The 115,343-nt window shown below is 41.6% G+C and carries 97 protein-coding genes and 2 tRNA genes (1 of these 99 cut by a window edge); 55 read left to right on the top strand and 44 right to left on the bottom strand.

Annotation, left to right across the window (positions count from 1 at the left end; genetic code table 11):
- From rsgA to AC5JL8_RS07810, 5 genes are all read right to left on the bottom strand, one after another.
- A protein-coding gene (gene rsgA / locus AC5JL8_RS07830; RefSeq protein ID WP_495879214.1) for a ribosome small subunit-dependent GTPase A crosses the window boundary here: on the bottom strand, positions 1 to 852 show its 5' portion. 210 nt of this gene lie to the left of the window's left edge; only the first 852 of its 1,062 coding nucleotides appear in the window; its start codon is at positions 850 to 852; the stop codon falls past the left edge of the window.
- Positions 853 to 1,254: 402 nt separating this feature from the next.
- The gene (locus AC5JL8_RS07825; protein WP_495879213.1) at positions 1,255 to 1,695 is read right to left on the bottom strand and encodes a hypothetical protein; all 441 of its coding nucleotides are present in this window, start codon (positions 1,693 to 1,695) and stop codon (positions 1,255 to 1,257) included.
- 578 nt (positions 1,696 to 2,273) lie between these two features.
- Positions 2,274 to 3,128 (bottom strand): DUF72 domain-containing protein, encoded by an 855-nt coding sequence (locus AC5JL8_RS07820; RefSeq protein WP_495879212.1) that lies wholly within the window; start codon positions 3,126 to 3,128, stop codon positions 2,274 to 2,276.
- Between the two features lie 158 nt (positions 3,129 to 3,286).
- Positions 3,287 to 3,895, bottom strand: a complete 609-nt coding sequence (locus tag AC5JL8_RS07815) for a DUF4129 domain-containing protein (protein WP_495879211.1) — start codon at positions 3,893 to 3,895, stop codon at positions 3,287 to 3,289.
- 116 nt (positions 3,896 to 4,011) lie between these two features.
- Positions 4,012 to 4,497, bottom strand: coding sequence for a DUF2243 domain-containing protein (locus AC5JL8_RS07810; protein WP_495879210.1), 486 nt, complete (start codon positions 4,495 to 4,497; stop codon positions 4,012 to 4,014).
- A gap of 182 nt (positions 4,498 to 4,679) precedes the next feature.
- On the opposite strand from AC5JL8_RS07810, the gene ybiA reads away from it, so the two are divergent.
- From ybiA to AC5JL8_RS07790, 4 genes are all read left to right on the top strand, one after another.
- Entirely contained in the window at positions 4,680 to 5,174 is a 495-nt protein-coding gene (ybiA, locus tag AC5JL8_RS07805) for a riboflavin biosynthesis intermediates N-glycosidase (protein WP_495879209.1), read from the top strand.
- 294 nt (positions 5,175 to 5,468) lie between these two features.
- Entirely contained in the window at positions 5,469 to 8,264 is a 2,796-nt protein-coding gene (locus AC5JL8_RS07800) for a GAF domain-containing sensor histidine kinase (protein ID WP_495879208.1), read from the top strand.
- Between the two features lie 484 nt (positions 8,265 to 8,748).
- Complete coding sequence (locus tag AC5JL8_RS07795) at positions 8,749 to 9,519, top strand: hypothetical protein (RefSeq protein WP_495879207.1); 771 nt, start codon at positions 8,749 to 8,751, stop codon at positions 9,517 to 9,519.
- An 89-nt stretch (positions 9,520 to 9,608) separates the two neighbouring features.
- Complete coding sequence (locus AC5JL8_RS07790) at positions 9,609 to 10,388, top strand: MBL fold metallo-hydrolase (protein ID WP_495879206.1); 780 nt, start codon at positions 9,609 to 9,611, stop codon at positions 10,386 to 10,388.
- Between the two features lie 70 nt (positions 10,389 to 10,458).
- Here AC5JL8_RS07790 and AC5JL8_RS07785 read toward each other — a convergent pair whose 3' ends face one another.
- Both AC5JL8_RS07785 and AC5JL8_RS07780 read right to left on the bottom strand, forming a co-directional pair.
- Positions 10,459 to 11,682: a glycosyltransferase family 4 protein gene (locus tag AC5JL8_RS07785; RefSeq protein ID WP_495879205.1), complete on the bottom strand. Its 1,224-nt coding sequence runs from the start codon at positions 11,680 to 11,682 to the stop codon at positions 10,459 to 10,461.
- 167 nt (positions 11,683 to 11,849) lie between these two features.
- The gene (locus AC5JL8_RS07780; RefSeq protein WP_495879204.1) at positions 11,850 to 12,710 is read right to left on the bottom strand and encodes a phosphate/phosphite/phosphonate ABC transporter substrate-binding protein; all 861 of its coding nucleotides are present in this window, start codon (positions 12,708 to 12,710) and stop codon (positions 11,850 to 11,852) included.
- A 176-nt stretch (positions 12,711 to 12,886) separates the two neighbouring features.
- Between AC5JL8_RS07780 and AC5JL8_RS07775 the strand changes: the two genes are divergently transcribed.
- Entirely contained in the window at positions 12,887 to 13,789 is a 903-nt protein-coding gene (locus AC5JL8_RS07775) for a c-type heme family protein (RefSeq protein WP_495879203.1), read from the top strand.
- Positions 13,790 to 13,809: 20 nt separating this feature from the next.
- Here the strand turns inward: AC5JL8_RS07775 and AC5JL8_RS07770 are convergent, their stop codons facing one another.
- The gene (locus AC5JL8_RS07770) at positions 13,810 to 15,189 is read right to left on the bottom strand and encodes a protein kinase domain-containing protein (protein ID WP_495879202.1); all 1,380 of its coding nucleotides are present in this window, start codon (positions 15,187 to 15,189) and stop codon (positions 13,810 to 13,812) included.
- 1,336 nt (positions 15,190 to 16,525) lie between these two features.
- Between AC5JL8_RS07770 and AC5JL8_RS07765 the strand changes: the two genes are divergently transcribed.
- The 3 genes from AC5JL8_RS07765 to AC5JL8_RS07755 all read left to right on the top strand — a co-directional run bounded on the left by AC5JL8_RS07765 (position 16,526) and on the right by AC5JL8_RS07755 (position 19,419).
- Positions 16,526 to 17,245 (top strand): hypothetical protein, encoded by a 720-nt coding sequence (locus AC5JL8_RS07765; RefSeq protein ID WP_495879201.1) that lies wholly within the window; start codon positions 16,526 to 16,528, stop codon positions 17,243 to 17,245.
- Positions 17,246 to 17,368: 123 nt separating this feature from the next.
- Positions 17,369 to 18,136: a DUF1350 family protein gene (locus AC5JL8_RS07760; protein ID WP_495879200.1), complete on the top strand. Its 768-nt coding sequence runs from the start codon at positions 17,369 to 17,371 to the stop codon at positions 18,134 to 18,136.
- A 149-nt stretch (positions 18,137 to 18,285) separates the two neighbouring features.
- Entirely contained in the window at positions 18,286 to 19,419 is a 1,134-nt protein-coding gene (locus tag AC5JL8_RS07755) for a PP2C family protein-serine/threonine phosphatase (protein WP_495879199.1), read from the top strand.
- A gap of 3 nt (positions 19,420 to 19,422) precedes the next feature.
- Here AC5JL8_RS07755 and AC5JL8_RS07750 read toward each other — a convergent pair whose 3' ends face one another.
- The 4 genes from AC5JL8_RS07750 to AC5JL8_RS07735 form a co-directional block, all read right to left on the bottom strand.
- Complete coding sequence (locus AC5JL8_RS07750; RefSeq protein ID WP_495879198.1) at positions 19,423 to 19,752, bottom strand: STAS domain-containing protein; 330 nt, start codon at positions 19,750 to 19,752, stop codon at positions 19,423 to 19,425.
- Positions 19,753 to 20,178: 426 nt separating this feature from the next.
- A complete protein-coding gene (gene grpE / locus AC5JL8_RS07745; RefSeq protein WP_495879197.1) occupies positions 20,179 to 20,904 on the bottom strand; it encodes a nucleotide exchange factor GrpE in 726 nt (241 codons plus the stop codon).
- Positions 20,905 to 21,120: 216 nt separating this feature from the next.
- A complete protein-coding gene (locus AC5JL8_RS07740; RefSeq protein WP_495879196.1) occupies positions 21,121 to 21,612 on the bottom strand; it encodes a Dps family protein in 492 nt (163 codons plus the stop codon).
- A gap of 62 nt (positions 21,613 to 21,674) precedes the next feature.
- The gene (locus AC5JL8_RS07735; RefSeq protein ID WP_495879195.1) at positions 21,675 to 21,938 is read right to left on the bottom strand and encodes a ParB N-terminal domain-containing protein; all 264 of its coding nucleotides are present in this window, start codon (positions 21,936 to 21,938) and stop codon (positions 21,675 to 21,677) included.
- 113 nt (positions 21,939 to 22,051) lie between these two features.
- Here AC5JL8_RS07735 and AC5JL8_RS07730 point away from each other — a divergent pair, with 113 nt between their 5' ends.
- Complete coding sequence (locus AC5JL8_RS07730) at positions 22,052 to 23,719, top strand: SpoIID/LytB domain-containing protein (RefSeq protein ID WP_495879194.1); 1,668 nt, start codon at positions 22,052 to 22,054, stop codon at positions 23,717 to 23,719.
- Positions 23,720 to 24,016: 297 nt separating this feature from the next.
- Here AC5JL8_RS07730 and AC5JL8_RS07725 read toward each other — a convergent pair whose 3' ends face one another.
- Entirely contained in the window at positions 24,017 to 24,316 is a 300-nt protein-coding gene (locus AC5JL8_RS07725) for a ferredoxin (RefSeq protein ID WP_495879193.1), read from the bottom strand.
- Positions 24,317 to 24,863: 547 nt separating this feature from the next.
- On the opposite strand from AC5JL8_RS07725, the gene AC5JL8_RS07720 reads away from it, so the two are divergent.
- Positions 24,864 to 25,868 carry a Gfo/Idh/MocA family protein gene (locus tag AC5JL8_RS07720; protein WP_495879192.1) on the top strand — a complete coding sequence of 335 codons (1,005 nt, stop codon included), beginning with the start codon at positions 24,864 to 24,866 and terminating at the stop codon, positions 25,866 to 25,868.
- 10 nt (positions 25,869 to 25,878) lie between these two features.
- Positions 25,879 to 26,649, top strand: a complete 771-nt coding sequence (gene map, locus AC5JL8_RS07715; RefSeq protein WP_495879191.1) for a type I methionyl aminopeptidase — start codon at positions 25,879 to 25,881, stop codon at positions 26,647 to 26,649.
- A 48-nt stretch (positions 26,650 to 26,697) separates the two neighbouring features.
- On the opposite strand, the gene AC5JL8_RS07710 is transcribed toward map, so the two are convergent.
- The gene (locus tag AC5JL8_RS07710) at positions 26,698 to 28,050 is read right to left on the bottom strand and encodes a pentapeptide repeat-containing protein (protein WP_495879190.1); all 1,353 of its coding nucleotides are present in this window, start codon (positions 28,048 to 28,050) and stop codon (positions 26,698 to 26,700) included.
- A 572-nt stretch (positions 28,051 to 28,622) separates the two neighbouring features.
- Between AC5JL8_RS07710 and AC5JL8_RS07705 the strand changes: the two genes are divergently transcribed.
- A complete protein-coding gene (locus tag AC5JL8_RS07705; protein ID WP_495879189.1) occupies positions 28,623 to 29,363 on the top strand; it encodes a tetratricopeptide repeat protein in 741 nt (246 codons plus the stop codon).
- 363 nt (positions 29,364 to 29,726) lie between these two features.
- A complete protein-coding gene (locus AC5JL8_RS07700; RefSeq protein WP_495879188.1) occupies positions 29,727 to 30,602 on the top strand; it encodes an SDR family oxidoreductase in 876 nt (291 codons plus the stop codon).
- 258 nt (positions 30,603 to 30,860) lie between these two features.
- Here AC5JL8_RS07700 and AC5JL8_RS07695 read toward each other — a convergent pair whose 3' ends face one another.
- From AC5JL8_RS07695 to AC5JL8_RS07680, 4 genes are all read right to left on the bottom strand, one after another.
- Positions 30,861 to 31,997, bottom strand: a complete 1,137-nt coding sequence (locus tag AC5JL8_RS07695; RefSeq protein ID WP_495879187.1) for a murein hydrolase activator EnvC family protein — start codon at positions 31,995 to 31,997, stop codon at positions 30,861 to 30,863.
- Between the two features lie 296 nt (positions 31,998 to 32,293).
- On the bottom strand, positions 32,294 to 33,616 hold the full coding sequence (trmFO, locus tag AC5JL8_RS07690) for an FADH(2)-oxidizing methylenetetrahydrofolate--tRNA-(uracil(54)-C(5))-methyltransferase TrmFO (RefSeq protein ID WP_495879186.1): 1,323 nt from the start codon (positions 33,614 to 33,616) through the stop codon (positions 32,294 to 32,296).
- Between the two features lie 250 nt (positions 33,617 to 33,866).
- Positions 33,867 to 35,426: a tetratricopeptide repeat protein gene (locus AC5JL8_RS07685; protein WP_495879185.1), complete on the bottom strand. Its 1,560-nt coding sequence runs from the start codon at positions 35,424 to 35,426 to the stop codon at positions 33,867 to 33,869.
- A 272-nt stretch (positions 35,427 to 35,698) separates the two neighbouring features.
- Entirely contained in the window at positions 35,699 to 37,420 is a 1,722-nt protein-coding gene (locus AC5JL8_RS07680) for a mechanosensitive ion channel family protein (protein ID WP_495879184.1), read from the bottom strand.
- Positions 37,421 to 38,161: 741 nt separating this feature from the next.
- Between AC5JL8_RS07680 and AC5JL8_RS07675 the strand changes: the two genes are divergently transcribed.
- From AC5JL8_RS07675 to AC5JL8_RS07645, 7 genes are all read left to right on the top strand, one after another.
- Positions 38,162 to 39,442, top strand: a complete 1,281-nt coding sequence (locus tag AC5JL8_RS07675; protein ID WP_495879183.1) for a sensor histidine kinase — start codon at positions 38,162 to 38,164, stop codon at positions 39,440 to 39,442.
- 671 nt (positions 39,443 to 40,113) lie between these two features.
- Positions 40,114 to 40,767, top strand: coding sequence for a PRC-barrel domain-containing protein (locus AC5JL8_RS07670; RefSeq protein ID WP_495879182.1), 654 nt, complete (start codon positions 40,114 to 40,116; stop codon positions 40,765 to 40,767).
- Between the two features lie 258 nt (positions 40,768 to 41,025).
- Complete coding sequence (locus AC5JL8_RS07665; protein ID WP_495879181.1) at positions 41,026 to 41,406, top strand: sensory rhodopsin transducer; 381 nt, start codon at positions 41,026 to 41,028, stop codon at positions 41,404 to 41,406.
- 196 nt (positions 41,407 to 41,602) lie between these two features.
- A complete protein-coding gene (locus AC5JL8_RS07660; RefSeq protein ID WP_495879180.1) occupies positions 41,603 to 42,565 on the top strand; it encodes a TIGR03885 family FMN-dependent LLM class oxidoreductase in 963 nt (320 codons plus the stop codon).
- A gap of 574 nt (positions 42,566 to 43,139) precedes the next feature.
- Entirely contained in the window at positions 43,140 to 43,976 is an 837-nt protein-coding gene (locus AC5JL8_RS07655) for a DUF2382 domain-containing protein (protein WP_495879179.1), read from the top strand.
- A gap of 545 nt (positions 43,977 to 44,521) precedes the next feature.
- Positions 44,522 to 44,908, top strand: a complete 387-nt coding sequence (locus tag AC5JL8_RS07650) for a 6-pyruvoyl trahydropterin synthase family protein (protein ID WP_495879178.1) — start codon at positions 44,522 to 44,524, stop codon at positions 44,906 to 44,908.
- A gap of 461 nt (positions 44,909 to 45,369) precedes the next feature.
- Entirely contained in the window at positions 45,370 to 45,585 is a 216-nt protein-coding gene (locus AC5JL8_RS07645; RefSeq protein ID WP_495879177.1) for a hypothetical protein, read from the top strand.
- A 59-nt stretch (positions 45,586 to 45,644) separates the two neighbouring features.
- Here AC5JL8_RS07645 and ribD read toward each other — a convergent pair whose 3' ends face one another.
- From ribD to AC5JL8_RS07625, 4 genes are all read right to left on the bottom strand, one after another.
- Entirely contained in the window at positions 45,645 to 46,853 is a 1,209-nt protein-coding gene (gene ribD / locus AC5JL8_RS07640) for a bifunctional diaminohydroxyphosphoribosylaminopyrimidine deaminase/5-amino-6-(5-phosphoribosylamino)uracil reductase RibD (protein WP_495879176.1), read from the bottom strand.
- 227 nt (positions 46,854 to 47,080) lie between these two features.
- Positions 47,081 to 47,698, bottom strand: a complete 618-nt coding sequence (gene mreD, locus AC5JL8_RS07635; protein ID WP_495879175.1) for a rod shape-determining protein MreD — start codon at positions 47,696 to 47,698, stop codon at positions 47,081 to 47,083.
- Positions 47,699 to 47,726: 28 nt separating this feature from the next.
- Positions 47,727 to 48,536, bottom strand: coding sequence for a rod shape-determining protein MreC (gene mreC, locus AC5JL8_RS07630; RefSeq protein ID WP_495879174.1), 810 nt, complete (start codon positions 48,534 to 48,536; stop codon positions 47,727 to 47,729).
- Between the two features lie 118 nt (positions 48,537 to 48,654).
- Positions 48,655 to 49,662 carry a rod shape-determining protein gene (locus AC5JL8_RS07625; protein ID WP_495879173.1) on the bottom strand — a complete coding sequence of 336 codons (1,008 nt, stop codon included), beginning with the start codon at positions 49,660 to 49,662 and terminating at the stop codon, positions 48,655 to 48,657.
- Between the two features lie 369 nt (positions 49,663 to 50,031).
- Here AC5JL8_RS07625 and AC5JL8_RS07620 point away from each other — a divergent pair, with 369 nt between their 5' ends.
- Entirely contained in the window at positions 50,032 to 50,394 is a 363-nt protein-coding gene (locus AC5JL8_RS07620) for a single-stranded DNA-binding protein (protein WP_495879172.1), read from the top strand.
- Positions 50,395 to 50,424: 30 nt separating this feature from the next.
- Here the strand turns inward: AC5JL8_RS07620 and AC5JL8_RS07615 are convergent, their stop codons facing one another.
- A complete protein-coding gene (locus AC5JL8_RS07615) occupies positions 50,425 to 51,171 on the bottom strand; it encodes an SIMPL domain-containing protein (RefSeq protein WP_495879171.1) in 747 nt (248 codons plus the stop codon).
- A gap of 225 nt (positions 51,172 to 51,396) precedes the next feature.
- Here AC5JL8_RS07615 and AC5JL8_RS07610 point away from each other — a divergent pair, with 225 nt between their 5' ends.
- The gene (locus AC5JL8_RS07610; RefSeq protein ID WP_495879170.1) at positions 51,397 to 51,813 is read left to right on the top strand and encodes an EVE domain-containing protein; all 417 of its coding nucleotides are present in this window, start codon (positions 51,397 to 51,399) and stop codon (positions 51,811 to 51,813) included.
- A 75-nt stretch (positions 51,814 to 51,888) separates the two neighbouring features.
- Here the strand turns inward: AC5JL8_RS07610 and AC5JL8_RS07605 are convergent, their stop codons facing one another.
- Entirely contained in the window at positions 51,889 to 52,086 is a 198-nt protein-coding gene (locus AC5JL8_RS07605) for a hypothetical protein (protein ID WP_495879169.1), read from the bottom strand.
- Between AC5JL8_RS07605 and AC5JL8_RS07600 the strand changes: the two genes are divergently transcribed.
- From AC5JL8_RS07600 to murI, 4 genes are all read left to right on the top strand, one after another.
- Complete coding sequence (locus AC5JL8_RS07600) at positions 52,049 to 53,455, top strand: cation:proton antiporter (protein ID WP_495879168.1); 1,407 nt, start codon at positions 52,049 to 52,051, stop codon at positions 53,453 to 53,455. The two genes, AC5JL8_RS07605 and AC5JL8_RS07600, sit on opposite strands and share 38 nt — an antisense overlap.
- A gap of 787 nt (positions 53,456 to 54,242) precedes the next feature.
- Positions 54,243 to 56,090 carry an N-acetylmuramoyl-L-alanine amidase gene (locus tag AC5JL8_RS07595; protein WP_495879559.1) on the top strand — a complete coding sequence of 616 codons (1,848 nt, stop codon included), beginning with the start codon at positions 54,243 to 54,245 and terminating at the stop codon, positions 56,088 to 56,090.
- A gap of 621 nt (positions 56,091 to 56,711) precedes the next feature.
- A complete protein-coding gene (locus AC5JL8_RS07590; RefSeq protein ID WP_495879167.1) occupies positions 56,712 to 58,634 on the top strand; it encodes an N-acetylmuramoyl-L-alanine amidase in 1,923 nt (640 codons plus the stop codon).
- A 131-nt stretch (positions 58,635 to 58,765) separates the two neighbouring features.
- Entirely contained in the window at positions 58,766 to 59,647 is an 882-nt protein-coding gene (murI, locus tag AC5JL8_RS07585) for a glutamate racemase (protein WP_495879166.1), read from the top strand.
- A gap of 58 nt (positions 59,648 to 59,705) precedes the next feature.
- Here murI and AC5JL8_RS07580 read toward each other — a convergent pair whose 3' ends face one another.
- Positions 59,706 to 59,903 carry a hypothetical protein gene (locus AC5JL8_RS07580; RefSeq protein WP_495879165.1) on the bottom strand — a complete coding sequence of 66 codons (198 nt, stop codon included), beginning with the start codon at positions 59,901 to 59,903 and terminating at the stop codon, positions 59,706 to 59,708.
- Between the two features lie 1,244 nt (positions 59,904 to 61,147).
- Here AC5JL8_RS07580 and sds point away from each other — a divergent pair.
- The gene (gene sds, locus AC5JL8_RS07575) at positions 61,148 to 62,119 is read left to right on the top strand and encodes a solanesyl diphosphate synthase (protein WP_495879164.1); all 972 of its coding nucleotides are present in this window, start codon (positions 61,148 to 61,150) and stop codon (positions 62,117 to 62,119) included.
- A gap of 96 nt (positions 62,120 to 62,215) precedes the next feature.
- Here sds and AC5JL8_RS07570 read toward each other — a convergent pair whose 3' ends face one another.
- Positions 62,216 to 62,689: a hypothetical protein gene (locus AC5JL8_RS07570; RefSeq protein WP_495879163.1), complete on the bottom strand. Its 474-nt coding sequence runs from the start codon at positions 62,687 to 62,689 to the stop codon at positions 62,216 to 62,218.
- A 207-nt stretch (positions 62,690 to 62,896) separates the two neighbouring features.
- Here AC5JL8_RS07570 and hetZ point away from each other — a divergent pair, with 207 nt between their 5' ends.
- The 5 genes from hetZ (at position 62,897) to gmk (ending at position 69,309) form a co-directional block, all read left to right on the top strand.
- Positions 62,897 to 64,087, top strand: a complete 1,191-nt coding sequence (gene hetZ / locus AC5JL8_RS07565) for a heterocyst differentiation protein HetZ (RefSeq protein WP_495879162.1) — start codon at positions 62,897 to 62,899, stop codon at positions 64,085 to 64,087.
- Positions 64,080 to 65,060: a PatU gene (locus AC5JL8_RS07560; protein WP_495879161.1), complete on the top strand. Its 981-nt coding sequence runs from the start codon at positions 64,080 to 64,082 to the stop codon at positions 65,058 to 65,060. Before hetZ ends, AC5JL8_RS07560 begins: the two co-directional genes overlap by 8 nt.
- A 314-nt stretch (positions 65,061 to 65,374) precedes the next feature.
- A complete protein-coding gene (locus AC5JL8_RS07555; protein WP_495879160.1) occupies positions 65,375 to 67,711 on the top strand; it encodes a transglutaminase TgpA family protein in 2,337 nt (778 codons plus the stop codon).
- 557 nt (positions 67,712 to 68,268) lie between these two features.
- Complete coding sequence (remA, locus tag AC5JL8_RS07550) at positions 68,269 to 68,535, top strand: extracellular matrix/biofilm regulator RemA (protein ID WP_086688026.1); 267 nt, start codon at positions 68,269 to 68,271, stop codon at positions 68,533 to 68,535.
- Positions 68,536 to 68,709: 174 nt separating this feature from the next.
- Entirely contained in the window at positions 68,710 to 69,309 is a 600-nt protein-coding gene (gene gmk, locus AC5JL8_RS07545; protein ID WP_495879159.1) for a guanylate kinase, read from the top strand.
- 174 nt (positions 69,310 to 69,483) lie between these two features.
- Here gmk and AC5JL8_RS07540 read toward each other — a convergent pair whose 3' ends face one another.
- From AC5JL8_RS07540 to AC5JL8_RS07530, 3 genes are all read right to left on the bottom strand, one after another.
- The gene (locus AC5JL8_RS07540) at positions 69,484 to 70,002 is read right to left on the bottom strand and encodes a photosystem I reaction center subunit XI (RefSeq protein WP_495879158.1); all 519 of its coding nucleotides are present in this window, start codon (positions 70,000 to 70,002) and stop codon (positions 69,484 to 69,486) included.
- 268 nt (positions 70,003 to 70,270) lie between these two features.
- A complete protein-coding gene (psaJ, locus tag AC5JL8_RS07535; protein ID WP_015210164.1) occupies positions 70,271 to 70,420 on the bottom strand; it encodes a photosystem I reaction center subunit IX in 150 nt (49 codons plus the stop codon).
- A 39-nt stretch (positions 70,421 to 70,459) separates the two neighbouring features.
- Positions 70,460 to 70,954: a Photosystem I reaction center subunit III gene (locus tag AC5JL8_RS07530; protein WP_495879157.1), complete on the bottom strand. Its 495-nt coding sequence runs from the start codon at positions 70,952 to 70,954 to the stop codon at positions 70,460 to 70,462.
- Between the two features lie 290 nt (positions 70,955 to 71,244).
- On the opposite strand from AC5JL8_RS07530, the gene tsaD reads away from it, so the two are divergent.
- A complete protein-coding gene (gene tsaD, locus AC5JL8_RS07525; protein ID WP_495879156.1) occupies positions 71,245 to 72,294 on the top strand; it encodes a tRNA (adenosine(37)-N6)-threonylcarbamoyltransferase complex transferase subunit TsaD in 1,050 nt (349 codons plus the stop codon).
- A gap of 32 nt (positions 72,295 to 72,326) precedes the next feature.
- Here the strand turns inward: tsaD and AC5JL8_RS07520 are convergent, their stop codons facing one another.
- Together AC5JL8_RS07520 and AC5JL8_RS07515 are read right to left on the bottom strand one after the other, a co-directional pair.
- Positions 72,327 to 73,235, bottom strand: coding sequence for an alpha/beta fold hydrolase (locus AC5JL8_RS07520; protein ID WP_495879155.1), 909 nt, complete (start codon positions 73,233 to 73,235; stop codon positions 72,327 to 72,329).
- 141 nt (positions 73,236 to 73,376) lie between these two features.
- Positions 73,377 to 74,096, bottom strand: coding sequence for a hypothetical protein (locus AC5JL8_RS07515; protein ID WP_495879154.1), 720 nt, complete (start codon positions 74,094 to 74,096; stop codon positions 73,377 to 73,379).
- Between the two features lie 455 nt (positions 74,097 to 74,551).
- Between AC5JL8_RS07515 and AC5JL8_RS07510 the strand changes: the two genes are divergently transcribed.
- The 6 genes from AC5JL8_RS07510 (at position 74,552) to AC5JL8_RS07485 (ending at position 79,771) form a co-directional block, all read left to right on the top strand.
- Positions 74,552 to 75,079 (top strand): GNAT family N-acetyltransferase, encoded by a 528-nt coding sequence (locus AC5JL8_RS07510; RefSeq protein WP_495879153.1) that lies wholly within the window; start codon positions 74,552 to 74,554, stop codon positions 75,077 to 75,079.
- A gap of 336 nt (positions 75,080 to 75,415) precedes the next feature.
- Positions 75,416 to 75,489: transfer RNA gene (locus tag AC5JL8_RS07505), tRNA-Pro, on the top strand.
- A 668-nt stretch (positions 75,490 to 76,157) separates the two neighbouring features.
- Positions 76,158 to 76,985: a Tic22 family protein gene (locus tag AC5JL8_RS07500; RefSeq protein ID WP_495879152.1), complete on the top strand. Its 828-nt coding sequence runs from the start codon at positions 76,158 to 76,160 to the stop codon at positions 76,983 to 76,985.
- Positions 76,986 to 76,988: 3 nt separating this feature from the next.
- Positions 76,989 to 77,912, top strand: a complete 924-nt coding sequence (gene prmC, locus AC5JL8_RS07495; RefSeq protein WP_495879151.1) for a peptide chain release factor N(5)-glutamine methyltransferase — start codon at positions 76,989 to 76,991, stop codon at positions 77,910 to 77,912.
- A 63-nt stretch (positions 77,913 to 77,975) separates the two neighbouring features.
- Positions 77,976 to 78,566, top strand: coding sequence for an L-threonylcarbamoyladenylate synthase (locus AC5JL8_RS07490; RefSeq protein ID WP_495879150.1), 591 nt, complete (start codon positions 77,976 to 77,978; stop codon positions 78,564 to 78,566).
- A gap of 248 nt (positions 78,567 to 78,814) precedes the next feature.
- The gene (locus AC5JL8_RS07485) at positions 78,815 to 79,771 is read left to right on the top strand and encodes a sensor histidine kinase (RefSeq protein ID WP_495879149.1); all 957 of its coding nucleotides are present in this window, start codon (positions 78,815 to 78,817) and stop codon (positions 79,769 to 79,771) included.
- Here the strand turns inward: AC5JL8_RS07485 and AC5JL8_RS07480 are convergent.
- The 6 genes from AC5JL8_RS07480 to AC5JL8_RS07455 all read right to left on the bottom strand — a co-directional run bounded on the left by AC5JL8_RS07480 (position 79,713) and on the right by AC5JL8_RS07455 (position 85,334).
- Positions 79,713 to 80,207: a GNAT family N-acetyltransferase gene (locus tag AC5JL8_RS07480; protein WP_495879148.1), complete on the bottom strand. Its 495-nt coding sequence runs from the start codon at positions 80,205 to 80,207 to the stop codon at positions 79,713 to 79,715. The genes AC5JL8_RS07485 and AC5JL8_RS07480 overlap by 59 nt on opposite strands.
- Before the next feature lie 104 nt (positions 80,208 to 80,311).
- Positions 80,312 to 80,734: a hypothetical protein gene (locus AC5JL8_RS07475; protein WP_495879558.1), complete on the bottom strand. Its 423-nt coding sequence runs from the start codon at positions 80,732 to 80,734 to the stop codon at positions 80,312 to 80,314.
- 284 nt (positions 80,735 to 81,018) lie between these two features.
- The gene (gene secF / locus AC5JL8_RS07470; protein WP_495879147.1) at positions 81,019 to 82,014 is read right to left on the bottom strand and encodes a protein translocase subunit SecF; all 996 of its coding nucleotides are present in this window, start codon (positions 82,012 to 82,014) and stop codon (positions 81,019 to 81,021) included.
- On the bottom strand, positions 82,011 to 83,429 hold the full coding sequence (secD, locus tag AC5JL8_RS07465; RefSeq protein ID WP_495879557.1) for a protein translocase subunit SecD: 1,419 nt from the start codon (positions 83,427 to 83,429) through the stop codon (positions 82,011 to 82,013). Before secD ends, secF begins: the two co-directional genes overlap by 4 nt.
- Positions 83,430 to 83,655: 226 nt before the next feature.
- Positions 83,656 to 84,639 carry an alpha-ketoacid dehydrogenase subunit beta gene (locus AC5JL8_RS07460; protein ID WP_495879146.1) on the bottom strand — a complete coding sequence of 328 codons (984 nt, stop codon included), beginning with the start codon at positions 84,637 to 84,639 and terminating at the stop codon, positions 83,656 to 83,658.
- Positions 84,640 to 85,043: 404 nt separating this feature from the next.
- A complete protein-coding gene (locus AC5JL8_RS07455) occupies positions 85,044 to 85,334 on the bottom strand; it encodes a helix-turn-helix domain-containing protein (protein ID WP_495879145.1) in 291 nt (96 codons plus the stop codon).
- Between the two features lie 522 nt (positions 85,335 to 85,856).
- Between AC5JL8_RS07455 and AC5JL8_RS07450 the strand changes: the two genes are divergently transcribed.
- Positions 85,857 to 86,762, top strand: a complete 906-nt coding sequence (locus AC5JL8_RS07450; RefSeq protein WP_495879144.1) for a tetratricopeptide repeat protein — start codon at positions 85,857 to 85,859, stop codon at positions 86,760 to 86,762.
- A 121-nt stretch (positions 86,763 to 86,883) separates the two neighbouring features.
- On the opposite strand, the gene hemB is transcribed toward AC5JL8_RS07450, so the two are convergent.
- Entirely contained in the window at positions 86,884 to 87,864 is a 981-nt protein-coding gene (hemB, locus tag AC5JL8_RS07445) for a porphobilinogen synthase (RefSeq protein ID WP_495879143.1), read from the bottom strand.
- Between the two features lie 790 nt (positions 87,865 to 88,654).
- Here hemB and prfC point away from each other — a divergent pair.
- The 5 genes from prfC to AC5JL8_RS07420 all read left to right on the top strand — a co-directional run bounded on the left by prfC (position 88,655) and on the right by AC5JL8_RS07420 (position 98,454).
- Positions 88,655 to 90,283 (top strand): peptide chain release factor 3, encoded by a 1,629-nt coding sequence (gene prfC, locus AC5JL8_RS07440; protein ID WP_495879142.1) that lies wholly within the window; start codon positions 88,655 to 88,657, stop codon positions 90,281 to 90,283.
- 88 nt (positions 90,284 to 90,371) lie between these two features.
- Complete coding sequence (locus tag AC5JL8_RS07435; protein ID WP_495879141.1) at positions 90,372 to 92,624, top strand: M48 family metalloprotease; 2,253 nt, start codon at positions 90,372 to 90,374, stop codon at positions 92,622 to 92,624.
- Positions 92,625 to 93,260: 636 nt separating this feature from the next.
- Positions 93,261 to 93,761 carry an RNA recognition motif domain-containing protein gene (locus AC5JL8_RS07430; protein WP_495879140.1) on the top strand — a complete coding sequence of 167 codons (501 nt, stop codon included), beginning with the start codon at positions 93,261 to 93,263 and terminating at the stop codon, positions 93,759 to 93,761.
- Between the two features lie 1,393 nt (positions 93,762 to 95,154).
- Positions 95,155 to 96,492, top strand: a complete 1,338-nt coding sequence (locus AC5JL8_RS07425) for a glycosyltransferase family 4 protein (RefSeq protein ID WP_495879139.1) — start codon at positions 95,155 to 95,157, stop codon at positions 96,490 to 96,492.
- 231 nt (positions 96,493 to 96,723) lie between these two features.
- The gene (locus tag AC5JL8_RS07420; RefSeq protein WP_495879556.1) at positions 96,724 to 98,454 is read left to right on the top strand and encodes an Rqc2 family fibronectin-binding protein; all 1,731 of its coding nucleotides are present in this window, start codon (positions 96,724 to 96,726) and stop codon (positions 98,452 to 98,454) included.
- 1,094 nt (positions 98,455 to 99,548) lie between these two features.
- On the opposite strand, the gene AC5JL8_RS07415 is transcribed toward AC5JL8_RS07420, so the two are convergent.
- Positions 99,549 to 101,204: an iron uptake porin gene (locus tag AC5JL8_RS07415; RefSeq protein WP_495879138.1), complete on the bottom strand. Its 1,656-nt coding sequence runs from the start codon at positions 101,202 to 101,204 to the stop codon at positions 99,549 to 99,551.
- Between the two features lie 424 nt (positions 101,205 to 101,628).
- On the opposite strand from AC5JL8_RS07415, the gene AC5JL8_RS07410 reads away from it, so the two are divergent.
- Together AC5JL8_RS07410 and AC5JL8_RS07405 are read left to right on the top strand one after the other, a co-directional pair.
- Positions 101,629 to 102,612 (top strand): metal ABC transporter substrate-binding protein, encoded by a 984-nt coding sequence (locus AC5JL8_RS07410; protein WP_495879137.1) that lies wholly within the window; start codon positions 101,629 to 101,631, stop codon positions 102,610 to 102,612.
- 107 nt (positions 102,613 to 102,719) lie between these two features.
- Positions 102,720 to 103,499: a metal ABC transporter ATP-binding protein gene (locus AC5JL8_RS07405; protein ID WP_495879555.1), complete on the top strand. Its 780-nt coding sequence runs from the start codon at positions 102,720 to 102,722 to the stop codon at positions 103,497 to 103,499.
- Positions 103,500 to 103,650: 151 nt separating this feature from the next.
- On the opposite strand, the gene AC5JL8_RS07400 is transcribed toward AC5JL8_RS07405, so the two are convergent.
- Positions 103,651 to 104,007 (bottom strand): ArsR/SmtB family transcription factor, encoded by a 357-nt coding sequence (locus AC5JL8_RS07400; protein ID WP_495879136.1) that lies wholly within the window; start codon positions 104,005 to 104,007, stop codon positions 103,651 to 103,653.
- 138 nt (positions 104,008 to 104,145) lie between these two features.
- Here AC5JL8_RS07400 and AC5JL8_RS07395 point away from each other — a divergent pair, with 138 nt between their 5' ends.
- From AC5JL8_RS07395 to AC5JL8_RS07365, 7 genes are all read left to right on the top strand, one after another.
- A complete protein-coding gene (locus AC5JL8_RS07395) occupies positions 104,146 to 105,015 on the top strand; it encodes a metal ABC transporter permease (RefSeq protein WP_495879135.1) in 870 nt (289 codons plus the stop codon).
- 75 nt (positions 105,016 to 105,090) lie between these two features.
- Positions 105,091 to 105,163 (top strand) — tRNA-Phe (locus AC5JL8_RS07390).
- Between the two features lie 440 nt (positions 105,164 to 105,603).
- Complete coding sequence (locus AC5JL8_RS07385; RefSeq protein ID WP_495879134.1) at positions 105,604 to 105,939, top strand: hypothetical protein; 336 nt, start codon at positions 105,604 to 105,606, stop codon at positions 105,937 to 105,939.
- Positions 105,940 to 106,068: 129 nt separating this feature from the next.
- Positions 106,069 to 106,449: a YtxH domain-containing protein gene (locus AC5JL8_RS07380; protein WP_495879133.1), complete on the top strand. Its 381-nt coding sequence runs from the start codon at positions 106,069 to 106,071 to the stop codon at positions 106,447 to 106,449.
- An 11-nt stretch (positions 106,450 to 106,460) separates the two neighbouring features.
- On the top strand, positions 106,461 to 107,042 hold the full coding sequence (locus AC5JL8_RS07375; RefSeq protein WP_495879132.1) for a DUF948 domain-containing protein: 582 nt from the start codon (positions 106,461 to 106,463) through the stop codon (positions 107,040 to 107,042).
- Between the two features lie 376 nt (positions 107,043 to 107,418).
- Positions 107,419 to 108,228 (top strand): TPM domain-containing protein, encoded by an 810-nt coding sequence (locus AC5JL8_RS07370; RefSeq protein WP_495879131.1) that lies wholly within the window; start codon positions 107,419 to 107,421, stop codon positions 108,226 to 108,228.
- A gap of 111 nt (positions 108,229 to 108,339) precedes the next feature.
- A complete protein-coding gene (locus tag AC5JL8_RS07365) occupies positions 108,340 to 108,969 on the top strand; it encodes a precorrin-8X methylmutase (protein ID WP_495879130.1) in 630 nt (209 codons plus the stop codon).
- A 20-nt stretch (positions 108,970 to 108,989) separates the two neighbouring features.
- On the opposite strand, the gene AC5JL8_RS07360 is transcribed toward AC5JL8_RS07365, so the two are convergent.
- The 4 genes from AC5JL8_RS07360 to AC5JL8_RS07345 all read right to left on the bottom strand — a co-directional run bounded on the left by AC5JL8_RS07360 (position 108,990) and on the right by AC5JL8_RS07345 (position 112,661).
- Positions 108,990 to 109,712: a DUF8619 family protein gene (locus tag AC5JL8_RS07360; RefSeq protein WP_495879129.1), complete on the bottom strand. Its 723-nt coding sequence runs from the start codon at positions 109,710 to 109,712 to the stop codon at positions 108,990 to 108,992.
- Positions 109,713 to 109,737: 25 nt separating this feature from the next.
- A complete protein-coding gene (gene dapB, locus AC5JL8_RS07355; protein WP_495879128.1) occupies positions 109,738 to 110,574 on the bottom strand; it encodes a 4-hydroxy-tetrahydrodipicolinate reductase in 837 nt (278 codons plus the stop codon).
- Positions 110,575 to 110,722: 148 nt separating this feature from the next.
- Positions 110,723 to 111,262, bottom strand: coding sequence for a Uma2 family endonuclease (locus tag AC5JL8_RS07350; RefSeq protein WP_495879127.1), 540 nt, complete (start codon positions 111,260 to 111,262; stop codon positions 110,723 to 110,725).
- 49 nt (positions 111,263 to 111,311) lie between these two features.
- Positions 111,312 to 112,661 (bottom strand): HlyD family secretion protein, encoded by a 1,350-nt coding sequence (locus tag AC5JL8_RS07345; protein WP_495879126.1) that lies wholly within the window; start codon positions 112,659 to 112,661, stop codon positions 111,312 to 111,314.
- Between the two features lie 429 nt (positions 112,662 to 113,090).
- Between AC5JL8_RS07345 and AC5JL8_RS07340 the strand changes: the two genes are divergently transcribed.
- Entirely contained in the window at positions 113,091 to 115,235 is a 2,145-nt protein-coding gene (locus tag AC5JL8_RS07340; RefSeq protein ID WP_495879125.1) for a peptidase domain-containing ABC transporter, read from the top strand.
- Positions 115,236 to 115,343: the final 108 nt, after the last annotated feature.

Genomic DNA, 115,343 nt, shown 5'->3' with positions numbered 1-115,343 from the left:
GAAGCGGCAATACTGCGTTAAATTTTCGATGTCTGCAAAGGTTTCTTGCAAACCTTCATTACCCGCCCAAATTTGGATTTCCCGCATTCCTGGGGTATCCATAATTAAGCCGCCACTTGGGAGTAAAATTAACTCACGATGGGTGGTAGTATGTCTGCCTCGGTCATCGCCCCGTCGCACTGGTTGCACAGCTTGCACGGTTGCACCCTTGAGTTGGTTAGTAATTGTAGATTTACCAACACCAGAAGATCCCAACAAAGCAACTGTTTGTCTTGGTTGCAAGTAAGCTTTTAAAGCATCCAATCCTTGATTATTAATAGCACTTAAGGTCACAATTGGGACACCCATAGCGATCGCTTCTACTTGTGCCAAGTAATCTTCCAAAGATTTGCACAAATCTGCCTTATTTAAAACAATGACTGGATTCGCTCCACTTTCCCAAGCAAGAATCAAATACCGTTCAATTCTTCTGGGGTTAAAGTCGCCATCTAGCCCTGAGACTAAAAATACAGTATCAATATTGGCAGCAACAATTTGTTCTTCTGTCCTACTACCTACGCTCTTACGAGAAAATTTACTTTTCCTGGGTAAAATCTCGTGGATAGTTGCTCGTCCTTCCATCTCTCGCGTACTGATTACAACCCAATCCCCGACTGCGGGAAAGTTCTGAGGTTGTGCAGCTCGATGTCTAAATTTACCTGCTATTTCGGCTGAAAGCTCTCCATGTTCGGTGTAGAGGATGTAGGTATTTCTATATTCAATGGCAACTCTACCAATGCTAAATCCTTGTTGACGATAGAGTTCAAACCTATGAGCAAAAAATTCACTCCAGCCTAGACAATCTAAATTCATTGATGTTTCCTCGATGTGTGCTACTTGTTTTGCACAAGGCCGCACAGAGGAGGACTCTTCTCTACGGGTGTTCACCCGGTTGAGGAACCAGTGCGTTAAAGCAATTGGCGTGAAAGTGTCCGCGAATTCTGGGTTTCATTCCTGTAAGGAGGACTGAAAAAGAATCTCTGCGCCTTGTGTCCGTTGGGTTGGAATGGTTAATATCACCCGAACTGCTACAAACTCAGTCATCTTTTTTCCTCCCTTATGTACTACAAGAAGTATTCGTGCTTACTACATTAGCATATTTCGGAAAAATCGGTACTAATATCATCTTGGCCTAACGATAAACTTTGCGATCGCTTGGTTGATTAGTCATACTCTAACCAACCTAGCGATCGCTAGCTTCCTCAAATTTGATGTTTATCTTGTTCTTTGGCGTGTATGTCGTCCATCAATTCCCTGTTTGATCCAATTCAAACATTCGTATTCTGATTTGAATAATTTTGGCGCAGCAATATTATTCAATAATTCTGGTGGGTAATGGTCGTAAAAATACTTATCCTCCTCGTGGCTGACAATAATCAAATTGTGGCGGTAAATATAGCGAGACTTAAAACTATCTCCGTTGCTAACAAAATCTGATTTTTGATCAATATGTTCTTTGGCAATATCTATGATATTAATGATGCTACTGCCGTAGATTCCTGCTGGATTTTCTGCTTTATGGAATTGGCTTTTATGACCAATTTCTGCCAATAGTTTATATGAATATATTTCATAACTATCGGCTTTGCCAAAAACAAATGGAATGATGAGATATCCTTTATATGAGACTGAGCTTTCATAAAGAAGACGACTCATCGTAACCTCCTTTGGTATAACTGCTCCCTAAAAAATCGCTCCAATCACTTCCACACTAACACTCGATATATTGCTGTTAGTTAGTTGCACAATCAATATATGCCCATTGCCCTTTTGCCAAGAGGGGTATCTCCCCCTTTTGAAGGAAAATATAGGGTATCGAGGCTAATTAGAAAAGTATTGCAATAACAATTATCACTCTTTTTGAAATTAGTAAGTAATAAATATATCGCAAAAGTCAAAAAATCATGAATTTCGGTTTGAGCGTACTATAGCAATCCGATTTGATTCGGAGAATTTACTTGCGTGGACAGGGAACAGGGAATAGGGAACTCTTAATAGGAAAGAAGGGATAGATGTGTACCTAGCTTCGCAAAAATCAAATAGGAGTCCTATAGTTTTCTAAGTTGATGGAATCTTGATGGCAAAAAAGCTATTTATTCAGAAATCTGATTCATGAGTAAGGCATAAAATGTTACACCTTTAATGTGCATATTTTTGTTAACTGGGAAAAGGCAGCAATTTATCTCCCCATCGGCTTCAACTGATAAGTTTATATACTTAGCAATTGAAGACACTCACCATAAACTCAGCTGGTTAGGAGGATGATCAAGATTATCCCAAGGTAGAGGTGGAACTACTACACCATTCTGTTCTAACAGCTTTTGGAAGTAACGTCCTGTACTAGGCGATCGCTCTTCCATAGGACAATGAACAAAAAAATAAATTCGTGTTCCCATCTGCAACCACTGCTGAATCTGCATCACCCACTCTTCCATAAACGGCTGATTCACAGATAAATTAGGATGAGAGATAAATCGAATCAGGCTAAAAGGTGCAGTCACGCTAAATTGCACTGGTAATTTGGGTTTGCGTCGTTCTGAGTGTAGCTGAGGGTCATCATCTCCAGTGTAGATAGGGCGGGAATCTAATAGGACTCTACCCACGCCTAGCTTTTTCAACAGCACTGTCAAATTACTAGCATGAGGTTCCTTGAACCAATCCTGATGTCGAACTTCTAGTGCTAGGGGTGCTACTGTGTGCGGCCAAGCTTCCAAAAAGGTAGTCAAATCTTTGAGTAATGTAGGTGCATAACTTGGTGGTAACTGGGCAAACATCGGGCCCAAACGTTTACCTAATGGACGCATCCCCTCTAAAAATTTTAAAGCAGCGGGGATATAGGGTTGCAGCAAACCCTGATGGGTGATATCTCGCGGTAACTTCAAGCAAAATTCAAAACTTGGGGGCGTTTCGGTTGCCCAACGGGTAACAGTTTCCTGGTTAGGTACAGCATAGAAGGTGGTATTACCTTCAACAGTGCTGAAGCGACGACTGTAGAGGGAAAGAAAGTCGGCTGTACGAGTACCTTGAGGGTAAAGTTCGCCCACCCAACCTTTATATGCCCAAACTGCACACCCAATAAAAAAGTTCACGAGCTTTTACACAAACAATTTATTGTAAACTTACAGCGTCTAGAAGCTTTGATGTTTCATCCTCAATTTTACAGGTTGGTTTGAGATATTGATTGGCGATCACCGCAAAGGATATTCATTGCCTAGTTTAAAACAGCCGATAAGCTTTGCAGATGCAATCATTCGGGGAATATCTCTCGATAGGCTTGCTGACATTGCTCATAATTTTCTGGCAAAATCTCAGCATCGCTAAAACATAATTGTTCGTGAATGGTAATCAAAGTTTCATAAGGCTGTATCGACATTACAGATGAACTGAGTAATTGCAGATATTCGCCATCAGTACGGCTGGGTTTGTGGGGAACAACACCTGCATCATGCAAACGCTGCAATATCGCCAAATAAAGGTAACGACAAGCTTCACGGTAGTTACCCTGATGATACAATTCTTGCGATCGCGCCAACAAAGAAGCAATAGACAACTCACTTGAGTTGATTTGGGACTTTGAACGAGTATGATTGCCACCTCTAGACAACCAAGAATACACATAAGGGCCAAATTCTCGCCACAACCGCCAAATTACCCAAACTAATAATAAACCTAGTGAAAACCAAAACAGTACATTTAGCAATTTACCTAACCAAGGGCTAATTGCCCATTCTTGAGGCCATTGTGGTAAAGCGGATTGAAACTGAGAAAACTGGTATTCTAACCATTCTCCCACTTGTTTTTGTAACTGAGAAAGCTGCCAATTCCAGCTGGTTTTTTCAAAAGCGTCTGTGGACATAGAAACGGAAAGGGGAGATGGGGAGAATGGGGCTTTTTGCCAAAGTTAAAGCAAGGGTAAAAAGCATTAATCCCTTTTACCCTTCAGTTTTGCTTTTTGCTAGACAGCAAGAAGAATTACGATTTTGCGACTTTGCTATTTTGTATCATGATCCAACCGACTACAACAAGCAGCGCACCAAATATGAGAAATCCGAGATCCCAAGCTAACTGATTCGGCCCTGATTTCACATGATGGATACCAAGAATTTGGTGATCAATCAGTCCTTCAACTAAATTGAACAGTCCAAAACCGACGAGTATAGATCCGATAAAGGTCTGTGTTGACCAAGGAACATCATCACGCCCACCAGCCCGCCATAATAAGGCTACTCCTACCACAGTTAGCACCCAATCTAAGGCATGAAATAACCCGTCCCATACCATGTTTAAATCTAAATTTGAGACGGTTGTCAATGGTCTAACATTACTTAACATATGATGCCATTGAAGGATTTGATGCAGTAGGATGCCATCAACGAACCCTCCTAGACCTAAACCAAGGAAAATTCCTGCAGTAATCAGTGGCATAGGTCGGTTAATTTTCTCGCTGTTTGCCTCCATCCTCAACCTCATAGATAGGCTTTTTACCACCATAGAACTGTTTTGCAAGCGATATCTTCTGTCTGGAGGCAAATGCTAGCGTGCAATTTAAAGTGGACAATTTCTTGCTAGGTAGTCCTTGCAGATGTGTTAATTAGCATCTACAGGCATGATAAAAATTGATATTAAAGAGCAATTTTCAAATGAGTATTTACTTTTACAAGGTTTGGCAGCCTTATGGCTGTTTTTCTAACTTTTCTCCACATGGTATCCACATTCAGGGTATCTATTGGCCAACAGTTGAACATTATTATCAAGCGCAAAAATTTGTGGGCAGCATTGATGCGGTGATTATACCCCTCATCCATACTGCCAAAACTCCAGAAGAAGCTGCCGCTTTAGGACGCTGTAGCACTCGCCAACTACGTCCAGATTGGGAGATGGTCAAAACTCAGGTGATGCGAGAAGCCGTACTCCAAAAGTTTCTCACTCATGCTGATATCAGAGAAATCCTTCTCAAAACAGGCAATGAAATTCTCATAGAAAACTCCCCAAACGATTATTTCTGGGGTTGTGGTGCAAATCAAACAGGTCAGAACCATCTTGGTGAAGTTCTGATGAGTGTGCGTGAAGAAATCCGCAAGTTAGTCTCCGTACCGCAATTTTCTAAGAATGTTTGTAACATTAATTACGGTTAACTTTTGGTAAAATATAGTTAGGGGGAATAGGCATATCCCCCATTTAATTAAGGCTTTATTTATCTGTTATTTTTTTATATTTTAAATTAATGTATAATTTAATACTTAAAATTTATGTTTGACTAATTTACATAAAATTACCCTAGGCATCTAAATATTCAAGCGATAAAATTAGATATTTCTTGTTAACTTTTTCTTAATATTTAACCCTTGAAAACTAAGATTCCTCAGTAGAAGTTCTAGTAAACAAGGATTTTTAAAACGTTTTTATACAATTTCCAGCGTACATAGCCAATGGCATTTATCAAAAAACCAGGTGGGTTGAAGGTTTGCTGCAACTCAAAAAGTTTACTGCACCGAATCACTAGCCAGATTAAGCGATCGCTTGAGCTTCCAGAGTTATTAACAGCCGCTGTTGCAGATGTTCGTGCTTTTTTAGGTATAGACCGAGTAATGATTTATCGCTTTGATGCTGATGGTGGTAGCGAAGTCATTGCTGAATCTATCGATGAGCAACGTCTACCTTGTTTATTGGGGTCACAATTCCCAGCAAACGATATCCTCAAGAAGACCAGACAGCAATTGTTGTCATCGCGGCAAAGTTTAATTGTGGATGTTGCTAGTAGGAAGTTAGAAATATCGCCGCTAGATTCAAAACCGACTACCAACGCCGATAAAACTCAGGATATCTACCACTATCAACAGTTAATGCCATTGTGGATTGAATACTTAAGGGTAATGGCAGTACAATCTTCGCTGGTAGTGCCAATTTTACCTTGCAACCAACAAGAGCTATCGGCAAACCTTGAACTGTGGGGATTGTTAGTATTACACCACAGTCAACCGCGAAAATTTTTGCAGCAGGAAGTGAAAGTAGGGCAACAAGTTGCTGATCTTTTAGCGATCGCGATCGCCCAAAGTCAACTAATCAGTAAAGTCCGGGCCCAGCAACAACGTGAAGCTACAATTAACCAAGTAGCTACCCTGTTGCATAAACTGCCCACAATTCAATTACAGCAGGCCCTAGAAGTAACTGTAGATGCTTTAAGTGGAGTAGGTGGCAGACTTTACATTGAGCAGAGTGGAGAACTATATACCTGGGGTAACCAACCGAGACTGTCTGATCAATTAGAAACTCACATCCTTGAGCAGCACCCTGTGTGGAAACACTGGATGGCTGAGTGCAAATCAAAGAATATTCGGGCAATTACAGATATTGACAAAGAACCGAATTTACAATTTTTGTCTGTTGCCTTTCAGTCTGCGCGGATTCGCGGAATTTTAGTAATTCCTTTATATTACCGCCAGAATATTATCGGTGTTTTAAGCATTTTTAGCCCAGAATATGATGTAGAAATTGGGTCGGCTGGACGCTGCGATCAAAATCAGAGACACCGATTAACAGAGCTTTTCTATGAGGTTGGGCAAGAGGAAAAAAAAGAGCAAGCACTTGAGTGGAAACCTGAAGACATCTCGCTTGGTCAAGGCTTAAGCTATCACTTTGCAATGGCGATTCAGCAACAAACAGATCAACAAGTACAGACGCTAAATGCCAACTTACAACGTCTGGTACAAGAACAAACCGCTGAACTAGAAAAATCATTACTGTTTGCTAACGTACTCAAACAAGTCACAGAGCAAATTCGCAGTACATTAGATTTAAAGACAACCCTGCAAACCATTGTGCGGGAAGTTCGTCTGCTGCTAAATTCTGATCGCGTGTTGATTTACCAGATATCTAAATCTGGTGGTCAAGTAATTGTAGAAGAAATCAATGGCAACTATCCATCAGCTTTAGGAATAAAAGCGCCACCAGAATGCTTTCCTGATGAGTATACTCGTCTTTACTTTCAAGGAAGAATAAGAACAATTAACAATGTATCAACAGCTTGTTTGAGTGCTTGTCATCGAGAGTTTTTGCAGAATCTGCAAGTGCAAGCCAACTTAATTATTCCCATAAACATGGGTACGCACCTATGGGGATTACTCATTGCTCATCAATGTCATGCTCCCCGTAATTGGCAAGATGCAGAAATTGATTTACTGCAACAGCTAGCAGATCAAGCGGCGATCGCTATCCAACAAGCACAACTCTACGAACAAACCTATGCTGCTGAAGCTAAAGCCACAGCTAAAGCTACACAATTAGAGCGTACTCTGCACGAACTGAAAGAAACACAAGCACAATTGATTCAAACCGAAAAAATGTCCAGTCTAGGACAGTTAGTTGCAGGAGTGGCACACGAAATCAACAACCCTGTTAACTTTATCTACGGTAACCTGTCATACGCCAGTGATTATGCTCAACAGCTATTACAACTTTTACGCCTTTACCAGTTGCACTATCCTAACCCTAATAGTGAAATTCTTACATTAGAAAAAGCGATTGATGTAGACTTTGTAGCAGCGGATCTACCTAAAATTATCTCCTCAATGCAAGTGGGAGCAGATCGCATCTACTCAATAGTCCTGTCTTTACGCAATTTCTCTCGCCTGGATGAGGCTGAATACAAGCCAGTTAACCTGCACGAAGGTATTGATAACACTTTATTGATTTTGCGACATCGATTAAAATCACATGCTGACTTTCCTGGCATTCAGGTGATTAAGGACTATGGTGAGTTACCGCTAATCAAATGTTATGCCGGACAAATGAATCAAGTATTTATGAATATTATCAATAACGCCATTGATGCGTTGGAACTGAAGGCTGAAAATACCAATTTTCTAATGCCTACTATCTGGATTTCGACTGAGATCTCAGCAGACAACTCCTTTTTACTAATTCGTATTGCTGACAATGGCCCAGGAATGACCGAAGATGTCAAAAAGCGAATTTTTGATCCCTTTTTTACAACTAAGCCTGTGGGCAAAGGTACAGGGCTGGGATTGGCAATCAGCTACCAGATTATTGTAGAAAAGCATGGTGGTGTGATGGATTGCGTCTCTGAGCCTGGTAAAGGTACAGAATTCTGGATAGAGATTCCTCTCAATCCGCAATGCAAAGTCAATAGTCAATATTTATCTAGACACCTAGACTTTGAGAGATTGCAACTCAACATGAATTATCAAAACTTAAACAATCAATGAGCTATAAATCAATAACAAACAATGTTTATGATAGGTTTTTGTATTTTTACTACAACTTACTTCATATCCCATCAATGTTTATCAGCCTCAAAAGTAAACTTTAGTTGCCAATAAATTTACCATGCTCCAAGGGTGCTAATCTAATAATTGAAGCTAATAAGCTTCCCTGGCAGATATAACAGCAGCGTTTGAAAAATAATAAAAGATAAAATACGCTGTTTGATTTACGTTTGTCTCGCTCACAAAACAGCAACACCCAATGCGAACACTGATATTTCCTCAAATATAGAACATCAGGGGGCGCTGTAACTACTTTTGTTACTTTTTTACTAAGTGATGGAAGCTAGTGCATCCCTGGCTAGAATAAGGAATGAAGAGGAAAGTATTCAGCTAGTAGATGCTTGGGTGTTGTTTTGTTTAAGGGTACAGCTGGGTGTAAGCTTATACAAAGTTGAATAGTAAAAGACAATTCAGATAGCGCCTTATGTCAATTATTGCGCTCAGAGCATGGTATATTCAAGATTATGAGCCAATTCCAGAATTGGAAAAACGTCCACCAGATATTCGCCTCAGTAAAAAGAGTCTGCTGAGATCAGGATTGCGAGCAGACTTTTTAGAAGACAGCGACGAGGTGAAGCAATCAACTTGGTTTGGACGCTATTTAGAAGGTGAAAATATTGAATTTTATATTGAGGGTAGTGGTGGCTATTGTGTAGCTAATATCGACTTAATTAGTCATGAGATTTATTTTACCAAGCAGGCATTGTTAGCGCAGTTAGAACCCACCATCTTTTTATGCCATCAAACTGAGTATGCAGCAGCGAGTAATGCCTTGCGAGAAGAATTGCAAAAAAGTTTAGAGGCTTTGAATTTGCGATCGCGTCTTCCTCTAGCATTAGTACAATCATACCGTCCTGGAAATGGCCCTCTACGGTTGAACGTTGGCATGATGCGAAAAATCCGTAAGAGTTTACTATTCATTGCAGACACCACACCCATTGCTAGCATTGATGGCAAAGAAACCACTCAATTGATTCCTAGCCCAAATGTCTGTATTGAAATGGGCTATGCCATCCAAAGTAAGCGTTCAGAACAAATTTTACTAGCACAAATGCAACGCCCAGATTTAGAAGGAGAATTTCCCTTTGACTTACCAAAGCAGCAAATTCTGCAATTCCAAGACAGCGCAGAACTAAATCAAATCCTTACAGGAGCAATTACAGCCCAATTAGCTAGATTTAAGTTGTTTTTTTGAAAAAATTACCTGTCACTTAGGCAAAATCATCATCGGGTAAGAACTGAAAAGTTATTCATAATAAAGGCAGGCGTTATCTTTACTGTGCTATGCATTTAACTTGGTTAGACAGCAATAGTTGGCTGATTGAAATCGGAAGCAAACGGATACTACTTGATCCTTGGCTAGTTGGTTCGTTAACCTTCGGTAATTTAGATTGGTTATTCAAAGGCTCCCGGCCTCAAGAACGCCCTATACCTGAGAAAATTGATCTAATTCTGCTGTCTCAGGGTTTGGAAGACCATGCTCACCCACCTACACTCCAGAAACTTGACCACCAAATTTCAGTTGTAGCTTCTCCCAATGCGGCAAAAGTAGTGCAAGGGTTGGGTTACACAAGTGTAACAGTCATGGCTCATGGTGAAACTTTCACATTGGATCATCAAGTAGAAATCAAGGCAATTCCCGGTTCCCTTGTTGGCCCCAATGCAGTGGAAAATGGTTATCTCCTCAAAGAGTTGCAGAGTGGTCTAACCATATACTACGAGCCGCATGGAACTCATTCCTCCCAATTGAAGCAGTTTGCACCAGTCGATGTAGTAATTACGCCGTTGATTGATGTAGTAATACCTTTAGTGGGGCCGATTATTAAAGGAACAAATAGTGCCTTAGAAGTAGCAAAGTGGTTGCAACCCCAGATAATGCTTTCTACAGCGGCGGGAGGGGATGTAATATTTGAAGGATTGCTCAACAAATTTCTCAAGGCAGTGGGCAGTATTGAGGAATTTCGTTCGTTACTAACAAAGAACAATCTGACAACAAAAGTGATTGAACCATTGCCAGGCGATCGCTTGGAATTGCAATTAGAAAAGCGAGCAGTAACAATCTAAGTTATTTGTCAGCCCACTTGGAAGTCTTTTGGCTTCCATTGTGGCAGTTAATTAAGAAGTTTGTAGTCATCTAAAATTTAATATTGCTATGATTCGCAACATCCTTAATCAGTTGAATATGTTGAGGTAGTAAATCTGCTAAAGCATAACGCTCTAGCACTGTTTGCCGTGCATTTACTCGAATTTGCTCCATCCGCGTTGGATGATCTAACACTTCATCAATTCTGTCAGCAATTTTTTGAGATGAGAAGAAATCAACTAATAAACCGTTTTCTCCATCCCGAATGATTTCAGTAACAGGTGCAGTATCAGAACCTAAAACTAAACATCCTGTAGACATCGCCTCAATCATCGACCAAGAAAGCACAAATGGTCTTGTTAAATAGACGTGTACAGATGATGCTTGAATTACTCGCAGATACTGCCCATAAGGTAAAGTCCCAGTGAAGTGAACTCGTGATAAATCGAGGGGAACTTTTTTCAACATCAGGTCTTTGTAGCTGCTACCATCTGGTAAAGATTTACCGTAGCAAACTCTATCTGCACCAACAATTACTACATGGCAATTTGGTCTTCGCTCCTGTACATAAGCAATAGTTTCAATGAACTGCGGAAAACCGCGATACGGTTCCATACCCCGTGCGACATAAGTGACAATTTCATCGACACCAGATAAATCGAGATTAGGCAGTACAAGTTTAGCTTTTGGGTTGGGTTGAAAGAATTCTGTATCAACTCCATCATGGAGTACGGAAATCTTGCCCTGAAATTCTGGAGGAAATTGGGATTTTTGCCAATTTGTCGGTGATAGACCGCGATCGCAGGTATACAAGTCAATTAATATTGGTGCATTTTTGACCCGGATACGTGCTACATCATCAACGCTTAAAGGTTCTGCGGGATCAAAATCTGCGTCTGAGCCATGAGCATGATAGAACCATTCAAAGTAACAGATGAGTGGGGTGTCTGGGAATGCATCTTTGACAAATAAAGTTGGGCCCCAGCCAGAATGTCCGCAAATTACATCAGGTATAAAGCCTCGTGCTTTAAGTTGCTCACTCAGTTTATATACTGCTTGCCCATGCAAAACAGCACCCTCTAATGAGCGAACATAATGATGGGTTGTAGGGTGGGGATCGCGGCTAGGTTCAAAAATAGCTTTATGGATACCTGATAGGCTAACATCTCGATTTTTAGTGCCAAAGACAACTCGGTTTTTGGGATCTTGCGCCAGAGTTAGGGCTATATGGCGGTACTGAGCCGGAAAGTTGTTATGCAGGAAAAGAACTCGCATATGGTTATTATTGAAGGCTGAAGAACAGAAACAAGGAGAAAAAATTCAAAATCAATCAATTTCGTTGAGGTAAATATTCCTGTGTTGCATAACAACAAATGACAACCCTTTCCTGATCGCAGAGACTGTACGAACGCGAGTTAACTTTATTTGTACCGACCGATCAATCAATTCGGAATCAGCCGCACAGGTTTATTTTGAAGCTTAGGAGTAATCAATCGCACTCGCTCAACTACAGAAATCATGTATTGGTAATCGGGTATTTTTCCATTAGGTACATACCCTACTTCTTGAGCTAAAACGGAAGGAAACTCACTCATGACTTTGCGGATGTACTCTTGACGGTTTCGTTCGACATTAGGGCCAATTAAAACAACACCAGAAGGTACATAATGGGGATCTGTGTAGAGAATACGGAACTGGGTCTGTTGTAATTGTGAGCTGTAGAGATTAAATTCTGCGATCGAGACTGCACCAGCAGCAGCTTTACCTTCAGCTACCCATTCCAGAGCTGTTTTCGGTGTGGGCGCAAACATGATATCAGACAGCGTAAGTCCAAAAAGATTGTAGAGGGGGAAATAATATCCTGTTGCTGAACCTGGTTGACCTAAAGCAACGGTTTGATTTTGTAGCTGTTTTAACTCGACAATTGGGCTATCCTTACGTACTACAAAAATTGAGCGCAAATTACTAACACCAACTAAAGGAAAAAGCGGAACATATTGGTGGCGAGAGATGGCGATCGCTGCTAAACCAGGTGGCGCAAATACTAAAGACCAAGCACGAGATTCAAGGCGCTCAATAGCTTTATTTTCATTAAAAGCAGGCTCTAGCTTAATGTGTGATTTTGTTTTTTCAGCTAAGTAGCGATTGAACTTAGCATACTGATTAATTAGTTCTTCCCCTCCACCGTAGCTGATACTACCAATAGTTAACTCACCCTCATAAGACGGTGTTGATTGGCAGGCTTTAACTGTCAAAAACAGCATTTGTAAAATAAAGAAACGACGTGATAATTTCCAAGACATTACTAATTTTGGTTATGAAAATTCTTAGGTTTACCTCTAGTAAAGCTAGCGATACCAAACAGTGAAATTAATATTTGTTTACTTTTGAAGTATCTGCTATAAACCAGCTATAAGTAGTATTAGTTAGGTTAAGCTTCCATATTGGTCTGTAAACTTTTGTATAAAAGTTCCAAATTATGTATAAAAACTTAAAGATTGGTACTAAGTTTAACTTGCTTTTGATTTTAGTTTTCATCATTAGCATTGTAGTCAGTGGTACTGCCTTATCAAGTTTACTTCAGCAGAGAGCGCAAAATGAAGTAGCTGCTAAAGCACTGATTTTGATTAAAACTATGAATTCAGTCAGAAAATATACGCAAGAGCGGGTAAATCCTCTAGTAGCACCTAGATTAGAAACAGAACCAGTGTTCATACCAGAAACAGTACCAGCTTTCTCTGCCACAGAAGTATTTGAAAATTTGCGTAGGAACGAGGAATATAAAAATTTCCTTTATAAAGAAGCAACACTTAATCCGACTAACTTACGAGATAAAGCTGATAGTTTTGAAACTCAAATTGTGGAGCGATTTCGCAATAACCCCAAGCTTCAAGAAATTGCTGATTTTCGTAATGTCCCCGAAGGAAAAGTTTTTTATATTGCGCGACCACTAGCTGTTACACAACAGAGTTGTCTAAGATGCCACTCTACCCCAGATGTAGCTCCAAAAAGCCAGTTGACAACTTATGGGCCGAATAATGGCTTTAACTGGAAACTCAATGAAATTGTTGCTGCCCAAATTATATCTGTGCCTTCTCAAGAGGTTTTTAATAATGCCCAACAAACTTGGGTGTGGATCATGGGGCTATTAATTGGTATCTTTGCGATCATAGTTGTGTTAATTAATTTTTTAATTAAGAAAACTGTAATCCAACGAATTAGAAGAATAGAAAAGATAGCACAAAAAGTTAGTACTGGTGACATGAATGCTGAATTTAATGATGATTATAAAGATGAAATAGGTGGTCTAGCAGCAGCCTTTAACAGGATGAAATATAGTTTAAAAATAGCTATGGAAATGCTGAATCAGCATAGCCAGTAGCAATCAATATAATCTCAACTTTAAGAAAGTAGGCGTTGCTGGAATTGCAACGCTTTTTGTGAATCGGGAATTTGTGCTGCCAAAATTCTTACAAGTTCTACGGGTGAAATTTGTGGAGAAGTTTTAATAGCTTTCTGGACTAGAAAAGTAGCTATTGGGCCAATTAAATCAATCAACTCTTGCTCGCATTGACGCACAAAGCTATCGTTGACTACGGGAGGTTGTTTAGTTGGTAGATTATTTGACTGAGTTTCAGGGTTAGCAGGAGCTTTTTCAGTAGTTTTCTGGAGTATTAACATTGACTTCTCCTTAAACGCATTTTTTTGATGTCCTGCAAGATGAAGCGTTAAATTATCAATTATTTCTTGGTAACTAGGCGCTGACGCCGCAATTTGCCGCAATAAAGTCGGGGCTAAAGGGCCGACATATTCCAAGAGTATATTTTCTAAGTGCTTGTACTGTTCCGGGGACAGGATAGAAGCTGTTGGTTGCCCAGTTGTGTTCTTTAGCGGTAATGAAGCTTGGGGCAGCTGTATAACAGATAACGGAGGCTGAGTTTGATATTCTATTTCAGTATCAAGATTAATCTGCTGTAGTATTTGTAGAACTTCTGTTGCAGACTGATAACGCTCTTTAAAATGGTACAGTACCATCTTAGACAGGATATGTGCCAGCCAAGGGCTAACTTGAGCCTGATGTTGCCAGAGAATTTCTCCTGTAGTTGGGTCTTCCTGGAGTTGTTTGGGATGTAGACCTGTCAGTGCCTGAATAGCAATAATACCTAACGAATAAATATCACTGTTGGGGCGGGGTTTGCCTTGCCCTTGTTCTGTAGCCATATATCCAGGCGTACCTATGGCAATGGTAGTTTCTCCATGTCCTGAAGCTGTTAGCAGTTGAGTTTGAATTTGTTTGACTGCTCCAAAGTCAATCAGTACTAACTTACAGTCTTGCTGCCGCCTGATTATATTGTCTGGCTTGATATCTCGATGAATAACTTTGTGGCTGTGGACAAATTCCAGGACACCCAAGACTTGTTGTAGAAGTTGAATCACTTGGTCTTCTGCCCAACGTTGACCTGGTAGTAATTCCGCTTTCAGAGAATGTCCTTTAACGAACTCTTGCACCAAGAAAAACTCTTGTTCTTGTTCAAAGTAAGCTAAAAGCCGAGGAATCTGGTCGTGGTTACCCAGTTTTTCTAAGGTTTCTGCCTCACTGGTAAATAAACGTCTGGCGGTTGTGAGAAATTCTGGGTTGTGAGTAAAGGGCTTAAGATGCTTGACAACACATTTGGGAGAACCTGGTCGGTGGGTATCTTGGGCAATATATGTTTGACCAAATCCTCCTCCACCGAGGACTTGCAGGACTTGATAACGCCCGTCTAGTAAATTTCCTAACATAATTGACTTGCCTAAGCCCTCACCTTAATCTTGACACAAGTACCAGCATTGGCAGATACCATTTACTCAGAAGTTCCAGACTGCATTAATGATGTTTGATTTTTGCAGACGAATCTTTTAATACTTTTTAATTTAATCAGCACAGCTTGCTAAATAAGAGTTTCTCATTGAGAAGCGATCGCACTTTGTTCGTTGGCTAACTCGCTAGCCTTTTGCTTTCTACTCCATAACGCACATCATTACAACGAACCTAGATGAAAAGAGACTGCTAGCTGCAATGCCGATCTCAATCATGTTAACCTCAAGAATTTTGGAGTGCTATCGCGGATTTTCTAGTAAGCGCATCAATCTTTGATTTAACGCGTGGTTTGGGCGTGAGGAACTGTAAGCTTAGTAGTGCTTCTCGTTCGGTGGAAAGCTTTAAACACATTACTAATTTAATGAATCTTATTTTATAGGATAAAATACAAAAATCTCTGACTTAGCAATTAAAATAAATATTGCTATTAGTAGCACAAGTAAACTTGGAAACTACAAGCGGTTTCCACTCATGATAATTCTGTTTTAAAATAAAATTATTTACCTTGTATGCCCATTCCGCAATTAGATAAGATGAGTAATTCTCTGAAACTGTATTGTTTATTAAATGGAATATCATTTTATTAGCTTGCTATTTTTTAATGTTTTCAATCATCAAATTCAGCAAAGAGTTACTCAAACTTTTATAGCGTAGCATCCTCATTCTTAGGTTTATGCATTGCCTCTAGCTTTGCGACTGGCTACAATGGAAAAGAGCAACCACTCTGCGTCTGTTGAATACTGTTAAAGGTAATATTTGTAGTTATAAACAACTCAAGACGACAGCGGGTGCTGATAATTTAAGGCATTAACTCAACTTAAATTAAATACTGTTAGTAGCTATTAGTTGGGAGGCTCAATTTGGTACATAAAGCTAAACGTTATACTCCAAACCTGTGATTTAGCAATAGTTGAGATTAGTATCAACTGTAAAAATTCTAAAAAACAGCGTTCTAGTATTATTCACTTATATATTTCACGATGATTATTACTGTTTTCAAATAGCAGTTAGTTTAAACAGAATTTTTGGAATGCTTTATGTATTAATAACTAATTTCATAGATTGATTGTAATTAGTTTTCTTAGACTATAACTAGTTATCTATGAAAAGAGTATCTTATTGTACAAAAAGCAATTATTTTCTCCGTGAAACTAGCGATCAAGCGAGTGTGGGAGAAAATTTATTGCTGAATTAGCATTCCAGAAATGAGATTGCTATATTGTACTAAATAACTATTCTGGCAAGGTGGGGAAAACTGTGCGGGATGATTTAAAAGGATTGGAGATTAGTCATAAAGAACTGCAACACCTTACTAATCTGCCTGTAAAAGATGAACTTATAAACATTATTAATCCACTAGGAAGATTTGTAAAGCAAATTATAGAAAAAATCAAGGGTACTGAGGGTGCAACTGTAGTTTTTATCGGGTTTTCTATATTTGTTTTCGGTTATCTGATATTTGATTTAGTACTGAAGATATTTGCTATCTGGCTCACAATTCCGTCTTGGATATTACTCATAGTATTAAGCTTGTGGGGTGGTGGGGTTACACAAATAATTTTATATTTACTTTGGATAAAACGAAGTAAGTTACTCAAAGTAAATATGACAAAATCTTTGCAAATTTTATTAAACGATGTTGATAGGTATAATGCGGTTATTAAAGCAATAGATATTAATGATCAAATAGAAGAGGCTGGTAATCCAGGTGTAATCATCAATGAACGAGAAAGAGTCATTGAAGCACTAAAACTTACAAGGACTGATTTAGTTCGTGCTGTGAAAACGGAAAAAATTTTAAGAGAAAATAGGAATTTTATTCTCAGTAATAGCGAACTATTTGCGAATAATTTAGCAACTTTAACAGCAATGCAAGTTACTGAACAGGCTACTGAGCATGGTAGGTTACTAAATGAAGCTTTGCAAATTGCCTTAGATGTGCAGCACGAAATGAAAAGGTTACAGAGTCAGCGTTAAAACTAACATACTTACATATTCTTACATACTTCACACCGAGAAAGCTTTTTCTATCAACCACACCATCACTGCAATCTCCGTTCTAACATAAAGAGGTGTTAAGTTAAGCGATCGCCTATCGGCATGGACTGGAAAGAAATTCAAGGTAACTGGGTACTAATTCCCCGAAATCCCATCGGTATCATCCATTTTCTAGGGGGTGCATTTGTCGCCACTGCACCCCATCTAACTTACCGCTGGTTACTAGAACAAATAGCGGCTAAAGGATATGTTGTCATTGCTACTCCCTTTGTCAATACACTAGATCATAAAGCGATCGCTAAATCTGTATTGCTAAACTTTGAGCGTACCCTAGAACGCTTGCACGATTCTTTGGCATTACGTAAGCTATATCTTCCGACTTATGGCATAGGGCATAGCATGGGTTGTAAACTCCACTTATTAATTGGTAGTCTGTTTGAAGTAGAACGTGCAGGTAATATTTTAATATCCTTTAACAACTACGCGGCTAGAGATGCTATCCCCTTAGTAGAACAGTTCAATTCTGCTTTGACGATTGAGTTTACCCCTACGCCATTGGAAACTAACCAACTTGTCCAAGAACGCTACAATGTCCGTCGTAACTTATTGCTAAAATTTAGCAATGATAACCTTGACCAATCAGCGGCTTTAAGCAAAATATTACAAGAACGCTTTCCTGAAATGGTGACGGTACAAACCTTACCAGGAACTCATACCACTCCCTTAGGTCAAGATATCAAATGGCAAACAGGAGCATCTTTTACGCCTTTGGACGCCTTAGGGCAATGGTTTAAGCAAGAAGCATACCGGGACTTGAACCAGCTAAAACATGCCCTGCTCTTGTGGCTGAATCCGCTTTCGCCACCATAATATCTTAGGGCGATCGCAAAGTAATGAAGTCTTTGATCAGGGAATGGGTTAGTAGGTTTACTTTAGCAAACTTACTAACCCATTATTCCTTAGCATATCTTAATTACTTATTTATATTAAAAATTAGCTAGTTTTACTTGCTATTTCCTATGTTTAAAATACTAATAATTGATGACGATTATTCGATACTAATACTTCTGAAAAGGATGTTGGAAAAACAGGGTTATCAGGTAGTCACTGCTAGTAATGGCGAAGAAGGAATTGCCCAAGTAGTTGCTTACCATCCAGCACTAATTATTTGTGATTGGATTATGCCGGGATTGAATGGTTTAGAAGTCTGTCATCGTATTAAGACAGATCCTCAATTATCTACCACGTTCTTTATTTTATTAACTTCTTTGGATTCGGTTGCGGATCGTGTCAAGGGTTTGGATGCTGGTGCTGATGATTTTATCTCCAAACCCATCGAACAGAATGAATTACAAGCGCGGGTAAGGGCTGGATTGCGTCTACATCAATTGAGTCGGGATTTACAAACTCAAAAGCTGCTGTTAGAAACAGAATTGGCTGAAGCGGCCGAATATGTGCGATCGCTTCTACCTCCTCCGATAACCGAACCTTTATGCATCAATTTCCGATTCATTCCCTCACGGCAACTTGGTGGCGATTGTTTTGATTACTACTGGCTTGATGATGATTCTCTAGCAATTTATCTACTAGATACTGCAGGGCATGGACTCAAAGCGACTCTTCCTTCTATTTCAGTGCTAAATTTGCTTCGTTCCCGCGCTCTTAAAAGCTTAAATTACTATCAACCAAGCCAGGTACTGAGGGCTTTAAATGATACTTTCCAGATAAATTATCAAAATGATAAATATTTTACTATCTGGTATGGAGTATACAACAAAATTAAGCGCCAGTTAATTTATGCTAGCGCTGGACATCCGCCTGCAATACTAGTATCCGGTGAATCTCCAAAAAATACTGAGGTTAAACTGTTGCGAACCCCTGGTATGCCAGTTGGAATGTTTCCAGAGGCAGAATATATGGATGAGTTGTGCCAGATCGAGAAATGCAGTAATCTTTACATTTTTAGTGATGGCGCTTACGAAATCACTAAATTAGACGGCAAACTTTGGAGTTTAGATGCGTTTATTCAGTTACTTGTCAGCCTACAACATAACGTTGATTACCAGCTTGACCATATATTAAACTACTTAATTGCATTGCACTCAAAAGACTGTTTTGAGGATGATTTATCTATCCTACAAATCAAATTTTAGTAATTAGGTTTTGGAAAATAAAGTTTGATGAAATTCTTCTTTGCTGGGAAATATTTCAAATACTTTATCCATACTAGTCAATTCAAACAATATCTTAACTTGTTCATTAATAGAGCAAAGAACAAGCTTAATATCCGCAGCGCGCAAACTTTTGAAAGCTAATACCAAAGCTCCTAGGCCAGAACTATCCATAAAAGTTACATCTTGAAAATCAACCAGCACAACCTTTGCGCCCTTCTCGATGAAACTAATTAAGTTTTGCCTCAAATCTTGAGATGTTGCTGCATTGATACTTCCACCAAGTTTAATAACCTGTACTTCTTGTTGAATCATAATTTGTTATGTCTAAAATTCGTAAATGAAGTCATGATTATGATCATATTATATAACAAACTTAATTTATTTTAGTAATTATCGAAAGATATAAATTCATGAAATATATGTACTGTGTGGTTAATAATAAATTATGAATTGACTAAATCAATAAAATCTGAATCCATAGCTACTATTTGATAAATAATAAATCAACATATGGTTATATAAAATATCACTCATGAGGTAGATGAAATTTAATAAAAGATGAGATAAGTGAAACAGATTTATCACCTATAGCAGCCTGCAAATTTAATTTAAAAGTACTCGCTGTCTAAAACAAACTATCGATGCTGTGAGAAGCGACTCGGCAATATATATAACTTGGGAGACATCTAAGGTTGATGCTTTTTTACAGGTTATGTGTTGATTTGCGTATATTTCTTCTTACGAGTCGTTCTCAATAGGATTAACTTTAGCTCGATAAAGTAGCTTGTCTCCTTGGCGGTAGCCAGTGTAACGCACTTTAACTAGTTCCCCTGGCTTTGCCGAGCCTTCCAGCAATTGGTGCAATTGGGGATCATACGGTAATTCTGCTCCTACAGATGCGATCGCTTCCACTCCCCAGCTTTGTAATAATTTTTCTAAAGATTTTTGTACTAATGGCACTATTTTAATTGCTGCTAGCTGCGGGTTCTCCTGGGCTTTATGCGCTGCTGTCGGCCATTGCAATAATAACGACTCCAAAAGTTGCAAACTTGACTGCTGAAACTCTTGTTGCAATGCTTCTCGCTGCTGTTCTAGTGCTAGATGCGATCGCTGATACTCTCTTTTTAAATCTGCAATTTCTTGTAATAATTCTTGCTCAGTCTTTTTGAGTCCTGAGTTCTGAGTCCTGAATTCTGAGCGAATATTGCGTCCTCCTTTCGTACTCAGCACTGAAAAATTTGCTACTAATTCACTTAATGTTATTTGTAACACTTGCGACAGCTTGAGCAGCACATCCACCCGCATCTGCTCTACTTTTCCCTGCCGCAAGCGCAAAATTTGACGCTCTGAGACACCAGTAGCGCGGCTCAAAGCTTTAAAACTAGAAACACCCACTTGTTGCATTAAATGCTGCAACAAGTGGGTGAAATCAGTATTAACTATTGGAGATTGGGGATTGGGCATTTGGGATTAGGGATTGGGGATTGGGAATTGGGGATTGGGGATTGTAATCAGAACTTACGCACTCAGATCCCCCAACCCCCTCCCGGGGGCTTTAGACGTTCCCCCCTTTTTAAGGGGGGCTAGGGGGGATCGGGGTTTCAGGCTTGGGTGCGTAAGTCCTAGTAATTATTCCTATGCCCCATTCGCCATGCCCCATGCCCCATGCCCCGACTACCTTTATTCTTCCAGCAAACTTCTCAGCATCCAAGCTGTCTTTTCGTGTACTTGCATCCTTTGAGTTAATAGATCGGCAGTGGGTTCATCGTTTACCTCATCTACCACAGGAAAAATAGATCGCGCAGTTCGCACTACAGCTTCTTGCCCTTCCACGAGTAAGCGGATCATTTCGGTAGCTTTAGGTACTCCAGGAGTTTCAGGAATCGAACTAAGTTTGACATATTCGCTATAGGTTCCGGGTGCGGGATAGCCAAGCGCTCTAATCCGTTCGGCAATCAAATCAACTGCTAGAGCTAGTTCTGTATACTGGGTCTCAAACATCAAGTGCAAAGTTTGAAACATTGGGCCAGTAACGTTCCAATGAAAATTATGTGTCTTAAGATACAGTGTATAGGTATCAGCTAACAAGCGAGACAAGCCTTCAGCGATTTTAGCTCTGTTGGTATCATCAATGCCAATATTTAAAGGTAGAACTTCTGGTTTAGATGGCATAATTTTCTCCTAATTGGTTATTTATTTAGTTGTGTGTTGTTACTCTTTCACTGACTATTAACTCATGCTAAGTGCATCTTTAAGACACTGCGAGGAGCTTTGCGGACTCTGGCCAAGATTGTTTCTTTGCCTAAACGTTGACAAGCTTCATATCGATGGCAACCAGAAAAGCCATAATATAGTCCATCTACTTCGAGGACATCTATAGGTTCTTGCTGCCCGATCACTGCAATCGATTCCATTAAGGCTTGCACTTTATTCGGATCATTGGCACGGGGTAAGGGCCGCTTAATCTGATTTAAGGGAATTTCTTGGACTCTAACCATAAGGAGTTTTCCTAACTAAATTCCTTTTTGTAGCTCTAAATAAATCATAATCATTATGACTTCGTTTTGCAACCTGCTGGGACAAAATTGGTAATGCTATCATTGGAGCGCTCATGCGACAAAACCAATACGCTACAAAGCAATTAGACAATCCACCCCAACGCCGCGCCAAAGGGCAGAATCAAGTTTCGAGAAAAATCTCGTACTGGCATTTTTCCCGGATTCTATTGACGACATTTTGCTTGTTAGGGCTAACTGCTGCATCAGGCCCTGAGAGTAAAAGCGACGATGTAGTATTAAAAATTGGGATTGTACAACGATTTGGAGAGCAACCTACAGCCAAGCTGCAACTAGAACCCACCAAAGGCGATCGCTTACAGCTAAGATTTAAAGCAGGCCAGAGGGAACAAACTTTAGTTACCAATAACCCAGTAAAGCTAGAAACAGTAATGCAAGCTTTACCCCAGCCAGTAGTTGATGAGGTGGTAGTTTTAGGTAACTACCGTACCTTTGAAACTGCCGAAGATAGCGCCGAAAGCTTACGTTCTCAGGGAATAGAGGTAGAAATAGCCCAGCCAGAACGTTGGCAAGTTTGGGCGAAACGAGATGTTTACAATACTCCCTTACTACGCAGGCTGCTATTACAGAGCTTGCAAGCTTCTGGCAAGAAAACGGCATATTTAGATACAAAAATTTTGCAAAAATTGCCGCGCGTGAGTTGGGTAGTTGACGGCAAACGTTACAATCCCAATTATTTAAAAATTAGCAGTAGCAAAAATTTAATTCGGGTAAATAAAGGCACAAAACCGGAAAGCGCTCGTCTTTACGCAGGTAAATTAAAATTACAACCAAATGCTTACGGCACGTACAGTTTAGTTAACGAAGTGCCATTAGAAACTTATTTGCGCGGGGTTGTACCTCACGAAATTGGCACGAATGCGCCAGTAGCAGCGGTTGAAGCCCAAGCAATCCTGGCGCGAACCTATGTGCTACGGAATTTGCGTAGGTTTGCTGTAGATGACTACCAGCTATGTGCTGATACTCACTGTCAGGTTTATTATGGGCTGAATGGAGTCGCCCCCAACACAGATCGGGCGATCGCGGCGACAAGAGGGATGGTATTAACTTATCAAAACCAGCTAGTAGATGCCCTGTACTCCTCTACCACCGGCGGCGTTACTGCTTCTTTTAGCGATGTCTGGAATGGTGCGGATCGTCCTTATCTGCAACCAGTAGTTGATGCTGCTCTCAATATTTGGGATTTGTCGAGACAAAATTTAGCAGATGAAAGCAACTTCCGGCAATTTATCAATCGCCAACAAGGATTTAATGAAAGCAACTGGGATTCGTTCCGTTGGCGCAAAGAAACCAGCGTAGAAGATATTACCAAGGGTTTGCAGAAATTTTTGCGAGCTAAAAAAAGTCCGTACAGTAAATTTAAAAAGCTTGAGGCAATGGCGATCGTTAAGCGCTCAACAAGCGGACGCATTCTCGAACTCGCTGTAAAAACTGATATAGGTGTCTTTACTTTACATAAAGATGAAGTTCGTAGTGCCTTTTTAGCTCCTACAAGTACGCTGTTTTACTTGCAGCCCTTGAATAAAGGTAAACCAAGCCTATGGGGTTATGCTTTTATAGGTGGGGGACTAGGACATGGAGTTGGCTTGAGTCAAACAGGCGCTCAAAATTTAGCTAAACTTGGCTGGTCGAATCCCAAAATTCTCCAGTTCTACTATCCTGGAACTCAAATTAAAATTTTCAGTGAGGAGATTCAGCCCTAGAAATATTTGTTTCGACTGCAAGTTTTCTAAAGAGCTTTTGTAAAAAAATGCCGGGTGTTGCTCAGTTTTTCATAGATATTGGCAACCTTTTTTTGGGCTGCTCGGTGCTTATCTCTATTGTTGTTAACTAACTTGGTTTTTTTCTTGCTGTTCTAGTGCTAAAACTATTGCGCTTGGACTATATTTGGCTTCTTAGCAAAAATTCATATAATCATCATAGTTTAAGACTATGGTGATTATATGAACTTGCTAGCTAGGTAATTCTGGCAATAGATTGAGAATTGCAGCGCCTAACTATTAGTACAGGTCTTCTTCTTTGTGAGTTTCGATTGTTACGTCAGATGTAGGATAAGCGACGCAGGTTAGTACATATTGAGCTTCTATCTGATCGTCGTCTAAGAATGACTGATCGGACTGGTCAACTGTACCCGATACAATCTTACCGGCACAGGTCGAACAAGCACCAGCGCGGCAAGAGTAGGGCAAGTCCAGACCAGCTTCTTCAGCAGCGTCTAGAATATAAGTATCATCTTCGACGTCAATTGTTTGGTTTAGTCCTTCAGCTTCGTTGATGAGTGTGACTTTGTAAGTTGCCATTTCAGTAATCCTCTCTTTTGCAAACGGCAGTATAAGTTATCCTAAAGCACAGGCAGGAAAAGACGACGGCTGATCTCATGATTAGCCGCTTTTTTAAATTTGCTTCAATTCTGATACTACGAGAAAAACTAGAGGATGTAACTGGAAATCGTCCGCGATTAGTAATGAAATTTAGTTATTTAATACTAATAAGTTTTATTTATACATTTATCGCCTAAATCACTCACTCATTAGCAAAGCTTATAAGTTAGGTAATAAAAGATGAATGAGTGAATAAATCACATAAAATGCGGATGGATTTGATGGCGTTTGTACCTAATTGATCTGCTAGATGAAAGGGTACATCAAGCCACCCTTGTTCGGACACTGCGTTGCCAAGACAAATCTGTAGAAGCTTCTGTGGAGAGCCGCAGGGTGAATTACTTTGTTTATTCAGACGAGGAGCTACAAGTGTCCGTTGTGGTATCTACAGCTTTACCAGCAGGCTGTATAGTTAAAGCATTGCTTTGCCCACACAGAAAACTTATAAACAGAACTGGTGACTATCATGGATGATTCTGAAGCACCTTTGGCACAAGCAAAAATACGGGTGGGTGTGGTTGGTACTGGGTATGCGGCAAAGTTTCGGAGTGAGGCGTTCCTGCAAGATGAGCGATCGCACTTAATTGCAATTGTCGGACATACTCCAGAAAATGCGGCAGCTTTTGCCAATAACTACCAAACTGAGGCGATGAGTTCTTGGCAGCAATTAGTAGAGCGAGAAGATGTAGATCTAGTAGTAATATGCACTATTAATCGAGATCATGGTGCGATCGCTCGTGCTGCGCTCACTCATGGTAAACACGTTATTGTAGAGTATCCCCTTTCTTTGGATGTCATCGAAGCTGAAGAACTCATTGCTTTCGCCAAAGCTCAAAATAAACTGCTCCACGTGGAACACATTGAACTCTTAGGGGGATTGCATCAAGCTTTAAAGCAACACTTAGAAAAAATTGGCGATGTTTTTTATGTACGCTACAGCACTATCAATCCCCAGCACCCTGCTCCTCGTAAATGGTCTTATAACCATGAGCTTTTTGGTTTTCCTTTAATTGGTGCGCTTTCGCGTTTACATCGTCTTACGGATTTGTTTGGCAAAGTCTTAACAGTTAACTGTCATCAGCGATTTTGGGAAACAGAAGCGCAATATTACCAAACGTGTTTTTGTACTACTCAACTGTGCTTCAGTAATGGGCTGTTAGCACAAGTAGTTTATGGTAAAGGCGAAACCATTTGGCAGCCAGAACGTAAATTTGAAGTGCATGGCGAAAAAGGTGGGTTAATTTTTGACGGTGACACAGGAGTTTTTATCCAAGCGCAGGAAACAATACCTATAGAAGTTGGTACTCGTCGCGGATTATTTGCTAAAGACACAAATATGGTGTTAGATCATATTTTTCATGGGACTCCTTTATACGTCACCCCAGAAGAAAGCTTGTATACCTTGAAGGTTGCTGATGCTGCTAAAAGAGCAGCTGAGACAGGCTTAACTATATTTATGAATGAGAAGTAATTAAAAGTTCATGAGAAGCGAAACAATTGTTATTTTATCCCAGCGAGAACTAGAGAAGATGCGTAAGGCAGGACGCTTGGCAGCCACACTGCTACAGCATCTAGAATCAATGGTGAAGCCTGGGGTAAGCACTCTCGAAATCAATGATGAAGCCGAACGTTGGACGCAGGCTCATGGAGCAAAAAGCGCTCCTCTTAACTACAAAGGCTTTCCCAAATCAATCTGCACGAGTGTGAATGAGGTAGTCTGTCACGGGATTCCTAATGCCAAGCAGATTTTGAAGGAAGGTGACATCATCAATATTGATGTGACGCTGATTGTTGATGGCTACCACGGTGATACATCCAAGACATTCTTTGTCGGTACTCCTTCACCAGCGGCAAAAAAACTAGTAGAGGTAACAGATGAGTGTCGTTACCGTGGGATTGCTGAAGTTAAACCAGGGGCCCGTATTGGAGATATTGGTGCAGCCATCCAAGAGTATGCCGAGGCACAAGGCTTTTCTGTAGTGCGAGATTTTGTAGGACATGGTATTAGCAACATTTTTCATACTCCACCGGATATTCCTCACTACGGAACTCGCGGTAAGGGTAAGCGCCTCAGACCAGGGATGGTATTTACAATTGAGCCAATGATTAATGAAGGGACTTGGGAAGTAGAAGTTCTCAGTGATGGTTGGACTGCTATAACCCGCGATCGCAAGCTTTCTGCCCAATTTGAGCATACCTTAGCTGTGACTGAAGATGGAGTAGAAATTCTCACCTTACCTGAAGGTGGTTAAGCTTCCATGAACAATAATCATTAAATGTAGGTAACTGACAACTGCTAACTATCTTTCCAACTTATTGGGAATGCCTTCGCAACCGCCAGGAATAGTGCCTCTGGTTTTTTCCCCACCCCAAGCACAGCAGTAATAACGTGCCGACTCAGGCAGACGTTGCACATTGGTAAAGTCGGCATTTTCTATGACAGCACCAGTGTGTTCGCCAGTTTCGTAGTTAGGTGGTATGGTGCGGCTGCGGGGTGATGCTGTTTTTACTGAACCGTAAAATAGCCGAATTCCGTTCAGGTCAGCATCGCGGAGTTTGGCATCGTATAAAATCGTGCGGGAAAGGTTGGCTTTTACTAAATCACAACCGCTGAGATTAGCGCGCACAAGATTAGCTTCGCTGAGATCAGTCCAACGCAAATCTGTAGCGGAAAGGTCTGCTCCGGCTAGCATCACGCCCAAATCGATGACGCGCACACCATCAAGGCGGTCTTCGGCGTAACCGCCAACACCGTTGAGAATGGCTCTACCTAAGCGGCGATCGCGTTTTAGAGGTGTTAGTAATTTTGAACGGGAGAGAAAGCGCAAAATCTTCGCTTTACCACTACCATCAACACTACTAAAAATTGCGGCGGTGCGTCCTTCGGCGATCGCTCTTTCTTGAGGCCAATCCTCTAATAATCCTTCTTCATCTAAAACTAAGTCTGAGATACCTTGAAAATAGGAATCTATCGTTTGCTGCTGGGTAATAATATTTTGCTGAACTGTCAACAAATTTTGCTGAATTGTTAGGTCTTTAGAAATCACATATTGTCGCCACGCTACGTAAACAGCGATGATGGCAATCAGGATTTGCCCTAAAGCGCCAAACCATTCTGCCAGAGTACCAGCAATGTCCCAGTTAATTTGACGTGCCCAAAAAATCACGCGATCGCCTAAACCGAAAAATTTCAACAAGCCAATGATGGCTGCTATTAATCCCAAAAATGCAACTAACAGTGTTCTACCTTGGGGTGAAAACCATTTTTCAATTACATTTTGCAACCAAGGTAATAGCATCGCCACAGATAGCAGCAAACTCAGCAGCGTTCCCAAAACGCCAATTATCCAATTATTTAAGGCAAGTCCGAGAAAAACGATCGCGATTCCTATTAAGGTAATCAGCAATGCTCTTGGCTTAACTGTGAATTGCTTGGTAGAGGGTGGCTGGATACTCGAACGGGCCTGTTGCAAAATCGCTGTATTTTGCGGAGATTGCAAAGACGAAATGGCAGCCAGGGCTTGCTGTGTAGCCAGGGCTTCTGGTGTCAGGTTATTTGCACCAGCGCCACCTTCAAAGTCATCTGGTTGCAAATCATTTTCCAGCGTTGATTCTGGGGTTGGTAGATCGGCGGAGTTGGATTCAATCGTCATTCTTTATATTGTGCCCCAGCAGACTCAGTTCCACATCTGTTTTATCTGAATTTCTACAGGGTAGGGTAGAACAAGATATGCAGTTTACAAGCAATTGCTATTCTGTACACCAGTTTGTGTAGATGAGAAATGCTTGGGCTATTTTACTTTTTTATTGGACAACTTGCATATTAACCAAATCTCTGAAGTTAAACATCTATCGTTATGTTCAGGAATTATTTGTGGTTCAAATACAGTTATCTTAATTCTTCAGCACCAACTTTATTTAAACTTATTAGTCAAACATTGATAAGTCTTATTTGTGGAACTTTGCGATATATTACATATGTTTTTAATTGATTTTATTAATTACTTTAACAGCATAGTTGATGATAAAACAATCGACAAATATTCTATATTAATAAGCAAATATCTTGCATTATATATGCCAAATGTGTTATATATTATAAATACTTGTGCTTGAATTCAATTAATGAGCATCAAATATTTTTTTACAAGAACAGTGTTGTTTGATACTATATTTTAAGAGAAACAAGTTTTAGCATCATAATTATGAGTTCTATAGGTACAGCATGGACTTTAGGCGCTGTTTAGTTGCCTCTGGTTTTATTACTTTCTCCACATTAGGTTGTGGTGATTGGACAAACTCAACGGCAAAAAATACCAAGCAAGTTGTACAAGAAAATAACGTTTCCCAATTGCTAATAAAAGCGAAGTCCACGCCAAAGGTAGAGGATTTATTGATTCAAGGTAATAATTTGCTAGATGCACATCGTTACCAAGATGCGATCGCAGCATACGATAAAGCGATCGCCCTCAAACCTCAGAGTGCAGAAGCGTGGATTAATCGAGGCAATGCTTTAACATCTTTACAACGCTACAAAGATGCAATAGTCTCCTATGATCAAGCAATTGCGATCAGACCTAACAAAGATATAGCTTGGTATAACCGAGGTAATGCTTTAACTGCTTTGCAAAGCTATAAAGATGCGATAGTAGCATACGACAAAGCGATCGCGATTAAACCCGACAAATACGAAGCCTGGATCAATCGAGGTATTGCCCTCACAAAGCTGCAACGTTATACCGAAGCGCTAAAATCTTACGACAAAGCGATCGCGATTAAACCTAATAAGCATGAAGCATACTATAACAAAGCTTGCTCTTATGCTTTACAGCGCAATGTGGACTTGGCGATCGTAAACTTAGATAAGGCAATTAAACTATTTCCTAGTAAGTATCAGAAATTAGCAAAAACTGATCCAGATTTTGTCAAAGTGCGTAGTGATAAACGTTTTCAGGAATTGCTCTAATAAGCTTTTGCCATTGCTACTGATTATTTGATTGGGATTTAAAATAGTAAAATAGAATTTTCTGCCCTTATCGGTTGTGGGCACGTCAATTTATTAGTATTGCTTTAATATTTATTGATAAATTAGGCTGTCAGCGCAGTATAATACTAATTTGTAATTCGTAATTTGTCATTAAAAACCAAATTTCATCTAAGTTTTCGGGTTTGAATCTGGTACTAGATTTTAGAAAATTGGTATAACCTTCAATTTATCTACATCTAGTAGGGTGGGCATTGCCCACCATATCCGGGTTTTGGTGGGCTAGATTTTAGATAATTGATATAAACTTAAATTTATCTATATATAAAACCTGTTTAAATATATATGAAAAAACTGTTAGTTACCGGAGCTAGTGGCTTTTTAGGATGGCATATTTGTCAAATAGCAAAGCAAGAATGGGAAGTTTATGGAACTTATTTTTCCCATGAAATAAATATTCCTGGCATCAAAATGCTGAAAGCGAATTTGACAGATTTTCAAGAACTCAAGAGTATATTTAGTGATGTTAGTCCAGCAGCAGTTATTCACACGGCTGCTCAATCTCAACCTAACTTTTGCCAAAATCATCCGCAACAATCATACGCAATTAATGTTACAACATCATCGAATATAGCTGGACTGTGTGCAGATTATTCGATTCCTTGCGCGTTTACATCAACCGACTTGGTTTTTGATGGCTTAAATGCTCCATATCAGGAAACAGATCCTGTATGTCCTGTGAATATTTATGGTGAGCAAAAAGTGATGGCTGAAGCAGGGATGTTAGAGCGATATCCTAATACTGCAATATGCCGTATGCCGTTAATGTTTGGTATGGCAACACCAACTGCTCAAAGTTTTATTCAACCATTTATTCAAACTTTACAAGCAGGCAAAGAGCTAAATTTGTTTATAGATGAATTCCGCACACCAGTGAGTGGAAAAACTGCTGCACAAGGCTTGTTATTAGCATTAGAAAAAGTTCACGGGTGCATTCACTTAGGCGGTAAAGAAAGAATTTCTCGTTATGATTTTGGTCAACTATTAGTAGAAGTATTTCAAATTCCTAATGCTAAAATTCAAGGCTGCCGACAACAAGATATAAAAATGGCAGCGCCCAGACCGGCAGATGTCTCTTTAGATAGTTCTAAAGCTTTTGCATTAGGATATCAGCCTTTATCTTTACGAAAAGAATTGCAGGAATTAATCAATAGTCAATAATGAAATTGTATTTGTTGTGTACCTAACCAGTGACGGAAATATGTTGATTTTCCCTTTTTCTGATCTCCAGTTTCGTCAATACACAAAATTATTTCTCTTGTGCTTACTGCTTGTCTGCACGGCGTAACCATCCCTGTTATATCATGTCCGCCTAATTAGTTATATTCTCGCATCTGTGCAAAAACCGCGAAATGCTCTTTCCCCGTAGTAACAAAACAGGGATCAGCCCTAATGATCAGCCTTCAACCGGACATAATATTAAAGATAATTAGCGGGGTCTACAGGTGAACCATTGTGTCGCACTTCAAAATGGAGATGGGGCCCGGTAGACAAACCGGTGGAACCCACAGCAGCGATCGCTTGTCCGCGTTGAACTCCTTGCCCTTCGGAAACATATAATTCGCTGGTATGTCCGTAAAGTGTAGTAACGCCTTTGCCGTGGTCAATTATTACAGCTTTGCCATAACCACCATACCATCCAGCAAAAATTACTGTTCCCGAATCAGCTGCCCGAATTGTACTACCATAGCTAGCGGCAAAATCCATACCTGCATGAAAGCGACGATAACCAAGAACTGGATGCATCCGCCAACCGAAGGGACTGCTAGTAGGTGCATCGCTAGGATATGCCAGCATCCCAGTTCCCCGAATGATAATGTTTTTACTGCTGCTGTTAGTCTTCGCCTGCGCCTCAACTCTTGCTTTGGCTTCTGCTACCTTTTGTTGAATCAAAACTTCTAGGTTTTGCGAATCTTGCTCTAGCTGATTTTGCGCCGCTTCTAAGGCCAAGCGATCGCTGTTTAGGCGTTGAATTAAATCTGTTTGTGACTGCGCTTGCGCTTGATAATCGGCTTTTTGCGCTAATAATTGCTCTCTAATTAAAGCAATTTCGTTTTTTTGGTGTTCTACTCCTGTTTGTTGTTTGATAATCTCGTTTGCTTGTGCATTGAGTTTTGCTAAAATCTGCTGATCTGCTTGGTAGACTAACTTCAGCTGATGACGACGACTGATAAAATCACTAATACTTTCGCTTTGTAGCAAAACTCCCCATCCTTGACTTGCAGGCGATCGCTGAAGAAACCGTAATCTTGCTACTGTGGCGACTTGGCGTTCTTCATAGGAACGTTGCGCCACAGCTAAATCAGCCTCCAACTGCTGGAGGCGTTGCGTAGCCAACTTTAATCGCAACTCGCTGTCTTGAATATGACTATTGGTAGTTTGTAAGTTTTGCTTTAATCCACTCAGGCGATTTTGAGCTTCTTTTTGCAGATTAGTTAAGCGATCGCGCTCTTTAACTACATTTTGACGCTGCTGCTTAACTTGTCGCTGCTGTTGTTTTAAAGTATTAATTGATGCTGTAGACGCCGCACGCACTGGCAATATTGGGATAAACACCAAACAAATGCATAAAATTATGCACCAAATTTTATTGTTTTTTCTCAATGGCACTACTATGCCGTAAAGCTTACCACAGCAATACTTCCAATCACTATGAGCATTTTTTCCAAAATTCGATTCACCCACTGCAACGCGCTGTCAAATTTATCTGCCAAGTTGTAACATAAACATTCCAACTATGTCAGCCTTAAGCAAGGGTATTAATTAATACTAATATTAACTACAGATAAATATCTGTGTACCCTGCGGAAGCCGCTTTGCGTCTACATCGATGTGCATCTGTGCTTTGATAATTACGAATTACGATAATTTACTTTCCAGTTTGTTAAATCAGCCAAAGAGCGATCGCGGTAACGTCCGTAACGCTCTTGTTTATTTTTGATTTTCACACCCAGTTCTGGGAAAATGCCAAAGTTGGGCGGCATTGGTTGGAAGTGCTTGGGCGAAGCGGAACTGATAAACTCAAACAGCGCACCCATCATCGTTGTGGGTGGTAGGGTTAGAGCTTCTTTCCCTAAAGCTAGTCGTGCAGCATTAATTCCTGCCAAGCAGCCACCAGCAGCCGCGGCGGTGTAGCCTTCAGTACCAATCAATTGTCCAGCCGCCAGTAAGTTAGGACGCTGTTTAAATTGCAGACTCGGATGCATTAGTTGGGGAGCATTAATAAAAGTGTTGCGATGCATCACTCCCAACCGCACAAATTCTGCATTTTCCAAACCTGGAATTAACCGGAATACCCGCTTTTGCTCACCCCAACGCAGATTAGTTTGGAATCCTACCATGTTCCAAAGCTGACCGGCTTTGTCTTCTTGTCGCAACTGCACAACCGCGTAAGGACGTTCCCCTGTACGGCTATCAGACAACCCTACTGGCTTGAGAGGGCCATAACGCATCGTGTCTTCACCGCGCAGTGCTTGTTCTTCAATGGGTAGACAGGCTTCAAAAAATTTCGCTGTTTCCCGCTCAAAATCCTTCAATTCTGTTTGTTCGGCTTTCTTGAGTTCTTCCCAAAAGTGCAGGTATTGCTCCTTATTCATTGGACAGTTGAGATAAGCAGCTTCGCCTTTGTCATAGCGGGAAGCCATAAAAGCAATATCGCGGTTAATCGATTCTCCTACAACGATTGGGCTAGCCGCATCGAAAAAGCTCAGGTATTCCATCCCTGTTAAGCGGCGTATATCTTCAGCTAAATCAGGACTAGTTAAAGGCCCAGTCGCCAACACTACAATTCCTTCAGGAATAGCAGGTATTTCACCTCGGCAAAATTCAATTAAAGGATGGCTAGCCAGAGTTTCTGTTAAGTCCTGGCCAAATTGCCCTCTATCTACTGCTAGCGCCCCACCAGCCGGAACAGCGTGTTCATCAGCTTTGGCAATGACAATAGAATTAAGTTGCCGCAGTTCTTCGTGCAATAATCCAGTGGCGCGATCGCTTGCCATTGCCCCAAAGGAATTACTACATACTAATTCCGCTAAATGTTCTGTATGATGGGCAGGACTAAAGCGATTTGGACGCATTTCATGCAAAATTACAGGCACTCCAGCCTGGGCTATTTGCCATGCTGCTTCTGTCCCAGCTAGTCCACCTCCAATTACTTGTATCGGTTGTTGAGCCATAGTTAAATTTTTAATTCCTGTTTTGATTAAAAATAATTTGCTAGGAGTGTATGTATATCAATCCTAACTGATTTGTGAAAATTAAAATTTCCAGATTTCCGACTTTTATTAGAAGTCGGTAATTTAGATTTAAATAGGTAATTCATCACAAATTAAGATAATTTCTCAGATTTGTGAAGGTAGTATTTTTCTTTAATTGCTTCCACCTCTTGTCTCAGCCCATTGGCATGAAGCAAACCAACATAACCTTCTAATAGTCACTATCTGCCAATTCAACAGGAAAAGCCGCGCGAGTGTAAACACTTAAAGCAGCTTGGAATGCAGCGATGGAAACTTCGATGTTGTTGGCTTTGTCTTTGGGTATTCTCTTACTGTAAGCAAGTCTCAAGTTATTTTGTGTCGAAGCCCAATCAACAGGAAAAGCTTCACGAGTGTAAACATTTAAAGCCGCTTGGAATGCAGCGATCGCAACTTCAATGTTGTTGGCTTTGTCTCCAAGTATTCTCTGGCTATAAGCAAGCCCTAAGTTATTTTGTGTCGAAGCCCAATCAACAGGAAAAGCTTCACGAGTGTAAACATTTAAAGCCGCTTGGAATGCAGCGATCGCAACTTCAATGTTGTTGGCTTTGTCTCCAAGTATTCTCTGGCTATAAGCAAGCCCTAAGTTACTTTGTGTCGAAGCCCAATCAACAGAAAAAGCTTCACGAGTGTAAACACTTAAAGCCGCTTGAAATGCAGCGATCGCAACTTCGATATTGTTTGCTTTGTCTTTGAGTATTCTGTCACTGTAAGCAATTCCCAAGTTATTTTGTATCGAAGCCCATTCAACAGGAAAAGCTTCACGAGTGTAAACACTTAAAGCCGCTTGAAATGCAGCGATGGAAACTGCAATATTGTTGGCTTTGTCTCCAAGTACTCTCTGGTAATAAGCAATTCCCAAGTTATGTTGCGTAGAAGCCCAATCAACAGGAAAAACTTCGCAAGTGTAAACACTCAAAGCAGCTTGAAATGCAGCGATGGAAACTTCAATATTGCTGGCTTTGTCTCCAAGTATTCTCTGGTAATAAGCAGTTCCCAAGGTATTTTGCGCGGAAGCCCATTCAACAGGAAAAGCTTCACGAGTGTAAACCCTCAAAGCTGCTTGAGATGCAGCAATGGAAACTTCGATGTTGTTGGCTTTGTCTCCAAGTATTCTCTGGTAATAAGCATATCCCAAGTTATTTTGCGTCGCAGCCCATTCAACAGGAAAAGCTTCACGAGTAAATACTGTTAATACTATTTCATAGCCAGTAATGGCAATTTCTATGTTGCTGGCTTTGTTACCCAAAGAGAATTGTTCAATTAAAGTACTAAAATTAAATACATCTACAGCCCTTGATTGTGCTATCTCTGCTTCTACTTGTGTCAAGGCTTTACTTGCCCAATGCCGCAATTCTTTTACTAGATTCAAATTGAGTTTATCTGTATTTGCAGCCAGCAAGGGATAAACAACCTGTGCATCGCATCTGCTATCTGCTGTTAGTTCCAGCGCCTGCATCAAGAAATACAAGTATTCTTGTCCTTTAGCAGTTGATGATAAATTACTATACACTCCAAGCAACCGTCCTGCCATATTCATTAAACGATTAGCTTGGTTTTGTTCACCTTGCTTTAGTAGATTACTTGCCTTTTCCAGCATCTTTTGTGTTAAGTCAGCATCAAGTATCTCTCGGTTCGCCTCCAAAATCTCCAATTCTTCGCCGCTAGGACAATTCAACAGGCTTTGAATGAGTTCAAAATAGACTTGCTGACGCTGTTCGTTCATGGGCATATACATTCAATAGATGTTATTTTCCCATAGAAGTTCTTCAACAGTTTGGTTTTAATTCAGGCACTTGGCGGATAACATCGATAAACTTCGCTGCTTTAAAATTTTACAGTATTTGTGGCACAATTTGATTTAAAATTGGTAAAAAAATAATTTAATAACAAAATAGCTAAAATTATTGAACCGTAAATATTTCAGATAACAGCAGTATTGTTTATAAAAATTATAGCGCTTTTTTAAAGTGGATAGTAAATATTTAATGGGCATCATCTTCTTTATTTTCTTTGATGCTTTGTTGATGAATTAAATGAGCCGTTAGAGTTATCATTCTGGGATTGCTTTTGTAACCAATTAGTTAACATAGCAGAAAGTTGAGACAAAGAATCTTCTAACTTAGGTGAAATTTTTAATGGCAAACTTCCTGATCGGACATGAAGTGAACGTTGTGGAAAGGGAATTTGAATATTATGTAGTCGTAAACTTTCATCTATTTGAAAGTAAAGGTCACTTTTAATTTGAAATTGCCTTCTAGGTTTTGAAATCCAAACTAGCAACTGAAAATCTAAAGAATCTTCACCGAATCCTTTAAACCAAACTTTTGGTGCTGGCTTATTTAAAACATCAGGATGATTATTTGCTGCTTCCAGCAGTGCAGAACGCACGTGATTCAAATCTGATTTATAAGCCAAACGCACGGGTAATACTAAACGAGACACACGGTTGTGATGGCTCCAATTCACTACTTCTTTATCTAATAAACGAGAATTGGGTACAATCACCAATATGTCATCTAAAGTATGGATGTGAATACTGCGGGCAGTGAACCGTTCTACTGTTCCCATATATTCACCAATTTCTACAAAATCTCCAATTTGAATCGAGCGTTCAAAAGTAATAACTAAGCCACTGATTAATTCTTTTGCTACTCCTTGCAAACCAAATCCGATTGCTACACCCAAGATACTAGCTAAAATTGCCAGAGAACTGATATCTAAACCCCAAATTTGGAGTAAAATAACAGTGCCGATAAATATTAAGCTATAGTTAATAATAACTGCGATAGACTGTTGAACGCCGCGACTAACACTTGTGATTTGAAGTACACGCGATCGCAACAAATTTGTCACTGCTCCTGCAACAGCTAGCAATCCAAAAAATAAACTTATTAAAATCAATATATTAATAACTGAATACGAACTTTCACCAAGAGAAATAACAGGTGATGTCAGACTCATCCGAAGAATATTAGTAATGCGCTGGCTCCACTCTCGCGTTAATGGAAATAAGTCTGTAATGTAAATAATAGCTCCTAACCACACTCCAGCACGCACTAAGGAAAGTGTCAATTGCAAAAATAATTCAATTCCTTTGGGTTGCGCTCCCGTTTCTGGATCATTTGCTGCCCTTGGCACTAGCCTTCGTAACCAGTAGCACCAAATCCAACCTAAAATTTGATGTAGAATAAATGCACTGACTACTGACAAGAATACAAATAATATTGCCCTCCAGATATAACTTAACCTTCGTTCTTGTTGACCTTCTCTAATTCCCTCAGTAATTCTTTGCGCCCAAATTTCAGCCTGTTCTTGTTGTGTTCTACCAGTCGGAGTGTCTTGTGAAGTCACTGTCACCAAGTGGCGACCATTCACCCTGACAACGGGCAATTGATTATCTTCGATAATCTCAACTTTCACAGGTTCAGTGGAGCGCACTGCTTGTTTTAAAATCAAATTGGCATCAGCAGCACGATTCTCGGCACTAAATTGACCTGCTTCACTGACTTTAAATAATTGGCGGCCATCGAGTGTAATGGCAGCAGTTGGTCTTTGTTGCGCTTGTACTGGTACTACAGTTAGTAAGCAACCTAGAATTACTATCCAAGAAATGGCTTTGATAGTGATAGGAATACGAAAGCGATAGAAGAATCTCTGGATCTTGTCGGAAATTTTTTGCCAAACAGAAGATATCTCTGCATTCATTTGATTTAACTTACTCATCAGCACCGTTGATAATAGTAAAAATCAGCGCAAATTAACTCCATCTGAAGTGGGTTAATCATCATGCGCTATGCAGATACTGTTGAAGCTGCAAATTTACATGAAAAAACCCCCAAGAGCATGGGGGTTAATTTTGCACCAAAAGACGTTTAGTAGTTATGCACCCTGAGAGTAATTCAAATGTACTAGTTTATTCTCTCATAACTGGGCAACATTATTTTGGGAATTTTTTCAAGAATTGTTTTTTCTTGTTCTTTTGCTACATCCCCCCAATGGGAGGTTTTACCCAAGAGGAGTTTAACAATTTGAGGAATTATACCAGTTATCCGAGATATTGCAACAAATTGGTTACCCTTCAAAACCGCAGCTACAGAAGCAATTATAAGTTGCACACTTGCGTAAAAAACGGTATTAGGCGGTAGTAATTCAGTAGAGAACAGGTTGTAAATATTTCTGTAAATTTATTAAATATACTAAGAAAATACCCAGCAGTCTCTGCTGCGGAGGTGGTTTATAAGTCTTACACAAGAAACGTGGTTACTTTACCAACAAGCGCGACATTTTAAGAGCATTAATAGCACAATGTTAAATTGATCAAGCTAGAAGCATGGCAATGTATGCTTAATAAGTAGCTAATCGCAGACCCATGTGCCCAAATTTACATAAAAGCTGCAATTTTGTAGTTACTGAGCGTGAAATGGGTACTTTGAAGATCATAACTCTTCAGGTACGAGCAAATTTATGCATCATGTTTTCGAGGCAGATCAACTCACTTGGTTAATAGTTGGCGAAAACTTCGTCATTTCTTGCTGTTATTGGATAATTGGTAGTGTAATCGCCTACGGGGTTTGGCGTAATCGGGTGGCTGGAGTTGACTCACTTGTGGTTACAGTGGCTATTATTTTCTTCAGTTGCGCCTTTGGTCACGGCTTGCATGGGCTGAAAATGCTGGGGTTAATTCATTCACTCCTCTGGCAAACAGTAGCAGACTTTCTCACAGTTGTTATTGCATTACGATTTCTCAGCTTTTACAAAAGTTTTGATTTACTCGCTTGTTTCAGTCAGATCTTCGCATCAAAGATGGAACTGGAGAACAAAAACCAACTCTTGGAAAAAGCTATGACAGAACTTAAGCAGACGCACACTCAGTTAGTTCAACAAGAAAAAATGTCGAGCTTGGGACAATTAGTTGCAGGCGTTGCACATGAAATCAATAACCCAGTTAACTTTATTTACGGCAACTTGGCTCATGTCCAAGAATATGCAGAGAGTCTGTTGAGCATTGTGAAAGCTTACCAAGCTAAATTTCCTCCACCATCGCAAATTCAAAGGCTAACCGAAGAAGTTGATTTAGAGTTTCTCCAAGAAGATTTGCCAAAAATCTTAGCCTCCATGAAAGTGGGAAGCGATCGCATCCGACAAATTGTACTGTCACTGCGAAATTTCTCGCGCCTAGATGAGGCTGAACTGAAAACTGTGAACATTCATGAAGGAATTGATAATACACTCATGATTTTGCAACACCGTCTCAAAGCAAAACCAGAGTGTCCAGAAATTACGGTTGTCAAAGATTATAGTAATTTGCCCGATGTCGAGTGTTATCCTGGCTCACTCAATCAGGTAGTTATGAACATTCTCACAAATGCAATAGATGCACTGGAAGAAAGCACTACCCAAAAATCCTATCAAGAGATTAAAGATCATCCTGCTCAAATTACAATTCGGACTTCTCTGACAGCAGAACAATGGGTAGAAATTACAATACAAGATAATGGAATTGGGATTCCTGAACATCTTCAGCAGCAAATTTTTGAGCCATTTTTTACCACAAAACCCATAGGCAAAGGAACAGGAATTGGTATGTCGATTAGCCATCAGATTATTGCCGAAAGGCATCATGGAAAGTTGGCTTGTTTTTCAACTTTGGGTAAAGGAACAGAATTTGTCATTCAAATCCCATTGACACAGGGCAAATATGGAACGGCCAAACAATCAAACTATGTATGTTTGACTCATAAGTAAGCTTTAGAAAAACCTGCTGTGTGACTAAGAGTCGTACAAAGCAGGTTGAAATAAGGCACAGGTTAAGCACTAACCTGTAATTCATGTATTTTATACTACGAAGTTGATAAAAGAGTTCAATCGATAGACTGTTGTTTGCTTGATAGATATAGATTATACTAACTATTTACCTATATTTTTTAGTGGTGAGATATCTAAAAATTAGAAAGACAACCCAGACTACAGGTTTACCATACAAGCTAGAAAAGAAGCACTCCAGTCCATAAGTCTGTTTACCAGCTTTTGTGACTACCATATTCCCTGCTAACAAATACACTTTATTCTTACGGAATAAATGCTAGCGAAAGAATACCCACAATATGGTTAGCCAGGAGATAACAGTCAACTCATCCTAAGTTACATTCATACAGCTATTTTCCCTGCATCTTTGCATCTTTGCGTTCCTGTTCCCCAAAGACTTTGCCGCAGGCTACCACGGAAAACACCAAAACCAACGCCAATCCAACACCAGGGAAGTATCATCTCAGTAGTTACGGGTCTAGTTGAGCTTGCATAAGTAAAAATAGCCTCCTAAAGGTAGAAATTACAACTTGACTTTTGATTGATGAGTCTTTTACTGCTATTCGCCAAAATTTGACTGTACCTAGCATAGTCAAAATCGAGGATAAATCGTGGCACTATTAAAAATTGAGGATTTCAATCCCGATTACTCGAAAATTTTTGGTGCTCAAAACATTATTGATTACAGCGTATATTCTGATACTGCAAATCAGAAAATTGGCTCTGTCAAAAATATTTTAGTTGATGAAAATGATGGTAGCTTTCGATATTTCATTGTTGATTTAGGATTCTGGATTTTCGGTAAACAGGTATTACTCCCTATTGGGCGTTCTCGGATTGACTATGATCAACAACGAGTTTACGCCAAAGGTTTGACTAAGGAGCAAGCAGAAAATTTACCTGAGTTTGCTGAAGCGTTACGGATTGATGATGAATATGAAGAATGGGTAAGAGCAGGTTATCTTTTTGGCGCTACTAACGTTGGTATCGATTCACTACATGGTGTTGACTCATTAGGAAATCTGCTCGCTCCGAACATACCCTATGATCCAGTAGCTTTGGGTGAAGTTGCATCTTTATCAGTTCCTCATGCAGATCACAAAACAATTCATCTGCCAGCATCGATAAATCCATTTATTGACTGCGAAACTTATATGTCTGAAAATATATCCTCTTTGTACGGTATTAATGAAGAGGATCATCCATTGCTGAAATCTTATTCAGAAAGATTGGCAAACAGTAGAAATCGTATCAGTAGAAATTAATTTTCTTGTGTTGCATAAATGCGGGATGAATTCAGAGTTTTGACCAAAGCTAAAGATTGATTCTTCGCGCTTTTGCGCGAAACAAAATTCGTCCCGTCAATCAGTAATGCCAATTTTCTGATTCGTATTTTGGCTCATGTTTACAAAGATTGTTGCCATGCTTGAAAAAATTCTGAATCATGTTTGCAATGAGAACATAATTTTTAATCACGACATAAATAAACAAGAGAGTTAACACATACAGGAGGCAACTTACTAATGAGTAAATCGATAGGACAAACACGTTGGGCGATCGCTGAAGGGTACATCCCCGCTTACAGTCATGGGCCGGAACCACAGTTTACCAGCCATGAAACCGCCTGCTTATTGAATGCTTCTGACCAAGATGCCCATGTAGAAATTACAATTTACTTCAGCGATCGCGAACCAGTTGGCCCTTATCGGATAGTTGTACCAGCAAGGCGCACTAAACACCTACGCTTCAACGACCTCACTGACCCCGAACCCATTCCTCACGATACCGATTATGCCAGCGTCATTGAGTCAGATGTGCCAATAGTTGTCCAACATACCCGTCTTGATTCCCGTCAGTCGGAGAATGCTTTGCTCACTACTATTGCTTACGCTAGCAGTAATTAAACGCACAATTTTATGCTAGCTGGGATTACCAAGATTCACTTCATAATTTAAGCAGCACTTCAATCTGATGTTAGTCCAGTTAAGGCGCTAGGTGAGGTGCTGGAAAGGCTGCAACCTAGCTCTTTGACTCTTGGATTTTAGCAACTTAACTATATATAAGCTTTGAGTTAATTTCGTAAAACTGGGAAAAACTTTTATGGTCAAGATTGGATATCACGCTTCCCATGAACAATTCAAACCCAGCGAACTGCTGAAATATACCCAAATTGCAGAACAAGGAGGTTTTACTCTTGCTCTTTCTTCCGACCACTTCTTTCCTTGGAGTGAAGAACAAGGCCAAAGTGGTTTCGCCTGGTCTTGGCTTGGTGCAGCTATGCAAGCAACCCCTACACTTTCCTATCGAGTTGTTTGTGCCCCAGGACAGCGCTATCATCCGGCTATTATTGCCCAAGCAGCTGCTACTTTGGCAGAGATGTTTCCTAACCGCTTTTGGCTCACCGTAGGCAGTGGTCAAGCACTCAATGAACATATTACTGGAGACAAATGGCCTTGTAAAAGCGATCGCAATGCTCGTCTCAAAGAATGTGTAGATATAATCCGTGCCCTTTGGCAGGGAGAAACTGTCACCCATCGCGGTCTAATCTGCGTTGAAGAAGCAAAGCTTTATACTCGCCCAGAAAAACTACCCCTGATCATCGGTGCTGCTGTCACTGCTGAAACCGCAGAGTGGTTGGGTAGTTGGGCAGATGGATTAATTACCATTTCTCGCCCCCCAGAGAAGTTAAAAAAAGTTGTCGATGCCTTTCGTAGAGGAGGAGGGGAAGGCAAACCAATGATTTTAAAAGTGCAGCTTTCCTACGATCGCAACGAAGATACAGCGCTACAAAAAGCGCATCAGCAATGGCGTAACAACATTTTTAAGAACATTTTAATGACAGAATTACGCACCCCGCAACAGTTTGATGCTGCGGGTGAGTGTGTACAGCCAAAAGAACTATATGAACATGTCCGCATTTCGGCAAATCCTCAACAGCACATCGAATGGTTGCAAAAAGATGTTGAGCTGGGGTTTGACGAACTAATTCTGCACAATGTCAACCGGGAGCAGCAGCAATTTATCGAAGTCTTTAGCGAGAAAGTGATTCCTGCTCTAACATAAGGCAAAAGTATGAGTGCTGCTTCGTGTGCCATCAGTTTAGCTATTATCTGGAATATTATTTGGAAAACTGCGATTTCTTAAAGCGACTGCGCGCAGCCGCGCTTTTTTAGTCGGTAATGTTGTCCTCAATGTTCTTAAAGAAGAACTACCAGAAGAAAGAAAAAGCTGCTTCTGGGCTTTTGCTCTTGGTGCAGGAGCTTATGCAATTGTTTTGTTAGCCCTTTAATACTTTAGTTGCAAGCGATCGCTAACTGCTGATTTCGCTGTTATTTACAATATATTCAAATCCTTTGGCGAAAACAACCGATGATAAATTCATCCAGTTAGATATCATTTATCTTTATTAAATTTAATTACTATGATTGACGCATTCGATAGTTAGCCACATTTTGATAATATTTCTATCTTAGAATTTGCTAAATTTGGCAGATGATATTTTTTTATGATTTATTTAATAATTTTGTGTTAACTAACTTAAATTATTTTGATTAATCATTCAATAGTAAGAGGAATTAATTGTATGGAAAAACTAGCATGATAATAACACACACAACATAGAACAAAGGAAAATAAGATGGCACTTGTAAAACTTGAAGATTTTTACCCCGATTATCGTGATCACTCCTCGGAATTAGATGATATCAAGAATTTAGATGTCTATGCTCAAGGCGATGATAAAGTTGGCTCTGTATCTGATGTTTTGGTAGATGAACAGACTGGTAAATTCCGCTATTTTATTGTAGATACAGGATTTTGGATTTTTGGCAAAAAAGTGTTGCTACCTGTAGGACGCGCCAACGTTGATTACAATAGCAAACGAATTTATGTCTATGGGCTAACCAGAGAGCAAGTAGAAAGTCTGCCAAACTTGGATGATTTGGAAAAAATTGACTACGACTATGAAGAGCAAGTACGCGGTGTTTATCGTGGCTCTGTTGCTACTTCTGGAGTAATGCAACCTGCTATCTATGATCGTGACACTTACAGTTATGACCAAGAACCATCTTTATATAACGTTAACGAACAGGATGGTCAAACTTTAAAACTGTATGAAGAACGGTTGATAGCTAATAAACAACGCCGCAAGGCTGGAGAAGTTACAATTGGTAAACACGTGGAAACAGACACTGCTCGTGTTGCAATACCTGTAGAAAAAGAGCGCGTAGTGATTGAGCGCACAAGTCCTACAGATACTACGCCAATTAATCCTCAAAATGCATTTCATGATGGTGAAGTTGCTCGTGTGGAAATTTATGAAGAAACGCCTGATATAAGTAAAGAAGCTGTTGTACGCGAAGAAGTTCGAGTCCAGAAGGTTGTAGATACAGACACAGTTGAAACTACTGATACAGTAAGACGCGAAGAGTTAGATATAGATACTCAAGGTCGCCCAATTGTAGACAAACAATAGCACTTCTAAAATTTGTGGATAGATGTTTGAGGATGGAGTTGAGAGCTATCAGGCTTCTCAACTCCTAGTTATTGATTAATAATAAGCTTTCACGTATTTAATGTGTCTGCACTTAATAGCTAAAATGCTTCCAGTAATTATTTTATTTAATTTTAAATTTTGAATCGCTTATTAGCTGTTACAATACTGACAAATATCAAACCTTTGAACGCTAAAAATAGTCCAGTACAGGCTTGTTGAGGAATTTCTACTTGACTTGAGATTTCAAAGAGGTAATTGTAACCTCTGCATTTTATATAAATAAATATTACTGCTTTATTAGTTGATAGGGAAAAGGTAGTTAATTACTGTGTAATCATTGTTGGCAATTGCCCGCAAGGGCAGTGCGCGTAGCGAAACCGCACTTCATTACATTTTACTTAAAAGCTAGCTCATAACTGTGTCATCAAGAATTAAGCAATACTTGTAAATACCTTGTTATGGTTGGTAATGAGATAAAGTGACATGAGCATTTATTTAAGAATTGGCTACGAGGTCATATTAATATGCCCAAATGGAAACTAGTAACAGAATTTACATTTGATAGCGCTCACTACATCAAAGATTACGATGGGCCTTGTGGTCGGATGCACGGGCATACTTATAAAGTTAGAATTGAGGCAAAATCATCACAACTGCACTCTTCAGAATACTGTCCACACCCAGTCATGGTAGCTGACTTTAGGACTTTACGTTGGGCTAAACAAGATGTATCTAAAGGAGGACTTGACCACTGTATTCTTAACGAAGTCTTACCTCCTGAATACGAAACAACTGCTGAGATGATTGCCAAGTACATTTACGAGCAAACTCAGAAGCGCTTACCATCAGATGTGCAACTCAAAGTCCGAGTTTCAGAAACGGCTAATAGCTGGGTAGATTATGAAGAGTGACATTCTCCAGTTAGCGGTTTCAAAACCAACAATTTAATCTATAGGACTCATATTTGATTTTTGAACAAAATTCAGTACACCTTTATTCCTTCTTCCCAGTCCCCAGTCCCCAATCCCCAGTCCCTTACCTCTACGAGTGATTCAGAAATCAAATCGGATTGCTATAACTTCTTGCTGTAAATATAATAAGTATATCTACAGTACGATCTTAGAATGTATTGCATATAACAGTAAATCCTACTGTTATATGTTCTAAAACTACTATTCCATATACAAATAAGGCGCTCAGTGCGTTTTTCAAATTATCAATTTGATTTACTAATTCTTAAACTTTATAAAGTTATAAATCGCTATATTAAGCTTTTGATAATACTTGTCTCAGCTTCTATACTCATGGCATGATTTGCTATCGGAATTGTGTAATCTGAAAGAAGCTAAGCTAATTATTAAATTGAGGTCTAATGACTCCCACCATTATGCGTCAGCTTTGGTCTGTGGTTGAAACTTCCCACGCCAAGACCCTCTTGCAGCTAGACGATGCTAGCTTGGTGCAGTGGTTGGTAAAACAAACCAACACCCAAGCGTTTTTAGAACCCAAGGAAACCGATTTCCTCAGTGATTACATTCAATCTCGTCTCGCTCTCATTCGCGATCTTGTTTATGAGCGGCAGTGTTAATAATAACAGAATCGCAATGAATTAGTCCGTAGTTCCAAGTAATAAATCTTGGTTATTAACTATTGACTTTTTTGATGAAAATAAGCCTCTACTAAGCAGTCGGAACCAATCACGCGCCAACGAACATTTTCTAAAGGCAAAGCCTCGTCCATGGTGGTAAAACCTAAATCACCCACAGGTGTGGGGGCATGGTTACCACCAATAATTTTAGGAGCAATAAAGGCAAGAATTTTTTGTACCGCTCTTTGAGCGATCGCACTAGCAGCTAAAGTACCACCACACTCCCACAACACGCTACAAAAACCCCGCTCATACAAGTGTGCCATTGCCCCGTCAGGTGTCAGTGATGTGAATTTTACTACCTCCACTCCTTGTTTGAGCAAAAATTCTTGAAAATGAGGGTTAGCTCCTACCTCCGTCATCACCAACGTGGGAGCGTCTGTAGTTTGCCACAAACGGGCAGTTTCTGGCAAATTGAGACGGCGACTCATCACCACCCGCAAGGGATTATGCGCCCCCACCTGACGGCTTGTTAAGTAAGGATTGTCTTGCCGCACAGTATTACCACCAACAATTACTGCATCACAAGCCGCCCGTAGTTGATGGACTTCACTGCGGGCGGCTTGGTTTGTTACCCAGGCGCTATGACCAGAAGTAGTAGCAATTTTGCCATCTAAAGTCATGGCATATTTCAAAATACCTAAAGGGCGCTTATAGAGAATGCGATGAACAAAGGCTTCATTGAGTTGGCGGCAAGCTGCTTCTTCCACTCCTACTAAAACTTCTATTCCCGCGGCTTGTAAACGCGCAATACCGCCTCCAGCCACGAGTGGATTGGGATCTACCATACCCACTACCACCTTTGCTACTCCAGCCTTTACCAAAGCTTCCGAACAGGGAGGAGTGCGTCCATAGTGATTGCAGGGTTCGAGATTGACATAAGCTGTAGCACCGCTAGCCCTATCTCCTGCTGCTTTCAAGGCAAAAACTTCTGCATGAGGCTCACCTGCGCGGGGATGAAACCCTTCCCCAACAATCTCTCCATCTTTGACAATCACTGCTCCCACTAGCGGATTGGGTGAAGTGCGTCCCAAAGCACGACGAGCAAGTTCCAAACACCGCTGCATCATGGCCCGATCAAAGTCACTTCCTAGCTGTTCTTTCGCTGGAGAATTTGATTTAACTGCCGACTCCACTAAAATTGCCTTTTCTTGAGGGTAATTAGGTAAGGATGCATCCGCTTGAGCAACCATTGGGGAGTTATCCATAAATTTCGGGAAATAACTTAAATATTTTGTGCGCTAGCTACTTTTGCCTATCTGGACTGAAATCAGCCTCTAAAATTTACATTTAACTTAACTTTACCTTGAATCAATATTGCCAGAGGTTGCTGAAATTCCAGAAAAATTTAGGAGTGAGAAGTACAAGAACGCGTTAGCGGCTCCTCACTCCTCACTCCTAAAATGCTTCTTGGTATTTACCTAGACTAAATTTCTTAAGATTGCTCTAAAAATTTTATCTGCTGCCACCAGCGATTCAGCGGATAATAAACCACAGGTGCCCAGAGGCTGCTGAGAATAGCAGAAGCAAGGGCAACACGCTGATAATATGCCCAAATGTATTCTGTTTTGCGATCGCCCATCAAAGTCAATTCCAACCCAAAGATTGTTTCTGCCACAAATGCCATTACAAAGACAATTAAGGCAATAGAAATAAAGTCTTCCTGGATAAAACGCTGCTTCTGAATCAAACCAGTCAACATTCCCACTATCCCCAAAGTCACGGCATGAGTAGGATTAGGCGATGTCAGTGCATCTTGAAGTAGCCCCAAAACTATACCTGCTAAGGCCCCAGCAAATACTGAACGTTTTACGCTCCAAGCTACCACCCAAATCAACAGCCAGTTAGGCCCAATTCCTAACAATTCCATACCTGGTAAGCGGGATGGCAACATCAGCAAACATAACAACACAGACCCAACTGTAACTGTCCAATCCACAAGTTGACGTGTACGCGGATGCCAACGATTAAGAGGTTGAATTTTAATTTGGGATTTTCTCCCTGACGATTTTGACTTTTTTTGTTTGCTGCCACCAAATACAGGAATCTTCATCGTATTGAAGGATTAATTGAAAATTGAATTAATTAGACTTTTGTGGCTCTTGGGTTATTGATTGCGGTTGTTCTAACTCTGGGGTAGCTGGTTTCGGGTATACAGCTACCCAATCTAGTGACCGGATTGGCGGGAACAGCTCAACTTTTGCAATTGATGCCGGCAATTTCTTTAAATCCAAAGACTTGATTCTGCCTACTGCTAAACCAGAAGGAAACTTCTGGCTATAAGTAGATGTGGATACCAAATCCCCGATTTTCACATTGGGCACTTTTTCATAAAACTCCAGCACCGCTTCAGCTGAAGAATCTCCCCGCAAAACGCCTTTGGCTGAGGTACGACTAATTGTTACACCCACTTGGCTTTTAAGGTCACTAATAAGTAATACACGACTAGTATTAGGCGTTACACTTTCTACCAAACCCACCAATCCGCCTTCTGCCTTGACAACAAACCCTTCTTGGATTCCTGAATTCGCGCCGCGATCAAGGGTAATTTGCTGCCACCAGTGGTCAGCACTGCGTCCCACCACCCGTGATGGAACTGGGCGCGATGAAATTGGCTCCTTCTCTACGTAGCCCAAGAGATTTTGTAAATTTTTATTTTGACTTTGCAAATCTACTATGCGTGTTTGCAACTCCAATATCCGGGCATCCCTGAGCCGTTCTTCAGGAGTTGGCCCTGCTTGTAACATCTGCAACGGACGGGTAATCCCCTGATATACCTCTAGCAGAAGTGTTCCTTGAGTCTGCCGCAATATCCAAGCGCTACCTACAACTAAAGTTATTAAACCAATTTGTAAAGCTTTCCGATCCCACCAGCGACGTAATATAACCATATATCCATACCTTGTTTATATCTTTAAATTGTTTTAGGAAATATTAGGCTATATATATAAAACCCAATATCAGATAGTGAATTCTCAGTAATACGGAATCCAATATCTGATACTTTTACTACATATTGCGAGAACGCCCGCTGAATACTCGTTCCAGTTGTTTAAAGTTTTCTAACACACGCCCTGTTCCCAGGACAACACAGCATAAAGGATCGGCAGCAATGTGCGTTACAATGCCTGTCTCATGACTAATTAAGGTGTCTATACCTTTGAGTAAGGCCCCGCCACCAGCGAGCATAATTCCTCTGTCAATAATATCTGCTGCCAGTTCGGGAGGTGTACGCTCTAGCGTCCGCTTCACAGCTTCTATAATTACTGACAGCGGTTCTAACATACTTTCACGGATTTCTGGGCCTTTAATGGTGACAGTTCGCGGTAGCCCAGAAAGCAAATGTAAGCCTCGGACTTCCATCATTGCATCATTATCATCATTAGTGGGATAGGCAGAGCCAATCCGAATTTTGATGTCCTCAGCAGTACGTTCTCCAATCACCAAGTTATGAACTTTCTTCATATACTGGAGGATTGCTTCTGTGAGTTCATCGCCAGCAATGCGTACTGATTCACTCAGCACTGTACCTTGGAGACTTAGCACTGCAACTTCTGTTGTGCCACCACCAATATCGATGATCATATTGCCAGTCGGTTCAGCAACTGGTAACCCTGCACCAATTGCCGCAGCTACTGGTTCATCAATTAAATAAACTTCTCTAGCTCCGGCTTGAGTAGCTGCATCCATTACAGCTCGTCTTTCTACACCTGTGACGCCGCTAGGAATGCCAATAACAATTCGCGGTAGAATGAGAGACCTGCCCCCACTTACACGTTGGATAAAGCTTTTCAACATTAGCTCGGCTGTATCAAAGTCAGCGATTACGCCATCACGCAAAGGGCGGAGCGCAACCACATTTCCAGGTGTTCGACCGAGCATTTTTTTTGCTTCTTCTCCTACTGCCAATGCAATCTTTTCGTTTTGATCAATGGCAACTACCGAAGGTTCTTGGAGTACAATACCTTTACCAGATACATATACAAGGGTATTGGCAGTACCGAGGTCGATACCCATATCCCACGATGAGCGAAAGTTCCTGAAAAAACCCACGCGTGTCTAAGCCCCCTATTTGTGATAATTGTGACTATAACGGGAATGGTTATTTGTGCTGGATTTTATTACGTTTTTGATCCTGAGTCCAGTAAAACAGCTTATTCTGTTGGATAATTTTTGGCAATTTTTACTACATCTCAGCCCTCTAATTTTTGATATTCTCTGATCTAGTTAGTATATCCGTATACTTTTCTAGAATGTCACGAGTAATTTGTATCATTTTTAAGCCTAGCCATATTGCTAAATCTTTAACATATTTTCATCACTTTCACAATTCGCTATGATCAAGTTCGGGATAAATAAGTACGTATGTACTGAAAGGTAACGCACATGAGCATCAATGTTGTCACTCTCGTCGGTCGTGTAGGCACCGACCCAGATATTAAGTATTTTGAATCAGGAAGTGTCAAGTGTAAATTGACGCTAGCTGTCAATCGCCGTTCACGTAATAAGGATCAACCTGATTGGTTCGCTTTGGAACTATGGGACAAGACAGCAGAGGTAGCGGGCAATTATGTACGCAAGGGAAGCTTAATAGGAATCAAAGGTTCCTTGAAGTTTGATACATGGAACGATCGCCAAACAGGAGCAAGCCGCTCCACACCGGTGATCCGAGTAGAGCAGCTAGAGTTATTGGGTTCCAAACGCGATGGAGATGGGGATATGGCAGATATGTCCCCAGATCATTTCTAATTGCTCATTAGCCATTAGTATTGCTAATGACTAATAACTAATTTGCAGTGTCACTGATGCTTCTACCTCCTGTTCACCACCAACTACAGGGGTGGAAGCATCAGCGTTTGCTACCTTGGCAGCTTCAGCACGCATTAATATAGGCGGTGGTGGTGTACTAGCATTATTAACTTCAATACTCACTACTTCTTTAGACTTGAAACCCAAAGCACTGAAAACCGCATCTGCTTGCTGTTGAGCCTCTTGGGTAGCTTCTTTCAGGGCTTGTTGTCGGGCAGCAGTGATCGCCTCATCGCTAGCCACAAAACTAATGCCCTGAATTTGCGTTGCACCCGCCTTCACAGCTTCATCCAGCAATGTACCGGATTTGTCTGTAGGAATGCGAAAACTCACAATGTTGCTGGCAGCATACCCAGTAATTCGCTGAACGTTATTGGTATAGCTATAAACTGGATTAAGGCTAATACCAGTAGTACGTAATTTCTCCACATTACGACTTTTGAGTAGGGCAACCACAGCAGATGACCTACGAGCTGCCTCTTGCTGCACTTCCTGTGCTGTTTTACCTTGGATTTCAACTCCTAAATTGACTTGAGTTAAGGTAGTGGGGATTGTTTCTACACCACGACCACTCACAGTCAGGGTTCGTGCTAATTTTTCTCTCGCTTGTGCCCAGCCTGGCTGAACAAAAGTTACACAGATTAGCAAAGCTAACGGTAGGGTTGTGCAAAATTTCCCAACATGAAACTGAGAACCGAAGAAAGCGGCTCGATACATAAGATTTACACTCCTCTGAAAATTATTTACAGATGTTTCTCATAGAGCATATCTAAACAATCCACAATTTCAAGGTCAACCGCCACCACGTGGTTTCCACAATGCTCACGGGATTGAATAGATACGATTTATATGTTCCTACTTTGACACTGCTACCGTCAAAAGCCAGAATGGTTACATTTTTTGAAACTTAAAAAATTACACCAGGATTTGTGGAGAATCTGGATGACATATTGGCTACTGAAAACTGAACCCGATAATTATTCTTACTTTGATTTAGAACGGGATGGCAGTACAGTTTGGGATGGAGTCAACAATCCTCTGGCTTTGAAATATCTACGCACAATGCTCATTGGTGAGTTGGCATTGATTTATCACACGGGTAAACAACGGCAAATCATGGGTGTGGCAGAGATAGTCAGTCAACCTTATGCCGATCCAGCCTTGCATGATGCCAAACGCGTAGTCGTAGATGTGCAGGCGGTGCGAAGAGTAAAACAGCCAGTAACCCTAACCCAAATCAAGCAAGATAGCTTCTTAAGAGACTTTGACTTGCTACGGCTTCCAAGAATCTCTGTCGTCCCGGTTTCCGAGTTTTATTGGCAGCGCCTGCTTGAGTTAATCAATGGTACAAAAGAGTGATGCTAGAAGAGTAAAATCTTGCACCTTGAAGTTAAATGCATTCGATAGCCAAAAGGCTCACCAAGATTGCGTTTCCTAATTTTGAATTTGGAATTGCTTAGTTGCTTTCGCCGTTGCTTTCCCCAAACGGGTAAAAATAAAGAGAAGGATTTTTGCAGAACCAATGCAGTTTTTAAATGCAATCAACTCCTCTGTTTCCTTGCTGGCAAGCGCAACAGAGACAGCGGACAGTTCAATGGTAATGGCAGCGGTGCTGCTGAGTTTAGTAGTCATTTACTTTGCTAGCAAAGTCGGTGGCGAGTTATCAAACCGAATAGGTTTGCCGCCTGTTTTAGGCGAACTTGTAGGTGGCGTCATAGTAGGTATCTCTGTCTTACATCTGTTGGTGTTTCCAGAAGGTGGTACAGACAGTTCTAATTCCTTAATCATTTCGTTCCTCCAATCTACTGCTGGGTTAACTCCTGAAACCGCCGATGGCGTCTTTGTGGCTCAATCAGAGGTCATTTCCGTTTTGGCAGAACTGGGTGTGATCGTTCTGCTATTTGAAATTGGCTTGGAGTCGAACTTAAAAGACTTAATGGCAGTTGGTATCCAAGCCACCATTGTGGCAATAGTGGGGGTAGTAGCACCTTTTGCTGCGGGCACTGTTGGGTTGATGGTTTTATTTGGTATTGATGCTGTGCCAGCAATTTTTGCTGGGGCAGCTTTGACTGCCACTAGTATTGGTATTACTTCCAAGGTGCTATCAGAACTAGGACGGCTCAATTCTAAAGAAGGGCAGATTATTCTAGGTGCTGCCGTCATTGACGACGTATTAGGAATTATTGTCCTGGCAGTAGTTGCTAGCTTGGCTAAAGATGGCGAGGTAGATGTAACTAAAGTCATTTATCTGATTATCAGCGCTAGTGCATTTTTGTTGGGTGCGATTTTACTAGGCAATGTTTTCAACAAGTCTTTTGTGGCGATCGTTAATAAACTCAAGACACGTGGCGAGTTAGTGATACCAGCGTTCATCTTTGCCTTTGCGATGGCATACCTAGCCGCTGTTATTCAGTTAGAAGCAATTCTGGGAGCTTTTGCAGCTGGTTTAGTTCTGGAAGAAACAGAAAAGCGCAAAGAACTGCAAAAGCAAGTTATTCCCATTGCTGATATACTAGTGCCGATTTTCTTTGTCGCTGTTGGCGCAAAAACAGATTTGGGAGTATTGAACCCAACAATTCCCAGCAATCAGGAAGGTCTAATTATGGCTACTTTCCTGATCATAGTAGCGATCCTTGGTAAAGTTATCACAGGTTTGACGGTGTTTGGTCAACCCGAAATTAACCGTTTGGCGATTGGTGTGGGGATGATTCCGCGAGGCGAAGTTGGGTTAGTGTTTGCTGGTGTTGGCGCTGCCAGCGGTGCTCTGTCAAAACCATTGGGGGCAGCAATTATCATGATGGTTATCTTAACTACCTTTTTAGCTCCTCCTTTATTACGGTTTGTATTTCCAGAACCAAAAACTGTGGCAACCAGTTCAGATCAATTAGTTTTAGACGGTGGTTCTGCTACACCTTTGGCAATAGAATCACCTCAGTTGATTGTGTCTACATCAAATGATGCTGGTAGCCTGGAGTCGCCTTCAGATTCTCAGGAAAGTTGATCAAATGTTTTGGGTAGAATGGATTGTTGCTAGCCTTTTGAGGTAAAGCATAGCTGAGTTCTGATTTGGAATTATTCAGAACTCAGTCATGCCAAAGCGATCGCTACAAGTGCTGGCTTTTTAGCGCTCACTAGGCTGTATTATCAAGAGTACTTTGAAGATTTTACTCTGGTTACAGGAAACTTCTATCTTCAAATCTCCGTCCCCTAAGATTGTCAATTTAAGTTTTTTCCTTATTACTACCAAAATTGGAAATGTTATCAGTTTCTAGTTTTTCCCTGTTTTCTCTATCCAACTCTGGTTATTTTTTCAGCAATGAGAGAATAGCACCCGCTAAACTGACCACATTAGTTGACAGGAATTAAAAACTTTTGACTTTGAACATTGATTGTCGGCAATCAGATAACTTGAAAAATGATTGCGATAGATGGATGCATAAAACCTAGATGCACCAAGGCGGTTTCAATTCGAAATCTAAAATCTAAAATGATCTAACTCAAGCAAGTTTTACTAGTTGGGATTTACCTAGGTAAGGTTAATTCTAGTTATCTTTATGTTTATTGTCTAATGTTTTTCAAGGTCGCAGTCTTAGGCAGTAAAGGCATGGCAAAATCAGAGGAGCGATACTTCCAGTTTATTAACTAAGCCTTGATACCAGCACCAAGAGCAAAGAAGGCATCAAAGCTAAGTTTAGGTAGTGAAGGGATGAGGGATTGCCGATATATTGAGATATTAATTACTCCCATAAATGTGAATTAGGCATAAATGTGAATCAGGAGAAATGACTTTGAAACTACACTGGTTACTACCCGGTACTATTGGAACTATCTGCTTGCTTTCATCGCCAGCTTTAGCAGCGAGACTGGAATCTTGGCGTTTTGATGCTGGTCAAAACCGTTTAGAAATCAACACGGCGGGAGCTGTTCAACCGAAGGCTCAACTGATTTTCAACCCAACTCGTCTGGTAATTGATTTGCCAGAAACTGTATTTGGGCGACCGCAGGTAACACAACCAGTAGGTGGTGCAATTAGCTCAATTCGTGTTGGACAGTTTGATAAAGAAACAACCCGTATAGTTGTCGAACTCACTCCAGGTTATACTTTAGACCCAGAACAGGTAAAATTTATCGGCATCACTGGCAGTCGCTGGACAGTAAATTTACCAAAACCAGAAGTCGATAAAGCACCATCTTCTGCCAGTAATATTTATAGTGTAGTAACTATAGACCCTAATACCAGACCTAATCTCTCACTGGTTGCCAGCACCACAGAAAGTGCAACTCAAATTGAAAATTTACAAGTAACAGGGGATGGATTTTTCCTTCGCACTAATGGTGTTAATCCTAAGATTCAAGTAATTCGGAGTCGCGATCGCTCTACCATTTTCATGGATATCTCAGGCGCAACTTTATCATCGCGTCTGGCACAGCAGCGTGATATAACCGTAAACCAGCATGGAGTTAGTCGCGTCCAATTTACCCAACTCCAAACAAGGCCCGCTGCTGTCCGCATGACTTTGCGCGTAAACAGCAATAGCCCCGACTGGCGCGCAACTACAAGCAGTGCTGGCGGTTTAGTAGTTCTACCCAATGCTGGTGTGGTTCGATTACCTGGAGATAACAACTCACCTTCTTTACCATCTGCTACTAATTCCACAGCTACCATTGAGTCTGTGGAACTCACTGGAAATGGTACACAACTCTTAATTAGAGGCGACAAAGCTTTATCGGCTACTAGTGGTTGGGATAGGTCGTCTGGTCTGTTCCGCATCACTATTGCTAATGCGAAATTAGCGCCACAAGTCACAGGCCCAGCTCTTAATGCCAATAGCCCAATTCTGCGAGTCCGCTTACAACCACAAGAAGCTAATAATAGTGTGGTTGTTTTGGTTCAACCAGCCGCAGGCGTCCAAATTGGTCAACTCAACCAAAGGGGCGCGGAATTCTTGTCTCTACAATTAACACGTGCCTCTCGCGTGATTCCTCGTGGTATACCTCCCATAGCTTTGCCGCCGCTACCACCAGTAGACCGAGAATTGCCCAACCCTAATAATCCTCAGCCGATACCGCAGCCCAGACCACGTACAATTCCCAATGGTCGATTAGTAGTTCTTATTGACCCTGGACACGGCGGAAAAGATCCAGGAGCGATTGGCATTGGTGGAGTACGCGAAAAGGACATCATTCTACCCATAAGTAGGAGGATAGCAGAGGTTTTACAGCAAAATGGCGTGCAAGTAATGTTGACACGGAATAGTGATTATTTCGTCAGCCTTCAAGGGCGAGTAGATATGGCAGAAAGAGCTAATGCTGATGTATTTGTCAGTATCCACGCTAATTCAGCCGGTGCAGGGCGTCCAGATGTCAGTGGTTTGGAAACTTATTATTACGATAGTGGTCTAGGTCTAGCTCGCGCTGTCCATAACAATATTCTCCAAGGCGTAAATGTCAGAGATCGAGGAGTCCGCAGAGCTAGATTTTATGTTCTCAGAAAAAGTTCTATGCCTTCGATTCTGGTGGAAGCAGGCTATTTGACTGGTCGGGAAGATGTTGCTAAGTTAAGATCCTCAAATTACCAAAATCAAATGGCAGATGCGATCGCTCGCGGTATCCTCCAATACCTAAAGAAAAGATAAATAATAGAGTTTCAAAAGTTAGGTAACAACACTTCAATGATCCTAATTCTTATGCAATTAAAGGCGATGAATTACATCTGTACTGCTTGATACACTATTCATAATATTTTTCTAAATATTAAAGAGTAGCTGTCACAAAAGAGAACAAGGGGCAGGGAGTTCTTAGCAGAGGAGAGAACCCCATACATAAATGCAGGGGCTTGAACCCATGAGCGCAGGGGAGTTATAAATCTTTCTCCCCTGCCCCCTGCTCCCTGCCTCTTCTGGTCACCAGCGTTGACATCTCAGTTGACAGCATTTGGATGCAAAATCTAAAATCCTCAAGTCCCATCCGTTTATCGGCGGGGTTCTAAAATTCACAATCCAATGACTAAATCGGCGGGTATCCCTCCCACCCTTTGAAGGGATAGGATACCCACCGATTTTTTTGAATTTTGCAGCGCTCACAACGTGGCAAAATTACACAGATATGCTATAATGCTACGCCATTAGCTGTGTCTTTATACCAGCGCAAAATTCTTTTGCTGCATCAAGCTAAAGTTTGGGCGGTAACGGTGTGAGGATTTGCGAATATTTTCAAAGCTTAACGGCTTCAATGACTGCGAATCAGGAGAAATGATTGTGAAACTACACTGGTTACTACCCGGTACTATTGGAACTATCTACTTGCTTTCATCGCCAGCTTTAGCAGCGAGACTGGAATCTTGGCGTTTTGATGCTGGTCAAAACCGTTTAGAAATCAACACGGCGGGCGCTGTTCAACCGAAAGCCCAACTGATTTTCAACCCCACTCGTCTGGTAATTGATTTGCCAGAAGTTACATTGGGAAGGCCACAGGTAACGCAACCAGTAGGTGGTGCAATTCGCTCAATTCGTGTTGGTCAGTTTGACAAAGAAACGACCCGTATAGTTGTCGAACTCACTCCAGGTTATACATTAAACCCGCAACAGGTAGAATTTACAGGTATTACAGCCAGTCGCTGGATAGTAAAATTGCCTCAACCACAAGTTGAAGAAGTAACCTCTTCACTCGATATTGGGAAGCAGCAAACAGAAGTTGAAAGAGTGGTAGATCCTTCAAAGACATCTCCACCAATGTTTTCTCCAAGAAGTGTTTACAATGTGGTGAAAACGAGTTCTATTACTCCAGCTAACAACAGTACAGCTGTCAACACCACAGAAGAAGCAACTCAAATTGAGAACTTACGAGTCACAGGCGATGGGTTTTTCATCCGCACCAGTGGTGGTAGCCCTCAGATTCAAATAAATCGTACTGATGACAATCGGATAATTAATGTAGATATTTCCGGCGCATCTTTATCCCCAAAATTGGAGCAACGGGATTTATTGATGAATCGCTATGGAGTCAATCGCATTCAGTTTACTCAACTACAAGCCAGTCCACCTGTTGTTCGCATGACGTTGCGCGTAGATAGCAATAGCCCCGACTGGCGGGCAACTACAAGCAGCGCTGGCGGATTCGTGGTTCTGCCTAATACTGGTCTAGCCCGATTACCTGGAGATAATAACTCACCTTCTTTACCATCTGCTACTAATTCCACAGCTACTATTGAGTCTGTGGAACTCACTGGAAATGGTACACAACTATTAATTAGAGGTGACCAAGCTTTATCGGCTACGGGTAGTTGGGATAGGTCGTCTGGTCTGTTCCGTATCACTGTTGCTAATGCTAAATTAGCCCCCAGAGTCACAGGCCCGGCTCTTGACGCTAATAGCCCAATACTTCGAGTCCGCCTGCAACCGCAAGAATCTAATAATAGCGTGGTTGTTTTGGTTCAACCAGCCGCAGGCGTGCAAATTGGTGAACTTAACCAAGTTGGTAGTCAGCTTATAGCTCTACAATTACAAAGTTCTCGCCGGACGACTATACCGCCTGTTGCTTTACCTCCTCTACCACTACCAGACCGAGGACAATTACCAGAAACCACAATCGATCATCCCCAGATAATAGCGCAGCCACAGCCGCACCCCCCGGTTCCTAATGGAAAATTACTAGTAGTTATTGATCCTGGACATGGTGGCAAAGACTCTGGAGCGCCAGGTATTGGCGGATTATTAGAAAAGGATGTTGTCTTGCCTATTGGTACAAGAATTGCATCAATTTTGCAGCAAAACGGTGTACAAGCAGTACTTACACGTGATGCTGACTTTTTTGTAGAACTTCAAGGGCGAGTAGACATTGCTGAAAGAGTTAATGCGACTTTGTTTGTCAGCGTTCATGCTAATGCCATTGATAACCGCTCTGATGTGAATGGGTTAGAAGTGTATTATTACGACAGTGGCTATGCTCTAGCTGAGGTAGTTCGCAATACCATTCTCCAGGATGTTAGTACTCTCAAAGACCGAGGTACTCGCAAAGCCCGATTCTACGTACTTAGGAAAAGTTCCATGCCCTCAATTTTAGTAGAAGTCGGCTACATGACTGGTCGGGAAGATAATCCCAGATTGGGAAACCCAGACTACCAGAATCGCATGGCAGAAGCGATCGCCCATGGTATTCTCAAATACTTAAAACAAAGATAAGAATTTAGTATAAATTCTTAATATAAAGAGGCGATATGTAGTCTTAATTTTATAAGCGGGATTTAGTAAGTAAGAAACTCCAACCCTAAATCCTGTATCTTAAATCAAAAAACTTCAACCAAAATCTGCCTGTGTATTCATATTCTAATTTTGAAGGCAATCTCGACAATTTTTCTGATCAAGAACCTCAACGTGCGCCCATTGGTATCTTTGATAGTGGTGTAGGTGGACTGACGGTACTGCGACAGTTGTATCGGCAGCTCCCCAATGAATCAGTTATTTACTTTGGTGATACAGCTCGACTTCCTTATGGAATTCGCTCACAAGCAGAAATTTTACAGTATGTGCGCGAAATCTTGACCTGGATGCAACAGCAGCAGGTAAAAATGGTCATTATGGCTTGTAATACCAGTTCTGCCCTGGCACTAGAAATTGTCCGCAAGGAATTTAGCCTGCCTATTCTGGGTGTAATCTTACCAGGAGCCAGAGCAGCAGTGCAGCAAGGAAAGCGTATAGGTGTGATTGCTACCCCAGCAACAGCTAAGAGCAACGCCTATAAGCAAGCCATACTTGAAATAAATCCTAATGTCCAAGTCTGGCAAGTTGGTTGTCCAGAATTTGTGCCGCTCATTGAGCAGAACCGTATTCACGACCCTTATACTACTGAGGTGGCACGCTCTTATCTAGAGCCTTTAATACAGCAAGAAATTGACACTTTAGTCTATGGCTGTACCCATTATCCCCACCTCGCACCTGTACTGCGATCGCTCCTTCCCTCTCAAGTCAAGCTAGTTGATCCAGCTATTAGTGTCGTGGTAGCTTGTGCCCAAGATTTAGACTTACTAAATTTAAGAAATACCCACCCCCCATTACCAACTCGCTTTGCCGTCAGCGGCTGTGCACAACAGTTTGCCCAAGCCGGATTGCAGTGGTTAGGCTATACCCCAATGGTTGAGGAGGTGTCCTTTACTAGTACAGTAGTATCCCATCTCCAACAAGACTTCGTTGGGTAATTTGACCACTAGTAAATAGTTAACAGTCTTAATAGTGACCATTAACTATTTACTATGATTATTGACTATTAACTGCTTCAGTCACCTTTGGTGCTACAGATAACTCCTGTTTGTGATTTCCTTTAGCTGCGGAAGGAACGTTTGTAGGAGTAGTACTTTTGCCTGTTCGCTTTGCTAATGCTAATAATAGATAGACCGTAAACAAATATCCAGCAGCTAAAATAAAAATCATCATAGGCACATTTCCGTAAATCATAGTTCTACCGCTACTTTTTTCCAGCAAAAAAGAATATCAAATTCCATAACATTAAGAGACTCTTAGCCAAGCAAGCTGATTGTTGATGGCTGTAATTTATTATGCTAGACTACTCCGTAGAGATCTAATTCTCTACAGTCAATGGATGGATTATTTAACTTAGATTTTTCGCAGACCATACATTCCACAGTAGTTAAATTGCCAAACAGCAACTTAACTACTGCACTCCTCAGTAGTCTACCCAGTCTGCGTTATTTAGCATACCAATATTGCTAGAGCAAAACTTGCGCTCAACAGACGCTAAATACTTGTAGCGGCTTTCGTTGAGGGTAGTGTTTTGCCCCAATCCAATAGGTTTGCAGGTTGAACAAAGGAGCAAAGGAGTACTCCCTTGATTCAACCACGACGGTTTATTTTAGACTCACAACTCCAGATAGGTTAAATCACCTACAGGCGGTTTAACTTTGGGTGGTGAATATCTGAAAAATTTAAAATCCCTAGATTTTAGCGTAACACAACGCTCCTGACTTTTTAGCCAACTTTGTGGCTAAATTTGAAATTTTCTAGACAGCTTTGCTAAGTCTGGCAAAAACTAGATTGACGTTAAAAATACTGATTGTGTAATTAAGTAATAGGCAATGAGGTAAGAAAATTTTATCTATTGTAATTAATACTACTGACAAAAAATTTTAATAAATATTTATTTAGTTATAAAGTTCTCTAAATATAGCTTCTCAAAGCAATAACACGTAAATATTAATATTTTTACATATAATTTTGTGTGTATAAATTTAAATTAATTTTTATTATTCACTTAGATAACACGTATAACACTTACCAGATAATTGTCAAGAAGAGGATGGGTGGGCAAGGAGGTAAGGGAGATTCAGTGGGGGCTTGAAACCCTTGAGCTTTACCGCCCGCGACTTGTGGGAGGAGCAGACAATTCCCCTTGTCCTCTTCTCTCAGGAGACAATAACTCAGAGAATTATTTCAGGTTGTTAATTATTTCACAGGTTTCAGCCCAGGAAAGGATTTTGCTTAATGCTAGCAAAGTGACCAGCCACAAGCACTTTTGGAGTACAGCCGTTGCCTAAGTTTAAGGTATCTTGCTGCTTTTAAATTTCCGTGACGGCTGGTAACTGTAGGATTCCCTGATCAAAACTTTGCGCTGGCCCATGCTTATCTTAAAATGAGTATAGGATATGTAAACTTTCGTAACCTAAGCCAGAGTCCGCCCATCCATGACCCCAGCCACCTCCCTGTTTACCCCTGTGGAAGCAGACCTGCGAATACTAGCAGATAATCTCAAACAGCTAGTTGGAAATCGCCACCCCATTCTTTATGCAGCAGCCGAACATCTATTTGGAGCTGGGGGAAAGCGTATTAGACCAGCTATCGTTCTGCTGATAGCGCGGGCAACAATGCTTGAACAAGATATTACCTCCCGTCACCGACGCCTAGCAGAGATTACAGAAATGATTCACACAGCAAGCTTGGTGCATGACGATGTGGTGGACGAATCACAAATGCGACGCGGTGTCCCTACTGTCCATAGTTTGTTTGGTAATCGCATTGCCGTGCTAGCAGGAGATTTTCTCTTTGCCCAATCGTCCTGGTATTTGGCAAACTTAGACAATTTAGAAGTAGTGAAACTGCTCTCGGAAGTGATTATGGATTTGGCCGCAGGAGAGATCCAGCAGGGGCTGAATCGCTTTGATAGTAACATTTCTATTGATACTTACCTCAACAAGAGCTACTACAAAACTGCCTCGTTAATTGCCAATAGTTCTAAAGCTGCTGGGTTACTCAGCGATGTATCCCAAGAAACTGCTGAACATTTGTATAGCTACGGGCGTCATCTTGGTCTAGCTTTCCAGATCGTGGATGATATTTTAGATTTCACTAGTTCCCAAGATACCTTGGGTAAGCCAGTGGGTTCGGATCTTAAAAGTGGCAATTTAACTGCACCAGTTTTATTTGCCTTACCAGAAAAACCATACTTAGAAGTACTGATTGAACGAGAGTTTGCTCAAGAAGCGGATTTAGAACAAGCGCTAGCGTTGATTCAAGATAGCCAAGGAATACAACGGGCGCGAGAACTAGCGGCTCACCATGCTAAGTTAGCAAGTGAGCATCTTGCTATTCTTCCACCCTCAGAATCTCATCAAGCCTTGGTTAACATGGCTGACTATGTATTAAGTCGGCTTTATTAGCAACTGAGGAGCAACTAGGGACTGGGTACTGGTTCAAAATTTCCAGTCCCCCAAACATTACCGAGCAATGAGTGCTCCTGAACATCTCCAATTCCCTCAAGCGATGTTAGGTGGTACTCGCTTTGATGGTCGCTTGTGCTGAAGTTTTTGTTGAATTAAGTTTTGCAGTTCAGCTCGCTGCACTTCGACTGCGTTGGTAGTCAGTCCGGGAGTTTCAAAAAAAACTATACTATCCACGGGTTCTAGCGCCGTAAGTTGAAACAAAATATGAGTGACAGGAATAGCTTTAGCTGTGATTTGAGGGTCAAGCCCAGCAGATGAGGTAAGTGTGACATCCTGTAATGTAGGAAAAGCGTAAATTACACGCTTTTCTAGTTTGGGATTGGCTCGGTTGCTCAATGTAGTTAAAACCCAGTTTGACTCCAAGTTTTGGAGAATGTAGTACTGGGGATGGCTTAATTTACGAGCGATCGCCTTGAGGACAGGCGCAATTGCTGCCACAAGTTGTGGTGTTATACCATCGTGGGGTGCATTATCAATCAGCAATTGAATTTGTGCTTCTAAATCCATAATTACTTGTAAACGGCTCCTGGGTAATGGCTATAACATAAGAACAAAGTGTGAATAATCCCACCAGAGTTGGGAATAATAAATTTAAGCTAAATCTTCTATGCAGGATTGCCATGCGTTTAGCTTATACGCAAAATCTATCAAGCCAAAACCCACGGTCGTACAGGTTGTTTTTAAGTATGTTAGGGTCTTTTCAAATCTGAGACTATGAATTCAGCCGCAAGCGCAACTATTCAGGGAGAAAATTCTATCGACGTGGAGGTGATATTTCAACTTCTGTTCAAGGAGTTTCAGCAGTTCACTAAAGCTTCAAAGCAAAATTGCCATGATGTGGCAACACGAATTGCTGCCGAAGTTTACCGGATTTGCAATGAAAGTAAACGTATCCAAGCTTCCGGTGCTGTAGAAAACTCGGCAATAACCTTGGCTCGACATCGCCTGCAACAGTGTCTCAGGTACTATCAATTGGGCTCAAATCGGGGCAGGGTAGAATTACATAGTACTCTGAGCGCAATTATTTATCGTTATATTAATCCCCCCCAGAAGCAATTAAGCTATCAAGGGCGGTTGACTATCATTGAAGATTTTCTTCAGAGCTTTTATCTGGAGGCCTTGAATGCTTTTCGCAGGGAAAATCAAATGGATGCGACCTATCGCCCCCAAACCCTTCTGGAATTGGCAGAGTATATGGCATTTACTGAACGCTATGGTAAGCGACGGATTCCCTTACCAGGACGTCAGCAGCAGCTAATTATCCTGCGGGCACAAACCTTCTCTAAACAGCAACCTCTAGAAACCAGCGTAGACATAGAACAAGCAGCAGAAGGTAGTGCCAACGAAGCCGACGGTTCATGGGAAGAACCTGCAGTGCAACAATTGCGTTCGGCAATGGCGACGCAAGCAGAACCAGAACCAGAAGAAGACACGTTGCGCTCTGTTGTGATTACGGAATTATTAAATTATCTAGAACAACGACAACAAAATGACTGTGCTGATTACCTGTCTCTGCGTCTCCAAGATTTATCAGCACAAGAAATTGAGTCAATTTTAGGTTTAACCCCTCGCCAGAGAGATTACTTACAGCAACGCTTCAAGTATCACCTAATTCGCTTTGCCTTGTTGCATCGCTGGGAACTAGTTCATGAGTGGTTGGAAGCTTCTTTGCATACTAATTTGGGATTAACTCCCCAGCAATGGCAAACATACACAGCCCAACTGGATCATAAACAGCGGTCTTTACTAGATCTAAAGCAACAAGGGCAACCCGATGAAAAAATTGCCAAAACTTTAGGTTTGTCTATGGCACAAATTCAAAAACGATGGTTTAAGATTCTTGAGCAAGCTTGGGAAATTCGTAACTCTTTAGTGTCCGGATCAGGTGCATCTACTCATGAATAGTGACTCAGAATCCTTTCATCACCAGTTTCTCGGTTGGATTTTGACAGATCATGTCATGACATCCGGGCCTGCCTCGGTAGATTGTGAGGAAATTGACGGGGTAGAAAACCCTCTCAAGGAAGCTGCCGCATCAAAAAGCGGTGAGCAAGAGTTGGGAGGGACACCCCAAACCTTTCAACTAGGAGAAATTCCTACTGTGCAAGAACGTTTCCAAGCCGTCCTCAAGCGTCGGTTACAAGTCCAAATCGAAAACCACCCGCCCTTATTCCCTTGGGAAACACAACTAATAGATTATTCCGATTATGTCGACGAGCAATCGATAGCATTGGTTCCCTTTTGGGGGTGGATGGCACAACAGTCGAAGCTGAATTTGCCAGCTCCTCTGCCAGAAAATATTTTTCGTCAATTGCTAGAAAAGTGTCAAGCACTGCTGACATCTTCTGTGCCACTAGGTGCAAAGTTGGTTCAGGTGGTGGAAGACTTTTTTCCTGACGAGGCTCAAGCACTAAATGATATAGCTGGATTGGTGCTAAGAAGCACTTATCGATCTGTAGATGCTCTGGAGACAATGCCCAATCTTCAAAGCGATTACTCAGATTTACAAGAACGCCAACAAATGGCGTTGTCACTACTAGCAGCTAAACAACTGTTAGATAATCTGACTTTACCACTTTCATCAACCAATCCAGTGGTAGAGAGACAGTGGCTCACTAGTGCAGGTGTTCTTAACCTGAAAGTAGAATATCAATCTCAAGGACAGACGGGAAAGCTGCGTGTTCAAGGTGAGTTACCCACTCAAGGGATGTTGAAGCTTCAAGGGAAAGGTACCCAAGCAACAGCACAGTCTTCGAGTCCGGGAAACCTGAGTGTAGAATTACACTGTAGGCAACTTAACCAGACTTATACCCTGGAAGTCGAATTTCCAGAAATAGACCAACAGCCGCTCTTGTTTGTCATTACTCCCACAATCTAGGCAAAATTGTGATGCTAGCACTTCACTTTGCTCAACGCCGATAAATAAAATGATTATCCTGGTTTCAAAGCTTGTTTTAAACAAGTGGTCATTAGGGAGTCTGCGCTAACCCACATGGGTAGGACACTTATATAAGTTGCGTAGACTCCCTTAGATGTCCTTTCAGCATGTTACAACTTTACTTAGGGGTGTTCCCATTCGCCAAAGGCGTTTCTGTAGAGTAGGGTAGGGTAGCAGCTGGAGGCAAAGTAGTTGGTTTTTATCCCCAGTACTTTGTCGGTGGCGTCTAGATCATCACTTTGCTCACGCTTGAAATGTTTAACTTATCCAGGATAAATCGGTTTTGGCGTCTACCTGTAGGTCATTATTATGGGCGACAAAATATACAGGGTTCGCCTTTAATGGAAGTGGAAGATTCAATTTCCTTACGGGTGCTAGTGCTAGCGTTGGTCATCGTGGGAATTGTGGCGACAGATATTGCCGCCGAGACTCAATTTAGTCTTTGGGCTGTTCCTGTGAGTGTCATGGGTGCGGTTTGGAGTTACTACAGCCGTCGCGATCCCAATATTACAGTTAAGTTTTGCATCGCCATAGGAATGTTAGTAGCACTGGGTGCTTTCTTTGGGCGGTTATTAGGGGAACTGAATGACACGCGACTAGGTTTAGCAGAGTTATTAATTCAACTTCAGATACTTCACGGTTTTGATACGCCCCGCCGCAAGGACTTGGGCTATTCAATTATTATTGGGCTAATCTTACTAGGTGTGGCTGGAACGCTGAGTCAAACTTTAGCATTTGCGCCTGTGCTGCTGTTATTTTTAGCGATCGCCTTGCCAACTTTAGTTTTAGATTACCGCTCACGGCTCGGCTTAAAGAAGTTACAAATCAAAAAACAAAAGGTAAAAGAGAAAAAATGGTCTTCTCTTCTACCTTTTTATTGTTTACTTTTTATATTAATTGTGGGATTAGGGCTGGCAATTTTTGCAGTTTTGCCCAGGTTCCCTGGCTATCAACTGCGGAATTTTCCTGTAAGTTCTGCGATCGCGATCAAAGGCAATTTTACCGGGCGTAGGATTATCAATCCTGGTTATGTCCGCCAAGGTAATGGTAAAAACCAAGGTAGCGGTGACAGTAATGATGGACAAAGCCAAACAGGTAAACCAGGCAGCTTAGATAATAACTTTTATTACGGTTTTAATAGCCAAATTAACCAAAACCTGCGGGGCGAGATGAAACCCAAAGTAGTAATGCGGGTGCGATCGCAGGCGGAAGGTTTTTGGCGAGTACTGGCTTTTGACCGCTACACGGGTAAGGGATGGGAAGTGTCTCGCAATGAGGATGTTACTACCATCAAGCGATCGCCTTGGTCTTACCAAATTTTTTTACCACGAGCTTGGGCTGTGGGAAAAACCCAGGAGGTAGTACAAACTTATACAGTAGTATCAGATTTGCCCAACCTGATCCCAGCGCTGAGTTATCCCAAGGAAATTTACTTTCCCACACCAATGATTGCTGTCGATCAAGAAAATGGCTTGCGATCGCCTGTGGAATTATCGGAAGGAATGACCTACACAGTTATTTCCGAAGTACCATACCGCGATCGCACTCTGTTAGGACAACAAACTTCTACTAAAAATCCACAGCATATTAAAAATTATTATCTGCAAATCCCCCCTGAAATTGCCGATAAAGTCAAGCAACGTACCGAAGAAATTCTGGCTAACTACAATCAAGAACGGGTAGCAAAGTCTCAAAAATCTCTTAATTCACCCTATGAGAAGGCTCTCTACCTGGCTCAGTACCTGAAGCAAAACTACTCGATCCCCGATAATCCCTTTGGTTTACCTTATTTGGGTGACAAAGAAGATTTAGTAGAAACTTTTTTATTCAAGTATAAAGGAGGCTATCCAGACCACTTCTCTACAGTGCTTACGGTAATGCTGCGTTCTATTGGGATTCCAGCACGATTGGTGGCAGGGTTCAGCCCTGGTGAGTTTAATCCATTTACGGGTATGTATGTTGTCCGTAATACTGATGCCTATGCCATGACGGAAGTGTATTTTCCTAAATATGGCTGGTTTACCTTTGATCCAATTCCTAATCATCCCCTAATTCCCCCCTCAATCGAGGATGTTGAGACTTTTGGTGTTCTGCGCCAATTTTGGAAATGGATTGCTGGATGGTTACCTTCACCTGTTACAGGTTTACTCGATAATGTCTTAGGTACATTATTTAGATGGATTACAAGGGTGATCGCTTGGTTTTTCGCTTTATTCACTCAAGGTTGGCTAGGTATATTCACTGGCTTAATATTAGCAACAACAACAGCTTTCTTTAGTTGGCTAGGTTGGTTGCAGTGGCGCGACTGGCTCAACCGTCGTTGGTTGGGTAAATTATCACCAATGGAAAGCCTTTATCAACAAATGCTTCAATGGGCGGCCCGAAAAGGGCTAGGTAAGCATCCGGCACAAACACCTTTAGAATATGCTCAAGTCGCGCATCAGCATCATTCTCCAGAAAATGCTCAGGTCATAGATGAAATTTGCCAAGCTTATGTTAGCTGGCGTTATGGTGGTTATGCTCCTAACTTGCAGCACCTACGACAAAGATGGCAAGAACTGAAGACGGCTAAAAGCGATCGCTTGAACTAGATTTAGCCAATTGTCAATATTTTTTAATAGCAACTCAGTATTAATCCTGAGTTGTTTTTTAATAGAAAAAATACCAATTTTATAACTTCAAACTATAGCAGTTGCCATTTAGCTTAAGACATAAACTACTCATAAAATTCAGACACCAAGAAGCTTTCAAGCCTGTTCCCTGCTATACAAATCATTGTCTCATAGTAGCCTGCTACCTATGTATAGCGATATTAAAGCGAAACTGTATAAATTATTCTTTTCCGCTCCCCCCTTATCTATTAATCACAGCCTAAAAGTGAAATGCTATAAGTTGCAGATATAACATATCGTCCAGTTCATACATATAACCAAGTTCACTAGGCACAACTTGTGTTGGGATGATTTTACATATGTCTTTAGAAAGATATTTTGAGCAGAATAGGTTGATAATTAGCTAAAAAAAAGCAATTGTGATTTCAAAACTAAAGCTAGCGTGAATTTATGCGTTGTAACTCCCATTTTTTGGGGATAACATGGAAATTAATTCTTGACTAGCTTCTCACACCGCGTTTGGTATCCGTTTTTTTATGGAAATTCAATTAATTAACATCGGTTTTGGCAACATCGTATCTGCCAACCGAGTAGTTGCTATTGTCAGTCCAGAGTCTGCCCCAATTAAGCGGATAATTACCGATGCACGGGACAGAGGTCAACTAATTGATGCAACTTACGGTCGTCGGACTAGAGCTGTTATTATCACTGATTCTAGTCACGTAATTCTGTCGGCGATTCAGCCGGAAACGGTAGCGAATCGCTTCGTGATTTCCCGTGAGCATCAGGTCGTAGATAATTAACTACAGGTGGGTTATCAACCCTACCCTATTTACACCATAACAGCAGTACCATGTGAATTAGACAACTTTTATGTCACCAGTGCTACAAATTCTTTAGTCAATAGTTACCTAACCAGGAATACTAGATAAATGGCTAACGAATAATGTCTATCGATAAATTCACAGGTTTAGCGGATGATGCAAGTTCTACCCATCCAGAATGGTGCTACTACTAAAGAATGCCCGCCTCTTGGCAGGCTGATTGTTTTAACGGGGCCTAGTGGAGTCGGCAAAGGCACTTTAATGCGTGCGTTGTTGCAGCGTCATCCGGAACTGTATTATTCCGTATCGATGACGACTCGTTCTCCCCGTCCTGGGGAAATCGACGGCAAGAATTATTACTTTGTTAGCCGTAGTAAGTTTGAACAATTGGCCGCTCAGGGTGAATTCTTGGAGTGGGCGGAATTTGCTGGCAATGCTTACGGTACTCCCCGTGAAGCTGTGCTTAACCAAGTTAGCTCTGGTAAGCTGGTGATATTGGAAATTGAGCTAGAAGGAGCAAGACAAATCCGCGCTTCCTTTCCTAGCGCCCTGAGCATTTTTATTTTGCCGCCTTCCTTTGATGAATTGGAAAGACGGATACGCGGGCGAGCACAAGATTCGGAAGAAGCGATCGCTCGTCGCCTGCGCCGCGCCCAAGAAGAAATTCAAGCCGCAGATGAATTTGATATTCAAATCGTTAATGACGATTTTGAAACTGCTGTCAATGCGATCGAAGCGGCTTTGTTTGAATAATTTTTATAGGTTTAACCAACAAAGGACACATAGAAAAGCTTATGCCTTTTCTGCGTGTCCGTTTTAGCTTTATGCCAAGCATAAAATTAGTAGTTGCTACTAGTTCAGTTGTCAGTGAACAGCGATCGTTTTGTGTACTGTTCACTGATAACTGATTAGCTATTCAGAAATAAATTAACCCACCAGAGCTTGAAATACTCCCAGATTGCTAGTCAAAAGGTAAGCAACGAATGCGCCACCAATACCACCAATTAAGAAAGCAGGAGCAAAGTTATTCCAGCCTTCACTGGAGTTAAAACCCTCTGGAGGGTTGGGTACTGTAACGCTGGCAAGTGGTTTGGGAGGATTGCTGTTGGCATAAAGGGATAGACCCGCGGTAAGAATCACAATCAAACCGATAGCTGCTAGTAAACCAGCTAAGTTAGCAATAGGTTCATTCCGCAGGGGGCCTAATTTAGCGAAGGGCCCAAATATCCAGTAACCATGAGCCGCTCCAATTTCTATCCCCCGTCTAGCAGGAGCAAGACCTTGACGATAGGCAGGTAAGTTATTAATAAACCATCTGCTCAAAGGAGAAGCATTGATTGGAGTTTCAAAATTCCCTATTTGAGGATCGCGCCTTGCTGGAAAAACAACCTCACGATTTCTAGGATCGCTGGGGGAATTTTTGGATGCATCTACTGCTTGCGCCATATTTATGTTCGCCTCTAAATTAGAATTGTGGCATTTTCTATTAATAATAATTGTATTTAAGGGGGCTTTTAGTCAGATAAGTTTAGAAAAATTAATTTAGCTATTTTAAAACCTTGAAACTCGCAAGCCGTAAACAGCATTACGAGTTTCAAAAATTATTGAAAATGCCTATCTGAGTTATAGTTCCACCTAATTAGGCGCAAAAACTTAACTACCCAAATTTAGGCAAAATACAACACATTCAATTTTTTAAAATGCGATATTCCACTTATGGTAGGGGGTGGAAAAGCAGGTCAGGAAAAAAGCGGTTAAATTCAATCAAAATACCTGCTGTGATTGTCAGCCAAAGGGTAGCCGCTACTGGTGCTGTGGAAATAAACTTAATCAAATAAGATGATTGATCGCTTTTGTCCGCCATGAATTTAGTCTCCAAAACAAGGTAATAATTTCAGATGAATTAGCGTGGGGAAACAGGGATTTCTGTATCTTTGGCTGTTAATTCGCCTGAGAGAAATTCTTTGAGAGCAGCCACAGGCCAAGCAAAACCTGATGCAATGATTGGTAGAGCTATACCAAGATCGATTTGGAATTCTTTTTGCTCAGGGTTAGGACTCTTTCTGACTGTTTGTAGATAGGAACGACCTACCCAACCAATCCAACCAGCAATATACAGGAAGAGAATGCTGGGAATCATGAAGTCACCTGCACGATCCAGACGACCATCAACAATCAAATGGGGGTAACCCTCAGGGCCGCAATACTCTTGAGCATAACGTTCAAACCGCTTTCTTCCCGATTCGGGGTCTGCGGTAGTATTACGGGCATTCTGTGCTAGCTGTTGAAAAGCAGGATTGTCGGCGCAGCGTGTCAGATTAGCTCCTAGCGCTTTCGCGGGTGGGGCAAAATTAAACGCAAGACAAATCGCTAAAATCAAAGCAAACAATCGTCGCATGGAGTTGTTTCCTTTTATTACAAAACGAAAAGTTTTTTGTACAAAACGAAGCGGCTTGTACAGTCTTTATTTACATAACTAGGAAGTCATCATACTCTTGCCTGGGAACCGAGTAAAGTTTAAGTAAATAAAAGTTAAAGCTTCTCAACTAAGCCCCTATCGAGTTCTCTGTTCCGGGTTCCAAAGGGTGAGTAAAATTTCGTAATATTTGAGAAAATTCACTCAAAATTCCCACCTCAGCACTTAAGACTCAGCGCTCAAAACTCAGCACTCATCACTTTCCTGTAACAATGGCAACCGTTTTAGCAATCGAAACTAGCTGCGATGAAACTGCCGTCGCAATTGTTAACAATCGTCAAGTGTGCAGCAGTATCATCGCTTCACAAATCCCAGTCCATCAGCAGTATGGTGGAGTAGTACCAGAGGTAGCATCTCGCCAGCACTTAGAAACAATTAATTGGGCGATCGCCCAAGCTTTAGAGCAAAGTCAGTTAAACTGGGAGCAAATTGATGGCATTGCCGCAACCTGCGCCCCTGGACTCGTAGGAGCGCTGTTAGTAGGGTTAACTGCGGCCAAAACTCTGGCAATGATCCAAAAAAAGCCATTTTTGGGAGTTCATCATCTCGAAGGTCACATTTACGCAACTTACTTGAGTGAGCCATCTTTAGATCCCCCTTTTCTTAGCTTACTCGTTTCAGGCGGACATACAAGCTTGATTTATGTCAAAGAGTGTGGTATATACGAAACTTTAGGTGAAACCCGTGATGACGCAGCAGGAGAAGCTTTTGATAAAATAGCGCGGCTGTTAAAGCTGGGTTATCCTGGGGGGCCAATCATTGATAAGCTGGCACAACAAGGCGACCCCCAAGCCTTTGCTCTACCAGAAGGGAAAGTTTCCCTACCAGGTGGGGGATATCATCGCTATGACGGCAGTTTTAGCGGGTTAAAGACAGCTGTACTGCGTTTAGTGCAACAGTTAGAGAAAAATCAGGCTGAAATCCCAATAGCAGATGTGGCAGCTAGCTTCCAGGAAACTGTAGCGCGATCGCTGACCAAAAGGGCGATCGCCTGTGCCCTCGACTATGGACTCAATACAATCGCTGTCGGTGGAGGTGTAGCGGCTAACAGCGGTCTGAGAAAACACTTACAAGCAGCAGCAGCCGAGCATAACTTACGCGTCCTCTTCCCTCCTTTGAAATTTTGCACCGATAACGCTGCTATGATTGCCTGCGCTGCTGCTGACCATCTGTCACGAGGTCATACCTCAACTCTCAGTCTAGGCGTTGAATCAAGGCTATCGCTTACCCAAGTCATGAAGTTATATCAATCTGTTTCCTAAACAAAGCAGGGCAAATAACGCATAACTCATAACTAACACTCAACAATTGACCGAATATGATTAGCCACTGCATCCGGCTGTTCCAACATTGCTAGGTGTCCACAATCAGGAATTTCAATTACATTGTCTCCACAGTATTGAAACAGTCGGTGAAAGCTAGCTAAATGCCGAACATATTTAGGTTCCATAACCTTGTCTTGGGTTCCAGTCAAAAAATAAACTGGCTGCTTCAGTTGAGATACCAGCTGGGGTAAGCGATTAATTTCTTCCTCAGTTGTAGAGTCTAGAAGTGTTCCTAGAGCAGCTTCTGGGTCAGCCACAACAAAATCAATCACTCGCTGACGTGCCCAATAGCGCTCTAAAGGACGCGCCACACTAGCTCTAGTAAACAGCAAATCAATCCAAGGTATCTGAGACAACCAGCGAGGACGAACTTGCAAAAATCGTTGACCAGCTGAACGAAATTGCTCAAAAGCTTCTTTGAGATAAATGCCACCGCCTGCGTTGATACAAATAACACCCTTAACACAATCAGGCATCTGAGCCGCTGCCCAAAGAGCGATCGTGCCTCCCAAGGAGTGTCCAATCAGCCAAGCGCTGGTAATATTCAACTGCTGCAATAAAATTGCTAAATCTTGAGCATAGGCAGCTGGAGTATAAAAAGAATCGAACGATGAGCCAATAACATTGCTAGAACTAGGAGCTATGCTGACAGAAGTTTGTACCTGGCTAAAATCTGTTTCTGGCTGGGACTGGGACTCGCCAAAACCGCGCATATCATAAGACAAGCACTGCAAATCTATTGATAGTCGTGAAATCACAGGCTGCCAGTATCCACGGCTATTCAGCCAGCCGTGGATAAAAACTAAAGCATGGGGGCAGGACGTGGGAGCTGTGAGCTCGTATGCGTGTGTAACGCCCAAGATTTCGATGGTTGCCATACTTAATATCGTACCTTTAAGAACGGGTGCGACTAAATATGGAGTGCAAAAGGATGAAGGATGAAAGCTGTTCGCGTAGCGCCTTTGTCAGGAGTAGGTTGAAAAATTTCCTTCTTCATAATTAATAATTCATGCTTTACGTCATTTACCCAATAACCTATGTCGCACTCCTTCAGCAATTTTGTGCCCTAAATATTCAGGAATCAAACTTTCGTTTGGCCCCAGCAAGTAGAGAATTAGCCGTGTACGTCCGCGCCAAACCAGCAAGTTGGCATTGACTACCAGTAGGTCTTCCTGCCAAATGGCGTACATGACTTTGTAGAATAATCCCGGCTGATTATCGGCTTCAATTACTAAGGCAGGAAGATGAAAAACAGGATCAACGTAAAATTCTGTCTGAACCTGTTCCAAACCAGTATCGAGGTTAAATTCTACAGCCAGCATTTCTTCTACCTCAAACCGCCCTCCTAAAGCCTCACGAATCGCCCGACAAACATTGTCTGCGGTTTTTTCTGTCAAGGCTTTGCTGCCACGAGACACCAACAGTTTAATAAAAACCAACATCGGCGGTCGGATTTGACCATATAAGCTTAAACCATGAATAGTCAGCCCATAAGCCGCCAGCACACCAAAAATATCGCTGAGGAGAAAAGACTGGTTGCGGTAGGCAAAATGCAAAGCGCTTTTGCTACCTTCCGGTTTCAACTCTATAACGGCGCGTTTGGTTTTATAGAGACGGTAGGCTAGTCGTAAATTTTGTAATTGAATTTCACTGCTAACAAATTGCTCATAAAACTGGGGAAACGCTCGGTTAAAGCGTTTTAGAAGTTCGAGCGTCGAAGATTTTAAACCAGAAGCCATCGTTGGGTAAGACTCGCAAGATTCGTCACCAGGAGGTTGGTGACTGGGAATTGGGTACTGGAACTGAGGGCTAGAAAATCTAAAAATAAATTCGCTTGCCAGGAATAATCACATTTTGTGTATTGTGCTACATGGCTTCACACAATTTTTTGCTTTTCCATATCTATAAAGATAGGGTCTTGTAACAAATTATTCCCCAATCCTCATTCCCTTATATATAATTCACTCTCATATACTTTGTTTTGGTGAATTTCTCCTAGCTTTACAACAAAATGCTAAAGTTGAAAATGATTGGTGTGAAACACGCCCTAAGAGGCTGTTGCCATTGAGAATCCTGAAAACGCCGGAAAAGCCTGAAGTGTAAAGGATGATAAATGGTATTAGCTTTGTTAAACGTGAATCACCACTTTCGATAGTGGAAACCAATTCAGTTATATTACCCGAACCACGTTGGCATGGGTTTTTGGAAAACTTGGTTTAGTACTTCTGATTCTACAGCGACAACCAAAACAACTTCCTTTGAAGAGATGAGCGCGGAAGCTGCGGGCACTTCTAGTCCCAGCGGCGATCGCATTGTCTTTAGCACGGAGCGAGATATCGACCTGTATGAACTCGAAGAACTCTGTGATGCAGTTGGTTGGTCGCGTCGTCCCCTGAGAAAAGTCAAAAAAGCCATTGAGCATAGTTTTCTCGTAGCCACAATGTGGCAAGTGCGAGGAAACCAAAGACGGCTGATTGGTTTTGCTCGTGCTACTTCAGATCATGCCTTTAATGCCACAATCTGGGATGTAGTAGTTCACCCTGACTTTCAAAGTAAAGGTCTGGGTAAGGCGCTGATGAAATACGTCCTCAAAAAACTTAGGAGTGAAGAGATTAGCAATGTTACCCTCTTCGCTGATCCCCATGTTGTAGATTTCTATCGGACTATGGGTTTTGTAGCCGATCCAGAAGGTATTAAAGGTATGTTCTGGTATCCTCACTAAATTTTCTATACAAATAAAACAGCTTGCCGCCCATAATCCAGTTATAATGGCGAAGTCTACTAAATATTAAGTGGTTTTTATAATTTCTGCCGACATACAAGCAAGTAGCGGGACTGTAAACCTAAGTCAGCCATCAAAAGCTTTATTCGGGACACGTAATTACCCTTGTGTTGGCAAAAGCGACATAAAAATTTAGTAAATAGCTGCTAACTATGATATAATCAGAAAAGTGTCTTAGTGAACTAACTAAAGTTTGACTAAATGCTGTGTAGGTGTTAAATTGTAAAGTCGTGGTGTTAAGAATGAATTTAAGACACCTAAAGTAGGCTAATTAGCCGGGATGTAGCGCAGCTTGGTAGCGCGCCTGCTTTGGGAGCAGGATGCCGCAGGTTCAAATCCTGTCATCCCGATTTAAAATCATAAAATCAAAACCGTAGATTTACTAGTCAATCTGCGGTTTTTTGATTAATTTAATTATGTAATAAAAAAAATCAATATTTGGCTAGGGTTTTTCTTGGTAAATTGATAAGCTTCCAGATTACATATTTTTTCGGAGAAGTCTAATTTGGCGGTTCTGCTCTTATGGTAACTTGTGAGGGCTAACAGGCAAATTCGCTCTCCAGGACATAGTACCCTTAAAATTGCATTCTGTATAAATTTGCTTCAAATTGAGCAAATCTTAAACTAAAGGCAATTGGAACGATTCACTATATAATGACGTCATTTATAGCTGGGTAAAGACAATCAAATGACATTTATCCCTTCAATAAATGAAACAATTGGTCGCTCCTGGATAGCGACATCTAACAAGCATCTATTGCCTTTAGCCGTGATTAGGAACAATAACAAGGTCAACATTGAGAAAAGCACAAATTGATCGCTGTCAATGGGTGAACACGTTACAATAGCAATCCTAAATGGTTGGGAAATATCATTATTGAGCATTGATTAGTAACATTCAATAGCCGCCACAAATTTTTCACATCTCGAAGGGATTGCTATATAACTAAAACAAGTTGGTGGTGTGCAAATCCAACAATTTGTCTGACTAATTAAATTATTGACATTAGGAGCAGTCATGAAATCATTGGTTCGCTGGAGCGCAACATTGGGTTTAGTCGGAAGTACATTACTAGGAACAGTCTTTGCGGGAAATCTTCCAGTACTGGCACTGTCAGAACAGCAAATAAAAGATAAATTGGACTCAGTGCCTGTATATTTAGTTACTAATGACAAAGGCTTGCCACTTAGCCGTCCTCTACCCGAAAATCAAAATGGGCAAAAAGGTGCTGGTTCGGTAACAGGAGTCTATATGAGTCGGCAAGAGGCCCAAAAATTTATCACCGAACTGCGGAGTGCACAAGCCAAAGACCCGAAAATACAAGAAATGGTCAAAAGTCTACAGGTGACGGCAGTACCTTTGGGAGTAATTTATCAGCAATTACAACAAAGTAAAAACCAGCCAAACCGTCTTGTATTTGCTTTTAAACCTGTTGATCAGGAAATTAAAGGGGCAATGGACTTGCTGCGCCAAAGCGGTCAAAAGGTAGAGCAGTTCAAAAGTGTGCCTATTTTTGCTGTCAGATTTGCACCAGATCAAGGATATGTACCAATTAAAGTCAACTCTGACAACCAGCAAATGATTCCTTTGTTTTTAAGTAAGCAAGACGCGCAAGGTTTGTTGAACCAGGTGAAGCCCAAGTTTCCGAAAGCGGATATTCAGGTGATTGACGTAGATGGAGTAATTAAAACCTTGCAGGATAAAAATGATGCCTGGTTAAACCAAGTTGTTCTAGTGCCATCTCCAGAGTCTAGAGAATATATTAAGACATTGCCTAGAGATAACGCGCCTAAGGCTCCTGCTTCCAATCGCAACAATTCACAGCCTCAGAAACCCAAACGTTAAGGCATGGCAAATACACAGCCAAAAGTAGTTTCTGGGTTACAACTTTGGCAGTGGCGTCATCAGGCAATTCAAGCTGCGATCGCCACAGATGTTCCACCAGCAGAAGTCGATTGGCTTCTACAAGAAGTGGCTGGTTTAGACCGCTTGGCACTGCGATTAGAATCGTTCAAAAATTGGTCTCAAATTCACCTGAAATTGCCTTTAGAAGTTTTAGACCAATTGTGGCACAGGCGGTTAAACGACCACTTACCAGTGCAATACATTGCAGGAGTTACACCGTGGCGGAACTTTAAAATCGCCGTGTCGAGTGCAGTTTTGATTCCTAGACCAGAAACAGAATGCTTGATTGATTTAGCTGTAGCAGCAGCTATTAGTAGTCAGACCATCCCACCCTTACAGCAAGGACACTGGGCGGACTTGGGTACTGGTAGTGGCGCGATCGCTCTGGGACTAGCAGATGTCTTTCCAGAGTCTATAATTCACGCCGTTGATTACAGTTCAGAAGCTTTGGCGATCGCAGCGGCAAATGCCCAGAATTTGGGATTTGCCAAGCAGATTCGATTTTATCAAGGTTCGTGGTGGGAGCCATTGGCATCTCTCAAAGGACAGTTTAGTGGCATGATATCAAACCCGCCTTATATTCCCACCAGCACCTTACCTACCCTGCAACCAGAAGTAATGCTCTATGAACCACATCTCGCTTTGGATGGTGGTACTGATGGCTTAGATTGCATCCGCTATTTGATTGAAATCTCCCCCAGCTATTTGCGGCCAGGAGGGGTGTGGCTCATCGAGATGATGGCAGGGCAAGCGGATAGTGTGCAAGAAATGTTACACAGTCAAGGTAGCTATTACAACATTCAAATTCATTCTGATTTGGCTGGAATTGAACGTTTTGCCCTTGCTTATCTCAGTGTTGAGTGCTGAGTGCCCAGTTGTGAGGTATGAGTGGAGAAAGAAAGATAAATATTAATTCTTCACTCTGTAATCATGACACAAGTTTCCTTGGAAGTGCTGATAGCGGGGGCACGTGCTGGCTTATTAGTGAGCTTTCCTACAGATACTGTTCCCGCACTAGCAGTTATACCAGAAAAAGCAGCATTGATTTTTGCAGCCAAGCAGCGCAGTCAAGATAAACCTTTGATTTTGATGGCGGCTAGTGGGTCGGACTTATGGTCTTATGTCCAAGGAAGCGATCGCGAATATAGAATTTGGCAAGAATTAACAGATAAATATTGGCCGGGAGGGCTGACATTAGTTTTACCAGCGTCAGCCTCAGTACCAAAAGTAATGAATCCTAACGACCCAACAACAATTGGTATTAGAGTACCTGCAAGTGCGATTGCTCAAAATATTTTGCGGCAAACAGGCCCTCTTGCCACCACTAGTGCCAATTTTTCAGGTCAACCAGCTTTGCAGACAATGGCAGAAATTGAGGCTCAGTTTCCTGATATCCTGACTCTGGCAACCACAGAAACCCAGAAAGAAGTATCAAAAATCGGTGTACCTTCCACAGTCGCTAAATGGACGGGTACAAATTGGCAAATTTTGCGACAAGGTGCTGTAAAGTTAGGATTTTAGACTGAAATAAAAAATCGCTAGCTATAATGTTGTACTCCTAGTTTGAGTCTTTCAGTTTTGCAGCTCATATAGAGTTGCTTTGCCAAGATAGCTAAATTCCAGGCTTTTCTGTTCTACTTAAAACTACGTAAGAATTAGAAAAACTTTTAATTGCATCTAGAGACTGGAGCTAAACAGATAATGCGGATAATCGCGAACTAGATTTGACGCTGTTGTTGTCAAAGAATGAAGTTGATAACTGCCAAACTATGAATTGGAGCAACTGGGTATACTTAGGAGCAGGATTAGCACTGGGGATGAGTTTTCGCGGATTATTCGCACGCTCTTCAAATGCTGCACCAAACTCATCCCTAATAAAGTCAACAGAGCAACAAAATTGGTCAGAGATCGGGAAACGGATGCAGCAAATCCAGCTGGCATACCAAATGGCGCAGGAGATGGGCCAATTTAAGGCGGGTTTTTTAGCGCGGACTACCCATGAGTTGCGATCGCCTCTTAATAGTTTGATTGGCTTGCATCAGTTAATTTTGTCGGATTTGTGTGAAGATCCGGCTGAAGAGCGAGAATTTATTGCCCAAGCTCACGAAAAAGCATTGAAGTTACTCAAGCTAATCGATGAAATTCTCAGCATTGCTAGGGTAGAACATGGAACCAGCAAATTAGAGATTCAACCCCAATCGTTAGCTGAAGTTTTACAGGATGTTTATAAATTAACTTATCTGCTGGCGGCCAATCGGAATTATCCCTTGCAACTACTACCCCCAGATCCAGAGGTTTATGTTTTGGCAGACTCCCGTTGGCTACGCCAAGTATTGATCAATTTAGTAGACACTGCCATTGCTGAGATGGAAGAAGGTAGTATCTGTATTTCCACTAGCCTTTCGCCTACTAGTAATTTTGCACTTATTTGGCTGGATGTACCAGTTCATGCTCTACCCTGGAGTGAGTCTATAGATTTCATCAAATCGATAGATTTTATCAAGTCTGAAGACAAACCTCTTGTGACCGACAAGGAGAATCAGTCTCTCTCGCCAGGAATGAAATTATTGCTCAGTCAAACCCTATTGGAAGTGATGGGAGGAAAGCTGGAAATCGTGCCATTTTCCAGTGCTAAGGCTGTAACTGAATTTACTAGGCTGCAAGTGTCTATCCCCCTAGTGATTCCTGAAGCTGAATTTCCTCAGATGGAATATAACCAAGGTTAGATTGGTTATGTAGCACCATAGTGGTAGTCGTATTAGACTGGAAACCAATCTTTTCGTAGAATCCTTGTTGGTGAGTAGTCATCAGGTACACACGCTCAACCCGCCTCATGCGAGGATGGCTCAAAACGGTTTCTACTAATTTGGTTCCCAACCCAATACCACGATAGTCTGGGTGAATCACAACATCCCAAATCGTGGCACGATAGATGCCATCAGAAGTTGCTCTAGCAAAGCCAATAAGTTGCTCTCCATCGCATACAGAAATCACTGGATCGCTATTGGCAATAGCTATGCCCAAATCCTCAACACTACGTCCTTTTGCCCAGAAAGCTGAAATATTAAATAGCTCTTGCAGTTGGTAAAGGTCAATTTCAGATTTGCGTTCGCCTTTGGCGCAGCGGAGCTGTTCGCTAAATTGAATTTGAGGATAGTTCATGTACAACACCCAATTTTGGCAGTATCGTTCCTACCGTTAAGTCATATTTTGCTAGAGAGTGCCTGAGCTTGTATCTAAAGTTAGATATTAAAAAATTTAATCATTCATCTTTCTTTATCGCAAACCCACTTCCACAGAGGATGAGTAGGCCCCTGTTGGCGTATCCGACACACTTGTTTTTCTAAGCGTTGCTTGTCCTGTTGTGGTAGTCCGATAAGGATATTCCGACTTTGCCAAATTAAAGTAGCAACAGTCATACCAATACAAAAAGCCAAACCAAGGGTAGACAATGGATGATAGAAGAGTCCGTATCGCACCGCCACCCAAGTAAAGTATTGTTGCCATAAAGCAATTTCTGCCTGTAGATCCCACAAGCAAAGAGGCGCAATAGTGAGCCACAAACAACCTACAAATAACCACCTGCCATATACGGTAATATTGTGTAGCCTTTGTACTTGTTGGGCAAAATATGGGTCAGTCTTTGCAGTATTGTTACCATTGATTGACTGTTGTTCCGGTTGATCCATATGGGTTATACCAATTTTAGGCATTGCTGATCAAGAGTATAAATTTAGTCTCACCCAAAGGCGAGGCAGCACTGGTTTACCACTTCACCCGATCTGCGTGTCCTCTTCGTCAATTCAGCAACGCCTAATTTTAAATTTTGGATTTTAGATTTTGGATTGCTCATGCTTAGGCTGTTTTACAAATTTAAAACTATACAACCAATCGCAATTTTCGCAATTTGATGTTAGCAATTCAAAATTCACAATTTAAATTGCTTTAACCCCATGATGAAATAGAGGCAAGCTTAGGTATCGTGGGAACCAGCAGAGGTATCCATTGCCTCGGCATTCACTAGCACGGTAGATTTACCAGCACGTTCTCTCCACAGAGATAACAGAGTACTAGCTATAAAAATACTCGAATAAGCCCCCGCCGTGAAGCCAATAATTAAAGCTAAAGCAAAGTTTTTCAGTGTTTCTCCCCCAAAAAACAAGATAGCAAATAAGGGCAACATGGTTGTTAAGGTCGTATTGATCGACCGTCCCAAGGTTTGGTTCACCGCATCATCCACAATATCAGCTATCGGACGGTTGGGATTGGTTTTCAGGGTTTCTCGAATGCGATCGTAAATAACCACAGTATCGTTGACTGAAAACCCCGTAATCGTCAGTAGGGCTACGATAAAGAGGCTGTCTACTTCAGTACCTAGTACTAAACCCAAAATCGAAAAAATCCCTGCTGTGATCAAGACATCATGAAATAAAGCGACGATGGCAAATACTGCATAGTCCCACTGGAAGCGAAAAGCTAAGTAAATAATGATGCCTGCAAATGAAACAATCAGGGCAATCACACCAGAGGTAAACAACTCTCGTCCCAAGGTCGGCCCAACGGTGTCAATCTGGTTTTTTTCTTCGTCAAAAGCACCAATTTTTTCGCTTAAGGCACTTTGCAATTGAGTACGCTGTTCGCGATCTAAGGTTTTTGTGCGGATTAATATGCCATTTTCTGCGCCTGTGTCTTTGTCAGCGACAATTTGGATACTGCTATCGCCAAGTCCCTGTGTTCTTGCTACTTCCCGGACTACATTAATATCAATTGGCTTGTCGCAGTTACCAGGTTTGGTACAGTCCCGTTCTAGCTGTAATCTTGTACCACCGACAAAATCCAAACTAGGACGTAGGGGGGCTTTAATGTTGGGATTTTGCCAAGATATCACCATTGAGATGATACCAGCAAGGACTATAGCAGCAGAAATAGCCCACCAAAGCGATCGCGACTTGTTAATACTTAGTTTCATCGAGCCACCTCTGCCTTATTTGATGCTGGCAGGTTCGGACAGAAAAGTTCTGGTTTCCGTAGTGAAGAAATTGTAATTGCCAAAAACATGAAGGTGCGGCTACAGGTAAGGGCAGTAAACATACTCATAGCTACCCCCAAACCCAAAGTAAGGGCAAAGCCTTTCACCAAACCAGATCCCAGCCAAAATAATGCGATACAGGCAATCACTGTGGTGACGTTGCCATCTAGAATACTGGAAAAGGCGCGGTAAAAGCCAGATTCTACAGAACGATACAGGGTTTTGCCCGCTTGCAATTCCTCCCGTGTGCGTTCAAAAATCAGCACATTTGCATCCACTGCCATGCCAATACTGAGGATAAACCCGGCAATTCCTGGTAGGGTAAGCGTTACACCTAACAAAGCAAAGCTAGCCCAGGTCAGCAAAGCGTAGATTATTAACGCTAGATCGGCAATTAAGCCTGGTAGTCGATAATAAGCCACCATAAAGATTAATACTAAAATTAGACCACCAAGCCCAGCGTAGATACTGCTTTGAATGCTGTCTTTACCCAAAGTTGCCCCAACGGTGCGAATTTCGGCGATTTCTACTGGTACGGGTAATGCCCCACCACGTAGCTGCACACCTAAGTCATTAGCTTGTTGGGCTGTAAACCTACCTGTAATCACCGCAGCACCGCCAGTAATCCCAGTTGCAGCAAATTCTGGGGGTACGCTGGGAGCGCTAATGAGTTCATTGTCTAGAAAAACACCAATGCTGCGCCCGGTACCGGCAAGGTTTTTAGTGAGATTAGCAAAAAGTTCGCCACCCTTTTGATTAAAGCGAATGGCAACGTTCCAATTATTGCCGCTTTGAGTGGGTTCGCCGTAGGCATCTTGGAGAAATTGACCTGTCAGTGGCGGGTTTGTGCTTTCAAATAATTCCGCGATCGCTTCGTTATTCTTTTGCAACTCTTCTCGATTTTTCGCAATTGCCGCAGTATCCTTAGTCTTTCTTAACTCTTGTTGCTTGGCTTTCAGTTCGGCTCTTGAAGCTTGGAAAGCAAACAGCTGAGTTTCTGTACCAGGTTTTTGTGAACGGAATTCTAATTGCGCCGTACCCCCTAACACACGTTCTGCTTGCTCTGGATCGTTGACACCAGGTAGCTGCACTAAAATTTTGTCTGTGTTAGGCACTATTTGAATCACTGGCTCAGAAACGCCAAGACCGTTAATCCGGCCTTCAACGACTCTTTGCACAGCTACCAATTCGCGTTCGGTGATTTGCTTAATTTCCGGTGTTGTTTTCACCTGAATTGTAAGCTGTGAACCTCCTCGTAAGTCTAGCCCAAGGGGTATAGGAATTGTAAAAATCACCGTAATGGCGGCGATGATCAATACTAAAATCAACGCTAATAGCGATCGCTGTTTCTGCATACCATAACCATAACTCGCAACCGACAAAGGCTATAATAGCGCTCTTTTATAGAGTTATGAGTATCAGTTCTCAGTGAGGAGTGTTACTAGTAATGTGGCATGGGGCATTGGGCATGGGGGATGGGGGGACAACAAGCAAGAGTTAATCATGGTTCTTTCCCCTTGTCCCCTTGTCTCCCCTGCACAAGCTGCTCTCCTGCTTTTTCCCAGTCCCCAATCCCTTAACTTAAACTCGCAAAGCCACCATTTTTTCCACAGCTTCTACTATTTGCTCTGGTTGAACAATTGTTAGTCGCTCTAGATTACCGTTGTAAGGTGTCGGAATATCTTGGGACGAAAGCCGCAGTACTGGTGCATCCAATTCATCAAACAAGCGATCGTTAATTGAGGCGATAACTTCTGCTCCAATACCAGCAGTTCGCATAGCTTCTTCCACCACAATCACGCGATGGGTCTTGCGGATGGAGGCCCCAATAGTATCAAAGTCTAATGGCTTGAGCGATATCAGGTCAATTACTTCTGGATCGTAACCTTGTTTTTCTAAAGTTTTCACAGCTTGTAGCACATGATGGCGCATCCGTGAGTAAGTAAGGATTGTCACATCTTTACCACGACGTACTACTTCTGCTTTATCCAAAGGCAGTAAATACTCTTCTTCTGGTAGGTCTTCTTTCAAGTTGTAAAGCAGTACGTGTTCAAAAAACAGCACTGGGTTATCATCGCGGATAGCAGACTTTAGCAGTCCTTTAGCATTTCTGGGTGTGGAGCAGGCAACAATTTTTAAACCAGGAACAGCTTGGAAGTATGTTTCTAGCCGCTGAGAATGTTCTGCCCCTAGCTGTCTGCCTACACCACCAGGGCCCCGAATTACCATAGGAATTTTAAAATTACCGCCGGAAGTATAGCGTAGCATCCCCGCGTTGTTCGATATTTGGTTAAAGGCAAGCAGCAAAAAGCCCATGTTCATGCCTTCAATAATCGGACGTAAACCCGTCATCGCTGCTCCCACTGCTAGACCAGTAAAGCTATTTTCAGCGATGGGGGTGTCGAGAACTCGGAGATCGCCATACTTTTTGTAAAGGTCTTTGGTCACTTTGTAGGAACCACCATAGTGTCCTACGTCTTCACCAAGAACGAATACACTGGGATCACGCGCCATTTCTTCATCAATGGCTTCACGGAGGGCGTTGAAGAAAAGAGTTTCTGCCATTTAGACCTTTAGTACAATTTATTGTTTTAGAATCTTATCGCGCCGCCGCAGCAAATACCGTGAGCGATCGCACTAGTTGGAGATTGAGTTGCTTTTAAAATCCTGCTTTCCACATCTGTTGTTAATATTTCATTGATTGCCATCCACGCAAAGGCTGAGTACTAAATCGGCAAAGACTGAAAATTACAGACCGATTATGGAAAAGCCATTTAAGTAAATAAGGTAACCTGATTGCTTCTTTATGCATCAAATCGCAAAAAGTAATTACAGAGATTGACATTCCTCGGAGTCAAGCGCTGCTACTGCGGTAACTTTCAAGGGCAATCTATCATTTTATCGATTTTACAAGTCTTGATGCATCAGACGCACAATAAAAGGCAACCCCAACCTGATCTAACATTTCATCAGCTACAAACTGGCGAATCAGCTACCTGAGTTACTGGATTGTCTGGAAAGCGTTTGGGTCTTCCTGGCTTGCGTTTATGCCGCTGATTAATTGACTTTTCGCTTGCTGCTGCCAATTCTTCAGGTGTACATTTGAACAGACGCAAAGCATCTAAATATTTTTTTGGTGTCATTGTGGGTTCAGTACGCCCCGCTTCCCAGTTGCGAACACTGGTTTCACTGATTGCAAGCCTGAAGGCAACCTCTGCACGGCTAAGTCCCGCACGCTCTCTCAGGACTTGCATATCCATATTCCATGCTCCCCTAGAAAAGTTTAGAATTCGTTTATTAAATCAATTGACATAAACAGCCAATTGAAAAAATTTATTATCTATCTTCTTTTATAAGCGATCGCCGCCACCTCTGGCAAACGAGGGAACTTTTTATTTCTGTATTATTTCGTAAACAATCTACTATTAAAATTCGATATTTATGTGTCTACTTATGCTGAATTATTACTTATTTCAGCCTTTACCTATGTAAATACTCTAGCACATTAGCTTATTCAAGAAAAATTTTTTGTGACATTTTTACTATAAGAAATCATTGTAATTTTTTTCGGTGTTTTCTGGAATAAATTGTTTAAGTTAAGTAGTTACTTATTAACCAGAATTGTACGAAAAATTATTAATTTTTCATAGAAGCAGATATATAGATTAATTAATCTTATTAAGTTGATTAATCTGTGTATCATTATGTCTCAATTAAGCTTCTATTAGTTCGTATGTCTAATTTACCACTGTTTACCTTTAATTATTCAGGGAATTATTTTGATGAATAAATTTATATTTATCCTGGGAACTTTGGTTATAGGAACAATGATGTCTGCTACCAAAGCTGATGCCCAAAATTGGTCAAATACTGGACAATTAACATCACTTTTAGTACAAGTTAACCCCAATGATGCTAACACTTACAGCAGTAGAGGTAATGACCGTCTAATGTTTGGAGACCTCAAAGGAGCAATTGAAGATTACACTCAATCTTTGCGTATTAATCCTAACAATGCTAATGTTTACAATAACCGTGGTGGTGTGCGTACACAGTTAGGGGATTTTAAAGGAGCAATTGAAGATTTCAACCAATCTATACGTATTGCTCCTAACTCTAGCCCAGCCTACTACAATCGAGGTCATGCCCGTATCAGATTGGGAGATTTTAAAGGAGCAATTGAAGATTTCAACCAATCTATACGTAATGATCCTAACGATTTTATGAGCTACTACAGTCGCGGATCAGCTCATCTCAAGGCAGGAGACGTAAAAGGGGCAATTGAGGATTACAGCCAGATTATACGTCTGAAGCCTCATGATATTACGGCTTATCAAAACCGCGGTGCTGCCCGTACCAAGTTGGGAGATTTGAAAGGCGCAGTTGAGGATTATAGTCAAATCTTACGCCTTAATCCTAATGATGTTATTGCTTATTACAATCGAGGTGCTACCCGTACCAAGTTGGGAGATTTGAAAGGGGCGATCGAGGATTATAGTCAAATCATGCGAATTAATCCTCAAGATACCAAAGCCTATTACTACCGAGGGATAACCCGTGCAGATTTGGGAGATAAGCGAGGCGCAATTGCCGATTTACAGCAGGCAGCTAAACTCTATCGAAAACAAGGAAAAATCAGCGATTCTCAACGTGTTCTCGACAAGATTAAGCTGATAAGTAGTAAGTGAAAATTGATATTTACTCAAACAATAATCTCACGCTCAGACACCAAGACACTAAAATTAAGTTTGCGCCTTTGCACCTGTGCGTGAGATTTTTTGGTAAATAATCACTCGTTAATTTTGTAGCTTATCGTAACCAACGTGCCGCGTCTTTGGCATGGTAGGTCAAAATCAAGTCCGCACCCGCACGCTTAAAGCCAGTTAGAGTTTCCATGACTACACGCTCTTCATCAATCCAGCCGTTGAGGGCAGCAGCTTTCACCATAGAATACTCACCAGAAACATTGTAAGCAGCCACGGGGAGGTTACTAGCTTCTTTGACACGCCAGATAATGTCCATGTATGCCAAGGCTGGCTTCACCATGAGCATATCAGCACCTTCAGCGATATCGAGTTCTATTTCTTTAATCGCTTCACGAGCGTTACCTGGATCCATTTGGTAAGTTCGGCGATCGCCAAATTGCGGTGTTGAGTCTGCTGCATCTCGAAATGGGCCATAATAGGCTGAAGCATACTTAGCAGCATAAGACAAAATCGGTGTATCTTGGAATCCCGCTTCATCCAACCCTGCACGAATTGCCTGCACAAAGCCATCCATCATCCCCGAAGGTGCAATGATATCAGCACCAGCTTTGGCTTGTGATACTGCCGTTTTTTTGAGTAATTCTAGAGTTGGGTCATTTAAAACCCGTCCTGTTAAATCCCCGACTTGTAAATAACCGCAGTGTCCATGACTTGTGTACTCACACAAACAAGTATCAGCGATTACAATCAAATCTGGTAATGCTTCCTTCACCGCAGTTGCTGCTTTTTGCACAATACCGCAATCATGCCAAGCACCAGTGGCATCTACATCTTTATCTGCGGGGATACCAAACAGAATGATCGCGGGAATTCCTAAATCGTAAACTTCTTTTGCCTCTTCAACAATTTTGTCTACCGAAAGTTGGTAAACTCCGGGCATAGATTTTACTTCATTAGCAATTCCCTCGCCTGGTACCGCAAACAGAGGGTAAATCAAATCATTCGTTGATAAAACAGTTTCACGCACCATCCGGCGCAGTTGGGGATGGGTTCGCAGACGGCGGGGGCGATGAGTTGGAAACATAAACTTTTATAAAGAATTACAACACAATGGACACAACACAAAGCGTCACAACAGTAAGGTAAAACCTTGCTCTGGTAGGACAGACTACCAACAGTGCTTAACTGTCCTTTGCCCTACTGTTGATGAAGCTGTAGGGCAATTTTGTATTTTACAGCTTGCCTGACATCTCTTTAACAAACGGCAAAAAAACTATATTAAAAAATTTTATAACTTATTCAGTAAGTTAGCTAATAAGTAAAGGGTAGAGGATGTTTCTTAACTAATCACTTCTTAAGTTTTCCTAACTCATTTTGACTTATCAATTACTATCATTTGTACTAAAAGATTTGGTAAATTAAGAGATAACACAATAATTTATTTAGGTTGCTAACTAACTGAGCTATTGGTCAAATAATTAGTCTCCACAGGGGTAAATCTCTATCTTAGCTAGTTGTAAATAGCAAACCCACAGCTAGCCTAAGCAATGCTTTAACAATTAATTTATCAAGCCATAGATTAAAGTAGTAATTAATATTTTTGGCTTTTTTTGTGCTAAAAATTCATTAATTACAAAATATAGGGTAATAGGTAAGTCTAGAGACACAAGCTTAAAGTTAATAAAAATGGCTTGATGCGATAAAGCAGATAAAAGTATTGGCTTGTCTGTGCCCTGCATTCCTGCTTGCCATTACTTTGACGTAGCTTAGTGATATTACGACTCTATCATGTCCATCGTTGTCTTAAGATTAAAAGACTCGCTAAAGTAGGAAAAAATTAAGTTAACTTAATTAACAAGCAAACAAATACACTTATGTCAATTGAACTTGAGTCAGATCTTCATAAAGCAGTTGAACTTCGCCGCAATTTTGCAATTATTTCTCACCCCGATGCTGGTAAAACGACACTAACAGAAAAGCTACTTTTATACGGAGGGGCAATTCACGAAGCTGGGGCAGTAAAGGCACGACGGGCGCAGCGTAAGGCGACCTCCGACTGGATGGCAATGGAACAACAAAGAGGTATTTCTATTACATCTACAGTCTTGCAATTTGAATACCGTGGCTGTCAAATAAATTTGTTAGATACGCCAGGACACCAAGATTTTAGTGAAGATACTTATCGTACTCTCGCCGCAGCAGATAACGCTGTGATGCTAATTGATGCGGCAAAAGGCTTGGAGCCTCAAACAAGGAAGTTATTTGAAGTTTGTAAGCTACGGGGAATTCCAATTTTCACATTTGTTAACAAACTCGACCGTCCGGGAAGGGAACCTTTAGAGTTGTTGGACGAAATTGAGCAAGAATTGGGATTGCAGACCTATGCCGTAAATTGGCCGATTGGGATGGGCGATCGCTTTAAAGGTGTATTTGACCGCGACAAACAACAAATTCACCTGTTTGAACGTAGCGCCCACGGTAGCAAGGAAGCCAGAGACACGATAGTCAATTTAGGTGATGCCAGAATTGAGGAACTGCTAGAACAGGATCTCTACTACCAACTAAAAACCGATTTAGAACTATTAGAAGGTGTAGGCCCGGAACTAGATTTGCAGTTAGTACATCAAGGAAAAATGACGCCAGTGTTCTTCGGTAGCGCTATGACCAACTTTGGCGTTGAGCTATTCCTGAAGTACTTCCTCGATTATGCTCTCAAACCAGGTAATCATAACAGCAGTGTTGGTGAAGTTCCCCCGACTTACCCGGAGTTTTCTGGGTTTGTTTTCAAACTCCAGGCAAACATGGACCCAAAACATCGCGATCGCGTGGCTTTTATCCGGGTCTGCACTGGTAAGTTTGAAAAAGATATGACAGTCAATCATGCTCGTACCGGAAAAATTGTCCGCCTGTCTCGTCCGCAAAAGCTCTTTGCTCAAGAGCGAGAATCGATTGATGTCGCTTATCCTGGCGATGTGATCGGTTTGAACAATCCTGGAGTTTTTGCTATAGGCGATACAATTTACACTGGGCAAAAACTGGAATATGAAGGAATTCCTTATTTTTCGCCAGAATTGTTTGCTACTCTTCGGAATCCCAACCCCTCAAAGTTTAAGCAATTCCAAAAGGGCATTTCAGAACTGCGGGAAGAAGGTGCAGTACAAATTATGTACTCCACTGATGAAGCCAAACGCGATCCAATTCTGGCGGCGGTGGGTCAGTTGCAGTTCGAGGTGGTGCAGTTTCGCCTACAAAATGAGTATGGCGTGGAAACCATACTTGAACTCTTGCCTTATAGCGTCGCCCGTTGGGTTGATGGCGGTTGGGAAGCTTTGAATCAGGTGGGACGTTTATTTAACACCACCACAGTCAAAGATAATATGGGACGCCCAGTATTGCTTTTCCGCAATGAATGGAATTGCCAACAGTTAGAGGGAGATCATCCAGAATTGAAATTAAGCGCGATCGCCCCAGTATATTCCCTGCAACAACCAGTGGAAGGATAATTTAGGACGCGGTTGATTTTCAGGGTATCTCAATCAAGCGCTTGCGCGCAAACGTGAATCAGTTAAGAGATTGGAGTGCTAGATTTATATGCCTTCACACGCCGAATCGTCTTTGGAGGCTGGTTTAGTCGCCCTCAAACAGGGAAATTACCAAGCAGCGATCGCTCAACTAGAGCCTATTGCTAGCAGTCAGAAAAGTGGAACTGCTAGCTTACAAGCTCAGGTTGGTTTAGTGATGGCTTATGCACGCATTGGCCGACTTTCAAAAGCGATCGCCCTGTGTCAAAATCTCCTTGAGAGTTCTAATCCACAAGTGAAAGAGTGGGCAGAACGCGCTCTTGAACACTTGAAAAAACGCCACAAACCTAAAAACACATCATCAAAAAATTCTGCAACTGGATTTGTTGCTTTTGATAATTCCAGCTCAAATGGTGTACAATCTACTGCTTCATCAAAACAGCAATCAAAAGATGTAATGGTCGAAGGTACAAGCTCTGGTACTTCGTCCATACCAGCAGGTGAGTTTAAAAATAGATATGTAGAAACGGCATCTACTTTTTCAGCCAATAGTTTCATTAGCTCTACAGAAGACCGCCCACAAGCTAAACCAGTCAGTATTTATTGGCGGCACGCAGGACGGGCTAAGGTATGGCAACCCCTGCATAAGTTTAATTTAATACCTTTACGGCTATTGTCAGCGGGAACATTCATCGCCTTATTTTGGGTGATGCGGGAAATGCTCAAATTAGCAATGGGCTTAATTAACTATATTTTAGTCAAGCTTCCATACTTAGAACCATTGCAATTTTTATATCGTGATCCTAGCCCGGTTTTGCTCGTGGTAATGATTATTGCAATGGCATTGTCACCGTGGTTGCTGGATTGGTTACTGACAAAATTTTATGGTCAACGAGAGTTTTCCAAAGATGTGTTAAATGGCTACAGCCGTGAAGCAATCAGGGTAATACAACGTTCTTGCCAACAGCGAGGTTGGCAGTTACCTAAACTGCGGATTTTGCCAATAGCTGCACCAATTGCTCTGACCTACGGGAATCTAGCCCGTAATGCGCGAATTGTGGTAAGTCAGGGCTTATTAGAACATCTGGCAGATGATGAAATTGCCATTATATATGCCACGCAATTAGGACATATTGTTCATCGGGATTTTGTAGTCATGTCTCTGGTAATCCTGGTGACAATGATTTTTCACAGGCTATATCAGCAAATTTCAGAGTGGGGAGACAGGATCTCAAAAGGATTTTGGCGTTGGCCAGCTACAATTTTGGCTAGTTTCGCTTATGGAATTTGGTGTTTGCTGACTGGAACAGCTTTGTGTTTATCGAAGTTACGGCTTTATTATAGCGATCGCCTAGCAGCTGAAATTACTGGTAACCCCAATGCTCTAACTCGTGCCTTGCTCAAAATTGCCATTGGTGTTGCCCATGATATTCAAAAACAAGAACACATCAGTTGGCAATTAGAAAGCTTAAATCTGCTTGCGCCTGTCAGCTATCAGCAAAGCATTTCTTTAGGTAGTATTGCTGGTCATGTTTCTTTTGAATCTCTATTGCTGTGGGACAATTTCAATCCCTACCGCCGTTGGTTCACAATCAATAATACTCATCCTTTAATTGGCGATCGCATCCAACGCCTATGTAAAATAGCCCGTCACTGGCATTTGCAACCTGAACTACATCTTGTCAATGAACAATCTTCAACAGGTAAGCATCAGACATTTCTCTTACAAATAGCTCCTTGGTTGGGCATTCCCTTAGGTTTGTTGTTTGCGAGTTTAATCTGGCTAATTTGGCAAATTGCATTCGCAAGCAGACTTTTAAACCTGAAGTGGATATATGAAGATTTGTCCTTCGTTACGGGTTGCCTACTGATTGGTTTTAGTATCGGTATCGTGATCCGGATGAATTCTTTCTTTCCCGATATTCAACCTGCAACTGTGCAAACTAATGAGCGATTACCCAACCTCTTAGCCAACCCATCTGCTATCCCCATCGATAGCATTAATGTCTGTCTTGCAGGTAAGCTATTAGGTCGTCAGGGTATCAGCAACAGCCTCTCACAAGACTTAATTCTACAATCTAATATCGGCTTAGTAAAATTGCACCATATTCCCTGGCTGGGACAATCAGTTAATCCTCAAGATTTAATTGGTCGGCATGTTACTGTCACAGGTTGGTTCCGGCGGGGGGCAACTCCCTGGATCGACATCCAAACTTTACAAACTCAGAATGGTAAAACCATTACTAGCTCTCATCCAATTTGGTCTACTATTTTGGCAGTTGTAGCGCAAGCTTGGGGAGCATACATTTTCCTCAGAGGTTAGTTAGTAGTTAAAAGTTGGACTTGTAGACCATTAATTTTTGACTATGCCAAACTTAATGTAAAGAAAAGTTGCAGATTTTCTCTGCTAATGTTACATTTATTTACAAAAGACATCTTAATCAACATAACTCAGCATATAGCTTGGTTATAAATCGCTGGCACTTGCGCCAATCTATCCTTTTATTTTCCCAACACAGCAGTAAATCGACCAGCCACTGGCTGGTTTTTGTTTCCAAATATCCCCTGTTGAGAAAAAAATGTATTTTATGCTACTATTCAATCACACTACATGTCAGAAATGTATGCGCTGAACTAGCTACGTAGAAAATACCATGATAATGTAAGGAATGGTGTTTTATTCTGCGAACGGGGTTATAGAAAAAGACGTTTGCTGTGGCAGACAGTAAGCCATTAAATTTACAACTCTTAAAATTAAGGTGGTATTTAATTGAGCGTCGTGTGCGCTTTTGTATTAAACAAGCTTGATCCCAACGAAAAACTGTATTGTATAGGTTGACAGTTTGGATTAAAAAAATTGGTTTATGGCATATTTGGTCAATAGCATCTATTTAAAAGCCAAAGCCAAGTGATTGTTTTCCCGCCTTGCCATGTTCATTCAACTCTGGAGGTATAGTTCATGTCCGTTCGCCTATATATAGGCAATTTGCCAAAAGAAGAAGTAGATCGTCAAGAACTGCAAGCAATTTTTGCAGCCGAAGGTGATGCTGTCACGACTAAACTAATTAAAGACCGGAAAACTGGCAAATGCCGCGGCTTCGGTTTTCTCACGGTCAATAATGATGAACAAGCAGATCAAATTATTGAAAAGTATAATGGTCACTTGTTCAAAGACACTGCCATTAAGCTAGAAAAGGCATTGCCTCGCACTAAAGGTGAGGAAAGTGAAGACCAAGCACCCAAAGCTGCCCAAAATCCCAGCAGCAACCCTGCTCCTAACACAAATAAAGAAAGTAATCGCCGCGAAAAAGGCTCTAAGAAACCTCGGCGCGGTGGTAGCGGTAGTAGTGGACGCGAAAGCACCACAACATCTGACTCAGACGCTATTCGTCCAGATCCCCGTTGGGCTTCTGAATTAGAAAAGCTAAAGCAGATGCTAGCCGCACAAGCGACCAATTAATCTCCCAGAGAGAGCGATTAAAAATTAAAAATCAAAATTTTTTCGATTTTTAATTTTTAATTGTCCAGTGCATTTAAGGTACTTAGTTTAAGGATACTTACAGAAATGAGTATAAATGTGACCGCAACTTTGAGGTAGAATATAGTTGCTGCTAAATTTGTCTGTGCAAATTAGATTGCATTTTGGCTGTAGCTATACACGCTACTCAGACGAAGTTTCTGCATCAGTCTGAAATATAGATGCCATTAGCTTCTGTACAGAAAAATTATATGTGATACGCGCGTAGAATGTGCGATTAAGCTGAATTCTACAGCTAAAACTATATTAGACGGTTGACTATATTTTGCCGATAGTTGCGTTCACACTTGTTCAACTACACGGGGCTTTTCTAAACCTTCCAGAGTTAGAACCGCGATGGTAAGCGCAAATTAGAATTTTTTAGCTGGAAAATGGTCTGTTGTTTAGTTTCGCTTTAATAGAACTTACGCACTCGCAACAAGAATCAAGACTTTGCGTTCGCGCAGCGTGCCCGAAGGGCTTAGGACTTATGCTTCCCTACGGTCGCAATGACGAAATTACGTTATTAGTGCGTAAGTCCTGTTTAACTAAAGACTGTTTTATCTAAGCCTTGTTGTAAATTGCATTAAGGTTTGATAAAAATAACCCCCTAGAGTCAAAACATCACACAACAAAGTGAGATTCAGGGGGTTTTAAGTTTGAGATTTTTAACTTAATACGGTCCAATTCGTAATTCGTAATTGAAAAAGCCAGAATTAATTTGAAACCAAGTTGCAATCAAAAGTAGCAACTGTCATTGCGAGCGAAACAAAGTGGAGCGAAGCAATCTCCGCTAACGAAAGATTACTAGAACAGAACGCAACTTGGTATGAGTTTCCACACTTTAGATCTGTAGCCTGTTTTGGAGAATCGGTATCAGTTAACAATAGCGTCACTCTATCAGGGTGCTTCTAATATCTAGATCGAGTTAGCTGGATTTTAATTAAAATAAATTTATGCTCAAACAGGGTATTTTAAAATAGTGATTATTCTAAATTAGAAATAAATAGTACGATGCTGTAGTTACACAATAACAGCAAAAAAGAGGCTTTGAATCTATATATCTATCAGGTTATATATGTAGTAAGGTGTAATTAATTAAGGTTTTATCTATCAAAAGCATTAGATATAAATATAGCAAAATATATAAAAAAACGAAATAAAAATAATAAATACAGAGCCAATAAGGTTATTTCTGGTAGTAGATGCGGAAATATATTTGAGATATTAAATTGAAAGAAAGTTTAATTTAATCTTCTTAAATCTTTTCGGTAAAAGTATTAGGCGCAAACTTGGTTCTGCCTGAGACTTTTTAATAATCAACAACACATAAACTATGAACGCTACCAGTGAAAAACGCATCGCTTTGGTTTCGGTTCACGGAGATCCGGCGATTGAAATAGGACAAGAAGAAGCTGGAGGACAAAACGTTTACGTCCGCCAAGTTGGTGAAGCACTAGCCAAGCTAGGATGGCAAGTTGATATGTTTAGCCGCAAGGTAAGTGCTGACCAAGAAACGATTGTTCAACATAGTAGTCACTGCCGAACAATTCGTTTAACAGCGGGCCCTGTGGAGTTTGTACCACGAGATAATGGTTTTAAATATTTGCCAGAATTTGTGGAGGAATTGCTCAAGTTCCAAGTAGAAAATAAAATTACCTATCCGATAGTTCATACCAACTATTGGCTCTCTAGCTGGGTAGGAATGCAGTTAAAGACAATCCAAAGAAGTAAATTAGTTCATACATATCATTCTTTAGGAGCAGTCAAGTACCGGGCAATAGATACAATTCCTCCAATTGCAACCAAGCGCTTAGAAGTGGAAAAACAGGTACTGGAGATAGCAGAACGGATTGTAGCGACGAGTCCGCAAGAAAAGCAGCACATGCGATCGCTCGTTTCCAAAAAAGGCAATATTGATATTATTCCTTGCGGTACAGATATTCAAAACTTTGGTTCGGTTGATCGACAGGCAGCGCGGGCTAAGTTAGGAATTGATCCTGAAGCCAAAGTTATATTATACGTAGGACGTTTTGACCCACGCAAAGGTATAGAGACTTTAGTACGTGCAGTGCAACAGTCAAAATTGCGTGAGTCTCAAAAGCTTCACTTAATTATTGGTGGTGGTAGCACCCCAGGTAATAGCGATGGTATCGAGCGCGATCGCATCGAAGCAATTGTCAACGAATTGGGCATGAGTGATTTTACTACCTTACCCGGTCGTCTCAGCCAGACAATCCTGCCCAATTACTATGCTGCTGCTGATGTTTGCGTTGTTCCCAGTCACTACGAACCCTTTGGGCTTGTAGCGATCGAGGCAATGGCGAGTGGTACGCCAGTGGTAGCAAGTGATGTTGGCGGGCTTCAGTTTACCGTGGTTTCCGAACAAACTGGTTTATTAGTACCACCACAAAATGTACCTGCCTTTACAAATGCCATCGACCGCATTCTGATGAACCCAGAGTGGCGGGATGAATTGGGTAAAGCAGGTAGAAAGCGCGTCACCGAGAAATTTAGTTGGGAGGGCGTAGCATCTCAGCTGAATAAACTCTACACCCAACTGTTGGCGAAACCTGTAGCACAGCCATTGGTCAAACCCTTAGTAAAACCTTTAGTAAAATCAGTGGAGCAACCTCTGGCACAACCTACCAAAAAACCAGCGTTACTTAGCTAACCAGGCTCTACGCTTTTTGGTAATTAGTTAACTCATCCCACGGCTTTATATGTACGCGTAGTGTTCTCTAAGGGTAAAGGAGATAACGTTATATTCTAGCTGTGGGATGAGCTAATTAGTATTTCCAAATCAAATACAGAATTTTTAGGATAAAAAACCGCAACAGAGATATGTCTATCCTTTTTGGCACTATACTTAGCATCGACGTTTGAATGCCAACGGCTAAGTATAGTGCAACCAGTTGACTTTACCACTCTTACAGCTGCTTGTAGCGAATTACGCGCTAACTGGCTACCATCACGAACAGAACAAGTTTATCAGCGCGATCGCCATACTATTTCTGTGGCATTACGTACCCTCAAACAGCGGGGTTGGCTAGAGATATCTTGGCATCCCCAAGCTGCCCACATTTGTATTGGCGAGCCGCCACCACGAACACCAGATACTTTCACTTTCAGCCAGCAACTAATACACCAATTAGGTGGTTTAGCACTGATCGCAATTGAGGCGATCGCTCCTTGGGAGCGTGTCGTTGATTTGCAATTTGCCCGTCGTCCCGGAGAAAGCGCTCTCTATCACCTCTACGGGGAAATTATGGGCAAATACAGCAACGTTATCCTCACCGATGCTAATAACTTGATTATCACTGCTGCCCATCAAGTCAGCCAGCAACAATCTAGTGTCCGTCCCATCCAAACCGGACAATTTTATGAAACACCACCCAAACTGACTGGCCCGGTTCCTAGTTTGAGTGAATCTCAAGAACGTTGGCAAGAACGGGTAAGCTTAGTGCCAGGAGCAATCAAGCGTCAGTTGCTCAAAAGTTATAGCGGCTTGAGTGCAGCACTGGTAGAGTCAATGGTGCAATCAGCAAACATAGCGCCAGAAACCAACACCGATTCTCTTACCCCTGAAGATTGGCAAAGACTGTTCGCGCATTGGCAAGAATGGTTACAAGCTTTGAAAGATGAAGAATTTCAGCCAGCTTGGACTAAACAAGGATACACCGTACTTGGTTGGGGTGCAGTTACGCCAGCAAAAGACATCCAAGAGTTACTCAACCGCTACTACACCGATCAGCTCAATGAACAGTTATTTTCACAACTCCGGCATCAACTAAGTCAAAAGCTAAATAATATTTTGGCAAAATTACGGCTTAAGGCTAATACTTTTAAAGAACGCTTGCAGCAATCAGATCGCGCTGATGAGTATCGCCAAAAAGCTGATTTATTGATGGCTCACCTGCAAAATTGGGAACCGGGGATGAAGGAAATTACCCTTCCTGATTTTGAAACTGGCTTACCATTAGCGATCGCCCTTCAGCCAGATAAAAATGCGGTGCAAAATGCCCAAAACCTTTACAAGCAACACCAAAAGCTCAAACGCGCTCGTGCAGCTGTAGAACCGCTACTGTTGGAAGTGAATGCTGAAGTTGAATATTTGGAGCAAGTAGAAGCTGCAATTACTCAGATAGACAAATACCAAACAGCAGAAGATTTGCAAGCTTTAGAAGAAATCCGTGATGAACTAATTGGGCAACGGTATTTAGAAGATCCAGAATACCGCAGCCGTAGTACCAATGAACCTACTGGCAGTAACTTTCACCGTTACCGCACCCCTAGTGGTTTTGAAGTATTAATTGGTCGCAATAATCGCCAGAATGACCAATTGACCTTTCGTGTAGCTGGGGATTATGACCTATGGTTCCACGCTCAAGAAATACCAGGGAGCCATGTGTTACTACGTTTAGAGCCGGGTGCTGTTCCCGAAGAAAATGATTTGCAATTTGTTGCAAATCTTGCCTCTTACTACAGCCGTGCGCGTCAGAGTGACCAAGTTCCAGTAGTTTATACTCAGCCTAAGCACGTCTACAAACCCAAGGGAGCCAAACCAGGAATTGCTATTTACAAGCAAGAGCGCATTCTCTGGGGACAACCGCAATCGATAGCCAACGTGTCTTAAGCAAGTTTACCCACCAAATCAAAGATTATGGTCGTGGGGCGGGGAAATATGGCAGAATTTGGGAAGGCTTTTTTGCTCCTAATACCGTTTCACCTTAAGGTTGATACATTTGGCAAGCTATGGAAGCGGCGGAGGCTAGGGGAGTGAATTGTATCAAGATTTTCGTGAAATGGTATTACATGGTCTTTTTATTGTAAACTCAATACTCAATCTGCTTCACTAGCCAATAGTTACTATCCATCTCCCAAGCTGCTTATCCTCCTCACAATACGTGAATTATGCTGGAAGATAGAAGTTTATAACCTTTATTAGTATATTTTTTTGGTAAATCTTTACAAAAAAACTGTGTTGGCTGTTACAATCTTGTTAAGAAAAGTTGCCCGTTGCATTTTGGGAACGAGCAATTTGGTTTTTACTCTATTGAGAAGACAACGCGAAAAACATTTTTCAGACCAGCTGTGGGAGGCTGGTCGTTTTTTTTTATAGCTATACCAGCTCGCTCTGATAAAGCATATTTTCCTTCAGTCAATTATCACAAAGAAATTATGGTGAGCGTATGAGTTAGCATCTTTAAACTCAACTTAGTATCAGCACAGTTTTTATTGCCTAGTGAGAGGAAGCTTTCTAGCGCGTTTTATAAATATTTGTTGTAAAGCTGGCGCATTGCAAGGGATAAGCAAAATTATTGACTTGCTAGAAATACTAATTAGTAAAACTTTTTCAGTATTTTCTACGTATCCTAAGTTATATTTCTGTTACATTTGCTATAAACGTTATTTCTATTTCTTCTAATTGGTTCTGTGAATAGTGGATTTCACTTAATTATTATCTAATACACTAAGTTATTAATACATAGTTTATAGTTAAACTACATATAAACACTTAAGCAATATCGCGGTAAATAATAGGTTTTAATCCTATGTTAAACAAAATACGTCAAGCACTTGTTATAATTACTCGCTAAGATAAAAATAGACACAAAGTTCATTCGGCATAAGACAATCAACTTAGCAAAAACGCTGGGTTTTGATTTTAATATCAACCGAAAAAAGATGCAAAGCATGGCCTTGCATCTTTTATTGCAACTCTAAAAATTAGAAACTGAATGTAGTTCTGAGAGTACCAATCACAACGTCATCGTTTTGATCGTTGTGATCTGGTGCTGTCAACCAGATAACTCCTGGGGTAATCGTGATATTGTCACTTAGTTTGTGCTGATAGAAAGCTTCGATGTGATACGAAGTGCTTTGGTCTCTATCAAGTCCATTGATGCTGGAACTTGTAACCTTAGGTTCCATTCCTACGATGATGCCACCTAAGTTACCTGTTTGGCCCAAGTCAGGAAATCCTAAAGTGACAGCCCAGTTCCAAATATCCACACTTCCGCGGTTAATTATGTCTCCTGCTGTAGATAGGTTACGAGTGTTGGTATAACCTACCCAACCACCAAGAACTATTTTCTCACTAAGGCCGAAGGATGCTTGTATACCGTAGGAATTACTCGAAGTAGGTACAAGAACAGCTTCTTCACTTCCTGTCAAATCTTGCACAACTCCTCCCAGAAATGAGCCAACGTTTGCTCCATTGCTACCAGTAGCCAATTCCTGATTGTAGGCGTTGATGTAGGTGAAACCAACAGTAAAGCGATCGCTTGGTTTAAAGGTTAACTGTGCTAGTGCGCCATATCCACCATTGAATAAACCATTGCTAGCAGAAGGATCATTAGCTGAATTTGCCAAATATCCTAAACTCAATGCCAATTGATCACTAAAATTGTAGTTCACTCCCAACCCTGCACCATCCATCTGATAATAAATTGGGTTGCGAGTACCAAAAGTGGACAAAGCACCAAAACTACCATCCCCGTCAAAGAGATTTACCGTATCAGTAATGTCATCTGCTGCACCAGCATTGGCAATAGCGATCACTTCTATTTTTTCACCAACAGGAAATTGGTAATATAGTGCATCGATAAAAGCCTCAGTTGTACCATCTTCCCCAGCAAAGAAAAGATTGCCCTCCGGTGTACCAATATTGGGGGAAAGAATATTATTAACTTGGATTCTGGTAAAGAGCGTATCTTCGCCCGTAAAGCTGGTAACTAATTCAACACGCGCCCGCGCTCCAAGAGTTGTATTCTGATCTGTAATTTCTCCACCGTTGACTTGGTTACCTGATAAAACATCGCTGACTACGGCGACAACTTCTCCTTGTAGTTTGGTAGTGGTAGAAAATTGATTCGCCTCCAACTCAGCAGTCTTGGATTCCAATGCATCTGTACGACCTCGTAACGTCGCCAGTTCTGCTGCAAAATTTTCTTGCAGCTTTTGCAGCCCTGCTAAATCTTCTTTTGTGACTAAATCAGCCGTACCCGTAGCGATGATTTCGTTGATTCGATCAAGACAAGCATTCAAACCAGCAGCAAACTCATACCGTGTGAGCGCCCGATTACCCCGAAAAGTACTATTGGGATATCCTGCAATACAACCGTAACGTTCTACTAACGCTTGCAATGCTTGGAATGCCCAATCTGTAGACTGCACGTCCGACAGTTGAGATACTGAGGTAACTTGAGACATTACCTGTTCTTGGCTAGTATTCTCAATGCCTTTTTCTATATCTGCTATAATTTGCGGTTGGCTGATTTCTAAATTGCTTTGTATTTCCCCTGCAACTGCAACAGTACTCAAAAATAGCATGGCGCTACCAACTGCTGGCATAGCAAGCAGAAATTTCCATACTTTGTGCATTTTTTTCCTCACACCTATTGACTGTGAATAGCTGTACTGAGCTGCTCTGAGAACAGTCATTATTAAAAACTATTCTCAAAATATTATCAGGAGCCGATATTCTTTTCTCACAAGATTAAGTCAGGAATTTATGATGAATTAAGTAAGGTATAAATTGCAGCGCATGGTACTTTATTGAAAAATTTTGATGTAATTCGTTACACACTAATTGCGTGAGAATGAGAATTATTATAATATAAAATTAGAATCAGTCTCATTGTCAAGAGAGTATTTGACAATGAGACTTTGTACAAAAAGTACTTATACAAAAGGTGAGGAAACGAGAAAAGTAAATTCTCTTTTTTCAACATCCTCATTACCTTTTGCCTGACTTCTTACTGAAGTCTAAGGCAGAGGTAGCAATTTTTGTGGAGGGGGAAACACTGTGCTTGGAACTCATATAGAAGCTAAAACAGGCAGACGAGGAAGTGGTATTCTGCCTCTAATTGCTCTGGTCATATTATCAATTGCTGGTTGTAACCAATCGAATACTAATCAGAAAGCAGCTTCCGAAGTGTTGCCGAGTTCAGGAAAAACCAAAATAGTAACTACATTTTTACCTGTATATTGGTTTACGAAAGCGGTAGCTGGAGATCAGGCAGATGTAGAAATTTTAGTGCCACCAGGTACGGAGGTACACGAGTATCAAGCAAAGCCAGAAAACGTCAGGGCGATCGCTACCGCCAATGTATTAGTCAAAAACGGTTTGGGTTTAGAGAAATTTCTTGAAGAAACCATCAAAAATGCCCAAAATTCCAAATTGACTCAAATTGATGCCAGTGCAGGTATTAAACCTTTGGGAGAAATTTCACCCGTTGTAAATACTGCGACAGAGGAAAAAAACCACAATCACGAACATACTGAGGGTAATCCTCACGTTTGGCTAGATCCAGTTTTGGCAAAACAGCAAGTAATAAATATTCGGGATGGTTTAATTGCTGCCGATCCTAAAAATAAAGCTACCTATGAAGCCAATGCTGCAACTTATATCAAAGAATTGGAAAACTTACATAATGAATTTCAGCAGAACTTACAAAATAATCCTAACTGCACATTTATTACCTTTCATGATGCCTACCCATACCTAGCCCAACGCTATAAGCTCAAGCAAGTAGCAGTAGTAGAAATTCCCGAAGATCAACTATCGCCATCAGATGTGCGAAATGTAGTCAATACAGTCAAAAAATATAAAGTTAAAGCCTTATTTAGTGAACCAGGAGTAGATAACAAATTACTTAAAAGTCTCTCCCAAGATTTGAATTTAAATTTACAAACATTAGATTCTTTAGAAACAGGCGATAAGAATCCGCAACATTATTTCAAAGCTATGAAAGACAATTTGCAAACTCTGACAACAGCTTGCCAGTAGATTATGATGCCAAAAGCAATGATTGATTTCTTAGCATTTGTTCAAAGGCAATTTCTAATTATTAATTAGTTAATGAATAAGCACCCATGACCAGTGACCAACCACAATTGACATCTCCCATTTTAAAAGTAGAAGGTTTAACCGTATATCAAGGCAGTTATTTAGCTCTTCGAGATGTCTCTTTTGAATTAATGCCAGGGACAGATACAGCCATAGTTGGCCCTAATGGTGCGGGTAAAAGTACCCTGGTAAAAGCTGTCTTAGATTTGATTCCGCAATCTACAGGTAAAATTGAAATATTTGGTCGTCGAGTGACAAATTTGGGATATTTACGTCATTTATTAGGCTATATGCCGCAAAATTTCATCTTTGACCGTAGCTTTCCTATTTCTGTCAGCGATTTGGTAGGGCTAGGATGGGCAAGAATTCCCAAGCAACGCCAGCACAGGAGTTTCTTTCCCAAAAGTTTGTGGAGGAAAGATCGGGACAAATCAGCAGCAATAGCCCAAGCTTTACAGCGAACTGATGCTTATCATTTGCGCCATCAAGCTGTTGGGACTCTCAGTGGTGGTCAACTCAAACGCGTGTTGCTGGCTTACTGTTTAGTAACACCTCGAAAACTTTTGGTATTAGATGAAGCCTTTGCTGGGGTAGATGTGCAAGGTGCGGCAGATTTTTATGTCTTGCTTAACGAATTAAAACTACAGGAAGGTTGGACAATATTGCAGGTTTCCCATGATATTGATATGGTCAGCCGTCATTGCGATCGCGTCCTTTGTCTTAACCAAACTGTCGTTTGTACTGGTAAGCCAGAAATTGCCCTTTCACCACAAAATCTTTTAGCAACCTATGGGCCAGGATTTAGCCGCTACCAGCACCATCATTAATTCAAAATTCAAAATTTAAAATTCAAAATTAAAGATAGTTGGATTAGGGGACTGTTACCCCAACTCAACTGATGCTATGTGTTGTAGATGTAGGGGTCTTAAACCGTTTAATTTACGCTAATCAACAGTAAAGAATAATTGCTCTTATTGCTCATACTTCATCCTTTTCATCAAGGTGTTCCACAACAGCCTGATAAAGATGAAAAATATGGCTATCGTGGAGGTGATAAAACACGTGACGTCCTTGTTTACGATACCTTACCAAGCGCATTGCCCGTAGGTTTCGCAACTGATGCGAGACCGCAGATTCACTCATATCTAATAATGCTGCCAAATCACTAACACACAATTCTTTTTTAGCTAAAAATGAGAGAATTCGGAGACGGTTAGCATCTCCTAAAAAGCTAAAAAAATCTGCCATGCGCTGGGCTTTATCAATACTCAGAACTTCATTTGGGAGGGGTTCAATATCACTATCTATAGCCCAGTTAGGATTGTACTGAATCATTTTTGATCATAATTAAATTATTTACAAAAAAACTGACAAGTTTTGGTTGATATTTGGGTTAGGATTGCCAGACATTCTATGATAAATAAACATTATCTACTTTTAGCTTAAAAGCTAATAAGTTAAAAATATTACAGAATGATTTTTTTTACTGATTGCCAGATAAATTGGCTAGCTGTCACTGCTATTAATGACTTGGTGACATTGTTACAATTTCCCTTTATGCAGCGTGCGATCGCAGGTGCTGTATTGATGGGAATACTTGGCGGTTTGCTAGGTAGTTTCGTCACCTTGCGTCAGTTGTCTTTTTTTAGCCATGCTGTTGGTCATGCAGCATTAGTAGGAGTGGCTTTAGGTGTGCTGCTACAGTTAAATCCTACAGCGATGCTACTGCCATTTACCTTAGTTTTTGGTGTGATTGTCCTCTACTTTATCGATAAAACCGATTTAGCTAGCGATAGCGTACTCAGTATAGTTCTATCAGGAGCATTAGCGATCGGCGTCATTCTCACTAGCCTGATTAAGGGATATCGCGGCAACTTTATGGGAGTGCTATTTGGGGATATTCTGGCTATTGATGCCACAGATTTAATTTTGACGCTGCTTGTGCTTGTAGGCAGCAGTATATTCTTGTTGTCAACTCTACGGCAACAAATTTTGTTAACACTAAACGTAGATGTGGCACAGGTGCAAGGGATTCCAGTCCAATTGTATCGTTATGGGTTTGTAATATTGCTTTCATTAGCTGTTGCCGTGGCAATTAAGGCGGTTGGTGTTTTATTGGTAAACGCCTTTTTGGTCATTCCCGCTTCCACCGCAAAATTAATGAGTCACCATTTTACCCGCTTCCTGGTGTTATCCGTGATTTTTGGTTCTACCTGTAGCGTTGTTGGCATGATTATTTCGGGCCTTTTCAACATAGCCTCTGGCCCTAGTATCGTTCTTGTTCAGTTTCTAGTATTTATAGCTGTTTTCATCTGGATCAAGTTGATGATCAAAGTTGCGTAAAATTTTTTGCTTCAGGTACTTGCAATTTCATTCTAAGTTTGCTAAATTTATTAATCGTGGCAAAGAAATGCGCCCGCCGGGATAGCTCAGTTGGTAGAGCAGAGGACTGAAAATCCTCGTGTCACCAGTTCAAGTCTGGTTCCTGGCATTTAATTAAATATCTTGAAATCCAACGATTTCAAGATGTCTGTGCTTTGTAAGTACTGGCTTATAGAAAACGAATGTCTCAACTTTGAGATGATTTTTGGACATTTTTGCATACCTTTAGACACAAAATGGGTGTAAAACGGGTGTAAAAGAGCTAGAGCAGAGGAGTAATTACACCTTCTAAACCTATTTTCCCTAAAACTCGTACAGGGCGGACAGTTAAGAGTTCTATATCTATTCCCTAACTCTAATGACATCAGCTATTCGAGATTATCTTTTGAGACTCTGTGCATAGGCGTAGCAGTTAACAACTTTATTGACTGAAGTTTGATCGCCTGACCACTAGCGATAAAGGTGAGGGTCTACCGCTATCATTGAGTCAGAGTTAAGTCAGCAGTCTATTAGGACAATTCCTAAAAGCTGGCACTATGAAGGTAAACAATGGTAACGGTAGTTGTTGTTCTTAATACTTTGATTTCGCTAATGCTACTCTACGCGGCTTGGCGAATGCGGCAATTAAAACAGCAACTGAGGATAATAGCAGATACGTTGACTGCTTATGAACGCAGTAGCCATGCATTATTGTATCAAGCACCTGAAACAATTTATTTTGCCCAGCAGAATATTCATAATTTGCGGCAAGGAAACCAAAGCCTAGAGTTGCAAATCCAACAAGTGCAGCAAATTGTTAGCCTGCTGTTTTTAGGGCGGCAAGTCTGGCGGCGTTCTTTTCGGAGGCTAGGCTTCACATTTGGGAAAAAGGCAACAATAAAATAACATGAGAAATTAAGGCAACATTTCTGGCTAATAATTTGTCACTATAGGTTTAAGCAAATAAAATCGCTTGGATCTTGCAAGGGGAGAAAACCCACCTAAAATGGGTGTAAGGAGAGAAACAATATAAAAATGTCTAACAACCGTTCTGGAGTATTTATTGGCGGTTTAATGCTAGGGGCAACTATCGGTGCCTTGACCGGTTTGCTAGTCGCTCCACGCGCAGGGCGCGACACGCGTAAACTATTAAAAAAATCTGCCGATGCCCTACCAGAATTGGCGGAAGATTTATCAACAAGTGTACAGATCCAAGCAGACCGTCTCTCAGCCAACGCATTGCGAAACTGGGATGAAACTTTAGACCGACTGCGGGATGCGATCGCCGCTGGTATAGATGCCAGTCAGAGGGAAAGCCAAGTTTTGAAGCGACAAAACGCTGTTGAGACTCAAAGCGCAGCCTCTCAAAGCGTAGAGAACTCCGATTCTGTTTCCCAACGTTTAGAACGTTCATAGATAGCATAACCGTGATTGATCCCCTATTTTGGTTGGGACTATCCATACTCTTAGTTGCCATTAGTCTGACAGCTGTTTTAGTGGCAGCCATACCAGCTTTGCAGGAGTTGGCACGTGCTGCTCGGAGTGCAGAGAAGCTATTTGATACCCTCTCACGAGAGTTGCCACCTACTCTCAATGCCATTCGCACCACTGGCTTAGAAATCACTGACTTAACTGATGATGTCAGTGAAGGTGTCAAAAGCGCTGGTCAAGTTGTTAAACAAGTTGATCAAAGCTTAGATAATGCCAGAAAACAAGCCCAAAATATTCAAGTAGGCACACGCAGCGTCTTTGTGGGTGTAAAAGCTGCTTGGAAAACCTTTACTCGCCAAAAATCACCTAAGCGGGCACTTGAACGCCTACCAACAACTGAAAAATCACCGCTAACTTTGCGAGAAAGAGAAGCACTCAGACAGGAAAATCGCCGCACAAAATCAGAAGCCTATCGTACTAATGACGGTTACAGCGAAGCTGCTAACTGGGAGAAGAGTTTTGATGAACAAGACTTGCTATCCAAATCGACAGTTTCTGAAGATTGGACTGAGCAATAATAATCATTGCCCAGTAAGCAGTTATCAGTTTTTATGCTGTTTGCTGATTAGGGCAATTGAGTATGACAGATAAGAAAATTCACCGATATAAGGGACTGGGGATTAGCAGAAGCTGCTTTATTCCTGAGACTGTTAAACTAATAACCCTTAAACGCGCATCTCCTTGTCTCCTCATTTTTGCGTCCCTGTCTTACTTGGAACTGGGTAGTGGCTCTGCTCATGCATAAGGCTTAATTCCGCAGCTTGACTTAGATCCTTATAGATTTAATCCTTTAGATTAGAGTAAAGTAAACAAGTGTAAAGAAGTATCTTGTTTCTCATACTGTTTTAAAACAACTTGTTCACTTCTACCGTTAATACTTGTATAAGAACGTCCATGCAGTCTTGTTTTTGGCGACGAATCCTGGTATCTATTGCAGTATTTTTCTTGGCTGGATCAATTTGGGCGATGCACTCTCCCCCAGCACTTGCTTATGACAATCCTGAGCTATTACCCAAAATCTTTACCCCAGTTGTAGACTTAGCTAAGTCTCTCACTGACGTTCAAGAAGAAAGGCTAGTCGAAGAATTAGAGCAATTTGAAGCTGATACTGGCTGGAAACTCCGTGTATTGACTCAGTACGACCGTACACCAGGCCGGGCAGTTATAAATTACTGGAGTTTGGATGACAAAAGCATTCTGTTGGTTGCTGATTCTCGTGGTGGGAACATCCTCAGCTTTAGTGTTGGTGACGCAGTTTACCAACTTCTACCTCGGACTTTCTGGATAGAACTGCAAACTCGATTTGGGAATTTGTATTTTGTGCGAGAACAAGGTGAAGACCAAGCGATTCTCCAAGCTTTAAATTCAGTAAAAGGCTGCTTGTTGAAGGGTGGTTGCACTGTTGTTCCTGGATTGCCAAGAGAACAGTGGATTCTGACTTTAATTACCTCAATAGTTGGTGGAATTGTTTGTGGATTTGCTGCTCAACCCCGTAGCGAAGGACAAGTAATTGCTTGGCAATGGGCTTTAATTTTCTCCCCTTTGTGGGGGATTTTATTTCTTGCCTTTGGCATTGGCCCAGTAGTGACACGCACAAGTGACTGGTTACCGCTAGTTCGCAATATTTCCGGTTTTCTCATTGGTGCTTTAGTTGCCTACCTGTCTCCTGTGTTTAGTCGGCCTTCTTCTAGTGCTAAGTCCTGATTTTTAAATGTTGAGTTATGAGTTACGAGTTTTTACTTAACTTCTAACTCTTAACTCCTCACTCTCTGAAGCTGATAAGCTGAAAGCTGATATCTGAGAAGCTCAAGAATAATGGAATGGCACGTAACTGATGCCCAAAGTTTGGCAATTATTGATAGTGAAATTGGTGAGCATGTATTTTCACCTGCGGAATATGAGATCGTCCGGCGGGTGATCTACGCCACAGCCGACTTTGAGTATAAGTCTTTGATTCGCTTTTCTGAGCAGGCCTTGCAATCTGGAGCAGCAGCATTAGCGGCTCGTACTACTATTGTGGTGGATGTCCCGTTAGTACAAGTAGGTATTAGCTACGCTATTCAAAACACTTTTGCCAATCCGGTATATTGCAGCACTGAAACCTTAACCCGTCCCCAAAATGAAAAAACCGTGGCAGCATGGGGAATAGAAACTCTAGCCAAGCGTTATCCAGAAGGCATTTTTGTAGTCGGTCAAGCGCAAACAGCATTAACGGCACTAGTTAATTTGATTGAGGCTGAAGAAATTCGACCTGCTTTGATAATTGCCACCCCAGTGGGATTTATCAATGCGGATGCTGCAAAAGAACGCTTACAAGATTCTTTAGTTCCCCATATTACAATTGACAGCCGTAAAGGTAATGCGGTTGTAGCAGCTGCCATATTTGATGGACTAGTAGACTTGGCTTGGCAAGCTTACGGGAGAGAAGGGAATAAACAGACTTGAAAACAATAGAAAAGTAAGAATTAATATCTATCATCTTCCTCCTCTGCTCTTCTGCTCCTCTGCTCTTCTGAACGGCGACGCCGCCTTGGTCTGTCTTGTTGGCCTTCACGCAAGCGGCGACTGACTTCATTAAAGAAATCCTGTCTCACAAAGGGGTAATCGCTCACCCATAGATCACGACTGGGAATGTAGATATCACTGAATTCTTCAATGCTGCTTAAATCTGCGCGATCTGACATGACGATCATTTCGGCAATTTGACCACGAGCAATAACTTTATAAGCAGACCGTAATGGTGCTTCAAACTCAATGGTAAATCCTGTGTCGTCACCTATCTCTAAGTTAAGCCGTTTTTCTCGATTTTCTACAATTACTAAATCCCCTTTGTTGTTGACAGTTTCTTGTTTGCCAATTAACTGGTCTGTGATCCACCAATCCAATATTCGACCTCGGAAAAAGCCGCTGTACTTGTAACGGCGGCATTTTGAATTTCGTACACTGGCTTTAAACACTGGATACCACAGCCAGTAAAAAGCACCGACTATCCCCAGCACAAAGACTATCAGATCAAACTCAAACTTGAAAAAGACTTTGACAAGCAGAATCACAACTATGCTAACTACAGAAATTAATAGCCGTTGCAAAAAATTTGAAAACTTTCCCCAGTAGTACTTGTACTGGGGGCCAGTGGCAATCAAGGGGATGACTTGTTCAAATTTCTGGCGAGTCAATGGAACTAACATGAGTGCTGAGTAGTGAGTTTGCAGTTTAGAGGAGCTTTTCTAATCCATATACTAATGACTTTAACTGTAAGACTTTGCGAATTGCTAGTAGTACTCCTGGCATATAACAAGCGCGATCGCTCGTATCATGCCGTAAAGTATAAATTTGTCCTGCTGCGCCAAAAATTACTTCTTGATGGGCAATCAGCCCTGGTAACCGCACACTGTGAATTCTAATTCCTTCTTCTGCTAGGCTACCTCTTGCTCCTGCTAATTTCTCCGTCTCTTCTACAAGTGCAGGGTTAAAAGATTTACCTATTTCTGCTAGCATCTGTGCAGTTTGAATGGCTGTACCACTAGGAGCATCAGCTTTTTGATTATGATGCAGCTCAATAATTTCTACATGGTCAAAATATTGCGATGCTGCGATCGCTGCTTGTTGTAACAGTACCATGCCAATAGAGAAGTTAGGAATAATCAAACAGCCAGTGCTAGCTTTGTCGGCAAAGTCTGCCAAGTCTTGAATTTGTTCTAAGCTTAACCCTGTAGTGCCAACAACCGGACGAATTCCATAGGCGATCGCACTACGAATATTGTCATAAACTGAATCAGGATGGGTAAAGTCTACCATCACCCCTGGTGGCCCCTGTCTTTCGCCAGCCACATACCCTAGCATCGGTTCTAATTGATTGGTAATTGGTACTTCTAAAGGTTCGCTTAAACCTGCCAACTCTCCGGCATCTTTATCTTGATGTTCGGGACTGCTATCAATTGCACCCACTAGGTTTAAATCAGGTGCTTGTGCTACAGCTTTTACTACCTCGCGGCCCATTTTGCCAGCAGCACCGTTGATAATAACTGGGATAGGAGCTTGATTTGTCATAGATCGAGCAAAACTTTTTTAACTAACAAAGGAATTGTAAAGACTTTAGTGATCTGGTAGCTAGCTTCTCAAATCTCTTGTCAGCAATTTCCAGACTTTCGTTGCTTGCTAGATAGATTTTTCAACCTTGGCGCTGAGTTCAACAAAATTACTCAAACACTGGTGACCAAATATCTGCAACTACCACTTCCCAGCCAGGAAGTAAGTCTGGGAGAGTCAGCACATCACCATCTCGCAATATGATTTTTTCAGCAACACGGTAAACTTCCAGAGTTCGAGTTTTAGGGTCGATTAAAATGCCAATTTGACTACCCAGGCTGATAAATTCCTGAATTTTCTGGCGGAGTTTATCGAGCGAATCAGTTTTAGACTTAACCTCAACTACTAAGTCTGGAACTAATTCTGCATACTCCTCTGTGGAACGTTTGAGTCTCTCTGCTCTCACAAAAGATACATCTGGCGCACGTAAATCTGTGTTGGGTAATTTGAAACCAGCGCTAGAACCAGCTACGCGTCCCAACTGACGAGGCCTTACCCAATTCCTTAATAGTGCTGCAAACTCAGTTCCTACTTCTTCAGATTCATAACCGGAAGGACTCATGATCACTATATTCCCATCAACCAATTCCATGCGATAGTCAGGATAAGCTGCCTGCATTTTTTCTAGGTCTTTGACAGTAAGAGACATAATGCCTCCTGAAACATCTGAATTTATCTTGGCATTTCTCAGAACCTGTTTATACCCCTGTTAGCAGCCTCATCTTTCTGAAAAAGAAGGTGAGTACAGTTTCCTTGCGGGTGATGATATCTGCGCTGCCATCCATTCCGGCTTGCAAATTGCACTGACTGGCATCTGTCTTAAGGAACAAGGTCTGCGGTTGAATGGTTACTTCATAATGGGCGCGTGAAATAACTTGAGTTGTGGCTATTGCCTGATCAGACTGAGGTGCGATCGCATCGGGAGAAATCGTGATAACTCTGCCTGCAAGAGTGCCGTAATCAGGATAGGGGCAGCCTGATACTTTGATATTTACAGTTTGCCCAACTTCCACTCGCCCGATTTCCTGAACAGCTACAAATGCTTTCACAACTAGGGGTACGTCCTTTGGTGCTAGCTGGGCAACCACATCACCGAGTTGAACGAGTTGGTCGACGTTACGCAAGTTCAGTTGTTGAATTGTGCCATTTACCGAGGAGCGAATTACAGTATTGCCTAACTCTGTTTCGACTTGCTGGAGTTCTTGGCGATCGCGGGTTAGCTCATTCTGAAGCCTAGCTGTTTGTTGAATCAGTGCTTGCCGTTCTTTATTTAAAGTTGCCAAAGTCGATGCTCCGCGGGCACGTTCTTGGGCTATTCGCTCACCAGCGATATCTACTGATGCAGCACTGGGATTAAGTGCTGCCTGGGTACGTTGCAGGCGGGCAAGGGCAGCTTCCAACACTGCTGCTTTTTCACTAATCTGCAACTTGGTAATGGCTCCTGTATTAGCTAATTCTTGATAGCGGGCTAATTCCTCCTGTGCCAGTTGCGCTGCTGCTTTGGCTTCTCGCATCTCTGCTTGGGTTGTTAGCTGTCGCTGTTGATGTTGCCGTTGGTTGAGTTTGAGTTCTGCTGTTGCTGCGGCGATCGCACGCCCAATTACCTGTTTTTCGGCTGTCATTTGAGCTTGTAGTGCCTGTTTTTGCGCTTCGATTTGCTTCAATTGCCGTTGAGTTTCCCGGATACTGCTCAATAATTGAAGTTTCTGGCTTTGTAAACGAGAGTCATCCAAGGAGGCGATCGCCTCTCCTTGCTGCACTACTTGGTTTGCTTTCACGTGGAGCCGATTCACTTTTCCGGTTGCCGCTGCTTGGATAATTCGCAGTTCTCCCATTGGGCGGATGTTTACTGGAGCTTTGACTGTCGCCGGATACTTAAGCACTGCCGCTAAAGCAACAGCTGCACCGAAAATGGCAAGCATAGCCACACCACCGAGAGTTGCCCAATGTCCTACAGGCGGCAGAAACTCATTCGGCTGTACCGGACGCAACGCTTCCAGATTAACGGGAGAATAGTTCTGAGTGTTCAATGGCTTGCTAGAACTCATGTTTCAAAGCGCTAAAGTGCCGACTAGGTGAGATGAACAGTTATGAGTGCTGAACGATAGATTTATTACTCTATTGGCTCATAACTTAGAACTCAACACTGTCTTAGCACTAAGTTTATTTAAAGTCTCTTTGGTAGAGTAATATTGCTACGTAGCAAAAATAACCATCTTGTTCAAAATCAAGCAAAGGCTTTTGTCTCCTTGCACTAGTACTCGACCAACCCAAAATTATTAGGTGAGGCCAAGCTCTTTGAGCGGGGGTAGCAGGGGTAGCAGGGGGAGAAAGAGTGTTTAAATGTAACTTCTTGGCTTCCCCAGCCTCAAGAGCTTGCCAGACCACATTATTCTTTTGATCTTTTAAAGTTTAACCAGTTGTGCGTAAGCGGTGAGCAAGACACAGGAAACCGACCATCAGCTTTCAACATTTCCATGAAATATTCAGTCGTTCCCCAGCATAGTGAAGAAGACTGCGGTGCAGCTTGTCTCGCCACCGTTGCCAAATTCTATGGACGTACATTTGCAATCTCGCGGGTTCGAGAAGCAGTGGGAACTGGGCAGTTAGGGACAACACTGCTGGGGTTACGTCGAGGGGCTGAAACTTTAGGATTTAACGCCCGTCCTGTGAAGGCGACACCCTTGCTTATTGAGCGCCTCAACGAAATTCCCCTGCCTGCGATTATTCACTGGAAGGGCTACCACTGGGTCGTCCTGCACGGTCGCAAAGGCAAAAAGTACGTGATTGCAGATCCGGCAGTAGGAGTGCGCTATCTCAACCGTGAGGCGCTTACAGAGTCCTGGTCGAATGGGGTTATCCTGCTTTTGGTGCCAGATGAAAGTCGCTTTTACGAGCAAGCTAATGACCAAATTACTGGCTTTGGGCGCTTCTTACGGCGTATTTGGCACTATCGCCACTTGGTTGCAGAAGTTCTACCCCTGAATCTTGTGATTGGATTGCTTTCTCTGGCATTTCCCCTATTGATTCAGGTGTTAACCGATGATGTATTGGTAAGAAGGGATACAGAACTGTTAGTGACAGTGGCGATCGCAGTCTCTGTGATGATTGTCTTTAGTAGCCTACTTCGCCTGATCCAAGCGCACCTAGTAGTCCATTTTGCTCAACGCCTAGAGTTAGGATTGGCATTGGATTTTGGCCGTCAAATTTTGCAACTACCCCTAAGTTACTACGAAGCTCACCGCAGTGGCGAGATTGTGAGCCGCCTGCGGGACATTCGAGAAATTAATTTGCTGATTTCTCAAGTAGTCACCACTCTGCCTAGTGAGTTATTCATCGCTTTCGTATCTCTAGGGCTAATGCTGGTTTATAGTTGGCAGCTAACTGCCTGTGCGATCGCGGTATCTTTCCTCATGAGTATATCAACCCTACTCTTCCTGCCTACTTTACGACAAAAGACCCGCGATGTTTTAGTCATTGATACAGAAAACCAAGGACTTTTAGTTGAGACTTTCAAAGGAGCCTTAACCCTTAAAACCACTAATGCCTCACCTCAAGCTTGGGAAGAACTGCAAAGCCGCTTCGGTTCACTGGCAAATGTCACCTTCCAACTTTTACAGATCAGTATTGTCAATGGCGTGTTTTCTAACTTTGTTTCTGGGCTAGGTTCTTTAGCTGTCCTTTGTTTTGGCAGCCTTTTAGTAATTCGCCAAGAACTTTCTATCGGTCAACTACTGGCATTCAACGGCATGAACCGCAACTTTACAGCACTGATTAGTACCGTAATCAGCTTTGTTGACGAGTTCGCCCGTGCCCAAACTGCCATTCAACGCCTGAGCGATATCATCGACGCTACACCAGAGATTCCGAATAACGCTCCTCAAGATTGGGCAGAAATTCCTGCTGATGCTGACATCACCTGCAAGGAGATCAACTTTCATCACACTGGTCGAGTGGACTTGCTGCAAAACTTTTCTCTGACTATCCCTGGTGGCAAAGTGATAGCGCTGATTGGTAAGTCTGGTTGTGGCAAAAGTACCTTGGCAAAACTGATTGCCGGTCTTTACACACTACAATCTGGCAATATCCGCTTTGGCCATTACAATCAATCTGACCTGTCTTTAGGTTGCTTGCGTCAGCAGGTTGTCCTCATCCCTCAAGAACCGCACTTCTGGAGCCGTTCAATTATCGAAAACTTTCGTTTTAGCTACCCTCAGGTAACTTTAGAGCAAGTGGTAAATGCTTGTAAGATTGCTGGTGCTGACGATTTCATCAGCGAACTACCAGACAAATATCAGACTGTACTCGGAGAATTTGGTGCTAATCTCTCTGGAGGACAAAGGCAACGGTTAGCGATCGCACGAGCAATTGTCACTGATCCACCCGTGCTAATTTTGGATGAATCCACTGGCGCACTTGACCCAGTGACGGAAGCCGAGGTACTCGATAAATTACTGGCACATCGTCAAGATAAAACAACAATCATGATCAGTCATCGTCCTAGAGTCACTCAAAGAGCAAATTGGATTGTACTGTTAGATAAAGGCGAACTTAAACTAACAGGAACCCTAGAAGAGTTAAGTCAACTTCCGGGACAACATCTGGATTTTCTAAACCCTTAAATTACAGTTTTTTTGCGGTTGTTTGAGAATTTCCCTTCGTGTTCGGAACTCGCAATGTCGAGCTTTTTACTCAAAACTTCGTGTTCGGAACTCGCAATGTCGAGCTTT

It is taken from the genome of Mojavia sp. (genome assembly GCF_059505145.1).
The sequence above is the reverse complement of the archived record's forward strand: the minus strand, read 5'-3'. Positions and strand labels throughout refer to the sequence as shown.

Bases quoted from the DNA above. Each gene is read 5' to 3' on its own strand.
- AC5JL8_RS07825 (WP_495879213.1), bottom strand. From the start codon at position 1,695: ATGAGTCGTCTTCTTTATGAAAGCTCAGTCTCATATAAAGGATATCTC.
- AC5JL8_RS07815 (WP_495879211.1), bottom strand. From the start codon at position 3,895: ATGTCCACAGACGCTTTTGAAAAAACCAGCTGGAATTGGCAGCTTTCT.
- AC5JL8_RS07810 (WP_495879210.1), bottom strand. From the start codon at position 4,497: ATGGAGGCAAACAGCGAGAAAATTAACCGACCTATGCCACTGATTACT.
- ybiA (WP_495879209.1), top strand. From the start codon at position 4,680: ATGAGTATTTACTTTTACAAGGTTTGGCAGCCTTATGGCTGTTTTTCT.
- AC5JL8_RS07800 (WP_495879208.1), top strand. From the start codon at position 5,469: ATGGCATTTATCAAAAAACCAGGTGGGTTGAAGGTTTGCTGCAACTCA.
- AC5JL8_RS07795 (WP_495879207.1), top strand. From the start codon at position 8,749: ATGTCAATTATTGCGCTCAGAGCATGGTATATTCAAGATTATGAGCCA.
- AC5JL8_RS07790 (WP_495879206.1), top strand. From the start codon at position 9,609: ATGCATTTAACTTGGTTAGACAGCAATAGTTGGCTGATTGAAATCGGA.
- AC5JL8_RS07785 (WP_495879205.1), bottom strand. From the start codon at position 11,682: ATGCGAGTTCTTTTCCTGCATAACAACTTTCCGGCTCAGTACCGCCAT.
- AC5JL8_RS07780 (WP_495879204.1), bottom strand. From the start codon at position 12,710: ATGTCTTGGAAATTATCACGTCGTTTCTTTATTTTACAAATGCTGTTT.
- AC5JL8_RS07775 (WP_495879203.1), top strand. From the start codon at position 12,887: ATGTATAAAAACTTAAAGATTGGTACTAAGTTTAACTTGCTTTTGATT.
- AC5JL8_RS07770 (WP_495879202.1), bottom strand. From the start codon at position 15,189: ATGTTAGGAAATTTACTAGACGGGCGTTATCAAGTCCTGCAAGTCCTC.
- AC5JL8_RS07760 (WP_495879200.1), top strand. From the start codon at position 17,369: ATGGACTGGAAAGAAATTCAAGGTAACTGGGTACTAATTCCCCGAAAT.
- AC5JL8_RS07755 (WP_495879199.1), top strand. From the start codon at position 18,286: ATGTTTAAAATACTAATAATTGATGACGATTATTCGATACTAATACTT.
- AC5JL8_RS07750 (WP_495879198.1), bottom strand. From the start codon at position 19,752: ATGATTCAACAAGAAGTACAGGTTATTAAACTTGGTGGAAGTATCAAT.
- grpE (WP_495879197.1), bottom strand. From the start codon at position 20,904: ATGCCCAATCCCCAATCTCCAATAGTTAATACTGATTTCACCCACTTG.
- AC5JL8_RS07740 (WP_495879196.1), bottom strand. From the start codon at position 21,612: ATGCCATCTAAACCAGAAGTTCTACCTTTAAATATTGGCATTGATGAT.
- AC5JL8_RS07735 (WP_495879195.1), bottom strand. From the start codon at position 21,938: ATGGTTAGAGTCCAAGAAATTCCCTTAAATCAGATTAAGCGGCCCTTA.
- AC5JL8_RS07730 (WP_495879194.1), top strand. From the start codon at position 22,052: ATGCGACAAAACCAATACGCTACAAAGCAATTAGACAATCCACCCCAA.
- AC5JL8_RS07725 (WP_495879193.1), bottom strand. From the start codon at position 24,316: ATGGCAACTTACAAAGTCACACTCATCAACGAAGCTGAAGGACTAAAC.
- AC5JL8_RS07720 (WP_495879192.1), top strand. From the start codon at position 24,864: ATGGATGATTCTGAAGCACCTTTGGCACAAGCAAAAATACGGGTGGGT.
- map (WP_495879191.1), top strand. From the start codon at position 25,879: ATGAGAAGCGAAACAATTGTTATTTTATCCCAGCGAGAACTAGAGAAG.
- AC5JL8_RS07710 (WP_495879190.1), bottom strand. From the start codon at position 28,050: ATGACGATTGAATCCAACTCCGCCGATCTACCAACCCCAGAATCAACG.
- AC5JL8_RS07705 (WP_495879189.1), top strand. From the start codon at position 28,623: ATGGACTTTAGGCGCTGTTTAGTTGCCTCTGGTTTTATTACTTTCTCC.
- AC5JL8_RS07700 (WP_495879188.1), top strand. From the start codon at position 29,727: ATGAAAAAACTGTTAGTTACCGGAGCTAGTGGCTTTTTAGGATGGCAT.
- trmFO (WP_495879186.1), bottom strand. From the start codon at position 33,616: ATGGCTCAACAACCGATACAAGTAATTGGAGGTGGACTAGCTGGGACA.
- AC5JL8_RS07685 (WP_495879185.1), bottom strand. From the start codon at position 35,426: ATGCCCATGAACGAACAGCGTCAGCAAGTCTATTTTGAACTCATTCAA.
- AC5JL8_RS07680 (WP_495879184.1), bottom strand. From the start codon at position 37,420: ATGAGTAAGTTAAATCAAATGAATGCAGAGATATCTTCTGTTTGGCAA.
- AC5JL8_RS07675 (WP_495879183.1), top strand. From the start codon at position 38,162: ATGCATCATGTTTTCGAGGCAGATCAACTCACTTGGTTAATAGTTGGC.
- AC5JL8_RS07665 (WP_495879181.1), top strand. From the start codon at position 41,026: ATGAGTAAATCGATAGGACAAACACGTTGGGCGATCGCTGAAGGGTAC.
- AC5JL8_RS07660 (WP_495879180.1), top strand. From the start codon at position 41,603: ATGGTCAAGATTGGATATCACGCTTCCCATGAACAATTCAAACCCAGC.
- AC5JL8_RS07655 (WP_495879179.1), top strand. From the start codon at position 43,140: ATGGCACTTGTAAAACTTGAAGATTTTTACCCCGATTATCGTGATCAC.
- AC5JL8_RS07650 (WP_495879178.1), top strand. From the start codon at position 44,522: ATGCCCAAATGGAAACTAGTAACAGAATTTACATTTGATAGCGCTCAC.
- AC5JL8_RS07645 (WP_495879177.1), top strand. From the start codon at position 45,370: ATGACTCCCACCATTATGCGTCAGCTTTGGTCTGTGGTTGAAACTTCC.
- ribD (WP_495879176.1), bottom strand. From the start codon at position 46,853: ATGGATAACTCCCCAATGGTTGCTCAAGCGGATGCATCCTTACCTAAT.
- mreD (WP_495879175.1), bottom strand. From the start codon at position 47,698: ATGAAGATTCCTGTATTTGGTGGCAGCAAACAAAAAAAGTCAAAATCG.
- mreC (WP_495879174.1), bottom strand. From the start codon at position 48,536: ATGGTTATATTACGTCGCTGGTGGGATCGGAAAGCTTTACAAATTGGT.
- AC5JL8_RS07625 (WP_495879173.1), bottom strand. From the start codon at position 49,662: ATGGGTATCGACCTCGGTACTGCCAATACCCTTGTATATGTATCTGGT.
- AC5JL8_RS07620 (WP_495879172.1), top strand. From the start codon at position 50,032: ATGAGCATCAATGTTGTCACTCTCGTCGGTCGTGTAGGCACCGACCCA.
- AC5JL8_RS07615 (WP_495879171.1), bottom strand. From the start codon at position 51,171: ATGTATCGAGCCGCTTTCTTCGGTTCTCAGTTTCATGTTGGGAAATTT.
- AC5JL8_RS07610 (WP_495879170.1), top strand. From the start codon at position 51,397: ATGACATATTGGCTACTGAAAACTGAACCCGATAATTATTCTTACTTT.
- AC5JL8_RS07600 (WP_495879168.1), top strand. From the start codon at position 52,049: ATGGTAATGGCAGCGGTGCTGCTGAGTTTAGTAGTCATTTACTTTGCT.
- AC5JL8_RS07605 (WP_495879169.1), bottom strand. From the start codon at position 52,086: ATGACTACTAAACTCAGCAGCACCGCTGCCATTACCATTGAACTGTCC.
- AC5JL8_RS07580 (WP_495879165.1), bottom strand. From the start codon at position 59,903: ATGATTTACGGAAATGTGCCTATGATGATTTTTATTTTAGCTGCTGGA.
- sds (WP_495879164.1), top strand. From the start codon at position 61,148: ATGACCCCAGCCACCTCCCTGTTTACCCCTGTGGAAGCAGACCTGCGA.
- AC5JL8_RS07570 (WP_495879163.1), bottom strand. From the start codon at position 62,689: ATGGATTTAGAAGCACAAATTCAATTGCTGATTGATAATGCACCCCAC.
- hetZ (WP_495879162.1), top strand. From the start codon at position 62,897: ATGAATTCAGCCGCAAGCGCAACTATTCAGGGAGAAAATTCTATCGAC.
- AC5JL8_RS07560 (WP_495879161.1), top strand. From the start codon at position 64,080: ATGAATAGTGACTCAGAATCCTTTCATCACCAGTTTCTCGGTTGGATT.
- AC5JL8_RS07555 (WP_495879160.1), top strand. From the start codon at position 65,375: ATGTTTAACTTATCCAGGATAAATCGGTTTTGGCGTCTACCTGTAGGT.
- remA (WP_086688026.1), top strand. From the start codon at position 68,269: ATGGAAATTCAATTAATTAACATCGGTTTTGGCAACATCGTATCTGCC.
- gmk (WP_495879159.1), top strand. From the start codon at position 68,710: ATGATGCAAGTTCTACCCATCCAGAATGGTGCTACTACTAAAGAATGC.
- AC5JL8_RS07540 (WP_495879158.1), bottom strand. From the start codon at position 70,002: ATGGCGCAAGCAGTAGATGCATCCAAAAATTCCCCCAGCGATCCTAGA.
- psaJ (WP_015210164.1), bottom strand. From the start codon at position 70,420: ATGGCGGACAAAAGCGATCAATCATCTTATTTGATTAAGTTTATTTCC.
- AC5JL8_RS07530 (WP_495879157.1), bottom strand. From the start codon at position 70,954: ATGCGACGATTGTTTGCTTTGATTTTAGCGATTTGTCTTGCGTTTAAT.
- tsaD (WP_495879156.1), top strand. From the start codon at position 71,245: ATGGCAACCGTTTTAGCAATCGAAACTAGCTGCGATGAAACTGCCGTC.
- AC5JL8_RS07520 (WP_495879155.1), bottom strand. From the start codon at position 73,235: ATGGCAACCATCGAAATCTTGGGCGTTACACACGCATACGAGCTCACA.
- AC5JL8_RS07515 (WP_495879154.1), bottom strand. From the start codon at position 74,096: ATGGCTTCTGGTTTAAAATCTTCGACGCTCGAACTTCTAAAACGCTTT.
- AC5JL8_RS07510 (WP_495879153.1), top strand. From the start codon at position 74,552: ATGGGTTTTTGGAAAACTTGGTTTAGTACTTCTGATTCTACAGCGACA.
- AC5JL8_RS07500 (WP_495879152.1), top strand. From the start codon at position 76,158: ATGAAATCATTGGTTCGCTGGAGCGCAACATTGGGTTTAGTCGGAAGT.
- prmC (WP_495879151.1), top strand. From the start codon at position 76,989: ATGGCAAATACACAGCCAAAAGTAGTTTCTGGGTTACAACTTTGGCAG.
- AC5JL8_RS07490 (WP_495879150.1), top strand. From the start codon at position 77,976: ATGACACAAGTTTCCTTGGAAGTGCTGATAGCGGGGGCACGTGCTGGC.
- AC5JL8_RS07485 (WP_495879149.1), top strand. From the start codon at position 78,815: ATGAATTGGAGCAACTGGGTATACTTAGGAGCAGGATTAGCACTGGGG.
- AC5JL8_RS07480 (WP_495879148.1), bottom strand. From the start codon at position 80,207: ATGAACTATCCTCAAATTCAATTTAGCGAACAGCTCCGCTGCGCCAAA.
- AC5JL8_RS07475 (WP_495879558.1), bottom strand. From the start codon at position 80,734: ATGGATCAACCGGAACAACAGTCAATCAATGGTAACAATACTGCAAAG.
- secF (WP_495879147.1), bottom strand. From the start codon at position 82,014: ATGAAACTAAGTATTAACAAGTCGCGATCGCTTTGGTGGGCTATTTCT.
- secD (WP_495879557.1), bottom strand. From the start codon at position 83,429: ATGCAGAAACAGCGATCGCTATTAGCGTTGATTTTAGTATTGATCATC.
- AC5JL8_RS07460 (WP_495879146.1), bottom strand. From the start codon at position 84,639: ATGGCAGAAACTCTTTTCTTCAACGCCCTCCGTGAAGCCATTGATGAA.
- AC5JL8_RS07455 (WP_495879145.1), bottom strand. From the start codon at position 85,334: ATGGATATGCAAGTCCTGAGAGAGCGTGCGGGACTTAGCCGTGCAGAG.
- AC5JL8_RS07450 (WP_495879144.1), top strand. From the start codon at position 85,857: ATGAATAAATTTATATTTATCCTGGGAACTTTGGTTATAGGAACAATG.
- hemB (WP_495879143.1), bottom strand. From the start codon at position 87,864: ATGTTTCCAACTCATCGCCCCCGCCGTCTGCGAACCCATCCCCAACTG.
- prfC (WP_495879142.1), top strand. From the start codon at position 88,655: ATGTCAATTGAACTTGAGTCAGATCTTCATAAAGCAGTTGAACTTCGC.
- AC5JL8_RS07435 (WP_495879141.1), top strand. From the start codon at position 90,372: ATGCCTTCACACGCCGAATCGTCTTTGGAGGCTGGTTTAGTCGCCCTC.
- AC5JL8_RS07430 (WP_495879140.1), top strand. From the start codon at position 93,261: ATGTCCGTTCGCCTATATATAGGCAATTTGCCAAAAGAAGAAGTAGAT.
- AC5JL8_RS07425 (WP_495879139.1), top strand. From the start codon at position 95,155: ATGAACGCTACCAGTGAAAAACGCATCGCTTTGGTTTCGGTTCACGGA.
- AC5JL8_RS07415 (WP_495879138.1), bottom strand. From the start codon at position 101,204: ATGCACAAAGTATGGAAATTTCTGCTTGCTATGCCAGCAGTTGGTAGC.
- AC5JL8_RS07400 (WP_495879136.1), bottom strand. From the start codon at position 104,007: ATGATTCAGTACAATCCTAACTGGGCTATAGATAGTGATATTGAACCC.
- AC5JL8_RS07395 (WP_495879135.1), top strand. From the start codon at position 104,146: ATGATTTTTTTTACTGATTGCCAGATAAATTGGCTAGCTGTCACTGCT.
- AC5JL8_RS07385 (WP_495879134.1), top strand. From the start codon at position 105,604: ATGGTAACGGTAGTTGTTGTTCTTAATACTTTGATTTCGCTAATGCTA.
- AC5JL8_RS07380 (WP_495879133.1), top strand. From the start codon at position 106,069: ATGTCTAACAACCGTTCTGGAGTATTTATTGGCGGTTTAATGCTAGGG.
- AC5JL8_RS07370 (WP_495879131.1), top strand. From the start codon at position 107,419: ATGCAGTCTTGTTTTTGGCGACGAATCCTGGTATCTATTGCAGTATTT.
- AC5JL8_RS07365 (WP_495879130.1), top strand. From the start codon at position 108,340: ATGGAATGGCACGTAACTGATGCCCAAAGTTTGGCAATTATTGATAGT.
- AC5JL8_RS07360 (WP_495879129.1), bottom strand. From the start codon at position 109,712: ATGTTAGTTCCATTGACTCGCCAGAAATTTGAACAAGTCATCCCCTTG.
- dapB (WP_495879128.1), bottom strand. From the start codon at position 110,574: ATGACAAATCAAGCTCCTATCCCAGTTATTATCAACGGTGCTGCTGGC.
- AC5JL8_RS07350 (WP_495879127.1), bottom strand. From the start codon at position 111,262: ATGTCTCTTACTGTCAAAGACCTAGAAAAAATGCAGGCAGCTTATCCT.
- AC5JL8_RS07345 (WP_495879126.1), bottom strand. From the start codon at position 112,661: ATGAGTTCTAGCAAGCCATTGAACACTCAGAACTATTCTCCCGTTAAT.
- AC5JL8_RS07340 (WP_495879125.1), top strand. From the start codon at position 113,091: ATGAAATATTCAGTCGTTCCCCAGCATAGTGAAGAAGACTGCGGTGCA.